Here is a 113,166-nt window from a genome sequence, read left to right as displayed (position 1 = left end):
CTTGTACAGCTCGGCGCTGCCCAAGGTGCCCGGTTCGGTGCCCACCAGTTGTTCGGCAATCGGCTGGCCGTTGACGAACAGCCGCTTGTCGTTGGTGTAGCGGATCTGGTCGCCCGGCAGGCCGACCACTCGCTTGATGTAATTGACGTTCGGGTCGCTCGGGTAGCGGAACACCATTACATCACCGCGTTGCGGGTCACCCACCTCGATGACCTTCTTGTCGATCACCGGCAGGCGAATACCGTACGAGAACTTGTTCACCAGGATGAAGTCGCCCACTTCCAGGGTCGGTTTCATCGACCCCGAAGGGATCTGGAACGGCTCGACCAGGAATGAACGCAGCACCAGCACGATGAACAGCACCGGAAAGAACGATTTACCGTACTCGACCAGCAACGGTTCCTTGTTCAGGCGCTCGACAACGGCCATCTCGGGCTGGCTGACGCTGCCCTGATAGTTGGCGATTGCCGCCCGCCGGCGCGGGGCCAGGAACAGCAGGTCGATCAAGCCCAGCAGACCGCAGACGAAGACGGCGATGACTAGCAACAGCGGGAAATTTAGCGACATAGGACCTAGCTATCCAACCTGAGCACGGCGAGGAAGGCTTCTTGTGGAATTTCCACGTTGCCTACCTGTTTCATGCGTTTCTTACCGGCCTTCTGCTTCTCCAGCAGTTTCTTCTTACGGCTGACGTCACCACCGTAGCACTTGGCCAGTACGTTCTTTCTGAGCGCCTTGACGGTTGTCCGCGCGATGATCTGGCCGCCAATGGCTGCCTGGATCGCCACGTCGAACATCTGCCGAGGGATCAGTTCCTTCATCTTCTCGGTCAACGCACGGCCTTTGTAGGCCGCGTTGTCGCGGTGCACGATCAATGCCAGGGCATCGACCTTGTCGCCGTTGATCAGTACATCCAGTTTGACCAGGTTGGCCGACTGGTAGCGATCGAAATGGTAATCCAGCGAAGCATAGCCGCGGCTGGTGGACTTGAGACGGTCGAAGAAGTCCAGGACCACTTCGTTCATCGGCATGTCGTAACGCACCTGCACCTGGCTGCCGAGGAACTGCATGTCGCGCTGCACGCCACGCTTCTCGATGCACAGGGTGATGACGTTACCCAGGTGTTCCTGCGGCACGAGGATGGTCGCGGTGACGATCGGCTCGCGGAAGTCGGTCACAGCCGAGACATCCGGCAGTTTTGACGGGTTATCGACGATGATGGTTTCGCCGGTCTTCAGCTCGAGCTCGTAGATCACGCTCGGTGCGGTGGTGATCAGGTCCAGGTCGTATTCGCGCTCCAGGCGCTCCTGGATGATCTCCATGTGCAGCATGCCGAGGAAACCGCAACGGAAGCCGAAGCCCAGGGCGTCGGAGCTTTCCGGCATGTACTGCAGCGACGAGTCGTTCAGGGTGAGCTTCTGCAAGGCGTCGCGGAAGTCTTCGAAATCGTCGGAGCTGACCGGGAACAGGCCGGCGTAGACCTGTGGCTGGATTTTCTTGAAGCCCGCCAGCACCTCGACCTCGGGGGTCGTGTTCAAGGTCAGGGTGTCACCCACCGGCGCACCATGAATGTCCTTGATGCTGGCGATGATGAAGCCTACTTCGCCGGCTTTCAGATCAGCGGTCTGGGTGTGTTTCGGGGTGAACACACCCACGCTGTCGACCAGGTGCACCTTACCGGTGGACTTGACCAGAATCTTGTCGCCCTTCTTGACGCGACCCTGGCGCACACGCACCAGCGAGACCACGCCCAGGTAGTTGTCGAACCAGGAGTCGATGATCAGCGCCTGCAGAGGGGCGTCGATCTCGCCTTCGGGCGCAGGGATGGTGTGCACCAGGCGCTCGAGCACCTCGTCCACGCCCATGCCGCTCTTGGCGCTGCAGGCCACGGCGTCGGTAGCGTCGATGCCGATGATCTTCTCGATCTCGTCCTTGACGCGGTCCGGGTCGGCCTGGGGCAGGTCCATCTTGTTCAGCACCGGCATGACTTCCAGGCCCTGCTCGATGGCGGTGTAGCAGTTGGCCACGGACTGGGCTTCAACACCCTGGCCAGCGTCCACCACCAGCAGTGCGCCTTCACAGGCCGCCAGCGAGCGCGAGACTTCGTAGGTGAAGTCGACGTGGCCGGGGGTGTCGATGAAGTTCAGCTGGTAGGTCTTGCCGTCTTGCGCCTTGTAGTGAAGCGTGACGCTGTGGGCTTTGATGGTAATCCCGCGTTCGCGCTCCAGGTCCATCGAATCAAGCACCTGGGCTTCCATTTCGCGCGCCGACAGGCCACCGCACATCTGGATGAAACGGTCGGCCAGCGTCGACTTGCCATGGTCGATGTGGGCGATGATGGAGAAATTGCGGATATGACTCAAATCACTCACGGGTCAACACTCGAAAAGGCTGCGAGCCGGGACGCCCGCCGAAAAATAGCCGGGAATTGTACCTCAAGCAGCAGGGATATGGGAGATTCCTCTATCGGCCTGTACCGCGCTTTGGCGCCCGCAATTGTGAATTTTCATGAAAAAGGGCAGCCGCAGCTGCCCTTTCCTGCCTGCAAAACCGCTTATTCAGCGAGCTTGAAGGTGATGAAGCTGGCACGCCCCTGACGCAGCACGCGCATGGACACCGAACGGTTCTTCGGCAGTTCCTTGGCGATTTCGGTGAATTCCTTGGCCGAACCGATGGCCTGGTTGTTCAGGTGGCTGATGACGTCACCCGGACGCAGGCCGATCATCGCTGCCGGGCCATCCTGCACTTCCTTGATCACTACGCCGCCTTTGAGTTCGAGGGACTTTTTCTGCTCGGCGGTCAGGTCAGCCACCGAAACGCCCAGGCGGTTGCTGCTACGCTCGGCGCTGCCTTCGGCACCGGCACCGATGTCGGCATCGTCATCCGGCATCGCGCCGACACCCACATCCAGGGTCTGGCGCTTGCCATTGCGGATGATCTCCAGCTTGGCCTTTTCGCCATCCTTGAGGCTACCGACCAGGTGCGGCAGGTCGGCCGACATGACGATCGGTTGGCCGTTCATGCTCAGGATCACGTCACCCACCTGCAGGCCACCTTTGGCTGCCGGGCCGTCTTCCAGCACCTGGGCCACCAGCGCACCTGCCGGCTTGTCCAGGCCGAAGGATTCGGCCAGGTCCTTGTTGACCTCCTGAATCACCACGCCCAGCCAGCCGCGGCTGACCTTGCCGTCTTTCTTCAACTGGTTGGACACATCGATCGCCACATCGATCGGGATGGCGAACGACAGGCCCATGAAGCCGCCAGAGCGGGTGAAGATCTGCGAGTTGATACCCACCACTTCGCCCTTCATGTTGAACAGCGGGCCGCCCGAGTTACCCGGGTTGATGGCCACGTCGGTCTGGATGAACGGCACATAGGTATCGTTGGGCAGGGTACGGCCCTTGGCGCTGACGATACCCTTGGTCACCGAATGATCGAAGCCGAACGGCGAACCAATGGCCAGCACCCACTCACCCACCTTGAGTTTCTCGGAATCACCCAGCTTCACGATCGGCAGGTTCTTGCCCTCGACCTTGAGCAGGGCCACATCGGTGCGCGGATCGGTGCCGACCAGCTTGGCCTGCAGCTCGCTGCGGTCCGACAGGCGGACGATGATTTCGTCGGCGTCAGCAACCACGTGGTTGTTGGTCAGCACGTAACCATCGCTGGAAATGATGAACCCCGAACCCAGCGATTGCGCCTCACGCTGGCGGTCGCCACGCGGCGAGCGCGGCTGCTGCGGCATGTTGCGCTCGAAGAATTCGCGGAACATCGGCGGCAGGCCTTCCAGGTCCGGCATCTGCCCAGCGGCAACGCGACGGTCCGGCAGCTTCTGCTTGGTACTGATGTTGACCACTGCCGGCGAGGCCTGCTCTACCAGCGTGGTGAAATCGGGCAGGGCTTCCTCGGCCTGGGCGGTGAGCACCTGGCCGAGCATCAGCACGGCGGCGAACATCGATAGGTAGGATTTCAAGCGTGGTGTTGACATACGACTCCCGTCACAACGAGCGGTAGTTTAGAAAGGCCCCTGCACAAAGCAGGAAAGGCCAGGCTCCAAGAAGCCTGACCTATAGAAAATTTGCCAGTAGATTGCAAATGACAATGCTTTAATTTCATTTCAGGCGCATATCCGTTCGCCTTGGCATGGCCCGCAAAAGCGCACCATTACTGGCGCGCCTGGGCATCCTGAGCATCCTGGGGGCGCATCGACAATGCGACGCGTTCTGCCGTACCCAGCGGGATTTCGCCGACCACGGTGACGATCACCTTGCCCTTGGGCGTGTTCAGCCGTCGTGAAACAGCCGAGGTCGGGCCCAGCTGGGTGCGCACGTCGGTGCCGCCATCGCCCTTCACCGGCTCAAGAAACACCGAGAAGCGCGCCAGGCCATCGTCGTACATAAGGCTACTGACCGTACTGTCACGCTTGGGGTCACGCCGTACCGAGCTGTTGACCAGCTCGAACCCTGGCGGGAGCCAGTCCGAGCGCCAGCCGGCGACACTGTCATTGCTGGCAGGGGCGACACGCTGCACCGGCTTGCAGGAAGCACTGGGGCGCAGGTCATCGTCGCTGGGCGGCTTGGCGGTGTCGAGGCGCGTCATCTGGAAGCGCTCCAGCAACTGCCCTTTGTCGTTGAGCATCAACGAGCGAAGCGGCAGGCCGGTGTTACGGTCCAGGTGCAGTTCGAAGGCATAGCGGTGCTGGTCGCGGGGCGTGAGCGTCACGATCACGGCATCGCGCCCGGCGACCCGTGACTTGCCCGCCACGCTCAGATCGTACCAGCCCATCAGTTTCAGCGGATCAAGCACACGCTGAGCAGCCTCCGTAGGGGTAGCCACACCGCTGGCCAAGGCCCCACTGACACACTCCACCTTGCCATCCACGCGCAGGATTTCCTGGGCGGCGCCATCGAGCTGCAACAGCCGCTCGCTGACCTTGCCGTCCTCGACCCTGTGCCAGATATCGTGGGAAGAGAAGCTACCGTTGCGTTCGTAGACGAACGAGCCCTGGTAGCTGTGCTTTTGCTCGGCTTGTGCCAGCTTGTTCAGCCACTCGCTCGCCTGGGGCGAGGAGTTGGCTGCCAATGCCGGCAAGGTCATGCAGCTGCCAATCAGCAGCGACAGAAGAGGTAGCGCGCGCATGATCCTCCTTACTTAGCGGCGTTTCCCATGCTGGCGGCACGGGCATACGGCAGAGCAGTTTCAGTGCCTTGGAGCGCGGACTCCTGGGCATGCTGACGCACATAGCCCGGCAGACGCTGATCCCAGCCAGCCTGGTTTTGCAACACGCCGTTGGCCATCGGCCCGGTCGGTTGCTCACTGCTTTCACTATAGCCTGCCAAAACAGCCGGACCCTGAGTTTGTGGCATGCTCAGGCCCTGCTGTGCAGGCTGCTGCGAAGCCAGCTCGGCGCCGGTGATTTCGTCCTGGTTGTACATCCGCACGCCTGCCAGCACCGCAACGGTGACCGAGGCGGCAACCGCCAGGCGAGCGATGCTGCGCCATGGGCCCTTGTTGACCTTGGCCGGCACGGCTTCGTCAGCCAGCGCCGCAGACACCGCCGAGGCGATATCCAGGTTGGGCAGCAGCAGCTCCTTGTGCATGGCTGCACGGGCTACCTGGTAACGCGACCAGGTGGCACGGGTTTCGGAATCGTCTACGGCGCTCAGCACCCGACGCAGTTCCAGTTCGTCCGCTTCGTTATCCATCACCGCGGACAGCGATTCCTGCAAAGCTTCACGACTCATGGCGGTTCCTCTCTTGGCTGTCGCCGCTGTCTCAGGTTTCCTGCAACAACGGCTGCAGGGCTTTGTCTATGGCCTCCCGAGCGCGGAAGATTCGAGAGCGCACGGTACCCACCGGACATTGCATGACACTCGCAATGTCTTCGTAACTCAGGCCGTCAAACTCGCGCAGGGTCAATGCCGTACGCAGGTCTTCGGGCAGCTGCTGGATGGTGCGATGGACAGTGCCTTCGATTTCATCCCGCAACAACGAGCGCTCTGGGGACTCGAGATCCTTGAGGCCATGATCGCCGTCGTAGAACTCCGCATCCTCGGAGCTCACATCACTGTCTGGCGGCCGTCTTCCACGGGACACCAGGTAGTTCTTCGCCGTGTTGATGGCGATGCGGTACAGCCAGGTATAAAACGCACTGTCACCGCGGAAATTGCCAAGCGCACGGTAAGCCTTGATAAAGGCTTCCTGTGCTACATCCTGGGCCTCGTGGGTATCGTGAACGAACCGCACGATCAACCCGAGAATCTTGTGCTGATATTTCAGCACCAACAGATCGAACGCTCGCCTGTCACCGCGCTGCACGCGCTCGACAAGCTGCTGATCCTCTTCCTGGGTTAGCATGAACACTCCTCAGTGAACTCGAAGGAGCGGTGCAACACCCATCGATCAGGCTTGCAACCATAGACTCGGGCTTTACGCAAAAGTTCTCCCCTCCAAGCAAGTTTCCTGCAGCCCTCGGTCGGCTGGCACGGAAGACGCGGCGCGGGCACGGCCGGCTACGTCGATAATCAGGTTTCGAATACGCAGGGACGGCCCGAACAGGCTCGCCGCCCTGCGTCGCCGCGGCAAATTGTGACGTGCGGGCAACCTTCATAGGATTTCCGGCCATGTCGGAAAGTTCCCACAAAGGTTGGCGCGCGCCTCGGTAAGTGGCCAAGTGGCATGGAAATTGGCCACCCCGGGCTGCTATAAAGGCAACCTGGCCAAGTTTAACGATAGTTTCACAATGCCATCTGCGCGTGACTATTGTGCCGCGCCCCCTCTAAAGATTACTAGTGTCCCGACATGAGCCAACAATTCCAACATGATGTCCTGGTGATCGGCAGCGGTGCCGCCGGTCTCAGCCTGGCACTGAACCTTCCCAGCCACCTGCGCGTTGCCGTGCTCAGCAAGGGCGACCTGGCCAACGGCTCGACCTTCTGGGCCCAGGGCGGGGTCGCGGCAGTGCTGGACAACACCGATACCGTGCAGTCGCATGTCGAGGACACCCTCAATGCCGGCGGCGGCCTGTGCCATGAAGACGCGGTGCGTTTCACCGTCGAACACAGCCGTGAAGCCATCCAGTGGCTGATCGAGCAAGGTGTGCCCTTTACCCGCGACGAGCACTCCAGCGTTGACGACGGCGGCTTCGAATTCCACCTCACCCGTGAGGGCGGCCATAGCCACCGACGCATCATCCACGCCGCCGATGCCACCGGTGCAGCCATCTTCACCACGCTGCTGGAACAGGCGCGCCGGCGCCCGAACATCCAGCTGCTGGAGCAGCGTGTGGCGGTCGACCTGATCACCGAACGCCGCCTGGGCCTGCCGGGCGAACGTTGCCTGGGCGCCTACGTGCTCGACCGCAACACCGGTGAGGTGGACACCTTCGGCGCGCGCTTCACCGTGCTGGCCACCGGCGGTGCAGCCAAGGTCTACCTCTACACCAGCAACCCCGATGGCGCCTGCGGTGACGGCATCGCCATGGCCTGGCGGGCGGGCTGCCGGGTGGCGAACCTGGAATTCAACCAGTTCCATCCGACCTGCCTGTACCACCCGCAGGCCAAGAGCTTCCTGGTCACCGAAGCCTTGCGCGGTGAAGGTGCACTGCTGCGCCTGCCCAACGGCGAGCGTTTCATGCCACGCTTCGACCCGCGCGAAGAGCTGGCCCCACGCGACATCGTGGCCCGCGCCATCGACCACGAAATGAAGCGCCTGGGCGTGGACTGCGTGTACCTGGACATCACCCACAAGCCGGCCGATTTCATCATGGCCCACTTCCCCACCGTATACGAGCGCTGCCTGGCCTTTGGCATCGATATCACCCGCCAGCCGATCCCGGTCGTACCGGCGGCGCACTACACCTGCGGCGGGGTGATGGTCGACGATCGCGGCCACACCGATGTGCCAGGCTTGTACGCCATCGGCGAAACCAGTTTCACCGGCCTGCACGGTGCCAACCGCATGGCCAGCAACTCGCTGCTGGAATGCTTTGTCTATGGCCGTGCCGCCGCTGCCGACATCGAGGCGCACCTGGCACAAGTGGCCATGCCCAAGGCGCTGCCCGGCTGGGACGCCAGCCAGGTTACCGACTCGGACGAGGACGTGATCATCGCGCACAACTGGGACGAGCTGCGGCGCTTCATGTGGGACTACGTGGGTATCGTGCGTACCAGCAAGCGCCTGCAGCGGGCCCAGCACCGCATTCGCCTGCTGCTGGACGAAATCGACGAGTTCTACAGCAACTACAAGGTCAGCCGCGACCTGATCGAACTGCGCAACCTGGCGCAGGTGGCCGAACTGATGATCCTGTCGGCCATGCAGCGCAAGGAAAGCCGTGGGCTGCACTACACCCTGGATTACCCGGGCATGCTCGACGAGGCCAAGGACACCATCCTTAGTCCGATCTGAAATTTGCAGCGCCTGTGAGAGCGAGCGCCGCCCGCGCGGCGCATCGCGAGCTGCGCTCGCTCCTACGTCTGTTTCGGGCCAATTATTTCTGTGAGATTTGCGCGCGAACGCCTTGGAGCATGGCTCGATATCGCGTCGTTCAAACAAGGAGGTCGCGCGCGCCTGGCACAGGACTTACTGGCCCGAAACAAACGTAGGAGCGAGCGCAGCTCGCGATGCGCCGCGCGGGCGGCGCTCGATCTCACAGGCGCTGAAGCCGCCACGACGAACACCTGTCAGCCCCGACTCGCCCCCACCTCAGCCCACCTGCGCCTGCTGAACTTCAAACGCACCCGCAAGCGCCGATGCTCATCCGCCCCCAGCGCATCCTGCGGTATGCACTGACCCTGCCCCAGCCATCGCCCTGCCCGCTCAAAGCGCAACACCACCAGCCGCGGCAACGCCACGCTGTCGCGGCACAACCGCACCGGTTGCCAGCCACGGGCACGGCTGAACACCTGCCAGCCGCGCACATCACGGCGCAGGCCAACAACGGCATGCTCATGGGTCAACAGGATTCGTCGGGGAATGGCCCAGCCAGCGTGGGCGATACAGGCGGCGACAATGGCAAGGGCCAGCCAATCAGGCAACGGGCTCGCCCACACGGCAAGCCACGCCAGCACCTGGCAAGCCAGGTAGGCCGCTAGCAGCAGGCGCGAGCCTTGCCAGCGGCACTCGAAACACTCACTTGGGCTGGACACGGTCCAGGATGATGCGGACCATGCGTTGCAGCTCCGGGTCTTCGGACTCGGTGCGCTCCATGAACCAGCCGAACATGTCCTGGTCCTCGCAGCTCAACAGACGCACGTACAGTTCGCGGTCGGTCTCGTTGAGGGTGGAGTAGACTTCCTGGGTGAAAGGCACCAGCAGTACGTCCAGTTCCAGCATGCCGCGGCGGCTGTGCCAGAAAAGCCGGTTGAGTTCAGTTTGTTCGACCATGGGGCCCTCCTCGAATGGCCCGCCAGTATACAGCCAGGCGAGCGCAGCGACACCGGGCGTTGGTCTAGTCACCTACCTATTTTGTTACCGGCGTTCTATGATGGCCGCCAGTCTTTAGCCACCGCGATGACCCATGGCCGATTCCGCTTTCTTCTGCCCCCTGTCCCACGAGGGCATCCTCGCCGTCCGCGGCTCCGATGCAGGCAAGTTCCTGCAAGGCCAGCTGACCTGCAACATCAACTACCTCAGCCAGGAACACGCCAGCCTGGGCGCCCGCTGCATGGTCAAGGGGCGCATGCAATCAAGCTTCCGCATCGTGCCCGAAGGCAACGGCTACCTGCTGGCCATGGCCAGCGAACTGCTTGAGGCGCAACTGGCCGACCTGAAGAAATACGCTGTGTTCTCCAAGGCCACGCTGACCGATGAAAGCGCCGCCTGGGCACGCTTCGGGCTGCAAGGCGGTGACGCTGCGCTGCAGACACTGGGGCTCGACGTGCCCGAAGGCGCCGGCAGCACCGTGCGCCATGAAGGCCTGATCGCCATTGCCGTGTCCGAGGGGCGTGTGGAGCTGTGGGTACCGGCGGAAAACGCCGACACGGTACGCCAGGCCCTCGCTGGCGCCCTGCCTGAAGGCAGCCTCAACGACTGGCTGCTTGGCCAGGTGCGTGCCGGTATCGGCCAGGTCATGGGGCCGACCCGTGAGCTGTTCATCCCGCAGATGATCAACCTGCAGGCCGTCGACGGCGTCAGCTTCAAGAAAGGTTGCTACACCGGCCAGGAAATCGTTGCCCGCATGCAGTACCTAGGCAAGCTCAAACGCCGCCAGTACCGCCTGGCGCTGGACCAGCAGGCCATTCCGGCCCCGGGTGCCGAGATCTTCTCGCCCACCCATGGTTCGTCGGTCGGCGAAGTGGTCATTGCTGCCGGCAACGGCACCGGCTGCGAACTGCTGGCGGTGCTCAGCGCCGACGCGGTGGCAGACGACAACCTGCACCTGGGCAGCCTCGAAGGCCCGCGCCTGCAGGTACTGACCCTGCCCTACGAACTGGACCGCGACCGGGAAATCCAGCGCTGACCAGCCTGCCCCGCCTTCGTGGCGGGGCCGCACCACCATTGCGGTAGACACGACCATGAACAAGCTGGCCGAGATGGTTCAAGCACAGTTGCTCGATGCCATCGAAAAGGATGACCTGGTCCTGCCGACCCTGCCCGAGGTTGCCTTGAGCATCCGCGAGGCGGCGGAAGACAGCGAGATCAGCGTAGCGGCCCTGAGCAAGGTGATCGGGCGCGACGCGGCCCTTTCTGCGCGCCTGATCAAGGTGGTCAACAGCCCGCTGCTGCGCGCAGCGGTCGAGGTCACCGACTTGCATACCGCCATCACGCGACTGGGCATCAACTACAGCTGCAACCTGGCCATTGGCCTGGTGATCGAGCAAATTTTCCATGCACGCTCGTCGGCGGTTGAGCAGAAACTGCGCGATATCTGGGCCAATAGCCTGGAAGTGGCAGGCATCAGCTACGAAATCTGCCGTCGCTTCACACATCTCAAACCAGACCAGGCCACCCTGGGCGGGCTGGTCAACCAGATTGGCGCGCTGCCGGTACTCATCTATGCCGAAGAGCACAACGAACTGTTGTCCGACCCGGTTTGCCTGCATTACGTGATCGAGCAGATCCAGCCAGTGCTGGGGGACAAGATCCTCAAGGCCTGGGAGTTTCCGGAACAGTTGGTCAATCTGCCGAGCCAGGTTCAGGACCTGGACCGGCAGACCGACAAGGTCGACTACATCGACATCGTGCAGATCGCCCGCTGCATCAGCCAGCGCGGTCGCCACCGGCCGCTGGCGGCACTGCCGGCGTACCGCCATCTGGGGTTGCCGTTTGGTACCGAGCTGGAAGTGGATGAACTGCTCGAGGCGCGGAGCATGTTGCGCTGACTTGCCTCAGCCTGTGCCGGCCCTTTCGCAGCACAAGGCTGCTCCTACAGGCCTGAGCAATACCTGTGGGAGCGGGTTTACCCGCGAAGAGGCCGGAACAGGCAACACATCAATCTGCGATAAAACTTACCCGCACCCGCAAGCCGCCCTTCTCGCCATCATGCAGGCTCACCTGCGCCAGATGCGCGCGGCAAATCTCGCCAACAATCGCCAGCCCTAAACCGCTACCCTGCGCACTGCGCCGGTAGAACCGCTCGAACACCCGCTCGCGCTCGGCCTCGGGAATACCCGGCCCGTCGTCTTCCACCTCCAGCACCGCTGGCGCCACCACCCGCAAAATCACGTTGCCGCCAGCTGGCGTATGCGCCAGGGCATTGTCCACCAGGTTGCTCAACAGCTCGTTGAGCAGCGTCGGCTCACCCTTGAGCCATACAGGGGCCTCGGCCTCCAGGGCCAGCGCCACCCCACGCTTGTGCGCCAGGGGCGCCATGGCCATGCCCAGCTCGCGGGCCAGCTGGCTCAGGTCCAGGCGCTGCGCGCCGCCTTCGGCGATCGCCCGGGCACCGTTCTCTACCCGCGCCAACGACAGCAGCTGGTTGGCCAGGTGGGTCAGCCTGTCAGTGCCCTGGGCCGCAGACTCCAAGGTCTGCCGCCACTCCTGCGGTTCGGTCGAGCGCAGGCCCAGCTCCACCCGTGCCTTCAGGGCAGCCAGCGGCGTACGCAATTCATGGGCGGCATCGGCGATAAACTGCGCCTGGCGCTCGAACTGGCCGCGCAAACGCTCGGTAAAGTGGTTCAAAGCCCGCACCAGCGGGCTTAGCTCGCGCTGCACCTGTACCACCGGCAACGCCCGCAGATCATCCGGTTGGCGCTCCTCCACCGCCGTGCGCAGGCGCTCCAGCGGCCGCAACGCCGCGCTCACGGCAAACCACACCATCACCAGCGCGCCCAGCGCCAGCATGCCAAGGCGCAGCAGGGTGTCGGCCATCAACCCACGGGCCATGCGCACCCGCGCCTCCTCGGTCTCGGCCACGCGAATTTCCGCCATACCGTTCATGTTCGGCTCGCTCACTGCCTTCAGCAGGCTGACCACGCGCACGTCCTGGCCCAGGTAGGTGGCGTTGTAGAACCGCGCCAAGGCCGGGTAGTCATCGGTACGTGGCGTGCCGGGTGGCGGCGGTGGCAGGTTCTCGTAGCCGGAAATCAGCCGCTGCTTGATGTCCAGCACCTGGTAGTAGATACGCCCGGCGCTGTCGTAGGCGAAGGTGTCCAGCGCCACGTAGGGCACATCCGCGCTCAGCGAACCGTCACGCTGCGAAAGCCCGGCGGCGATGGTCCTTGCCGAGGCCAGGAGGGTGCGGTCGTAGGCCGTGTCGGCGGCTTCGCGGCCGTTCCAGTAGGCACTCAGGCCGCTGGCCAGCATCAGCACCACCAGCAGCAAGGCCAGGTTGCCCAGCAGGCGCCCGCGCAGGCTGCCGTTGTCACGCATCGCGGTGCTCTAGCAAGTAGCCCAGGCCGCGGAAGGTGACGATGGCCACCGGGTGGCCGTCGAGCTTCTTGCGCAGGCGGTGGATGTAGATTTCGATGGCGTCGGGGCTGGCTTCTTCGTCCAGGCCGAACACCTGGGCAGCCAGTTGCTCCTTGCTCATCACCCTGCCCGGGCGGGCGATCAGCGCTTCCAGCACGCTTTGCTCGCGCGAGGTCAGGGTCAGGTTGTCGTCGCCCAGGGCAAAGCGGCGGGTATCCAGGTCGTAGACCAGCGGCCCGCAGCGCTGCTGGCGCTCGCCACCGAGCACACTGCGGCGCAGCAAGGCTTTGACCCGTGCTTCCAGCTCGGTCAGCTCGAACGGTTTGGCCAGGTAGTCGTCGGCGCCCAGGTTCAGGCCATGGACCCGGTCCTTGACGTCGCTGCGCGCAGTCAGCATCAGCACCGGCACGGTCTTGCCACGGCCGCGCAGGCGCGCCAGTACCTCGAAGCCGTCCATGCGCGGCAAGCCGACATCCAGCACGACCACGGCGTACTCCTCGCTGGCCAGGGCCAGGTCGGCAGCCACGCCGTCATGCAGCACATCCACGGTCAGGCCGTGGCTTTTCAAGGCCTGGGCCACGCTTTCGGCCAGTTGCAGGTGGTCTTCGACCAGCAGCACACGCATCGGTTTCTCCCTGCTCGGGTGGGGCGGTGGCGCGGAGTGTACCGCTGTCCTCAGGCCTGTGAAGCCCCTTGTAACAAACCTTTCTCGTTGAAAGGTTAGCGAAAGGTTCGTTGCCTAGCATCGCACCACGGTCGCTCTTCGCGCCGAAAAAAGCACCAGCAAGGTGCAACGAATAAGAACAATAAACGGAGTCATCGACGATGCTGTCATCGCAGCCGCAGGCGTTCGCGCCTACCCGTTCCTTTGCCGCACGCCCCTCTGCCATCGCCAGCGCCCTCGCGCTTGCCGGTGTCGCCCCGATGAGCCAGGCCGCCTTCTTCGAAGACAGCACGGCCACCTTCGAAACCCGCAACATGTACTTCAACCGCGACTTCCGCGATGGCACCAGCGCGCAACAATCCAAGCGCGACGAGTGGGCCCAGGGCTTCATCCTCAACTTCGAGTCCGGCTACACCGATGGCACCGTAGGCTTCGGCCTGGACGCATTGGGCATGCTCGGCATCAAGCTCGACTCCAGCCCCGACCGCACCGATACCGGCCTGCTGCCGACCCACGATGACGGCAAGGCCGCCGACGAATACTCCAAGCTGGGCCTCACCGGCAAGGTGAAGATTTCCCAGACCGAACTCAAGATCGGCACCCTCATCCCCGAACTGCCAACGCTGCAACCCAACGACGGGCGCATCCTGCCGCAAACCTTCGAAGGCGGCCTGCTCACCTCGAAGGAGATCAAGGGCCTGACCTTCACCGGCGGCCGCCTGGACAAGGCCAAGGACCGCAACGACACCAACTGGGAAGACCTGGCGCTGAACAACAAGAACGGCCGCTTTGGTGGCACGTTCAGCGCAGACAACCTGGCCCTGGGCGGGCTGGACTACCAGTTCACCGACCGCATCACCGGCAGCTACCACTTCGCCCAGCTCGACGACATCTACCGCCAGCACTTCATCGGCATGCTCGCCACCCAACCCTGGGGCCCGGGCACCTTGGGCGCCGACCTGCGCCTGGCGGTGAGTGACGATGCTGGCGCCGCCAAAGCCGGCAACATCGACAACACCACCGTCAACGGCATGCTCAGCTACGCCCTGGGCGGGCACAAGGTCAGCGCCGCCTGGCAGCAGTTGTCTGGTGACAGCGCCTTCCCGTATGTCGATGGCGCCGACCCGTACCTGGTCAACTTCGTCCAAATCAACGACTTCGCCGGCGCCGACGAGCGCTCCTGGCAGGCGCGTTACGACTACAACTTTGCCGCGCTCGGGGTACCCGGCCTGACCTTCATGACCCGCTACATCAGCGGCGACAACGTCAGCCGTGCCGCCGGTGGCGAAGGCAAAGAGTGGGAACGCAACACCGAACTGAAGTACGTGGTACAAAGCGGCCCGTTGAAGAACGTCGCCGTGCGCCTGCGCAACGCCACCTTCCGCTCCAACTTCGCCCGCGACGCGGACGAAGTGAGGCTGTTGGTGAGCTACAGCGTAGCGCTGTGGTAACCCCATAGCGGTAATCCAAAAACAACAACGCTCACGGAGATAGACGATGACCTTTTCACTGCGCCGCCTCGTCCTCGCTACCGGCTGCCTGCTGTTGGCCGGCAACGCCCTTGCCGCCGAACCGAAACGCCCTGAATGCATCGCCCCCGCCTCACCCGGCGGTGGCTTCGACCTGACCTGCAAGCTGGTGCAAAGCGCCCTGGTGCAGGAAAAGATCCTCAGCAAGCCCATGCGCGTCACCTACATGCCCGGCGGTGTCGGAGCGGTGGCCTACAACGCCGTGGTCGCTCAGCGCCCGGCCGATGCCGGCACCCTGGTGGCCTGGTCCAGCGGCTCGCTGCTGAACCTGGCCCAAGGCAAGTTCGGCCGCTTCGACGAAAACGCCGTGAAGTGGCTGGCGGCTGTCGGCACCAGCTACGGCGCCATCGCGGTGAAAAGCGACTCGCCCTACAAGACCCTCGACGACCTGGTCGCGGCGTTGAAGAAAGACCCGAGCAAGGTGGTGATCGGCTCCGGTGGCACCGTCGGCAGCCAGGACTGGATGCAAACCGCATTGATCGCCAAGGCCGCCGGCATCAACCCGCGTGACCTGCGCTATGTGGCCCTTGAAGGCGGTGGCGAAATTGCCACGGCGCTGCTGGGCGGCCATATCCAGGTCGGCTCTACCGACATCTCCGACTCCATGCCGCATATCCAGAGCGGCAACATGCGCATCCTTGCGGTGTTCTCGGAAAACCGCCTGGACGAGCCCGAGATGAAGGACATCCCCACCGCCAAGGAGCAGGGCTACGACATCGTCTGGCCGGTAGTGCGCGGCTTCTACCTGGGGCCAAAGGTGAGCGAGGAGGACTACGCGTGGTGGAAGGCTTCGTTCGACAAGATGCTGGCTTCGCAAGACTTCGCCCAGCTGCGTGACCAGCGCGAGCTGTTCCCGTTTGCCATGACCGGCGAAGAGCTGGACGGCTATGTGAAGAAGCAAGTGGCCGACTACAAGGCACTGGCCAAGGAATTTGGCCTGATTCAGTAATTCAGGCTGTCACTCATTCCCTGTGGGAGCGGGTTCACCCGCGAAGCAGACACCGCGATGCATGGCCAGGGCTTTGCCCTGGTTCGCGGGTAAACCCGCTCCCACAGAAGCCATGCCGTGTCGAACACTACCGAGGATTCCCCAATGATCCTGCAACGCATCTTCGCCCTGGCCCTGCTGGCGGTGTGCGCCGCCCTGGCCGTGATGGCCTGGCCCTACCAGGCGGCGTTTTCCTATGAACCGGTAGGCCCGCGCGCCTATCCGCTGCTGATGCTCGGCCTGATGGGCCTGGGCCTGTTGTACCTGGTGTTCCGCCCCACGCCCATCGTGCGCAAGGACGACGAACCGGAACTGGACCGCGAAACCCTGACCAAGATCAGCGCCTGCGTCGGCCTGCTGATCGTCTTCGCGGCCACCTTCGAAGCCCTGGGCTTCATCCTCAGCGCCATCCTGGTCGGCCTGCCCATGGCCCGCCTGTACGGCGGCCGCTGGCTGCACAGCGCCATCGTGGTGGTCGGCATGAGCCTGCTGCTCTACTGGCTGTTCGACCGCGTGATGGACGTGCCCCTGCCCCTTGGCCTGCTGAGCGTACTGGAGAACTGACACATGGATACCTTGAGCTACCTGGGCCAGGGCTTCGGCGTTGCCCTGACCCCCTACAACCTGGTCACCGCCCTCTCCGGCACCCTGATCGGCACCGTGGTCGGCCTGCTGCCGGGCCTGGGCCCGATCAACGGCGTGGCCCTGCTGATCCCCATCGCCTTCGCCCTGGGCCTGCCGCCCGAGTCGGCGCTGATCCTGCTGGCCGCGGTGTACCTGGGCTGCGAGTACGGCGGGCGTATCAGCTCGATCCTGCTGAACATCCCGGGCGAAGCCTCGACCGTGATGACCACCCTCGACGGCTACCCGATGGCCCGCCAGGGCCTCGCAGGCGTGGCGTTGTCGCTGTCGGCCTGGAGCTCGTTCATCGGTGCCTTCATCGCCACCTGCGGCATGGTGTTGTTCGCCCCGCTGCTGGCGAAATGGGCCATCGCCTTCGGCCCGGCGGAATACTTCGTGCTGATGGTGTTCGCCATCGTCGCCCTGGGCGGCATGGCGGGTGACAAACCGCTGAAAACCTTCATTGCGGCACTGATCGGCCTGTTCCTGTCGGCGGTCGGCATCGACGCCAACAGCGGCGTGTACCGTTTCACCGGTGACAGCGTGCACCTGGCCGACGGCATCCAGTTCGTGGTGCTGGTACTCGGCCTGTTCTCCATCAGTGAAATCCTGCTGCTGCTGGAAAAGACCCACCATGGTCACCAGGCGGTAAAAGCCACCGGGCGCATGCTGTTCAACTTCAAGGAAGCGGCTTCGGTATTCGTGGTCAACATCCGCTGCGGCCTGCTCGGTTTCATCATGGGCGTGCTGCCCGGTGCCGGCGCGACACTGGCCAGTGCCGTGGCCTACATGACCGAGAAACGCCTGGCCGGGGAAAGCGGCAAGTTCGGCAAGGGCGATGCCCGTGGCCTGGCCGCACCAGAGACCGCCATTGGTGCGTCCTGCTGTGGCGCCCTGGTCCCGATGCTGACCCTGGGGGTACCTGGCTCTGGCACCACCGCAGTAATGATCGGCGCCCTGACCCTGTACAACATCACCCCCGGCCCGATGCTGTTCGAACAGCAGCCGGACATCGTCTGGGGCCTGATCGCTTCGCTGTTCATCGCCAACATCATGCTGGTGATCCTCAACATCCCGATGATCCGCATCTTCACCCGCATCCTCGCCGTGCCGAACTGGGCGCTGGTGCCGGTGATCGCCATCATCACGGCCATCGGCGTATACGCCGTGCATGCCACCACCTTCGACCTGTTCCTGATGGTCGGCATCGGCATCATGGGTTACATCCTGCGCAAGCTGGACTTCCCGCTGTCGCCGATCCTGCTCGGTTTCATCCTGGGCGGGCTGATGGAGCAGAACCTGCGCCGCGCACTGTCGATCTCCAACGGTGAGCTGGGCATCCTCTGGTCGAGCCCGATCAGCATGGGCGTCTGGGCGCTGGTGGCGGTGATGCTCACCCTGCCGCTGCTGCGCATCTGGCGCAAACGCAGCCAGCAGCGTCGGGCCCTGGCCGATGCCTGATCGACCGTTGCCGTTGTTTGTCGCAACCGGGCTGGTCGGCCTTGCTGGCGGTTACCTCGCCAGCCAGGTCGGCTGGCCTTTGCCATGGATGGTGGGTTCGCTGCTGGCCATCATCCTGGTGCGCTGCCTGACGCCCTGGCAGTTGTCGGAGATTCCCAACGGCCGCAAATGCGGGCAGTGCATCATCGGCATCGGCATTGGCCTGCACTTTACGCCGGCGGTGATCGAGCAGGTGGGCAGCCATTTCGCGCTGATCTTCTTCGGCGCCCTGTTCACCACCCTGTCCAGCGTGATCAGCGTGTGGCTGCTGCGGCGCACCGGTGAAGACCGCGCCACGGCATTCTTCGCCAGCATGCCTGGCGGCTCGGGGGAGATGGTCAACCTTGGTGCCCGTAACGGTGCAGTGCTCAGCCAGGTGGCGGCGGCGCAGAGCCTGCGGGTGCTGGCAGTGGTGCTGTGCGTGCCCGCGCTGTTCAAGTTCCTGCTGGGTGACGGGGTACCGCTCAATCATGCCGGTAGCGTCAGCTGGGGCTGGCTGGCCCTGGTTACCCCGCTCGGCGTTGCCGTTGCGCTGCTCTGGCAACGGTTGCGTCAGCCCAACCCCTGGCTGTTCGGGCCTCTGCTGGTGGCGGCCACGGTCAGCTTGGCCGGCAACCTGCAGATCGCCCTGCCCAATGGCGCCAGCCAGATCGGCCAATGGCTGATCGGCAGTGGCCTGGCCTGCCACTTCAACCGTGCATTCTTCCGCCGGGCCCCGTCGTTCCTGGGGCGCACGCTGCTGGCCACGGCACTGTGCATGGCCATTGCCGGCAGTGCCGCGTGGGTATTGAGCGTGATGACAGCGCTGGATTTGCGCTCTCTGACGCTGGGCATGATGCCGGGGGGGGTTGCTGAAATGAGCCTGACAGCCGAGACCCTGCAACTGTCCGTGCCGTTGGTGACGGCGCTGCAGGTGATGCGCTTGCTGTTCGTGCTGTTTCTGGCGGAGCCGTTGTTCCGCTTGTGGAATGCAGGGTCTGAGCAATGACTGATAAACCGCGTCGCCTTCTTCGCGGGTAAACCCGCTCCCACAGGGGGCGCGCAAGCCCCCGAGGGTAGTACCTGTGGGAGCGGGTTTACCCGCGAAGAAAGCGACGCGGTGTTTCAGACCATCACAGCGGTGGCACCGCCCAGTTGATCGGCGCCAGCCCACGTTGCTCGAGGAAGCTGTTGGTCCGGCTGAAATGCCCGCACCCCAGGAACCCGCGGTACGCCGACAACGGCGACGGATGCACCGACTTCAGCACCAGGTGCTTGGTCCCGTCGATCAGCTTCTGCTTGCTCTGCGCATGCGCTCCCCACAACAGGAACACCACGTTCGGGCACTGCTCGCTGACCACCTGGATCACCCGGTCGGTGAAGGACTCCCAACCCTTCTTGGCATGCGACGCTGCATTGGCACGCTCCACGGTCATGGTGGTGTTGAGCAGCAGCACGCCCTGCTCGGCCCAGCTTTGCAGGTAGCCGTGGCTGGCGATCGGGATGTTCAGGTCGCGCTGCATTTCCTTGTAGATATTGACCAGCGACGGCGGTGTCGCCACCCCCGGCTGTACCGAGAAGCACAGGCCGTGTGCCTGGCCTGGCCCGTGGTAAGGGTCCTGGCCGAGTATGACCACCTTCACCTGGTCCAGCGGCGTCGAGTTCAGCGCATTGAAGATCAGCGGCCCTGGCGGGTAGATTTCCTTGCCGGCGGCACGCTCGCTGCGCAGGAACTCGCGCAATTGATGCATGTAGGGCTGGTCGAATTCAGCGCGCAATGCGGCTTTCCAGCTGGGTTCGAGTTTGATGCGATCGTCGTCAGTCATGGGGCCATCCGTAAACAATGGCGCGACACTAGGTAAGCCCTCCCCGCTTGTCAAACGATCCGACCGACGACCGGCATGTTCGGTCAGGCAGGCCATACTTGTGCGATGACTGAGCGAGGTAGTCCATGGCCATTCACTGTGAGGTACTCACCGGCGCCGACGGCGCCCGCATCGGCATCGCCACCCTGGATGCGCCCAAGGCGCTCAATGCCCTGAACCTGCCGATGATCGAGGTGCTGGGCGAACAACTGCACGCCTGGGCCCGCGACCCGGGGGTTGTCTGCGTGCTGCTGCGCGGCAACGGCGCCAAAGCCTTCTGCGCCGGGGGCGATGTGCGGGCGCTGGTGCAGGCCTGCCGTGACCACCCGGGTAGTGTACCGCCCCTGGCCGCCTCCTTCTTTGCCGCCGAGTACCGCCTGGACTATGCCCTGCACACCTACCCGAAACCGCTGCTGTGCTGGGGCCACGGGCATGTGCTGGGCGGCGGCATGGGGCTGCTGCAGGGCGCCAATGTCCGCATCGTCACACCCAGCAGCCGATTGGCCATGCCGGAAATCAGTATCGGCCTGTACCCCGACGTGGGTGCCAGCTGGTTCCTCGCCCGGCTGCCGGGAAAACTGGGGTTGTTCCTGGGCCTGACGGGCGCGCCAATCAACGCACGCGACGCCCTTGACCTGGGCCTGGCCGACCGTTTTTTCGGCGAACACCAGCAAGAGGCGCTGATCGAAGAGCTGCTGCAGCTGAACTGGCAAGAGCAGACCGCCCTGCAACTGAACAGCCTGCTCAAGGCCGAACAACACCGCGCCTGCGCCGAGTTGCCCGAAGCCCAGTGGCTACCACGGCGGCAGGTGATCGATGGGTTGCTCGACGTGGCCGATGCTGCAGCGGCGTGGCGTGCGCTGGAGGGGCTCAAGCACCATGACGACCCACTGCTTGCAGCAGCAGGCCAGCGGCTGCACGAGGGCTGCCCGCTGACCGCGCACCTGGTGTGGGAGCAGATTCGCCGGGCGCGGTACCTCTCGTTGGCGCAGGTATTCCAGATGGAGTACAGCATGAGCCTGAATTGCTGCCGCCACCCGGAATTCAGCGAAGGCGTGCGGGCCCGCTTGCTCGACAAGGACAACCTCCCCCGCTGGCACTGGCCGGATGTGGCTCAGGTGCCGGCGGCGGTGGTCGAGGCGCATTTTTCCAAGGCGTGGGAGGGGCGGCATCCATTGGCGGACCTGGGTTGACTTACGGAACCTGGGGCTGCTTTGCAGCCCTATCGCGACACAAGGCCGCTCCCACAGGTACCGCGCAACCCAGCGCGGTACCTGTGGGAGCGGCCTTGCGTCACAATAGGGGCGCAAAGCGCCCCCGCTTTGATTCACCTAACGCTGCCAGTTGCCACCTCGCCCCTGACCACGTCGGCCATCCCAGCGCCCGCCGTCATTGCGCTGCCCATTGGTGTTCCAGTTGCCATGCTGATAGCGCTGGCTGCCATCACGATAATCATGCCGGTCGCGATCCTGCCGGTAGTCCTGACGCTGGCGGTTGCCGTAGTCATTGCGCGGGTTGCCGTGCCACTGATTCACTCCCGGCTGCGGATACGGCCGGTATTGCGGCGCGGGCGCCGACCGGTGGTAATAGCGCGGTGCCGGCTGGTAGTAATAGCGCGGTTGTGGCGTCACATAGTAACGGTCATAGCGGTAATACCCTGGCGACACGTAGCGGTCGGTGGAGTAGTAATCCGAACGGTAATAGCCCCCGCTCTCGTAGTACGGGGCGCAGGCAGAAGTCATCAGCCCTAGCAGGGCGATCAACAAAATTCGATAGGACATGGCGGCCTCCTGGACCGCTGGAGTGCCCGAACAGCGGCGCTGGCGAGCGTCGATGCGTAATGCGTTCATCGACACTGAATAAGACAGTGAAGCCGGGGTGCAGTGCCATTTTTGCAATAATTTGATACAGGTGAGATAACCCTGAAAAACTTGCAGTCATTTGCCGGTCATCTCACTAGAATGGGCGCCCTGGCACACATCACGGGAAGATCATGCCGCTACGTTCCGCTCTGTTCTCGCAGCGCTCGCTGATCTTTACCCTGCTGGTGCTACTGGCCTGCGGCTTCCTCGCCACATCCTTGCTCAGCTACTTCTCCTCACGCAGCGCCATCCGCGACGGCATCATCAATACCGAACTGCCGCTGACATCCGACACGGTCTACTCGGAAATCCAGAAAGACCTGATCCGCCCGGTGCTGATCGCCTCGATGATGGCCCAGGACACCTTCCTGCGCGACTGGGTGCTGTCCGGCGAACAGGATACCGAGCGCATGACACGCTACCTTGGCGAAGTCATGGGCAAGCAAGACACCTTCACGTCCTTCTTCGTGTCTGACCGCACCCTCACCTACTACCAGGCCAAAGGCGTGCTCAAGAAGGTCGAACCCGGCACCTGGCGCGATGCCTGGTACTTCCGCCTGCGCGACCTCAAGGCGCCCTATGAGATCAACGTCGATCTGGACATGGCCAACCAGGACAGCCTGACCGTGTTCATCAACTACCAGGTGCACGACTACCAGCACCGCTTCATCGGGGCCGCCGGTGTCGGGCTGAGCGTATCGTCGGTGGTCAAGCTGATCGACCAGTATCAGCGCCGCTACCAGCGCTCGGTGCTGTTCACCGACGCCAAGGGCAAGGTGCTGATGACCGGCTCGGAAGGTGGCCCCCATGGTTTACGGGTCGGCCAGCCGCTCAGCGACAACCCCGAACTGAACGACGTACTGGCCGAGCAGCTGGTGCCTGGTGAAGGCAGCCACGAATACCGCGACAGCGACAACCACAGCCACTTCCTCAACGTGCGCCACCTGCCCGAACTGGACTGGTACCTGTTGGTGGACAAGCGCGAAACCGGCGCCCTAGACCGCATCCGCCACTCCCTGTACCTGAACCTGGCCATCTGCGCGATGATCACCCTGGTGGTGCTGGCGCTGGTGCATGCCATGGTCCGCCGTCACCAGGCCAGCACCGAAGCCCTGGCCACCCTCGACAGCCTCACCGGCCTGCCCAACCGGCGCAGCTTCGACCTGCTCGCTGCCCAGGCCTTGCACGAAGCCCAGCGCGACAGTGGGCCGCTGGTGGCGTTGTTGATCGACCTGGACCACTTCAAGGCACTGAACGACACCCACGGCCACCTGGCAGGCGACGAAGTGCTGCGCCAATTCGCCAATGTACTGCAAGGCAGCCTGCGCCAGTCGGATATACTGTGCCGCTGGGGCGGTGAGGAATTCATCGTGCTGCTGCGTGAAGCCGAAGGCCGGCAGGCCATCGAGGTGGCGGAAAAGATCCGCCGCCGCACCGAACAGCTGACCTTCAGCTACGAAGAACAGCCGCTGCGCCTGACCACCAGCATCGGCCTGAGCAGCCTGCAGCCAGGGGATACCCTGCACGCCCTGCTGACCCGCGCCGACCGTGCGCTCTATCGTGCCAAGCAGGCCGGCCGCAACCGCGTCTGCAGTGAAACCCGCCATGAATGACAGCCAACACTGCCCCGCTTGCGGTGCCCTCAACCAATGCAGCCTGGCCGACCCGCGCCGCGCTACCCAGGCCTGCTGGTGCTACAGCGTGACCATCGACCCGGCCGTGCTGCAGGCCCTGCCCGCCGAGTTGCGGGACAAAGCCTGCCTATGCCCGCGCTGCGCCGCCGTCGACGAACAACTCCGATCAACCAGTCCCCACTGACCTGTTCCAATGCGCCTCGACCGTTTCCTCGCCAACCTCCCCAGCCACAACCGCCAGCAAGTTCGCCTGATGCTGGCGCAACGCCGTGTGCGGGTAGATGGCGTGGTGGTCAGCGACCCGCTGACCGAGGTGCGCGAATTCAGCCGTGTCGAGCTGGACGAACAGTTGCTTCAGGAAGGCCGCCCCGCGCGTTACCTGATGCTGCACAAGCCACAGGGTTGCGTCAGTGCCACCCAGGACCCGCAACACCCCACCGTGATCGACCTGCTGCCCACGGCGCTGCGCGATGACCTGCACATTGCCGGGCGCCTGGATTTCAACACCACCGGGCTGATGATCCTGACCAACGATGGCCAGTGGTCACGGCGCCTGACCCAGCCTGCGACCAAGCTGCCCAAGCATTATCTGGTGGAAACCGAAGACGACATTGCCGAGCACTATGTGGCCAAGTTCCGTGAGGGTTTCTACTTCGCCTTCGAAGACCTCACCACCCAACCTGCCCAGCTGGACATCCTCGGGCCGCGACGCGCTCGACTGGCGATCGTCGAAGGGCGCTATCACCAGGTAAAACGCATGTTCGGGTTTTTCGACAACAAGGTGGTGGGGCTGCATCGGGAGAGCATGGGGGCGATCCGGCTGGACCCTGGGTTGGCACCTGGGGCGTTTCGTGAACTGACAGCGGAAGAAATAGCCACTGTCTAGGCCGCCTGTACCGGCCTCTTCGCGGGCATGCCCGCTCCAACAGATACCCACACTGCCCAAGGCACAGGCTTTTCCGTGTGGGAGCGGGCGCGCCCGCGAAAGGGCCGGAACAGACAGTGCAGGGTCGTCATACGACCGCTCGGCGACTAAAGTCACATTTCTCCCCGAACGGCACTTGCAGGATTCCCAACCCACTGCTTGAATCCAAATCGTCAGTCTGCATGTGACTACCAAGTCACGCCCGCAGTCGAAGACACCTTTTGCCGGCTACCCAAAGCCTCGATGCCTTGGGGCACGGCAAATTGCCCCGCCAAAAACAATACCGTCGACGCAAGTGCCAAGGATCGACACAGGGCCCCCCGGTTTTCTCTTCAGGCAAATGCCTACCTGTCATAAAGAACGTGCACCCTAGGTGACGCGAATACCCTTTTTGCGCCAGGAGTCGATGACATGAGGCCAGAAATCGCTGTACTTGATATCCAAGGTCAGTATCGGGTTTACACGGAGTTCTATCGCGCGGATGCGGCCGAGAATACGATCATCCTGATCAATGGCTCGCTCGCCACCACCGCCTCGTTCGCCCAAACGGTACGTAACCTGCACCCGCAGTTCAACGTAGTACTGTTCGACCAGCCGTATGCTGGCAAATCGAAGCCGCACAACCGTCAGGAACGCCTGATCAGCAAGGAAACCGAGGCGCATATCCTCCTTGAGCTGATCGAGCACTTCCAGGCAGACCACGTGATGTCTTTCTCGTGGGGTGGCGCAAGCACGCTGCTGGCGCTGGCGCACCAGCCGCGTAACGTGAAGAAAGCCGTGGTAAGTTCGTTCTCGCCGGTGATCAACGAGCCGATGCGCGACTACCTGGACCGTGGCTGCCAGTACCTGGCCGCCTGCGACCGGTATCAGGTCGGCAACCTGGTCAACGACACCATCGGCAAGCACCTGCCGTCACTGTTCAAGCGCTTCAACTACCGGCACGTCAGCAGCCTGGACAGCCATGAGTACGCGCAAATGCACTTCCACATCAACCAGGTGCTGCAACACGACCTGGAGCGAGCGCTGGATGGTGCGCGCAACATCGACATCCCGGTGCTGTTCGTCAACGGTGACCGCGACGAGTACACCACGGCCGAAGATGCCCGGCAGTTCGGCAAACATGTGGGCAGAAGCCAGTTCAGCGTGATCCGCGACGCGGGCCATTTCCTCGACATGGAGAACAAGACCGCCTGTGAAAACACCCGCAGCGTCTTGCTTGGCTTCCTCAAGCCGACCGTGCGTGAACCTCGTCAACGCTACCACCACGTTCAACAGGGGCAGCATGCATTGGCCATCTGAGCGCATCGGCACTCTGTGGCTGATACCCGCAGGCTATGGGGTGCCGACAAGCTTTTTTATAACTTGGGCTTCTAATTCGTGAAGGGTTCTGGTAAAAAGTGCTGCGCAGACGCGGGTATAGTTTAGTGGCAAAACGAAAGCTTCCCAAGCTTTAGTTGAGGGTTCGATTCCCTCTACCCGCTCCACATCGCATTCGGCATGGCGTTCCAGCAACGTCATCGCAGTCAAAAGGAGCCTTGGCTCCTTTTTTCGTTTCTCCCCCCTCCCTATTGACCTGGCCCATGGCCATTTGCGTGCTGATCCGCTTCAATGCGCATCGGGTGTACACGCGTGCAAGCGAAACGGCTTGTGGCGGATATGCTGAATGGATTCGTGAAACACTTTGAAAGGACGACGCATGTTTCTTTCCCGCTGGCTACCGGGCCTTGCCAACCTGCTGCACTACCGCCGCGAGTGGCTGCATGCCGACCTGCAGGCCGGGCTCTCGGTCGCGGCGATCCAGATCCCCATCGCCATCGCCTACGCGCAAATCGTCGGCCTGCCGCCACAATACGGCCTGTATGCCTGCGTCTTGCCAATGATGGTCTATGCCCTGATCGGCAGCTCGCGCCAACTGATGGTCGGCCCCGACGCCGCCACCTGCGCGATGATCGCCGGCGCCGTGGCACCGCTGGCTATGGGCGACCCGCAGCGCATCGTCGAGCTTTCGGTGATCGTCACCGTGCTGGTCGGCGTGATGCTGATTGCCGCCGGCCTTGCCCGTGCCGGCTTCATCGCCAGCTTCTTCTCGCGGCCGATCCTGATCGGCTACCTCAACGGCATCGGCCTGAGCCTGATCGCCGGGCAGTTGTCCAAGGTGGTGGGCTTCAAGATCGAAGGTGACGGGTTCATCCTCAGCCTGATCAACTTCTTCCAGCGCCTGGGCGAAATTCACTGGGTCACATTGCTCATCGGCCTGGCTGCGCTGGGCCTGCTGATCTGGCTGCCGCGGCGCTACCCGCGCCTGCCCGCAGCACTGATGGTGGTGGCACTGTTCATGCTGCTTGTCGGCCTGTTTGGCCTCGACCGCTTCGGCGTCGCCATCCTTGGCCCGGTACCTGCCGGCATCCCGCAACTGGCCTGGCCACACAGCAACCTGACGGAAATGAAGAGCCTGTTACGCGACGCCCTGGGTATCGCCACCGTCAGCTTCTGTAGCGCCATGCTTACCGCACGCAGCTTTGCCGCCCGACACGGCTACGCGATCAACGCCAACCACGAATTTGTCGCCCTGGGCGTGAGCAACCTGGCGGCCGGGGTTTCCCAGGGCTTTGCCATCAGCGGCGCCGACTCGCGTACTGCGGTGAATGACATGGTGGGTGGCAAAAGCCAGCTGGTGGGCATCATCGCTGCGCTGGTCATTGCCCTGATCCTGCTGTTCTTCACCGCGCCCATGGCGTGGATCCCGCAGGCTGCATTGGGCGCGGTACTGCTGATGGCGGGCTGGGGGCTGATCGACATCAAGTCGCTGGGGCGCATCCGCCGCCTGAGCCGCTTCGAGTTCTGGCTGTGCCTGCTGACCACGGTCGGCGTGCTGGGCCTGGGCGTGCTGCCCGGTATCGTGTTTGCCGTCACCCTGGCGATCCTGCGCCTGCTGTACAGCATCTACCAGCCCACCGATGCCGTGCTGGGTTGGCTGCCGGGCACCGAGGGCCAGGTCGACATCCGTAAATTCAAGGACGCGCGCACCGTGCCCGGCCTGGTGGTGTACCGCTTCGACGACGCGATCCTGTTCTTCAATGCCGACTACTTCAAGATGCGCCTGCTCGAAGCAGTGCAAAGCCAGGACCAGCCCAAGGCTGTGCTGTTCGACGCCGAAGCAGTCACCAACATCGACGTCAGCGGCATCGCTGCCCTGCGCGAAGTGCGCGACACATTGGCAGCGCAGGGCATCTTCTTTGCCATCGCACGCGCCCGGGGTACGTTCCTGCGCATGCTGGTGCGCTCGGGGATGGCGCGGGAAATGGAAGACAAGCTGCTGTTCGGCTCAGTGCGTGCGGGTATTCGGGCGTATCGGGTTTGGCGTAACCGGAGCCGCAGTGTGCCGGTTGCAGAGCAAGGCTGAAGAGGTGTTTTGTTGCCACTGGCCCTATCGCCGGCAAGCCAGCTCCCACAGGATCAACACAGGCCTGAGCCTTGTGCAGTACCTGTGGGAGCTGGCTTGCCGGCGATAGGGCCAGAGCAGGCAACATAGTGCCCTTGCCAGCTCACCAACCCTCGCACACCTTGCATGGCATGCTAAAGTCGCCCCCGTTCTCCGCTTCACCCAACGGACCCCAGCATGCCTGCACTTGACGCCACCCTCACCCCCTGGCCAGAACTCGCCGCCCGCCACCCCTGCGACGCCCTGCTGCTGGGCAACGGTGCCAGCCGCGCAGTCTGGAAGCCGTTCGGCTACTTCTCGCTGTTCGAGGAAGCGCAACGCGCCGGCCGCAAGAAAGGCCTGGCGATCAGCGACCAGGCGCTGTTCAAATCCTTGGGCACAGAGCTGTTCGAACCCGTACTCAGCGCCCTCAACACCACCGTGCGCGCCAACGCCGCGCTGGCCATCAACTCCACTGCGCCGCTGAACCGCTACTATTCGATCAAGGAAGCGTTGATCCACGCCGTGCGCACGGTGCACCTGCCGTGGTCACTGATGCCAGCCACCACCCTGGCAGCGCTCAACCAGGCCCTGCGCGGCTACCGTAGCGTCTACACCAGCAACTACGACCTGCTGCTGCCATGGGCAGTGCAACACGCCCCGCACGGCTTCGCCAACCTCTTCGACGAGCAAGGCTTCTTCGATGTACGCCGCACCCGCAGCGAAGGCACCCGCGTGCTGCACCTGCATGGCGGCCTGCACCTGCTCAAGCTGCCCGACGGCACCACTCGCCAACGCAGCGCCGACAACGCCGAGCTGCTCGATGGCTTTGCGGTAAACATACCGGGAGAGGTGCCGCTGTTCGTCAACGAAGACCGCAGCGACGAAAAACTGCGCGCCATCCGCAACTCGGACTACCTGGGCTGGTGCCTGGGGCAGCTGGCACGGGAGAGTCAGGGGGTATGCCTGTTCGGGCAGCACCTGGACAGCAGCGACCAGCACCTGCTCGAAGCGATCCGCCAGGCCCGGCCGAAGCATCTGTCGATTGCCATAAGGCCATTGAGCGAGGCTTCGGTGATCAACCAGAAGCAACACTATGTTGATCGGTTCGGGGATCTGGCGGGGACGCAGGCGCATTTCTTTGATGCCAGTACGCATCCGTTGGGGCTGGTAGCTTTGGCCATCGAGCTACCAGCCGCTAGACGCTAGCACGCCCCCCTGCAAGAGCGCGCCCGTAGGCTTGATGGGGGTTGCTGTTACAGCAACCCATCCGCCCGCAGCAACGTTTCCAGGCAATGCTCCTGCACCCCATAAAACGCCTTGAGCTGGCCAATCTTCTCCAGCAACGCGCCGTTGTCCCCTGCCTTCTGCCGCTTCACCGCAAGAATCATCTTGTTCTTGTTGGTGTGCTCCAGCGAGATGAACTCGAACACCTTGGTCTCGTAACCGCAGGCTTCGAGGTACAGCGCGCGCAGGCTGTCGGTCAGCATTTCGGCCTGCTGGCCCAGGTGCAGGCCGTACTGCAGCATGGGTTGCAGCAGCCCCGGGCTGTGCAGTTGCGGGCGGATCTGTTTGTGGCAGCACGGCGAGCACATGATGATCGCGGCGTTGCAGCGGATGCCGGTATGGATGGCGTAGTCGGTGGCGATGTCACAGGCATGCAAGGCAATCATCACCTCGATGGCCTCCGGCACCACGCTGCGCACGTCACCACACTGGAATTCCAGGCCCGGGTGCTCCAGGCGTGCAGCAGCGGTGTTGCACAGGTCGACCATGTCCTGGCGCAGTTCCACACCTGTCACCTGTGCGTCGCGGCCCAGGCTGTTGCTCAGGTAGTCGTGCATGGCGAAGGTCAGGTAGCCCTTGCCCGAGCCAAAGTCTGCCACCCGCAGTGCCTGCCCGGCCGGCACCGGGGCGCTGGCCAGGGCGTGGTCGAAGACCTCGATGAACTTGTTGATCTGCTTCCACTTGCGCGACATCGACGGAATCAACGCGCCTTGTGCATCGGTTACGCCCAGGTCCCGCAAAAACGGGCGCGACAGTTCCAGGTACCGCTTCTTCTCGCGGTCATGGCCGCTGCTGGCAGTGACCTCACGCGGTGCCTGCGCGCCATGACGCTGCAGCATCGGCTTGCCTTTCTTGCTGAAGGTCAGTTGCACCTCGCCGTCAGCATCGAACAGGTGGGCGTTGCGGAAGCTGTCGGGCAGCAGCTCGGCAACCAGCGCCTGGGCCTGGTCCAGCGGCAGGTTGCGGGTGATGTCGCGGGTCTGGTGGCGGTAGACCAGTGACAGGCACGGCTGGCCCTTGACCTGCAGCGGCTTGGCGATGATCCGTTGCAACGTCTGATCGGCACCCACATGGCGCGCCAGCACCAGTTTGACCAAGGTATCGCCGTGCAGGGCGGCGTTCAGCAGGTCGAGAAACTGAGCGCGCGCATCCGGCGCGGAGGGGGCGGAAATACTGGCGGACATGGAAGAACGGTGCCTCGAATAACGGGAAGCGCATTCTACACCCTGTGGGAGCGGGTTTACCCGCGAATGCGTCGGTAGCCGTCAGGCAGCATTCGCGGGTGAACCCGCTCCCACAGGGACTGCGGCAATTCCAAGGGTTACGAGTCAGTCCAGGATCACCAAGCGGTTGGGCAGCTCGTTACGGGCATGGGTTGGCGGCACGTGCTGGCTAAGCAGCTCGCCACACGCCTCGATACACTCGACAAAGCCCTGCAAGGTCCGGCCCTGACGCACCTGCTCGGCAAAGCGGGCACCGATGGCCGCGCGGGCCTCGGCATCCAGGCAATGCTCGATACCCCGGTCGACCAGGATCTCCACATGCCGCTCCGCCTCGCTGACAAAAATCAGCACACCCGTGGCGCCTGCGGTGCGCTGCAGGTTCTGCTCGCGAAACTGCTGGCGGGCCAGCCGTGAAGCACGCCAGCGACGCAGGCCACGGGGGATCAGCCAGCCGGCCAGGCGCGGGTTGCGCAGCAGCAGGCACAAGCCGACGAACAGCAGCACGTTGGCCACCAGCAAGCCACGCACGCTGGGCCAACCCAGCAGCCAATGCAACAGGCCCGGAACGGCCAGCGCCAGTACGGCGGCCCACAACAGCGGCCAATAGGCGTAATCGTCGGCGCGGCGGGCCAGCACCGTCACCAGTTCGGCGTCGGTGCGCCGTTCGGCACGCGCAATGGCTTCGGCAATCTGCCGTTGATGGTACTCGTCGAAGGGGGTCATGCCGTCGGTCTCTTGAGCGTTCTTATAGTTGTTGTCCCGGCATTCGGGGCTTCATCCGCAGGCGACATATTCAGGCATAATCCGCTGCTGGAAAGTAAGCCTGCGAATCGTACAACAATAGCCGCCTGAAAACTTCGGCCGCGCGCGTATCACCCTGGATACGGCAAAGGCCCCACAACGGAATTGATGATGAAACTGTCTTTGCTGGGCCTGGCCATGGGCCTTGCCAGTCAGGCGGCCCTTGCCGCCCCCTATGCCCCGCCCCTGCAGGACAAGCAGGCGTTCATCGAGCACCTGATCAGCCAGATGACCGAAGCCGAGAAAATCGGCCAGCTGCGCCTGATCAGCATCGGCCCGGAAATGCCCCACGAAAAGATCCGCGAAGAAATTGCCGCAGGCCGCATCGGTGGTACCTTCAACTCGCGCACCGCGCCCGAAAACCGCCCGATGCAGGACGCGGCCATGCGCAGCCGCCTGAAGATCCCGATGTTCTTCGCCTACGACACCATTCACGGCGAACGCACCATTTTCCCGATCGGCCTGGGCATGGCCGCCACCTGGGACATGGACGCCGTCGCCAAGGTCGGCCGCACTGCTGCCATCGAAGCTTCGGCCGACGCCCTGGACATGACCTTCGCACCGATGGTCGATATCGCCCGCGATCCGCGCTGGGGCCGCACCAGTGAAGGCTTTGGCGAAGACACCTACCTGACCTCGAAAATCGGCCAGGTGATGGTGCGCTCGTTCCAGGGCAGCAGCCCGGCCAACCCCGACAGCATCATGGCCATCGTCAAGCACTTCGCCCTGTACGGTGCAGTGGAAGGCGGGCGCGACTACAACACGGTCGATATGAGCCTGCCGAAAATGTACAACGACTACCTGCCGCCCTACCGCGCCGCGCTCGACGCCGGTGCTGGCGGCGTGATGGTGGCGCTGAACTCGATCAACGGTGTGCCGGCCACCTCCAACACCTGGCTGATGAACGACCTGCTGCGCAAGGAGTGGGGCTTTAAAGGCGTGACCATCAGCGACCACGGCGCCATCCAGGAACTGATCCGCCATGGCGTCGCCCGCGACGGCCGTGAAGCCGCCAAGCTGGCGATCAAGGCCGGCATCGACATGAGCATGAACGACACCCTGTACGGCGAAGAGCTGCCAGGCCTGCTGAAGTCCGGCGAAGTGACCCAGGGCGAACTGGACCAGGCCGTACGCGAAGTGCTCGGCGCGAAGTACGACATGGGCCTGTTCAAGGACCCGTACGTGCGCATCGGCAAAGCCGAAACCGACCTGAAAGACTATTACGGCAACGACCGCCTGCACCGCGAAGCTGCGCGAGACGTGGCACGCCGCAGCCTGGTGCTGCTGGAAAACCGCAACCAGGCCCTGCCGCTGAAAAAGGCCGGCACCATCGCCCTGGTCGGCCCGCTGGCCGATGCCCCCATCGACATGATGGGCAGCTGGGCCGCCGACGGTAAACCGGTGCATTCGGTGACCGTGCGCGAAGGCCTGCGCCGCGCCGTGGAAGGCAAGGCCAAGCTGGTCTACGCCAAAGGCTCCAACGTCACGGGCGACAAGGCGATCCTCGATTACCTGAACTTCCTCAACTTCGATGCCCCGGAAATCGTCGACGACCCGCGCCCGCCTGCGGTGCTGATCGATGAAGCGGTCAAGGCGGCCAGGCAGTCCGATGTGGTGGTGGCAGTGGTCGGCGAGTCCCGCGGCATGTCCCACGAGTCGTCGAGCCGTACCACCCTGGAAATCCCGGCCAGCCAGCGCGAGCTGATCAAGGCCCTCAAGGCCACCGGCAAACCGCTGGTGCTGGTGCTGATGAACGGGCGGCCGCTGTCGATCAGTTGGGAGCGCGAGCAGGCCGACGCCATCCTCGAAACCTGGTTCGCCGGTACCGAAGGCGGCAATGCCATCGCCGATGTGCTGTTCGGCGACTACAACCCGTCCGGCAAGCTGGCCATCACCTTCCCGCGCTCGGTCGGGCAGATCCCGATGTACTACAACCACACCCGCATCGGGCGGCCGTTCACCCCAGGCAAGCCGGGCAACTACACCTCGCAGTACTTTGAAGAACCCAACGGCCCGCTGTACCCGTTCGGCTATGGCCTGAGCTACAGCAGCTTCGAGCTGTCGGGCCTGAAGCTGTCGAACAAGGACCTCAAGCGCGGCGACACGCTGGAGGCCAGGGTGACGGTGGCGAACACCGGCAAGGTCGCCGGCGAGACCGTGGTACAGCTGTACCTGCAGGACGTGTCGGCGTCGATGAGCCGCCCGGTCAAGGAACTGAAGAACTTCCAGAAGCTGATGCTCAAGCCGGGCGAGTCACGTACCTTGACCTTCAGCATCAGTGAGGAAGACCTGAAGTTCTACAATGGCCAGCTGCAACGGGTTGCCGAGCCAGGGGAATTCAATGTCCAGGTCGGGCTGGATTCCCAGGCGGTGCAGCAGCAGAGCTTCGAACTGCTGTAACTGAAAGGTAGCCTGTACCGGCCCTTTCGCGGGCTTGCCCGCTCCCACAGGTACTGCACAGCTCCATCGGGCTGTGAGTATCCTGTGGGAGCGGGCAAGCCCGCGAAGGGGCCGGCCCCGATATCCCAATCATCCGGATCCGCCCCAATGCCCTTTTCCTTTCGCGCCCTGCGTCTGGGGCTGATCACCCTGCTGATCCTGCTGGGTACCGTCCTCAGCGCCGGCTGGGCCATGCACCAGGCCAAGCGCCAGGCCATGGAAGACGACGCCCAGCGGGCCATCCAGCAGTTGGGCCTGTACGCCAATACCCTGCACACCCTGATCGACCGCTACCGTGCCCTGCCCGCCGTGCTGGCGCTGGACCCGGAACTGATCGCCGCCCTGCGTGGCCCGGCCAGCGAACAGGTGCAGGACGCCCTGAACCGCAAGCTTGAGCGCATCAACGGCGCCGCGAACTCCTCCACCCTCGAACTGCTCGACCGCACCGGCCTGGCCATCGCCGCCAGCAACTGGCGGCTGCCCAGCAGCTACGTCGGTTCCAACTACGGCTTCAGGCCCTACTTCAAGCAAGCCCGCAGCCAGGGCAGTGGCCGCTTCTATGCCGTGGGGGTAACCAGCGGTGTACCGGGCTACTTCCTCGCCAGCGCGGTGAACGACGAGCATGGCCGCTTCCTCGGTGCCATGGTGGTGAAGCTGGAGTTCCCCGAACTGGAACGTGAGTGGCGCCAGGGCAGCGACATCCTGCTGGTGAGCGACGCCCGCGGCATCACCTTCATCGCCAACCAGGACGGCTGGCGCTACCGCGAGCTGCAGCCGCTCAGTGGTGCCGACCGTGCCGAACTGGCAGAAACCCGGCAGTACGACAAGCAGCCACTGGTGCCCCTGCAGCACCAGGCGCTGACCCGTTTTGCCGCCAACAGCACCCTTAGCCGCGTGCAGGGCCCGGAGGGCAGTGCCGAGTATTTGTGGGAAAGCCTGCCGCTGCAGGGCGAAGACTGGACCTTGCACCTGCTGCGTAAACCGCAGGTCACTGCCGACGGCCGCAATGCCGCCTTGGGCGCCGCCGCCGTGTGGCTGAGCCTGGTGTTCGCCGCGCTGTTCGTCAGCCAGCGGCTGCGCCTGGCTCGCCTGCGCCAGCGCAGCCGCGAAGAGCTCAAGCGCCAGGTCGAGGAGCGCACCCGCGAATTGCGCACGGCTCAGGAGGGCCTGGTACAGTCAGCCAAGCTGGCGGCGCTCGGGCAGATGTCGGCAGCCATGGCACACGAAATCAACCAACCGCTGACCACCCAGCGCATGCAACTGGAAACCCTGCGCCTGCTGCTCGACCATGGCCGCCATGACGAAGCGCGCAAAGCCCTGGAGCCGCTGGAGCAGATGCTGACGCGCATGGCCGCGCTCACCAGCCATTTGAAAACCTTTGCCCGCAACAGCCCGGTGGGCCTGCGCGAGCGCCTCGACCTGGCCACCGTGGTTGACCAGGCCCTGCACCTGCTGGAAACCCGCATTCGCAGCGAAGAGGTCGAGGTTGCCCTGTACCTGGCGCGCCCGGCCTGGGTACGCGGCGATGCCATTCGCCTGGAGCAAGTGCTGATCAACCTGTTGCGCAATGCGCTCGACGCCATGGCCGACAAGCGCTACAAACGCCTGGAGATCCGCATCGAACTCGACGGCGAGCAGTGGCGCCTGAGTGTGCTGGATTCGGGTGGCGGCATTGCCGAGGCCGACCTGGCCAAGGTCTTCGACCCGTTCTTCACCACCAAACCGGTGGGCGAAGGCCTGGGCCTGGGGCTGGCCATTTCCTATGGCATCGTCCACGAAGCCGGTGGCCAGCTGCAGGCCGAAAACCTGCCCGGTGGCGCACGCCTGAGCCTTACCCTGCCCCGTGACCTGGAGCCTGTATGTTGAATTCAGTGATCGTCGTCGATGATGAAGCCAGTATCCGCAGTGCGGTCGAGCAATGGCTGAGCCTGTCCGGCTTCAGCGTGCAACTGTTCGCGCGTGCCGAAGAGTGCCTGGCGCACCTGCCGCAGCACTTTCCCGGGGTAATCATCAGCGATGTGCGCATGCCGGGCATGGATGGCCTGCAACTGCTCGAACGCCTGCAGGCGGACGATCCCGACTTGCCAGTGATCCTGCTGACCGGCCACGGCGACGTGCCCATGGCAGTGGAAGCCATGCGCAGCGGCGCCTACGACTTCCTCGAAAAGCCCTTCACCCCGCAGCACCTGCTGGGCAGCCTCCGTCGGGCCCTGGAAAAGCGCCAGCTGGTACTGGAAAACCGTCGGCTGCACGAACAGGCCGACCTCAAGTCACGCCTGGAAGGTACCCTGCTGGGCATGTCACAGGGCCTGCAACAGCTGCGCCGACAAGTACTGGAGCTGGCCAGCCTGCCGGTCAACGTGCTGATCCGTGGCGAAACCGGCAGCGGCAAGGAGCGCGTGGCCCGCTGCCTGCACGATTTTGGGCCGCGCGCCGGCAAACCTTTCGTCGCGCTCAACTGCGCGGCCATCCCCGAGTCACTGTTCGAGGCCGAGTTGTTCGGCCATGAAAGCGGCGCCTTCACCGGCGCCCAGGGGAAGCGTATTGGCAAGCTGGAGTACGCCAACGGTGGCACGGTGTTTCTCGACGAAATCGAGAGCATGCCATTGGCGCAGCAGGCCAAGCTGTTGCGCGTGATACAGGAGCAGAAGCTTGAGCGCCTGGGTGCCAACCAGAGCATCAGCGTCGACCTGCGGGTCATTGCCGCGACCAAACCAGACCTGCTTGAAGAGGCCCGCGCCGGGCGCTTTCGCGAAGACCTTGCCTACCGCCTGAATGTGGCTGAGCTGCGTCTGGCGCCACTGCGTGAGCGGCGTGAGGACATTCCTTTGCTGTTCGAGCACTTTGCCCGTGCCGCCGGCGAAAAGCTCGGTCGTGCTGCGCCGCTCCTGTCGAGTGTACAGCTGGCACAGCTGTTGACCCATGACTGGCCGGGCAATGTACGTGAGCTGGCCAATGCGGCAGAACGGCATGCATTGGGGCTGAGTTCGCCGAACATCGAAGCGGCACCTGCCGGGCAGTCGCTGGGCGAACAGATGGAAGCGTTCGAAGCGCAATGCTTGCGCGCGGCGCTGCGCCAGCATGGCGGGGCTATCAGCGCGGTGATGGAAGCGTTGCAGCTGCCGCGGCGCACGCTGAACGAGAAGATGCAGCGGCACGGGTTGGTGCGCGAGGAATTTGTCGGGCGCGAATGAGCGGAAATCCGCTTATGGGCATGGATTGATAGGCGAAAATTCGCTTATCACTCAAGATTTTGGGGCTGCTCTGCAGCCCATTGCGACACAAGGCCGCTCCTACAGGCCCGCTATCATACGGGGCCTGGGCATGCAGCGCCCTCAAATGAATCACCCCGCACCCATTTGGCACACCTTCTGCAATTGCCTTGGCAAGCTGCGCCACGGCGCGCTCCACAAAAACAACGAGAAGGTATCCCTGATGGATAACGCCACCTCCCTGCCCGCTGGGGCGGCCACTGCGCCTGCCGCAGAAAAAACCACCGCCAGCCGTTTGAAGTCGATCTTCAGCGGGTCCATCGGCAACATGGTCGAATGGTACGACTGGTACGTCTACGCCGCATTCTCGCTGTACTTCGCCAAGGCCTTCTTCCCGGCCGGTGACTCCACCGCTCAATTGCTCAATACCGCCGCGATCTTCGCCGTGGGCTTCCTCATGCGCCCGATCGGTGGCTGGCTGATGGGCCTGTACGCCGACCGCAAAGGCCGCAAGGCTGCGCTGATGGCCTCGGTACTGCTGATGTGCGCCGGCTCGCTGGTCATTGCCCTGACCCCGGGCTACGAAACCATTGGCGTTGCCGCACCGGTCCTGCTGGTCATCGCACGCCTGATGCAAGGCCTGTCGGTGGGTGGCGAATACGGCACCTCGGCCACCTACCTCAGCGAAATGGCCAGCAAGGAACGCCGTGGCTTCTTCTCCAGCTTCCAGTACGTGACCCTGATCTCCGGCCAACTCATCGCCCTGGCGGTACTGATCGTCCTGCAACAGACCCTGACCACAGAGCAGCTGTATTCCTGGGGCTGGCGCGTGCCGTTCGTGATCGGTGCGCTGTGCGCGGTGGTTGCCCTGTACCTGCGTCGCGGCATGGAAGAAACCGCCTCGTTCACCAAGAAGGAAAAGGCCAAGGAAAGCCTGATGCGCACCCTGCTGCGCCACCCCAAGGAACTGATGACCGTGGTCGGCCTGACCATGGGCGGTACCCTGGCCTTCTACACCTACACCACCTACATGCAGAAGTACCTGGTCAACACCGTGGGCATGAGCATCAGCGACTCGACCACCATCTCGGCCGCCACGCTGTTCCTGTTCATGTGCCTGCAGCCGGTGATCGGTGGCCTGTCCGACAAGATCGGCCGACGCCCGATCCTGATCGCCTTCGGTGTGCTCGGTACCCTGTTCACCGTCCCGATCCTCAGCACCCTGCACACCATCGAGACCTGGTGGGGCGCGTTCTTCCTGATCATGGCGGCGCTGATCATCGTCAGCGGCTACACCTCGATCAATGCCGTGGTCAAGGCAGAGCTGTTCCCGACGGAAATCCGCGCCCTGGGCGTGGGCCTGCCGTACGCCCTGACCGTGTCGATCTTCGGCGGCACCGCCGAATACGTGGCCCTGTGGTTCAAGAGCGCGGGGATGGAGAGCGGCTACTACTGGTACGTCACCGCCTGCATCGCCTGTTCGCTGCTGGTTTACGCGACCATGAAAGACACCAAACAGCACTCGCGGATTACCACTGATTGACGCTGGCCGGGCAATATTGAAAGGGGCGCTCCATTGCATGGGGCGCCCCTTTTTCATGACTCTCGACAACCCGTGAGCCGATTGATGGAGCTATTCGGCTCACAGGTTGAGCCGAATAGCGCTATTATTCGGCTCACTCAATGAGCCGAATAGCCGGCTTATTCGGCTCACAGGATGGATCGGCACAATCATGAACAGCCCTTTGTGGATCTGGCAGCAGCCTGCCTGGCCCCAATTCACCTGGCACAACGAAGCCATCGCCCCACTCCTGCGCAACTGCATCGACATGCAAGGACGTCTGCTGGGCAAGATCGGCAGCGTCGATGAGCTCAGCGAGTGCCAGAACATTCTGGACACGCTGCTACAGAACATCGTCACCTCCTCGGCAATCGAAGGTGAACAGTTGAATGTGGGCTCAGTCCGTTCTTCTCTTGCCCGTCGGCTGGGCATGGAAGAACAGGGCGCTACCAGTGCCCGCAGTGAAGGGCTGGCGGAACTGATGCTGGATGCAACACAAGGGTATGACCGACCGCTGACCCTGCAACGCCTGTTCACTTGGCACCAGTGGCTATTCCCGGTGGCGCAAGGCACCTTGAGCAAGGCGGTACTGGTCGGCCAGTTACGTGATGAAGTGCCCATGCAGGTGATCTCCGGCCGCCTCGACAAACCCACCGTGCATTTCCAGGCACCACCGCGCGAGGGTCTTGAAACACAGCTCGCGGCGTTTCTCGACTGGTTTGCCAACAGCCTCGATATCGCCGGGCTGGACCCGCTGCTACGCGCCGGTATTGCCCACTTCTGGTTTGTGACGCTGCATCCGTTTGACGATGGCAATGGTCGACTGACCCGGGCGATCACCGACTTGGCGCTGGCCCAAGGTGAGCGCCAGGCCATTCGTTTCTATGCCATGTCCGCCAGCATCCTCGAAGACAGGGCCGGCTATTACCAGGTCTTGGAGAGCAGCCAGAAAGGCGACCTGGATATCACCCGCTGGTTGTCCTGGTTCCTTGCCACGTTGCTGCGCAGCTTCGAACAGGCACTGGCAAACATCGACCGGATACTGGCCAAGGCCAGATTCTGGCAAGCACATCGCGCAGATGGCTTGCTGCCTGAACAGGTCAAGGTGCTCAACAGGTTGCTTGATGGCGGCCCCCGCGGTTTCGAGGAAGGCATCAGCGCCACGCAGTACCAGGCAGTGGCAAAGGTTTCCAAGGCCACTGCGACCCGCCACCTTACCGACCTGCTCGACAAGGCTTGCCTGGTTCGCTTGCCAGGCGGGGGCCGCAGTACCCGCTATCGCATCAACACTCAGGACATCTCCAACGCCTGACGCGGTTCGCGGCGCTGGTACCAGCTGGCCATCAGCACCAGTACCAGCAGCACCCCGCCCAGCACCGCCGACGAACCGATTGTGCCGAAGTCCAGGCCGCCCTTTTCATGTGGTTTGGTAAGGAAGTCGCCCAAGGTGGCGCCAAACGGGCGGGTGAGTACGAATGCCACCCAGAACAACACCACACCTGGGATGCGCGTCCAGTAGCGGGCCACGACCACCACTGCGATGGCGCTGCCGATCAGCAGCGCGCCGCCGGCAAAACCAAGCCCCGAATCATCGGCCAGGTAATCACCCAGGGCGGTGCCAAGCGTGTTGGAAAACAGGATTGCTACCCAGTAGAACAGCTCGCCCGAGCGATTCTTGATGCGGGTGACATCCAGCGGGTTGCCGCTCAGGCGCCAGACCAGGAACGTCAGCAGCAGGATACCGATGAGCAGGGCCGAACCCGTGGCATAACCCAGGCCCAGGGTGCGGTCCATGAAGTCGGACATGGTCGTGCCAGCGGTACTGGTGGAGAGGATCACCAGCCAGTACAGCATCGGGTGGTAGCGGCGCGAGTACAGCTGGCCGAGCAAGGTCAGCAGGAACACGCTGATCAGCATCAACGAGCTGAGGGCATAGCCGATGTTCAGCGTCATCGACAGCAGGTCGCCTGCCGTTTCGCCAAGGGTGGTAGCGCAGATCTTCATGACCCAGAAGGCCAGGGTGATTTGCGGAAGTTTGTTCATTGTTGTGCCGCTCCAGTTTGAGATGCGGCGATGGTGCTCAGCCAGGTCTGAAAAATCGGTTGGTGATGTATGAAAAAAGCGTTGATCGGACTTTGAAACAAGATATTTCGTTCTTAACGCCCCATTAATACCCGCCCTTCAAGCTGCAATGGCTGACGAAACGACGACGCGAGGACTGGCGGCGACTGAGTGACACCGCTGCCTGACCCACGCGAAGCGTATCCATATACATCGATTTATTCGATTCTTAAACGCTAATATTTGCGCTTTTTAATCAAATTTATCGGCGTAGGATTAAACCCATAGAAACAAACAACTTCTCGAACCCCGGAGCAATGACCATGAAAAACAAACTGATCCTCACCCTGGCCCTCTCGGTTTTCGCAGCTGGCGCCTTCGCCGAAGATGGCTTCGACCGTACCAACGCTCACACCTTTGCCGCCGCTCAAACCCAGTCCGCCAGCTACGCTGAAGACGGTTTTGACCGCACCGGTGGCCAACGTTTTGCTGAAGATGGCTTCGACCGCACCGGTGGCCAGCGCTTTGCCGAAGATGGCTTCGACCGCACCGGTGGCCAGCGCTTTGCCGAAGACGGCTTCGACCGCACTGGCGGCCAACGTTTCGCCGAAGACGGCTTCGACCGTACCAACGCCCACCGCATCAGCTGATACCTGATGTGCGCAACCAGCCCGGCTTCGGCCGGGCTTGATCATTTGCAGGCGAGCACAGGCTTGGCACACTAGGCACCTTGTCCACCAGGAGGTAGGGCCCACAAGCCCAGCACAGATGTATTACTACGAACCTGCCAAAGGCCACGGCCTGCCCCACGACCCGTTCAACGCCATCGTCGGCCCCCGCCCTATCGGCTGGATTTCCTCGCAAGACCGCGAAGGCCGCCTGAACCTGGCGCCCTACAGCTTCTTCAACGCCTTCAACTACATCCCGCCGATCATCGGTTTCTGCAGCGTCGGGCGCAAAGACAGCCTGAACAACATCGAGCAGACCGGCGAATTCGTCTGGAACCTGGCCACCCGCCCACTGGCCGAGCAGATGAACCAGAGCTGCGCGCCGGTTGCTGCCGAGGTGAGCGAATTCGAATTGAGCGGCCTTACCGCCACGCCGTCGAGCATCGTCAGCGTGCCCCGCGTAGGCGAAACCCCAGTGGCGTTCGAGTGCAAGGTAAGCCAGATCGTCCAGCTCAAGCGGGCCGACCAGGAACTGGTGCCCAGCTGGCTGATCCTCGGAGAAGTGGTGGCGGTGCACATTGCCGAGCACCTGCTGAAAAACGGCATCTACGATACCGCTGCCGCCGAGCCGATCCTGCGTGGCGGTGGCCCGGCGGACTATTTCGAACTGGGCAACCTGTTCAAGATGGCCCGCCCGCCGGCCTGATCACCAGATCAGTTCGCCCTCTTCGCTGACGCCTTGCAGGCGTTGCAGCTCGGCCGTGGCCGCTTCGTCGGCAGCCACGGCGCCCTTGAACACCTGCCCGTCGAGGACCTTGTGAAAGCGCGGCGCACCGCCCATGCTCAGGGCCTTGACCGCGATGGCCGCGTTGTAGCCGCCACCTTCTACCGGCACCATCGCCGATACCGCTTCGAAATGAGTGAATTCCTTACGTGCCATGTTGCTACCCGTTTGGTTGATCATGGGTCGGCATTTTACTCTATTTGCCTGTACCGGCCCTATCGCCGGCAAGCCAGCTCCCACAGGTACTGCAGCGCTCTCAAGGTCCGCGCTCAATCGAAGGTATGCAAGTCCAGGCTGCTGACCACCTGTGCCTGCACCAGCTCGCCAAACACGTCCAGGGTCGGCGAAGCAAAGTAGCCACTCATCGCCTGCTGATCCTGCCAGCTGCCACTGAGCAACCACAGGTCCGCATCGGCCTGGGAGCGCTGTACCGTGAAACTCAGGCAACCCGGCGCACGCAGCGAGGGCTCGAGCAGGTCGCGCAGGCGCGCGCCTAGCTCTGCCGAGCGCCCGCTGCTGGCACGGATGAAAGCAAGATGGGTGACCGGTTGTTTTAGGGTCATTGCACAATCTCCTTGAAGCAGGCGGACGGAAAAGCCAGGCTGCCAAGGTTAGGGGCTCACCCGCGCGGCGCGTTAGGCCATTACTGCTCGCCGATTGCCTGATCCTGCAGCGCGGCAGGATCAGGCAATCGACGTGCAGCTTTCGACTAGCGCCTGTCTTTGCCCAAACCTATGCTGCGTCGGTCAGTAGAGGAAAGCCATCATGACCACCGCCACGTCCATCGACCCGACCCTGGAACTGCAGCGCCTTGAACTGGCCGAGCTGATCCGTCGCCACGCCGGCGAACCCCATGGCCCGGCATCGGCCATCGATGACCTGTACCTGGTGCGCTACACCGAAAACGTGCGCTCGGTGCCGACCTTGGCACAACCTGCGCTGTGCATCCTTGCTCAGGGCAGCAAAACCCTGTTCCTCGGTGACGAGCAGTACGCCTACGACCCGCTGCACTACATGGTGGTGTCGGTCACCTTGCCGCTGAGCGGCGTGAAGCTCGACGCCAGCCCGGAGAACCCCAGCCTGGGCCTGCGCATGGACCTGGACCCGGCCGAGATCAGCCAGCTGATCGCCGAAAGCGGGCCGATGCTGGTACCCAACCGGCCTTCGGGCCGTGGCCTGTATGTGGAAAGGACCGATGCAGCACTGCTTGACGCCTTGCTGCGGCTGCTGCGCCTGCTGGACACCCCGCGCGACATCGCCATGCTCGCGCCACTGTTCCGCCGCGAGATTCTGTACCGCCTGCTGCGTGGGCCGCAGGGTTGCCGGCTGTATGAAATAGCCTTGGCCAACAGCCAGACGCACAGGGTTTGCCAGGCCATTACCTGGCTAAACAACAACTATCAGTTGCCCCTGCGCATCGAGGACCTGGCCCGGGAGGTCAACCTCAGCACCTCGACCTTGCACCATCGCTTCAAGGCTGTGACGTCGATGAGCCCGTTGCAGTACCAGAAGCAGCTGCGCCTGCAGGAGGCGCGGCGGTTGATGCTCAATGACGGGCTTGAAGCGGCGGTGGCCGCCTATCGGGTGGGGTATGAAAGCCCGTCGCAGTTCAGCCGTGAATACAGCCGGCTGTATGGAGCGCCGCCGATTCGGGATGTGGCCAGATTGAGAGCCACGGCTGGCTAGACTGTACCGGCCTCTTCGCGGGCTCGCCCGCTCCCACAGGTACAGCACAACTTTCAACGTATGTGCAGCACCTGTGGGAGCGGGCAAGCCCGCGAAGAGGCCGGTACAGACAACAGCTTCACTTCAATCCGAAACTGTCCCTTGCCACTGATTCTGGTCAACCTGAATCAAGGTCGGCCCCTTGCGCTCCACCGCCTGCCCCAGCGCCGTCTGCAACTGCGCCACATCCACCACATGCTCCGCTGCAGCCCCCAACGCCCGCGCCACGCCGATGAAGTCCGGGGTATGGACATCGACCCCGACCGGCTCGATAGCCCGGTTGACCATGTACTTCTTGATCTCCTCGTACCCCTGGTTATTCCACAGCAGCACGATCAGCGGCACCTGCGCTTCCACCGCACTGGCCAGCTCCGGCAGGGTGAACTGCAAACCGCCGTCACCAATCAGGCACACCGCTGGCGCACGTTCATCGACCTGCTCGGCACTGCCCAGCCACGCGCCCATGGCCGCGGGCAGCGCATAACCCAGGGTGCCGTAGCCGGTCGATGCGTTGAACCAACGGCGCGGCTGGTCCATGTCCAGGGTCAGGTTGCCGGTGTACACCGGCTGGGTCGAATCGCCCACCAGCACGGCATTGGGCAGCCGCTCCAGGATCGCGCTCAGCAGACGCGTCTGGCTCAGGGTTGGCTGGTCCCAACCTGCCGCCAGTGCCTGGCGCAGGTTGGAGACGCGCGCCACACCCCAGGTGCTTTCGCGCACAGGTTGCGGCTGGGCCTGCAAGGCAGCGAGCAATGCCTCCGCGGCCAGCTCGGCATCGGCTACCAGCGCCAGCTCCGGCAGGTAGTTACGCACGGTCTGGTCCGGGTCGATGTCGATGCGCAGCAGGCTGCCCGGGATCTCGAAGCCACCCTTGAAGGTCACGTCATAATCGGTTTCAGCCAATTCGGTACCGATCGCCAGCACTACGTCGGCTTCAGCCACCAACTCTCGTGTAGCCGGCAGCGACTGGGTCGAGCCGATCTGCAGCGGGTGGCTGGCCGGCAGCAAACCCTTGGCATTGATGGTCAGCGCCACCGGGGCCTGAAGGTGTTCGGCCAGGCGCGCCAGCGCAGCACCCGCGGCCAACGCACCACCGCCTGCCAGAATCAACGGCCGCTTGGCACCTGCCAGGCGCTCGGCCATCTGTGCCACGGCCTGTGGCGCTGCCCCTGCCCGGCTGCCACGCACCGGGCGGCCCGGCAGCAGGAAGTCGGCCGGCTCGACCAGTACGTCGAGCGGGATTTCGATATGCACCGGGCGTGGCCGGGCGCTCTCGAACACGGCAAATGCCCGCGCCAGCACCTGCGGCAGGTCTGCAGCACTCATCAAGGTGTGGGAAAACGCGGCCACACCCGACACCAGCGCCGACTGGTTGGGCAGTTCGTGCAGCTTGCCGCGGCCCCCGCCCAGCTGGTCACGGGACTGCACGCTGGAAATCACCAGCATCGGGATCGAGTCGGCATAGGCCTGGCCCATGGCCGTGGTGATGTTGGTCATGCCCGGGCCGGTAATGATGAAGCACACCCCGGGTTTGCCACGGGTGCGCGCATAGCCGTCAGCCATGAACCCGGCACCCTGCTCATGGCGCGGGGTGATGTGGCGAATGGACGAGCCCGCCAGGCCACGGTAGAGCTCAACGGTATGTACACCGGGAATGCCGAAGACATGGTCGACGCCATAGCCTTCAAGGAGATTGACCAGTACTTCGCCGCAGGTTGCCATCGGGTTTCACCATGAATCTTGTTGGAGTATGCCCTTATTGGACCCAAGCCACGGCTATCGCCACAATGCAAAAAAACACATACTAGCCATGTCCTGTCATCATGGCTCAGTGCGATGAAACGCCTCCCGCCCCTGCCCGCCCTGCACACCTTTCTGGTCACCGCCCAGCACTGCAACTTCACCCGTGCAGGGCAACAGCTACACATCACCCAAGGCGCCGTCAGCCGCCAGATCGCCGCCCTCGAAGAACATCTGGGTTATGCCCTGTTCCAGCGCCAGGCCCGCGGGCTTAGCCTGACCCGTGAGGGCCAGGACTGGCTGCCTCGGGTGCAGCAGGTGTTTACGCTGATCGAGCAAGGCGTGCGTGAAGTGGGTGGGCGCAGCACCACCTTGCAGCTCAAGGCCCCGACGTGCGTGATGCGCTGGCTGCTGCCGCGCCTGATGGAGTGGCAGGCACAGCGCCCGGACGTGCCGGTGGAGTTGACCACCACGGTGCAGCATGGGGTGGACTTTCGTCGCGAGGGCTTCGATGCGGCGGTGGTCTATGGCGATGCGCCGAACCACGGGCTGCATGTGCGCAAGCTGTTCGATGAGCAACTTACGCCGGTGTGCGCACCCTCGCTGCGTGAGGGGCCGATACCCCTGCAGCAGGTGGAAGACCTGGCGCGGCACATGCTGCTGCACCCCTCGCGGGATGAACATGACTGGCAGTTGTGGCTACAGGCCGCTGGGGTGACGTTAGCCACTCATGGGCCCAGGCAGCATTTCGAGACGCTGGACATGGCGATGGCCATGGCCTCGCAGGGAACGGGCGTGGCCATTGGCGACTGGTCGCTGATTGGTGATGACTTGCGCGGGGGGCGGCTGTGCATGCCGTTTGCGCTGAAGGTGGTGACCGGGAAAGGGTATTACCTGGTGAGCCAGAGCAAGAGCTTGCCGCCGGGGCTGGTGGAGTTGTTGGATTGGCTGGAGGGCCAAGCCAGCCAGTGAGGGCCTCTTCGCGGGCGCGCCCGCTCCCACAGGTACAGCATGGGCCTTGAAAGCTATGCTGTACCTGTGGGAGCGGGCATGGCCGCGAAGCAGGCGACTCAGTAGCCGACTGTGAACCGCTGACGCGAATGCGCGGGCTTTTCCAGTTCGTCCAGCATGGCAATCGCATAATCGGCAAAGGTGATCCAGCTTTTGCCATCCTTCCCGATCAGCAGATGATCCTTGCCCAACGTGTACCGACCGCTGCGCTCACCTTCGACAAACTCCGCCGACGGCGAGAGGAAGGTCCAGTCCAGGTTTGGCTCGTGTTGCAGCGCCTCCAGAAAACGCACCCCGGCAGTGGCTTCGGCCTTGTAAGCCTCCGGGAAGTCCGGGCTGTCGATCACCCGGTGCCCCGACGGCAGCAACAGGCTGCCGGCACCACCCACCACCAGCAGGCGCTTGACCCCGGCCCGCTTGACCGGCTCGATGATGGCCTGCGGCTCGATGGTCGAGAAATGCGCCGCGCTCAACACGGCGTCCACACCCGTTACCGCCGCTTGCAGGGCCGCACTGTCCTTGGCATCCAGCGCCTTGACGGTCACCCCTTCACGGCCTTGCAGTTGCGAAGGGTCACGGGCGATGGCCAACACACTGTGGCCACGGCGCAGGGCTTCTTCCAGCAACTGGCTGCCAGCGCGGCCAGTGGCACCGATGATTGCGATCTTGCTCATGGGAATACTCTCCATCAATTGAACGGAATTACCACTTCATCTCGCCCTTGGCGACCTTGGCCCCGAGCTCCAGGGAGCTTTCATCGGCCAGGCCCGGGTAACGCTGCTTCATGGCCTCGATCAGCGCATTGCCGTCTTTGGCCTTGGCGGTTTCTGCATCGAACCCACGAATGTAGTCTGCGGTGAAACGCACAGCTTTTAGTGAACGGCTGCTGTCTCCCAGGTAGTGCCCAGGGATGACCGTTCGTGGCCCCAGTGCTTCGATGTGCGCCAAGGTGCCAAGCCAGTCGGCATGGGACTTGGCCGATTGAGTATCGGCCATCCACACATGAATGTTCTCGGACACCACCACGCCACCGACCACCGCCTTGATGGACGGGATCCACACAAAGCTGCGGTCTGGCTGCGGGCCATCCAGGCCAACCACGTCGAGGGCTTGTCCTTCCAGTGTCAGGCGCTGGCCTTCAAGCACCTGCGGCACCACCAGCCGTGCCGGTTTGTCTGCCCCCATCTGCGGCCCCCAGTACGCCAGCTTGGCGTCCATGGTCTGGCGGATATGTGCAACCGTGGCGGCAGAGGCCAGCACCTTGGCGTCGGGGAAGGCCTGGGTCAGGGTGTCCAGGCCAAAGTAGTAGTCCGGGTCGCCGTGGCTGATGTAGATGGTGGTCAGGTGTTTGCCGCCAGCCTGCAGGCGCTGCACCAGTTGCTGGGCCTGGGCCTTGCCGAACTGGGCATCGACCAGCACGGCATCGTGCTCGCCACTGACAATCACCGAGCTGACCGGGAAGATGGCCGCGTGCCCAGGATTGTAGACATCCAGTTGCAACGGTTCGGCGGCCAGCGCCGGGCCGGCCAAGGTGACACAGGCCAGTAGCAGGCCGCGCAGGGGAGTGAACAGGGACATGGGCAAGGCCTTCAGTTGAACGATGCCCGACAGCTTAGTTGCCCGATCCGTCGCAAAAAATGCGATGCTCGAACATAGTTTGTTTCTAAAACCGGGCAAATCATGGACCGTCTCAACGCCATGCGCGTTTTCGTCACCGTCGTCGACCTGGGCAGCCAGTCGGCAGCGGCAGACCACCTGCAGCTGTCTCGCCCCGTGGTCTCGCGTTACCTGGCAGAGCTGGAAGACTGGGTTGGCGCGCGGCTGATGCAGCGCACCACCCGCAAGCTCAGCCTCACCGCCGCCGGCCAGGAAACCCTGCCCCGCTGCCGGCAACTGCTGGAACTGGCCGGCGACCTGCAGGCTGCGGTGCAGCAGCCGGATGACGCGCCAAAAGGCGCGCTGCGCATCAGCGTCAGCACCTCTTTCGGCCAGGCACAGCTGGTGGACGCGGTGGCTGCCTATGTGCGGCGCTATCCTGGGGTGAAGGTGGAACTGCAGATGCTCGACCGTACCGTCAACCTGGTGGATGAGCGCATCGACCTGGCCATCCGCACCAGCAACGAGCTGGACCCCAACCTGATCGCCCGGCGCCTGAGCGTGTGCCGCTCGGTGGTATGCGCGGCCCCGGCCTACCTGCGCGAGCACGGCACCCCGCAACGGGTCGAGGACCTGAGCCGGCACAACTGCCTGACCCATGCCTACTTCGGCCACAGCCTGTGGCATTTCGAAGTGGCCGGCCAGCAGGTCGCCGTGCCAGTGGCGGGAAACATCAGCGCCAACGAAGCGATGACATTGCAAAAGGCGGCGCTGGCCGGCGCTGGCATCGCCATGCTGCCAAGCTACCAGACCGCCGACGCCCTGCGCAGGGGCGAACTGGTGCGCCTGCTGCCCGAAGCTGAGCCGCGTACACTGAACCTGAATGCGGTGTATACGTCGCGCAAGCACATGCCGGCGACCTTGCGCAGCATGCTGGATTTTCTGGTGCAGCGGTTCAAGGACGAACCGGAGTGGGATCGGGATCTGTGACGCTGAAATTGGCCTAAGCTGGAAGGTATCACCTGTCGCTGTAACAGGAGGTGAGCACCATGGGCATCAAGTCCAGAAGAGTCGCCCTCGTCATGGCCCTGACGGCCGTCGCAGGGCTGTATGGTTCTGCCTGCTGGCGCGCCGAGCTGCTACGCAGCCAGCCCAGTGCCGCAGCCAGCTGCGAGCAGGCACATTGCGTGCCTCACACGGCAACCTTGAGCGCCGTCCGTTGAGTTGACGGCGCCCTGCCGGTCACTCTTCGACGCTCATGTATTCCTTGGCCCAGCGGATGTAATCCTCGGGCTGGGTGTAGGTGTGCGAGAGTTCGGTGGCGCTCAGGTTCTCCGACTTGTTCTGCTTGCCACGCTGCAAGCGCAGGCAATCGTAAGTGGCCTTGATCGCAGCGAAGTAGGCGCCATGGCCATCGACCGCGATACGCACGCCCAGGCGCGCCAGGCGTTCATCGTCATGCAGGTTGGGGTTGCCATAGGTGACCAGCATCAGCGGCACGGTCAGGTGCTCGGCAATCTGCTCGAGCTGCTCGAAGTCCTTCACGCCCACCATGCAGATGCCATCGGCACCGGCCTTCTGGTAGCTCTGGGTGCGCACGATGATTTCTCCGGTAGTGAGCACGCCTGCGTTGGTGCGGGCAATGATGGACAGCGACGAGTCGACCCGCGCCTCCAGGGCCGCACGAATCTTGCCGACGCCCTCATCAACCGGGATCAGGTCGGTGGACTTGCGCCCGAACTGGGCGGGCAGCAGGGTGTCCTCGATGGTCAGCCCGGCCACGCCGGCGCGCTCCAGTTCGACCACCGTGCGCATCACGTTCAGCGCGTTGCCGTAGCCGTGGTCGGCATCAGCCAGTACGGGCAATTGTGCTACCCGGCCAATACGGGTGGCCTGCTCGACGAACTCGCTGAGGGTAATCAGGGCGAAGTCCGGCGCGGCCAGTACCTGCAACGAAGCGACGGAGCCGCCCAGGATGCCGACCTCGAAGCCCAGGTCTGCAGCAATGCGTGCCGACATCGGGTCGAACACCGATGCCGTGTGGTAACAGGAACCTGAAGCGAGCAGTTCGCGGAAGGCAAAACGCAGATCTTGATGGGAAGCCTTGGGCATGATCACTCCGCAAATAAGTTGAAATTTGAACGGTAACTACCGACCCCTGTAATCGGGTCTACCTGAGCTGATCCAACCGTCGCCATCGGGGCGGTCATGCTCGACATGCAGGCAGAGGAATAAAAGGTGTGGGAGACAGCGGCCTGAAAAACCTGCGGCATATTGTTGCACCAAGCTGGTGCAAGCCCCGGATTTCAGCCTCTGTGGCATACCAACGATATCACGCAGCCATGCACCACTGGATGAATGCGCCAATGCCGATTCGGCATAGGGGATGCAGATAGTACATAGGAAGCTACCTAACTCAGGTTACAATCCGGGTACTTCATGCGGGCCTCTTCGCGGGTAAACCCGCTCCCACAGGGACCGCACCGTCCTGAAGCCCAACGCCATACCTGTGGGAGCGGGTTTACCCGCGAAGAAACCAAAATCGATTACAAGGTATTCCCGTGACCGCCGCCCTGCCCCCCACTACCCTGCGCAACGTGCTGACCGCCCTGATGCTGGCGATCTTCCTCGGCGCCCTGGACCAGACCATCGTCGCCGTCTCGCTGCCCGCGATCTCGGCCCAGTTCAACGATGTCGGCCTGCTGGCGTGGGTCATCTCCGGCTACATGGTGGCCATGACCGTGGCCGTACCGATCTACGGCAAGCTGGGTGACCTGTACGGGCGGCGGCGGATGATCCTGACCGGGATCAGCCTGTTCACCCTGGCCTCGATCGCCTGCGCCCTGGCCCAGGACATGCAGCAACTGGTGCTGGCCCGCGTGCTGCAAGGCATTGGTGCGGGGGGCATGGTTTCGGTCAGCCAGGCAATCATCGGCGACTTCGTGCCCCCGCGTGAACGCGGCCGCTACCAGGGCTATTTCAGCAGCATGTATGCAGTGGCGAGTGTCGCCGGGCCGGTGCTGGGGGGCTGGTTGACCGAGTACCTGTCATGGCGCTGGGTGTTCTGGATCAACCTGCCGCTGGGGCTGGTTGCCTTGTGGGCGATCCACCGGGCCCTTGGCGGCATGCCGACGCAGCGCCGCGAGGCGCAGGTGGACTACCTCGGCGCCGTGCTGCTGATACTCGGCCTGGGCAGCCTGTTACTGGGCATCACCCTGGTCGGCCAGGGCCACGCCTGGGTCGAGCCGGCGGTAGTGGCCCTGTTCTCCTGTGCCGTGCTGGGCCTGGCGCTGTTCATCGTTCATGAGCGCCGCTGCCCGGAGCCGCTGCTGCCCTTGGGCCTGTTCGGCAACCGGGTGGCGGTGCTGTGCTGGGGCGTGATCTTTTTCGCCAGCTTTCAGTCGATTTCGCTGACCATGCTCATGCCGTTGCGCTACCAGGGCATCACCGGCGCCGGTGCCGACAGCGCCGCCCTGCACCTGCTGCCGCTGGCGATGGGGCTGCCCCTGGGCGCCTTCACCGGTGGGCGCATGACCAGCCGGACCGGGCGCTACAAGCCGCAGATCCTCGCCGGTGCGCTGCTGATGCCCGTGGCCATTTTTGCCATGGCGTTGACCCCGCCACAGTCTGGGTGGCTCAGTGCATTGTTCATGCTGCTGACCGGCATTGCCTGCGGGTTGCAGTTCCCGACATCGCTGGTGGGCACGCAAAGCGCGGTAGACAGCAAGGACATCGGCGTGGCCACCAGCACCACCAACCTGTTCCGTTCGCTGGGCGGGGCCATGGGCGTAGCGTGCATGTCCAGCCTGTTGCTGGCGCTGCTGCACCAGGGCGGGTTCGAAATGCTGGGGAATCCATTGCTGGGGAGCCTGAAGGCCGGTGAAGTGGACCTGGTGACGCAGGGCCGCTTGACGGAGACGTTCCGGCATTTGCTGATGGGAAGTGCGCTGGTTGCGGTGCTGGGAGTGTTTGCGGCATTTGCGCTGCCCGACCGGCAATTACGCGGTCGCTGAAGGGTGCGCTGTTCCTGTACTTCGTTCAGGGCACCCCGGAAGTATTAATCCTCTCTTAATACAGACGGGAAACACTCCCTCACAATCCTTAACAAAGTGTCATTTGCGCAGGGCCGGGCTCAAGCGCAGCATATCCAGCCCGGTGTCGACCCATTTTTCGACATCGCCCGCCAGATCGACACTGTCAGGCAGCAACAGCCAGCGCCCGATCAGGCCATCGACATAGGCAAACATCGCCACCGCTGCGCGCTCGACATCCAGCGCGTCAGGCAACTGGCCCCGGCGAACGGCATTGGCCAACGCCAGGGCAATGCCCTTGTGGCAATCCAGTACCGCGCCCTGGCGCTGCTGGCGAATTTCACACATGTCATCGGTGAACTCGCACTTGTGATGCAGAATTTCATTGATACGCCGGGTTCGGGCATCGAGCACCAACTCGTTGAACACTTGCAGCAGCAGCTTGCGCATGCAGCCAAGCGGGTCGACTTCGTCCTCGCTTTCACTCGCGCGCGCCAAGTGGTCATGGGTTTCGTGCAGGCTGTCGAGCAGCGCCTGCACCAGCTCCGCCTTGTTGTTGAAGTGCCAGTAGATCGCCCCGCGCGTCACACCCGCCAGTTCGGCGATGTCGGCCAGGGTGGTTCGCGCAACCCCGCGCTTGTAGAAGGCCTTTTCCGCCGCCTCGATGATCTGGGCGCGGGTTTCCTGGGCTTCTTCTTTGGTTCGACGGACCATGGCAGTACAACCTCATCTGGCCCGAACGCACGGCGCGTACGGGGAACGTTCCGGGGGCACCTCTGCAGGGCGCCTCGCGGATGAGCTAATCAAGGACTGTGGCAGTACCGGAGTACAACCCAGCGGTATTTACAAACAACCATGAATGTAAGTATATTCCTTAGCAAGCTATTTATCCACCCGATAGCATTTTTTCCAGATCAAGACTCTTCCACTACTCTTGAGCGTTTCCTGCTCCACCGCCCCGAGGATCCTCATGCAATTCAAGCCAGCCGTTACCGCTCTGGTTTCCGCCGTCGCCCTGGCAACCCTGCTCAGTGGCTGTAAGAAAGAAGAAGCAGCGCCAGCGGCGCAGGCTCCTCAGGTCGGCGTGGTTACCCTTCAGCCGCAAGCCTTTACCCTGACCTCGGAATTGCCGGGGCGCACCACTTCATACCGTGTCGCCGAAGTGCGCCCGCAGGTCAATGGCATCATCCTCAAGCGCCTGTTCAAGGAAGGCAGTGAGGTCAAGGAAGGCCAGCAGCTGTACCAGATCGACCCTGCCGTGTACGAGGCCAACCTGGCCAATGCCCAGGCCAACCTGCAGGCTACGCGCTCGCTGGCCGAGCGCTACAAGCAGCTGATCAATGAACAGGCCGTCTCCAAGCAGGAGTACGACGACGCCAATGCCAAACGATTGCAGGCCGAAGCGTCGCTGAAAAGCGCACAGATCGATCTGCGTTACACCAAGGTGCTGGCACCGATCAGCGGCCGTATCGGCCGTTCTTCGTTTACCGAAGGTGCATTGGTGAGCAATGGCCAGACCGACGCCATGGCCACCATCCAGCAACTCGACCCGATCTACATCGACGTCACCCAGTCCACCGCCGAGCTGCTCAAGCTGCGCCGTGACCTGGAGAGCGGCCAGCTGAAGAAGGCTGGCGACAATGCAGCCTCGGTGCAGTTGGTGCTGGAAGACGGCAGCCTGTTCAAGCAGGAAGGCCGCCTGGAGTTCTCGGAAGTCTCGGTTGACGAAACCACCGGCTCGGTCACCCTGCGTGCGCTGTTCCCCAACCCCGATCACACCCTGCTGCCGGGCATGTTCGTGCATGCGCGGCTGAAGGCCGGGGTCAACGCCAACGCCATCCTGGCCCCGCAGCAGGGCGTTACCCGTGACCTTAAGGGTGCACCGACCGCACTGGTGGTCAACCAGGAGAACAAGGTCGAACTGCGCCAGCTCAAGGCCAGCCGTACCTTGGGCAGCGACTGGCTGATCGAGGAAGGCCTGAACCCGGGTGACCGCCTGATCACCGAAGGGCTGCAGTACGTGCGCCCGGGCGTCGAGGTGAAGGTCAGCGAAGCCACCAACGTCAAGAAGCCGGGCAGCCCTGATCAGGCCAACGCGGCGAAAGCAGACGCCAAAGCGGAGTAAACCATGTCGAAGTTCTTTATCGATCGCCCGATCTTCGCCTGGGTGATCGCCTTGGTGATCATGCTGGTCGGCGCCTTGTCGATCCTGAAGTTGCCGATCAACCAGTACCCCAGCATCGCGCCGCCGGCCATCGCCATCGCCGTGACCTACCCGGGCGCTTCGGCGCAAACCGTGCAGGACACCGTGGTACAGGTGATCGAGCAGCAGCTCAACGGTATCGACAACCTGCGTTATGTGTCGTCGGAAAGTAACTCCGACGGCAGCATGACCATTACCGCGACCTTCGAGCAAGGCACCAACGCCGACACCGCGCAGGTCCAGGTGCAGAACAAGCTCAACCTGGCCACCCCGCTGCTGCCGCAAGAAGTGCAACAGCAAGGTATCCGCGTTACCAAAGCGGTGAAAAACTTCCTGCTGGTGATCGGCCTGGTGTCCGAAGACGGCAGCATGACCAAGGATGACCTGGCCAACTACATCGTCTCCAACATGCAGGACCCGATCTCGCGTACCGCGGGTGTGGGTGACTTCCAGGTGTTCGGTGCGCAGTACGCCATGCGTATCTGGCTGGACCCGGCGAAGCTGAACAAGTTTCAGCTGACCCCGGTCGACGTCAAGACCGCGGTTGCCGCACAGAACGTGCAGGTATCTTCGGGCCAGCTTGGCGGCCTGCCGGCCATGCCGGGTACCCAGCTTAACGCCACCATCATCGGCAAGACCCGCCTGCAGACCGCCGAGCAGTTCGAGAAGATCCTGCTCAAGGTCAACAGCGATGGTTCGCAGGTGCGCCTGAGTGATGTCGCCGAAGTGGGCCTGGGGGGTGAAAACTACGCGGTCAGCGCCCAGTTCAACGGTAAACCGGCTTCCGGCCTGGCAGTAAAACTGGCTACCGGTGCCAACGCCCTGGATACCGCCAAGGCACTGCGCGAGACCATCAAAGGCCTGGAACCATTCTTCCCGCCAGGGGTGAAAGCGGTATTCCCGTATGACACCACGCCGGTGGTCACCGAATCGATCAGCGGGGTAATCCACACCCTGATCGAAGCCGTGGTCCTGGTGTTCCTGGTGATGTACCTGTTCCTGCAGAACTTCCGCGCCACCATCATCACCACCATGACCGTACCGGTGGTGTTGCTGGGTACGTTCGGCATCCTTGCCGCCGCAGGCTTCAGCATCAACACCCTGACCATGTTCGCCATGGTCCTGGCCATCGGCTTGCTGGTGGACGATGCCATCGTCGTGGTGGAGAACGTCGAGCGGGTCATGTCCGAGGAAGGGTTACCGCCCAAGGAGGCGACCAAACGCTCGATGGAGCAGATCCAGGGCGCCCTGGTGGGTATTGCCCTGGTACTGTCGGCGGTACTGCTGCCCATGGCGTTCTTCGGCGGCTCCACGGGTGTGATCTACCGGCAGTTCTCCATCACCATCGTCTCGGCCATGGGCCTGTCGGTGCTGGTTGCGCTTATCTTCACCCCAGCGCTGTGCGCCACCATGCTCAAGCCGCTGAAGAAGGGCGAGCATCACACCGCCAAAGGCGGGTTCTTCGGCTGGTTCAACCGCAACTTCGACCGCAGCGTCAACGGCTACGAACGCAGCGTGGGCACCATCCTGCGCAACAAGGTGCCGTTCCTGCTGGCCTATGCGCTGATCGTGGTCGGCATGATCTGGCTGTTCGCCCGGATCCCTACCGCGTTCCTGCCGGAAGAAGACCAGGGCGTACTGTTCGCCCAGGTGCAGACCCCGGCCGGCTCCAGTGCCGAGCGCACCCAGGTGGTGGTGGACCAGATGCGCGAGTACCTGCTGAAGGAAGAAGCCGATACCGTGGCTTCGGTGTTCACCGTCAACGGCTTCAACTTTGCCGGACGCGGCCAGAGCTCGGGCATGGCCTTCATCATGCTCAAACCCTGGGGTGAGCGCTCGAAGGAGAACAGCGTGTTCGCGCTGGCCCAGCGTGCCCAGCAGCACTTCTTCACCTTCCGTGATGCGATGGTGTTCGCCTTCGCCCCACCCGCGGTACTCGAACTGGGTAACGCCACCGGCTTCGACGTGTTCCTCCAGGATCGCGGCGGCGTCGGCCACGAGAAACTGATGGAAGCGCGCAACCAGTTCCTGGCCAAGGCTGCACAGAGCAAGATCCTCAGCGCCGTGCGCCCGAACGGCCTGAACGATGAACCGCAATACCAGCTGACCATCGATGACGAGCGTGCCAGCGCCCTGGGCGTGACCATTGCCGACATCAACAACACCCTGTCGATTGCCTTGGGTGCCAGCTACGTCAACGACTTCATCGACCGTGGCCGGGTCAAGAAGGTGTACATCCAGGGCGAATCAAACGCGCGGATGAGCCCGGAAGACCTGCAGAAGTGGTACGTGCGCAATGGCAAAGGCGAGATGGTACCGTTCTCCTCCTTCGCCAAGGGCGAATGGACCTACGGTTCGCCGAAGCTTTCGCGTTACAACGGCGTCGAGGCGATGGAAATCCTGGGTGCACCGGCACCGGGCTACAGTACCGGTGAAGCCATGGCCGAGGTCGAGCGCATTGCTGGCGAGCTGCCAAGCGGTGTCGGCTTCTCGTGGACCGGCATGTCCTACGAGGAAAAACTCTCCGGCTCGCAAATGCCGGCACTGTTCGCCCTCTCGGTACTGTTCGTGTTCCTGTGCCTGGCAGCCCTGTACGAAAGCTGGTCGATCCCGATCGCCGTCGTGCTGGTAGTTCCACTGGGTATCATCGGTGCGTTGATTGCCACCAGCCTGCGCGGCTTGTCCAACGACGTGTACTTCCTGGTCGGCCTGTTGACCACCATCGGTCTGGCGGCGAAAAACGCCATTCTGATCGTCGAGTTCGCCAAGGAACTGCACGAACAGGGCCGCAGCCTGTACGACGCAGCCATCGAGGCGTGCCGCATGCGTCTGCGCCCGATCATCATGACCTCGCTGGCGTTCATCCTCGGCGTGGTACCGTTGACCATCGCCAGTGGCGCCGGTGCCGGCAGCCAGCACGCCATCGGTACCGGTGTGATCGGCGGCATGATCAGTGCGACCGTGCTGGCTATCTTCTGGGTACCGCTATTCTTCGTCGCAGTGTCGTCGCTGTTCGGCAGCAAAGAGCCGAAAAAAGACGCCACCCCTGAAACTCCACGTTATGAGGCTGGGCAATGACCAAGTCTTTGTTGTCCCTGGCGGTAACCGCTTTCATCCTTGGCGGCTGCTCGCTGATCCCTGACTACCAGACCCCGGAAGCACCGGTGGCAGCGCAGTGGCCGCAAGGCCCTGCGTACTCGCCGACCCAGTCGGCAGACGTTGCCGCTGCCGAACAGGGCTGGCGCCAGTTCTTCCACGACCCGGCACTGCAACAGCTGATCCAGACGTCGCTGGTCAACAACCGCGACCTGCGTGTCGCGGCGCTGAACCTCGACGCCTACCGTGCGCAGTACCGCATCCAGCGTGCCGACCTGTTCCCGGCAGTTTCGGCCACCGCCAGCGGCAGCCGCCAGCGGGTTCCGGCGAACATGTCGCAGACCGGCGAATCGAGCATCACCAGCCAATACTCGGCCACCCTGGGCGTCAGCGCCTATGAGCTGGACCTGTTCGGCCGTGTGCGCAGCCTGACCGAGCAGGCCCTGGAAACCTACCTGTCCAGCGAGCAGGCGCGTCGCTCCACGCAGATCGCCCTGGTGGCCAGCGTGGCCAACGCCTACTACACCTGGCAGGCCGATCAGGCACTGTTCAAGCTGACCGAAGAAACGCTGAAGACCTACGAGGAAAGCTACAACCTCACCCGTCGCAGCAATGAAGTCGGCGTGGCTTCGGCACTCGACGTCAGCCAGGCGCGCACCGCCGTGGAAGGCGCCCGGGTCAAGTACTCGCAGTACCAGCGCTTGGTCGCCCAGGACGTCAACAGCCTGACCGTGCTGCTGGGCACCGGCGTTCCTGCCAACCTGGCCAAGCCGCTGGAGCTCAATGCCGACCAGTTGGCCGAAGTACCGGCCGGCCTGCCGTCGGACATCCTCCAGCGTCGCCCGGACATCCAGGAAGCCGAGCACCTGCTCAAGGCCGCCAACGCCAACATTGGTGCCGCCCGTGCAGCGTTCTTCCCAAGCATCAGCCTGACCGCCAACGCCGGCAGCCTGAGCCCGGACATGGGTCACCTGTTCGCAGGTGGCCAGGGCACCTGGCTGTTCCAGCCGCAGATCAACCTGCCGATCTTCAACGCCGGCAGCCTGAAGGCCAGCCTGGACTATTCGAAGATCCAGAAGGACATCAACGTCGCCAAGTACGAAAAAACCATCCAGACCGCCTTCCAGGAAGTCTCCGATGGCCTGGCCGCGCGCAAGACCTTCGAAGAGCAGCTGCAGGCCCAGCGCGACCTGGTGCAGGCGAACCAGGACTACTACCGCCTGGCCGAACGCCGCTACCGCATCGGTATCGACAGCAACCTGACCTTCCTCGACGCCCAGCGCAACCTGTTCAGCGCCCAGCAGTCGCTGATTACCGACCGCCTGTCGCAGCTGACCAGCGAGGTCAACCTGTACAAGGCGCTCGGCGGTGGCTGGTACGAGCAGACCGGGCAGGCCAACCAGCAGGCATCGGTGGAAACACCAAAAGGCTGATTGAGTCTGTTGCAGCATCAAGCCCACCTTCGCGGTGGGCTTTTTGTTATCTGTTGCCTGTACCTGCCTCTTCGCGGGTGAACCCGCTCCCACAGGTATTGCACAGCACCCGCGAAGAGGCCGGTACAGGAAAATAATTAACTAACTGGAACATTCCGTTCGATTATCGCCCCATTCCGTTTGCGGCGAATTGCCTCACCCCCGCGCTACCCCGCAACATCCCCTTACGCAACGTTGCCCAAGTTCATCAAAAAAAGACCCGCACCTGCAGGCTCGACCCAGCAGTGCACCGGCTCGCCCCATAAAAACAAGAGATCCACGACAGATGAGCACTTTGCAACCCGCACGCCAGCTGCTGCCCGGCCTGTTGGCCATGTCCTGCGCCTTCCCGCTGTTCGCCGCCGAAGGCGGTTTCATGGAAGACGCCAAGGCCACCCTCAACCTGCGCAACTTCTACATCAACCGCAATTTCGTCGACCCGGCCCACCCGCAGGGCAAGGCCGAAGAATGGACGCAAAGCTTCATTCTCGACGCCCGCTCCGGCTTCACCCAAGGCACCGTCGGTTTTGGTGTGGACGTGTTGGGCATGTACTCGGTCAAGCTCGACGGCGGCAAAGGCACCACCAACACGCACCTGCTGCCCGTGCATGACGACGGCCGCCCGGCCGATGATTTTGGCCGCCTGGGTGTGGCGCTGAAAGCCAAGTTGTCCGAAACCGAGCTGAAAGTCGGTGAATGGATGCCGGTGCTGCCCATCCTGCGCTCGGACGATGGCCGCTCGCTGCCACAGACCTTCCGCGGTGGCCAGCTGACCTCCAGGGAAATTGCCGGCCTGACGCTGTACGCCGGCCAGTTCCGCGGCAACAGCCCGCGCAACGACGCCAGCATGGAAGACATGTCGATGAACGGCAAAGGCGCGTTCACCTCCGACCGTTTCAACTTCGGCGGCGGCGAGTACACCTTCAACGACAAGCGCACCATGATCGGCCTGTGGGATGCCCAGCTCAAGGACATCTACCGCCAGCAGTACCTGAACCTGACGCACAGCCAGCCGCTGGGCGACTGGACCCTGGGCGCCAACCTGGGCTACTTCATCGGCAAGGAAGACGGCGCAGAGCGCGCCGGCAAGCTGGACAACCGCACCGCCTCGGCCATGCTTTCGGCGCGCTACCAGGGCCACACCTTCTACGTCGGCCTGCAGAAGGTCAGCGGCGACGACGCCTGGATGCGGGTCAACGGCACCAGCGGCGGCACCCTGGCCAACGACAGCTACAACTCCAGCTTCGACAATGCCAAAGAGCGGTCCTGGCAGGTGCGCCATGACTTCAACTTCGCCACCGTCGGCGTGCCTGGGTTGACCCTGATGAACCGCTACATCAAGGGCGACAACGTCACCGTGGGCAGCGTGGATGATGGCAAGGAATGGGCGCGCGAGACCGAGCTGGCCTATGTGGTGCAGTCCGGCAGCTTGAAGGACCTGTCGGTGAAATGGCGCAACTCCACCATGCGCCGCGACTTCAGCACCAACGCGTTCGATGAGAACCGGTTGATTGTCAGCTACCCGCTGAATCTCCTTTGAATCCTTCGCGGGTAAACCCGCTCCCACAGGTAGGGCACCGAATTCAAGACGGGTGCAATACTTGTGGGAGCGGGTTTACCCGCGAAGAGGCCAGAAGCCCTTACAAATAACCAAATGATATAAACAAATCCATAAACCTTCTTGGACGACATAAGCTGTAACAGCTTGAATAGGGCCCTGATTCCCGCCCCAGAGCCGTGACATGGACCTCCGCCAGCTGCGCTACTTCATCGCCCTCACCGAATACCGCAGTTTCGTCCGTGCCGCCGAGGCCATGGGCATCACCCAACCCGCCTTCAGCCGCGCCATCCAGGGCCTGGAACACACATTCGGCTGCCCGCTGGTGGACCGCGCCAGCAAGGCCCTGCTGCCAACCCCAGAAGGCCTGGTGGTACTGCAACACGCCCGCCGCCTGGTACAGGGCGCCGCCCAACTGAGCAACGAAGTGCTGCAAATGACCAAGCTCGACGCCGGCGAGCTGCATTTCGGCAGTGGCCCGGCGCTGGCCGTGCGCCTGGTCCCCGACGCCTTGCGCCACTTCATCGAGCGCCACCCGGGCATCCGCACTTCGCTTCTGGTGGACAATGCCGAACGCCTGGGCCAGGCCCTGCGCCGTGAACAGATCGAGTTTTTCGTCGACGATATCCGCCCGTTCGAAGCCGACCCCAACTTCCACACCGAGCCCCTTTCGCCACGCCCCGGCCTGTTCTTCTGCCGGCCGGGCCACCCCTTGCTGGCCAAGGACAGCCTGTCGACCAACGACCTGTTCAGCTACCCGCTGGCCAGCGCCCTGCTCGCCCCCGGCGTGCGCAAGCGCCTGGCCAACCTGAGCGGGCGCAGCGACTTCATCCCGCACCTGCAAACCGAGCACCTGGCCATTCTGCGCAGCGTGGTGCAGGCCAGCGATGCCATCGGCACGGCCAGCGAAGAGGCCGTGGCCGAAGACTTGGCCGCTGGCACACTGGTGCGCCTGCACTGGCGCAACCTGCCGCCCGCGCTGGAGGTGCTGAGCGTGCGCTGCGGGGTGGTCAGCCGCAGCGGTTACCGGTTGTCGCCGGCGGCGCGGGCGATGATCGAGACACTGGTGGGGCTGGATACGCCGGTACGGGCTGCTGCCATTCGCTGAACTGATGATAGTGGTGGCTGCGGGCTATCCTGAGCTATATCGGTTGCCAGTGCCGGCCCTTTCGCGGGTAAACCCGCTCCCACAGGGACCGTACAAGCCACAGGACCTGTGCAATCCCTGTGGGAGCGGGTTTACCCGCGAAAGGGCCAGTGCAGGCAATACACCACGATCAGGCAAACCAGGGAGGCACAACAATGAAAACCCTCGTCGACCACCTGAGCCAATACGCCAGCTACCACCGCGACCCACGCAACATCGCCACCCACTTCGTCGGCATCCCGATGATCGTGCTGGCAGTCACCATCCTGCTATCGCGCCCCGGCGGGGAAGTGGCCGGCATGTGGCTGTCCCCTGCCCTGCTGGCAGCGGCGGCTTCGGTGTGGTTCTACCTGCGCCTGGACCTGCGCTTCGGGCTGGTGATGGGGCTGCTGCTGGGCCTGTGCCTGTGGGTCGGCCAGGTGCTGGCAGTCCAGACCACAGCGCTGTGGCTCAGCGCCGGGCTGGGGGCATTCGTGGTGGGCTGGGTCATCCAGTTCGTCGGCCATTACTACGAAGGCCGCAAACCTGCATTTGTCGACGATGTCAGCGGCCTGATCATCGGGCCGCTGTTCGTGGTGGCAGAAGCGGCATTCATGCTGGGCCTGTGCCCGGCCCTGAAGCAGGCCGTGGAAAACAACGCAGGCCCGGTAGCCTTGCGTCAGAAGAATACGGCTATGTAAACATTCCATGGCCCTATCGCCGGCAAGCCAGCTCCCACAGGGAATGCACTGCCCTCAGGTCTGTTGCAATCCCTGTGGGAGCTGGCTTGCCGGCGATAGGGCCAGTGCACGCATTACTGCTCTCGAGACTCTACACCCAGCTCATCCCACACAGACTCGGCCATGTGGAACGTGGCATTGGCCGCCGGAATCCCGCAATAGATCGCGCTCTGCATCAGCACTTCCTTGATCTCCTCACGGGTCACGCCATTGTTGGCCGCGGCGCGCAGGTGCAGTTTCAGCTCGTCGTTGCGGTTCATGCCGATCAGCATGGCGATGGTGATCAGGCTGCGGGTATGGCGCGGCAAACCCGGGCGGGTCCAGATATCACCCCAGGCGTGGCGGGTGATCATCTCCTGGAACTCGCCGTTGAAGTCGTTGAGCTTTTCCAGGCTGCGGTTCACGTGGGCGTCGCCAAGTACCGCACGGCGCACTTGCATGCCCGCGTCGTAACGTTGTTTCTCATCCATGGCGTTGTCCTCAGTGAGCCAGCAGGAAGTCGAGCACGCGGCGGCTGAACGCCTCACCGATTTCGACGTTGGACAGGTGCGCGGCCGGGAAGTCGACGTACTCGGCACCGTTGATACCGGCCTGCATGAAGCGGCCATGTTCAGGGGTGGTGACCACGTCTTCGGTGCCGGCAACGATCAGCGCGGGCACCTGGATGCGGCCCAGTTGCTCACGGTAATCGGCATCACGCACCGCTGCGCAGTTACCGGCATAACCCTGCGGGCTGGTTTGCGCCAGCATCTGGCAAATGCGCTGGGCTTGCTCTGGCTGGGCCTGGGCAAAGCCTGGGGTGAACCAGCGGGCGATGGAGCCATCGCGCAGGTCGACCATGGCTTGCTGGCCACCTTTGAGCACGGTGTCGATACGGGTGTTCCACACCTCGTCATTGGCGATCTTCGCGGCGGTGTTGCACAGGGTCAGGCTGTGCAGGCGCGGACCTGCGTTGATGCCCAGCCACTGCCCGATCAGGCCACCCATCGACAGGCCGACGAAGTGCGCCTTCTGGATGTCCAGGCCATCGAGCAGGGCCAGTACGTCACCGCCCAGCTGTTCGATGCTGTAAGGGCCTTCGGTGACCAATGATGCGCCATGGCCACGGGTGTCGTAGCGCAGCACACGGAAGTGCTGGCTCCACAGCGGAATCTGGGTGTCCCACATGCCCAGGTCGGTGCCCAGCGAGTTGGACAGGACCAGTACCGGAGCGTTTTCCGGGCCATCGATCTGGTAGTTCAAAACGCCATCGGCCAGTTGCAAATGCGCCACAGCAGTCTCCTTCAGGCAGTGAAATGTTGATGTTCGGATACGGCGCGCGCCACCCAGACGCGGGCCTGGCCCAAGTAATGGGCAGGGTCGAGCAGGCGATCAAGTTCTTCGGCAGACAGCTCGGCACTGACCTGCGGTTCATCACCCAGCACCGCACGCAGGTGGCGCTGTTCGGCCACGGCGCGCTGGCAGCATTGCTCCAGCAGGTGGTGGGCACGGTCGCGGCCCAGGCGTTGGGCGAGGACGATACTCACCGCTTCTGCCAGCACCAGCCCTTGGGTCAGGTCGAGGTTACGGCGCATGCGCGCTGCGTCCACTTCCATGCCCTCGGCAATCACCTGGGCCTGGCGCAGCGCGCCGGAGACCAGGCAGCAGATATCCGGGAGGGTTTCCCATTCGGCATGCCACAGGCCCAGGCTGCGTTCATGCTCCTGAGGCATGGCGGCGAACAGCGTCGACACCAGCCCCGGCACGCGGGTCGCGGCACCGATCAGCACCGCAGCGCCCACCGGGTTGCGTTTGTGCGGCATGGTCGAAGAGCCGCCCTTGCCCGGCGCGGAAGGTTCGAACACCTCCCCCGCCTCGGTTTGCATCAGCAGGCTGACATCGCGGCCGAACTTGCCCAGGCTGCCGGCCACCAGGCCCAACACCGAGGCAAACTCCACCAGGCGATCACGCTGGGTGTGCCAGGGTTGCTCGGGGAGGGTCAGCTTCAGTTGCTCGGCCAGGGCCTCGGCCACCGGCATCGCCTTGCTGCCCAGCGCGGCCAGGCTGCCCGAAGCACCGCCAAACTGCAGCACCAACAGGCGCGGGCGCAGTTCTTGCAGGCGCTGACGGTGACGGGTCAGAGCCCCCAGCACGCCAGCCAGTTTCATGCCCAGGGTCACCGGGGTAGCGTGTTGCAGCCAGGTGCGGCCCACCAATGGCGTATCGGCATGCTTCAAGGCTTGCTGCGCCAGGGTATCGGCCAGCTTGCCAAGGTCGGCTTCGATCAGGTCGAGGGCATCGCGCAACTGCAGGACCAACCCGGTGTCCATCGCGTCCTGGCTGGTGGCGCCCAGGTGCACATAGCGCTCGGCCTCAGGCACACCACTGGCAATCACCTTGCCCAACGCCTTCACCAGCGGGATGGCCGAGTTGCCAGCGGTGGCGATGGCATTGGCCAGCGCCCCCACGTCATAGCGCTCGGCCTGGCATGCCGCCTCGATGGCGGCCACGGCGCTGTGCGGGACCAGCCCGGCAGCGGCTTCAGCACGGGCCAGCGCGGCTTCGAAATCGAGCATGCCCTGCAAGCGGCCACGGTCGGAGAAAATCTCGCGCATGGCCGGCGCGGTGAAGTAGGCGTCGAACAGTTGGTTGGTCATGCCACGTCCTTAGTCATCGTGGTGCAGGTATGCGGCCTGCTTCGGCAGGCGCAGGCTGAACAGGAAGGCAATCGCCATCATGGCCGTCACGTACCAGTAGAAAGTGTTTTCCATGCCCAGGGTCTTCAGGCCCAGGGCCACGTACTCGGCGGAGCCGCCGAATGCCGCGTTGGCCACTGCATACGCCAGGCCCACACCCAGCGCACGTACTTGTGGCGGGAACATCTCGGCCTTCACCAGGCCGCTGATCGAGGTGTAGAAACTGACAATACACAACGCCAGGCTGATCAGCACGAAGGCCATGAACGGGCTGGTGACGGTTTTCAGTGCCATCAGCAACGGCACGGTGCACAGGGTACCGAGCGCGCCAAACAGCAGCATCGAATTGCGCCGGCCGATGCGGTCGGACAGCATGCCGAAGAACGGCTGCACCACCATGAACAGGAACAGCGCGCCGGTCATCACGTAGCTGGCGTTTTTCGCCGTCATACCCGCAGTGTTGACCAGGTACTTCTGCATGTAAGTGGTGAAGGTGTAGAAGATCAACGAGCCGCCAGCGGTGTAGCCAAGCACGGTGATGAAGGCTGCCGCATGGTTGCGGAACAGGCCCTTGATGGTGCCTGCATCTTTGTCGTTGCGGGTTTCGGCGCTGCTGGTCTCGTGCAGCGAGCGGCGCAACATCAACGAGATCAGCGCGGCGATGGCCCCTACCACGAACGGAATGCGCCAGCCCCAGGCACGCAGTTCATCTTCAGTCAGCAACTGTTGCAGAATCACCACCACCAGCACGGCCAGCAACTGGCCGCCGATCAGGGTGACGTACTGGAACGAGGCAAAGAAGCCGCGCTGCCCACGCAGGGCCACTTCACTCATGTAAGTGGCGGTGGTGCCGTACTCACCGCCCACCGACAGGCCCTGGATCAGGCGGGCCAGCAACAGCAGCGCCGGGGCCCAGGTGCCGATGCTGCCGTAGGTGGGCAGGCAGGCGATCATCAGGGAGCCGAAGCACATCATCAGCACCGAGATCATCAGGGAATTCTTGCGACCATGGCGGTCTGCGAGGCGGCCGAAGATCCAGCCACCGATGGGGCGCATCAAAAAGCCTGCGGCGAACACACCAGCCGTGTTCAACAGCTGCACGGTGGGGTCGTCGGAGGGGAAGAAGGCCGGGGCGAAGTAGATTGCGCAGAAGGCGTAGACGTAGAAGTCGAACCATTCCACCAGGTTGCCTGATGAGGCACCGACGATAGCGAAGATGCGCTTGCCGCGTTCTTCGCCGGTGTAATAGGTTGAGGTCATGACGGTTTTACTCCTGGAGGGTCCTAGGTAAGTCTAGACATACCTGGTAACACACTCGTTCCGCTATCTGGCTGGCAATTGGCCTTGTGTCTAACAAGGCCGGCCTCTTCGCGGGCGAGCCCGCTCCCACAGCAGGAGGCGTGGTTCCTCCTGTGGGAGCGGGCTCGCCCGCGAAGAGGCCGGTACAGGTCAAACTCGCTCGATGGCCAACGCCAGACCCTGGCCAACCCCTACACACATGGTTGCCAGGCCTTTACGCCCACCACTCTTCTCCAACTGATGCAGCGCAGTCAGCACCAGGCGTGCACCGCTCATGCCCAGCGGATGGCCCAGGGCGATCGCGCCCCCGTTAGGGTTCACCTGCGGCGCATCGTCGGCCACACCCAGCTCACGCAGCACTGCCAGGCCTTGGCTGGCAAAGGCTTCGTTGAGCTCGATCACATCAAAATCACTCATCGCCACACCCAGGCGCTCGGTCAGCTTGCGCACTGCCGGTACCGGGCCGATGCCCATCACCCGTGGTGCAACACCGCCGCTGGCCATGCCCAGTACCCGGGCGCGCGGGGTCAGGCCGTGTTTCTTCACCGCTTCTGCCGACGCCAGGATCAGCGCCGCAGCACCGTCGTTCACGCCCGAGGCGTTGCCGGCGGTGACAGTCTTGTCCGGGCCGTTGACCGGCTTGAGCTTGGTCAGCGCCTCCAGCGTGGTTTCCGGACGCAGGTGCTCGTCACGCTCGACGATGGTTTCGCCCTTCTTGTGGGCAATGCGCACCGGCACGATCTCTTCGGCGAAGAAGCCGGCAGCCTGGGCGGCGGCAGCTTTCTGCTGGCTGCGCAGGGCGAAAGCGTCCTGGTCAGCGCGCGAAACCTGGTAGTCGTCGGCCACGTTGTCGGCGGTTTCCGGCATGGAGTCCACACCGTACTGGCTCTTCATAAGCGGGTTGATGAAACGCCAGCCGATGGTGGTGTCTTCAAGCTTCATGTTGCGCGAATAGCCGCTTTCAGCCTTGCCCATGACGAACGGTGCGCGCGACATCGACTCGACGCCGCCGGCAATCGCCAGCTCCATTTCGCCGCTGGCGATGGCGCGGAAGGCAGTGCCGATGGCATCCATGCCCGACGCGCACAGGCGGTTCAGGGTGACGCCCGGGATGCTCTCCGGCAGGCCGGCCAGCAGCAGCGCCATGCGCGCCACGTTGCGGTTGTCTTCACCGGCCTGGTTGGCACAGCCGAAGAACACTTCATCAACCTGGTCCCACTGCACCGCAGGGTTGCGCTCGATCAGCGCTTTCAGCGGCACGGCAGCCAGGTCGTCGGCACGCACACCCGCCAGGGCGCCGCCGAAGCGGCCGATCGGGGTGCGGATGGCGTCACAGATAAATACGTCGCGCATTGGGCTTCTCCTGCCACTGGCCATGGGCCGCGGCGGTACGTGTGGAGGCTACTGGTCAGGGTGCTTCGATGAGCTCAGATTAAGGAGAGTGGCGGTAGGCTTACAATCCGATAATCGACTATCCGTGCGGTTATCGAACCAATTATTGCATCCCTAACTATCTCCCCTTCGTTGCCAGTACCGGCCTCATCGCCGGCAAGCCAGCTCCCACAGGTACGGCACCGGCCTCTGGCCTTGTGTCATCCTGTGGGAGCTGGCTTGCCGGCGATGAGGCCATTGGGTCAGGTCGCGTCGGCGTGGCTGACCAACCCTTTCACGATCACACCTACGGTCGCCAGCGCCGCAGGCACCAGCAATGCCGTCAGCACCTGCTCGAAGTTCCACCCCAGCCCCAGCAGCGTCGCGCCGCTCCAGGCCCCGAGAATCGCACCGAAACGGCCGATACCCAGCATCCACGATACACCCGTGGCACGGCCCTGGGTCGGGTAGAAGCGTGCCGCCAGCGACGGCATCGCCGACTGCGCACCGTTCACGCACATACCCGCAATCAGCACCAGGGTGGCCAACACGGTGATGTTGCCCAGGCTCTGCCCCACGGCGTAGGCAAACACCCCGGCCAGCAGGTAGAAAATGCCGATTACCTTGTGCGGGTTGTAGCGGTCCATGGCCCAGCCCACACCCACCGCACTCAGCACGCCGCCGAACTGGAACAGCGCACCGATGAACGCGGCCTGCTCCATGCTCGCGCCACTGTCACGCATCAGGGTTGGCAGCCAGCTGGTCAGCAGGTAGACGATCACCAGGCCCATGAAGTAGGTCAGCCACAGCAACATGGTGCCCAGGCCGTAGGTGCCGGAGAAAATCACCGCGAACACGCTGCGCGCCGCTACGGCCTTTTGCTCTGGCACACAGAAGCTGCCCGCCTCGGCCACCACCTGCGGCGCAATGGGCGACAGGGTCTTGCGTATCTTGTCGGTACCCCGGTTGCGCACCACCAGGAACCGCGCCGACTCCGGCAGCCACACCATCAACACCAGCGCCAGCAGCAGCGGCAGCACGCCGCCGATGACCAGCAGGCTGTGCCAGCCATAGGCCGGGATCATCTTGGCGGATATGAAGCCACCACCGGCCATGCCCAGGTTGAAGCCGCAGAACATGCTGGTGACCAGCAGCGACTTGAGGCGCTCAGGGGTGTATTCGGACAGCAGCGTGGTGGCATTGGGCATACCGGCACCCAGGCCCAGGCCGGTCAAAAAGCGCAGTATCAGCAACTGGTCGACGTTGGTGGCATAGGCCGAGGCCAGGCTGAAACCGCCAAACACCAGCACCGCGCCCACCAGCACGCCTTTACGCCCGAAGCGGTCAGCCAACGGCCCGGAGCCCAGGGCACCGAACACCATGCCGATCAACGCGGCGCTCATCACCGGGCCGAGGCTGGCCCGGTCGATGCCCCACTCCTGCGACAGCGCCGGGGCGATGAAGCCCATGGCGGCCGTGTCCAGGCCATCGAGGAAGACGATCAGGAAGCACAGCAACACGACCCGCCACTGATAGCGGGACAGCGGCTGCTGATTGATGAACGACTGGACGTCGAGGCTATTGCCGACGCTGTTTTGTGCTTGGTTCATTGTTGTTGTCCAGAATGTAGGGCACAGCCAGACCCCTGCACGCGGGCAACCGGTACAGAGGACAATGATTGGGGAATAGGGCCTGCGTCAGCCTGGATACAACGGTACTGCGTGCGGGTGCGGCCGCAGCAGCGTGGTGACAGTAATCATAGTAAGTGCCTCTTATGTTTTTCTTGTTCGGTCGGCAGGGCCGACCGTTGCGAGAGACATTAATCAGCGGGCGCAGGTGAAGCAATTCACCCGGAACGACACTGTGCGTTTATCGCACAGGAAACAGTTTTGCCTGTTCTAATTTGGGGCCGATTTGCGGCCCCGATAATCTCAACCAAACAACTGATGGCAGAGGTCGCGGCTGGCCGCCAGCAGAATCGGCAGGAAACGCTGCTCCAGCTCGCTACGCGTCACCCGCCCGACATGGGTGCTTACGTTCAGCGCCGCCAACACCTGCCCCGACGCGTCGTAGATCGGCACGGCAATCGAACGCAGCCCCTGCTCCAGCTCCTGGTCCACCACGCACCAGCCCTGGGCGCGTACCTGCTGGATGCAGGCGAACAGTGACTCAGGGTCATGCAGGGTACGGCTGGTGCGCGCCTTCAGGTCGGCACGCTCAAGGTATTCACGCAGGCTGGTGTCATCCATCGCCGCCAGCAGGATGCGCCCCATCGATGTGCAATAGGCCGGCAGGCGCCCGCCCACCGACAGATCGACCGATATCAGCCGCTCCACCGTGGCCGAACGGGCTATATAAAGAATGTCATCGCCTTCGAGAGTGGCCATGTTGGCCGCCTCGTGCAGCTGGTCACTGATACGGTCCAGATAAGGCTGGGCAGAAATCGCCAGCGGCGTCGACGACAGGTAGGCATGCCCCAACGTCAATACTTTGGGCAACAGCGAATAGGTACGCCCGTCGGAGGTGGCGTAACCCAGCTTGATCAGCGTGTGCAGGCAACGGCGCACCGCTGCGCGTGGGATTTCGGTGCGGTGGCTGATCTGGGCGATGGTCAGGTGGCGCTTGCGCTCCTGGAAGGCCTGGATCACGGCCAGGCCACGTGCCAGGGAGGTCATGAAGTCGGGATCGCCGGTAAACGCCTGGATGCGCTTGGCCGGGGAAGCCACGATCGGCGGCGCCATGGCGGCCGAAGCGGGTCGCGCCGGCTCTGGATTGACCGGATCGTTGACCAGGGTTTCGTCACTCATCGCACACCTCAAAAAAAACGCCCGTTCGTGCGATTATCGAACAAACGGCCGATAATCGCAATTGACCGCTGACACTTTTGCTTATACCTTTCTCCTGCCACTTGTGGCTTCTTTGGAGAGACTGGTCAGGTACCCACCGTAGAAGTCCCCAGGCAACGGCCTCGCCTTTTGGCGAGGCCGTTTTTCATTGGGGCCCCGCCCTGGCATTGCAGCGAACTTTTATCCGCCATGCCTTTCTAAGTTGTACGAAACGTCCAGACTGTTTACCGGCACCTGCCACTACTTGCGTCAGATGACGTCAGGGTTGGGTAAATAACGATGTTCGGCGAATTACCGGTTGCTATAATCGATTGCGCAGGCCCCGGCGCTAGCGTAGTAATGGAACCCTCCACTGTATCTAGCCGTTGCGGCCAGCAAGGCATGTGCATGCTGCACAATGCATAACAACAGTCCTTACACTTAATTCAGGTACTGCATGTGACGAAAGATGAACTGCGCGCAGAACTCGAGCGCCAGGCTGAACGTTACAAGGATGTTTACGGTGGTGAAGTCACCACTTACGCCGCACAACCGGATCCGGAACGCAAACCTTGGCGCAAACGTGCCAGCGTGCGCGACCAGGCGTTCAACCAGGAACTGGAACGCATTGAAAAGGAACTGCGCAGCGACAATCCCTGACCCGGGACCACGCCAGCGCGTCGTCGCCCGGCCAGCCCGGGCGCGGTCGATCTTTACCATCTGACTGAAGATGAAATGGATTTACACAAATTTAATACGCTCGTTTGAATGATGGCGAATCGGCCATTTCTTCGCTTTTCTGCCTGATTTACCCAGGCTTTGCGCTTTTTAGCCGACATTTCTCTGCCTCGAGGCCCCTACGTGCACGGTGCGCTCAACCCGTGAAGATTGCCATCGGTCTGTAGCAGGTGCATCGATTGCCAAGGTTTTCTGGCATAATCCCGCCCCCCTATACCCGCCAGACAACCTTCATGATCGATTTATTCAGCGGACTGGATGCCTGGGTGTTGGTGAGCCTGCTGCTCGCCTTGACCTTCGTACTCGCCTTCGAGTTCATCAATGGCTTTCATGACACCGCCAACGCGGTAGCTACCGTCATCTATACCAAAGCCATGCCGCCGCACCTCGCCGTGTTCTTCTCCGGCGTGTTCAACTTCCTCGGCGTTCTGCTCGGCGGTGTGGGGGTGGCCTACGCCATCGTGCACCTGTTGCCGGTAGAGTTGCTGATCAATGTGAACACCGGACACGGCCTGGCCATGGTTTTCTCGTTGCTGGCTGCGGCCATCACCTGGAACCTGGGCACCTGGTACTTTGGCATCCCCGCCTCCAGTTCGCACACGCTGATCGGCTCCATTCTCGGTGTCGGCCTGGCCAACGCCCTAATCAACGACATCCCGCTGGCCGATGGCGTCAACTGGCAGAAGGCGATCGACATCGCGATGTCGCTGGTGGTTTCGCCAATGGCCGGCTTCGCCGTTGCAGCCCTGGTGCTGATCGGCCTGAAGTGGTGGCGCCCGCTGTCGAAGATGCACAAGACCCCCGACCAGCGCCGCAAGCTCGACGACAAGAAGCACCCGCCATTCTGGAACCGCATGGTCCTGGTTGTTTCGGCCATGGGCGTGAGCTTCGTGCACGGTTCCAACGACGGCCAGAAAGGCATCGGCCTGATCATGCTGGTGCTGATCGGTATTGTCCCGGCCAAGTTCGTTCTCGACCTGAACAGCACCACCTACCAGATCGAGCGTACCCGCGACGCTACCCTGCACATGAGCCAGTTCTACCAGCGCAACGCCGCCACCCTGGGCGAGTTCCTGGCACTGGGCAAGGCCAAGTCCAACGACCTGCCGGAGCAGTTCAGCTGCAACCCGCAGCAGACCGAGCCGACCATCGCCGCGCTGCAATCCTCGCTTCAGGGCGTGACCGACTACCACAGCCTGGATGCCGACAAGCGCGTTGAAGTGCGTCGCTACCTGCTGTGCCTGGATGACACCGCGAAGAAGGTTGGCAAGCTGCCAGGCCTCGACGCCCGTGAAAAGGCCGACCTGGAAAAACTGCGCAAAGACCTGACCGCCACCACCGAATACGCACCGTTCTGGGTGATCGTGGCCGTCGCCCTGGCCTTGGGCCTGGGCACCATGGTTGGCTGGAAGCGTGTGGTACTGACCGTTGGCGAGAAGATCGGCAAGCAGGGCATGACCTATGCCCAGGGCATGTCGGCCCAGATCACCGCGGCCTGCGCCATCGGCATGGCCAACGTGTTCGCCCTGCCGGTATCGACCACCCATGTGCTGTCGTCCGGCGTGGCCGGCACCATGGTCGCCAACAAGAGCGGCCTGCAAGGCGGCACGGTGAAGACCATCCTGCTGGCCTGGATCCTGACCCTGCCGGCGTCGATGGGCCTGGCCGCCGGCCTGTTCTGGCTGGCATCCAAAGCCATTGGCTGAGTGATACCGCAATAGAAAAAGGCGCCTAAGGGCGCCTTTTTCATATCTGCGAACAAACGCGCCCCTTGTAGGAGCAGCCTTGTGCTGCGAAGAGGCCGGCCCTGCTCATACACCTCTACCCGTCATGCCGGCCCCTTCGCAGCACAAGGCTGCTCCTACAGATAAGGCACAGGCCAACTACCTTTTCTTGCCCCCCAGCAACGACCCCATCAACCCGCGCACCAACTGCCGCCCCAACTGGTTGGCGGCCTGGCGCACGGCCGATTTGATCGCCTGCCCCGCCGCACTCTGCAAGAAGTCCCCAGCCTTGTCGGCAAAGCTCTCCTCATCCGCCTTCGGCTGCGGGGCCGGCTCCACCGCCTCACCCTTGCGCTGGGTCAGCATTTCATAGGCCGACTCACGGTCCACCGGCTTGTCATAGCGCCCTGCCAGCGGCGAAGCGGCAATCAGCGCACTGCGCTCGGCCGCACTCAACGGCCCGATACGCGACTGCGGCGGTGCAATCAGCACACGCTGCACCATGGCAGGCGTACCCTTCTCTTCCAGTGTCCCCACCAACGCCTCGCCAATTCCCAGCTCGGTCAGCACCGCCAGGGTTTCGAACGCGGGGTTCGGGCGAAAGCCATCGGCCACTGCCCTCAGCGACTTCTGCTCCTTGGCGGTAAACGCCCGCAGGCCATGCTGAATGCGCAACCCCAACTGGGCCAGCACCGCATCCGGCAAGTCACCCGGTGACTGGGTGACGAAGTACACCCCCACGCCCTTGGAGCGGATCAGCCGCACTACCTGCTCCAGGCGGTCCTGCAGCGCTTTGGGCGTACCGTTGAACAGCAAGTGCGCTTCATCGAAGAACAAGGCCAGCACCGGCTTGTCGGCATCTCCACGCTCGGGCAACTGCTCGAACAGCTCGGCCAGCAGCCACAGCAGGAAGGTGGCGTACACCTTGGGCGCCTCATGCACCAGCCGGCTGGCGTCGAGCAGGTGGATGCGTCCACGGCCATCCGTGTCCGGCCGCAGCAGGTCTTCGAGCTGCAGCGCCGGCTCGCCAAACAGCGCCTCGGCGCCCTGCTGCTCCAGGGTCGCCAGCCGCCGCAACAAGGCCTGGGTAGAGGCCGTGGTCATCAGTGCACTGTCTTCACCCAGCAATTGCGGGTTGTCCTTCAGGTGCGCGAGCAGCGCCTTGAGGTCCTTGAGGTCCAGCAGCAACAGGCCCTCCCGGTCGGCCACCTTGAAGGCCGCATACAGCGCCGCCTGCTGGCTGTCGGTCAGCTCCAGGAGGTTGCCCAACAGCAACGGCCCCATTTCACTGAGGGTAGTGCGCAGCGGGTGGCCAGACTGCCCGGCGATGTCCCACAGGCTGACCGGGTAGGCCCGGGGCGTATGCCCCAGCCAGGGCATGCCGGCGATTCGCTCGGCCACCTTGCCCTGCGGTGCGCCGGCAGCACCCAGGCCACACAAGTCGCCTTTGACATCGGCCGCGAATACGGCAACCCCTGCGTCGCTGAACACTTCCGCCAGGTGCTGCAAGGTCACGGTCTTGCCGGTACCCGTCGCGCCCGCCACCAGGCCATGGCGGTTGGCCAGCCGCATCGCTTGCCCCACTGGCTGGCCATCTGGGCCAGCACCTACAACTATGGTCGATGTTTCCGACATCTCTGTAATCCTCTGCTCAAGCTTTGCCTTAATTCGGCCGATACCTTTGGGTGATATTCGCCTTAATTAGAGAGGAACAACCGAAAAGGGACTTTTCGGGATGTTGCACTGCTTTGCGGCTCCACCCGTGCGAACGCCTGATATAACACCTTAGCGGAACCGATTACGCCATGAACAAAAGCCTTCGTTTCAGCCACAAGATTCTTTTGGCAGCATCATTGATCGTGATACTCGCCTTCAGCCTGTTCACGCTCTACAACGATTACCTCCAGCGTAATGCGATCCGCGAGGACCTGGAAAACTATCTGGCTGAGATGGGCGCCTCCACTTCAACCAACATCCGCAACCTGTTCGACGGCCGTATCAAGCTGGTGGAAAACCTGGCCCAGAACATTGCCCAGAACCCCACCAACGCCGAAACCCTGATGGGCCAGAATGCGCTCATTTCCAGCTTCCTTACCGTTTATCTGGGCAAGGTGGACGGCGGTTTCAGCGTACGCCCGGACGCAAAAATGCCAGATGGCTACGACCCGCGCACCCGCCCCTGGTACAAGGACGGCATGAACGCCGCCGGCGCGACCCTGACCGAACCGTACATCGACATGACCACCAACAAGATGGTCATTGGCATTCTCAGCAAGGTGTCCAGCAGTGTCGGCGTGGTCGGTGGTGACCTGGCCCTGGACGGCCTGGTGCAGATCATCAACTCGCTGAACTTCGGCGGCATGGGCTACGCCTTCCTGGTCAACGACCAGGGCAAGATCCTGGTGCACCCTGACAAAGACCTGGTGATGAAGTCGCTGTCGGACCTGTTCCCGCAGCACACGCCGAAACTGACCGGTGAGCTGACCGAAGTGCAGAGCGAAGGCCAGGCCCGCCTGCTGACCTTTACCCCAATCACCGGCCTGCCTTCGGCCAACTGGTACATCGGCCTGTCGGTGGACAAGGACAAGGCCTTCTCGATGCTCAGCACCTTCCGCACCTCGGCGGTGATCGCCACGGTGGTGGCGGTGGTGATCATCATCGGCCTGCTCGGCCTGCTGATCAGCGTGCTGATGCAGCCGCTGCACACCATGACCCGCGCCATGGAAGACATCGCCGAGGGTGAAGGCGACCTGACCAAACGCCTGCGCATCCACAACCACGACGAGTTCGGCATCCTGGGCACCGCCTTCAACCGTTTCGTCGAGCGCATCCACAGCTCGATCAGCGAAGTGTCCTCGGCCACCGAGCAGGTCAACGAAGTGGCCCTGCGTGTGATCAGCGCCTCGAACTCGTCGATGACCAACTCTGACGAGCAGTCCAACCGTACCAACAGCGTGGCCGCCGCCATCAACGAACTGGGCGCCGCCGCCCAGGAAATCGCCGGCAACGCCGCCCAGGCATCGCAGCATGCCAGTTCGGCTCGCCTGCTGGCCGAAGAGGGGCAACAGGTGGTCGAGCGCAATATTGCGGCGATGAACCGCCTGTCCGACCTGATCGTCACCTCCAGCGCGCACATCGAGACGCTGAACAACAAGACCGTCAACATTGGCCAGATCCTCGAAGTGATCACCAGCATTTCCCAGCAGACCAACCTGCTGGCGCTGAACGCCGCCATCGAAGCGGCCCGTGCCGGTGAAGCCGGCCGCGGCTTTGCCGTGGTGGCCGACGAAGTACGCAACCTGGCGCACCGCACCCAGGAATCGGCGCAGCAAGTGCAGACCATGATCGAAGAACTGCAGGTGGGTGCCCGCGAGTCGGTCGAGACCATGGACCAGAGCCAGCGCCACAGCCAGGACAGCGTGCAGATCGCCAACCAGGCCGGTGAGCGGCTGGACAGCGTTACCGTGCGCATCGGCGAGATCGATGGCATGAACCAGTCGGTGGCCACCGCCACCGAAGAGCAGACCGCCGTGGTCGAGGCGATCAACATGGACATCAACGAAATCAACATGCTCAACCAGGAAGGCGTGGAGAACCTGCAAGCCACCCTGCGCGCCTGTTCGGACCTTGAGCAGCAGGCCGGCCGCCTGAAACACCTGGTAGGCAGCTTCCGCATCTGACCGGAGCTACACCCTCCTCTGTAGGAGCAGCCTTGTGCTGCGAAGAGGCCGGTACCGGCAACACAGCTGTGTTGCCTTCACCGGCCTCTTCGCAGATCAAGGCTGCTCCTACAAGGATTGCGAACTCCCCCTCTCCTCAAACCGATCGAACAAACTATCCTTCTGAAAGGTCCACCTTTAGGCGCGTCATCGCCGGCAATTACCGCCGGATGACGGACCCGAAGATGATCCCGGAGGGATGCTGATCGTGCACATCGCCGACATCACCATGTTCTACGCCCCGGCCAGCGGCGGCGTACGTACCTATCTTGATGCCAAACACCGCCGCCTCGACGCCATTCACGGCGTACGCCACAGCCTGCTGATCCCCGGTGCCAGCGCACAGCACGCCGATGGCATCTACCAGGTGCCCGCCCCGCCGCTGCCATTCGGCAAGGGTTACCGCTTCCCGGTGCGCCTGGCCCCCTGGTGCAGTGAACTGCGCCGGCTCAAGCCCGACCTGATCGAAGTCGGCGACCCCTACCTGACCGCCTGGGCAGCGCTGGAGGCACGGCGTCAACTCGATGTGCCGGTGATCGGTTTCTACCATTCCGACCTGCCGTTGCTGGTCAGCAACCGTATGGGCAACTGGTTCACGCCCAATGTCGAGGCCTATGTCAGCAAGCTGTACGGCAATTTCGACCGGGTGCTCGCGCCCAGCCAGGTAATGGCCGACAAACTGCGCCGCCTGGGCGTTCGCGATGTACATGTGCAGCGCCTGGGCGTGGACCTGGCCACCTTCACCCCTGAGCAGCGCGACCCGCACCTGCGTGCGGAACTGGGCATTGCCGACAACAGCCGCCTGCTGATCTATGCCGGCCGAGGCTCGCGGGAAAAGAACCTGCCCGTGCTGCTCGACTGCATGCAGCAGCTAGGTAGTCCCTACCACCTGCTGCTGGTGGGCTCGAACATGCCGGCCAACGTGCCGCGCAACGTCAGCGTGATCGACCATTTCTGCCCAGCCCCGGAAGTTGCCCGGCTGCTGGCCAGCGCCGACTTGCTGGTGCACGCCGGAGACCAGGAAACCTTCGGCCTGGTCATACTCGAAGCGATGGCCAGCGCCACCCCCGTGGTGGCCGTGCGCGCCGGAGCCTTCGGCGAAATCGTCAACGAGCAGTGCGGGCGCCTGTGCCGCCCCAACGATGGCAAGGCCATGGCGGCGGCCGTGCGCGAAGCGTTCGAGGCCGGCGTACGCACACTCGGGGCGCAGGCTCGCCGCCACGTGGAGCAGCACTATTCGTGGGACAACGTGGTCTGCGGCCTGCTGCAGCACTACCAGGCCGTACTCGGCCATCCGCCGCAGGCCCGTGCTCATGGTTGAGGCACGGCCGGCATCGCGCAGCCTGATGCTGGTGCTGCACGATGTCGCGCCCGAAACCTGGCCAGACTACCAACCCTTCGTCGAGGCCGTGGACGCCCTTGGCGGCATTCCCATGACCTGGCTGGTGGTGCCGGACTTTCACCAGCGCAACCTGCTGCTGCGTTCACCCACCTTCTGCCGCCTGCTTGACCGGCGCCTGGCCCAGGGCGATGAACTGGCCCTGCACGGCTATTACCATGCCGACAACGGCCCGCCGCCACGCACGCCCGGCGACTACTTCATGCGCCGTATCTACACCCATGAAGGTGAGTTCTACAGCCTCGACCAGCAACAGGCCCTGCAACGGCTGGAACGTGGCCTGGCACTGTTCCACCAGCAGGGCTGGCCTGTCGCCGGCTTTGTCGCGCCGGCCTGGCTGATGAGCGAAGGTACCCGCCAGGCCCTGCGCTGCCTGCCGCTGCTTTACACCAGCACGCCACAGCACCTGTACCGCTTGCCGGACTTCACCGCGATCGAAGCCCCGGGGCTGGTATGGAGTGCCCGCAGCGCCTGGCGCCGAGGGCTTTCCAGGGTGCTGTGCGACTGGCAATGCCGCCGTTGGCGCCACGCCGAGACCCTGCGCCTGGGCTTACACCCGGTGGACATGCGCCACCGCACCTCCCGTGAATACTGGCTGAACACCTTGCGCAGCCTGCTGGCTCAAGGCCGCGAGCCACTGACCAAGTCGGCCTGGCTGGACCGCCAGGCCCACGCATGAACCGCCTGGCCTGGCTGGGCCTGGCACTGCTCGCTGCGTTGCTGGTGCCAATCCTGCTCGGTGGCAGCGAGCTGCTGCCGAGGCTGCAACGCTTCGACCCTGTGCTGATGCTTACCCTGCTGGGCATGATCCTGTTGTGCTGGGCCATCAATGCCATCCGCCTGCGGCTGTTGCTCGGCCAGCAAGGTGCCAGGCTTGGGCCGCTGCGTAGTTTTGGCGTGGTAATGGCCACCGAATTTGCCATCTGCACCACGCCCGGCGGCAGCGGCGGGCCCTTGACCCTCATGGCCCTGCTGGCACGTGACCGCATCAGCCCGGCACGCAGCGGCGCGGCATTCGCCATGGACCAGTTGAACGACCTGGTGTTCTTCTTCTGCGCAATGCTGGCGATAGCGGGCTACGCGCTGTTCCACAGCCTGGGCCGCAGCCAGGAAAGCATGTTGCTGGGCAGTGCGCTGCTATTGTGCACAGCACTGGCCGGTGTAGTCGGGTTGCTGCGCTACCGCCGCCAGGTCATGCGCTTGAACGGCAGGCTGCTACGGCGCCTGGGCATGAGCCAGCAGCGCAAACGCCGCTGGGCACGCAAACTGATGCACTTCATACACGCACTGGCGCAGACCTGGCAGTTGCCCAAGCGCACGTTAAGCCTGGTGTTCACCCTGACCTGCATACACTGGGGCCTGCGCTACAGCGTGTTGTATCTGGTATTGAGGGGGTTGGGGGTGGACCTGGCATGGATCCCCAGCTTTCTGGTGCAGATGCTGTCGCTCAGTGCCGGCCAGTTCAGCCTGCTGCCAGGGGGCGCCGGTGCCGCCGAGCTGACCTCGGCCAGCCTGCTGACGCCATGGGTGGGCAGTTCGACCGCAGCGGCGGCGATCCTGATATGGCGGGCGGTTACTTACTACTTTTATCTGCTGGCGGGTGGGCCGGTGTTCGTGTGCCTGCTGGCGCGTCCGTTGCTGGAGCGCTGGCGGCGTCAGGCGGGTTGAGCTGTTGCCAGAGTTCGGCAGCGCCGGGGAAGTCGGTGCCGTCGGTGTCATCCAGGGCTTCGGGGTCGTAGCGGGCCAGGCAGCCTTCGCCCAGGGTGGGAGGCGATGAGGCGGTGGGGGTGTTGCGTTGCTTGGCCATCAAGGGTTCCTTTCGAGATTGCCGGGGGCGCTGTGCGCCCCTTTCGCCGGCAAGCCAGCTCCCACCCCGATCACAGAGACCTCAAGCCGTGTGCAATCCCTGTGGGAGCTGGCTTGCCGGCGATGGGCTGCAAAGCAGCCCCTGCATCATCAATCAAAAACAACAGTCTTGTTGCCATGCACCAGCACCCGGTCTTCCAGGTGATAACGCAGGCCACGGGCCAGCACCATCTTCTCCACATCACGACCAAAGCGGACCATGTCCTCGATGCTGTCGGCATGGCTGACACGCACCACGTCCTGCTCGATGATCGGGCCGGCGTCCAGCTCTTCGGTGACGTAGTGGCAGGTCGCGCCAATCAGCTTCACGCCACGCAGGGAGGCCTGGTGGTAAGGCTTGGCGCCGACGAACGACGGCAGGAAGCTGTGGTGGATGTTGATCACCTTTTCAGCATAGTCCCGGCACAGTTGCGGCGGCAGGATCTGCATGTAACGGGCCAGCACCACCACATCGGCGGCGTGCTCCTGGACCAGGCGCGACACTTCGGCGAAGGCCGGTGCCTTGTCCTTGGGGTCAACCGGGACGTGGAAGAACGGAATGCCATGCCACTCGACCATGCTGCGCAGGTCGTCGTGGTTGGAAATAACGCAAGGGATCTCGCAATCCAGTTCATCGGTGTGCCAGCGGTGCAGCAGGTCGGCCAGGCAGTGCGACTCGCGACTGGCCATCAGCACCACACGCTTTTTCTGCGCCGAGTCGGTAATGCGCCAGGTCATGGAGAACTCTTCGGCAATCGGCGCAAACGCCTCGCGGAAGGCTTCGATACCGAACGGCAGCGATTCGGCGCGGATTTCATGGCGCATGAAGAACCAACCGCTCTGCTCATCAGAGTGGTGGCTGGCTTCGTTGATCCAGCCATTGTACAAGGCCAGGAAATTACTGACTTTCGCCACGATGCCTACACGGTCGGGGCAGGCGATCACCAGACGATAGGTGCGCATGAATGAGACTCCAGAACTTCGTAAAAGGGCCCATTCTAGCGGCCCACCACAAAAAACGCAGTATTGATCGCAGCCGCGCCTCGTATGCCGTTCAGCATTCGCGGCGCAGGCATTGTCTGACAGACGTGACGAAACACGGGATTTTTAAGTAAATTTTTGTTCACGTAGAGAAATGTTGTCACAGCTTAATTAACAGTTAATCGCGGAATATCATGTTTACTTGCGAGTATGGCCTGTCTATTATTGGCCCACACATTTCTGAACACGCATTAAAGGAACACTCCATGTCCCTGATCAACGAGTACCGCGCTACCGAAGAAGCCATCAAGGAACTTCAGGCCCGCCTGGCCAACCTGTCGCAGGATGACAAGCTGAAGAAAGAACTGGAGTTCGAAGGCAAACTGCGCACGCTGATGGGCGAGTACTCCAAGTCGCTGCGCGACGTGATTGCCCTGCTCGACCCAGAGTCGAAACTGAGCAAAGCACCTCGCGGCGCGGTCAAGCCTACTGCCACCAAACGTGCGCGCAAGGTCAAGCAATACAAAAACCCGCACAACGGTGAAGTGATCGAAACCAAAGGCGGCAACCACAAGACCCTGAAAGAGTGGAAAGCCACTTGGGGTGGTGATGTGGTTGAGAGCTGGGCAACCCTGCTGGACTGATTGTCCGCATTTGCCTTTTGCTTATCGCAACAAAAACGCCGGCACATTGCCGGCGTTTTTGTTTGCACCGCTGTCAGCCAATTGCAAATTGTGTCTGCAATTGCCGGGCATGCATTTGCCAAGCCTCCAGCACGCGCCGGCCAGCCTCGTCAGCGCCTTCCCAGGCCTGCTGACGCGCCTCTTCGAAGTCGCCCAGCGTATTGGGGGCTCCCCACTGCGGGTCACTCAGGCGCTGCTGACAGAAGCCATACCAGCGCTGGCGTTCTTCGCTGGTCAAGGTCTCAGGGAAGTTGCGCGCCCGATAGCGGAACAGCAATTCCGGTAACCGCGGGTCATCGAACATCCACTGCCCACGGCCCAACTGCGCGGGCTCCAGCGCACGCACTTGCTCACATAAGCGGCGGTCGCGGTCCCCGACAAAACCGTCATACAACTGTTGTTCCGGGTCTTCACTCGGGGCAAAGTCTTCCTTGCCGTAGATGTGCTCCAGCTTGTCTTGCCATTGCGCCTGTTGATTAGCCAACTGTTCGCCGCGCAATTGTAACAACGTCAAGTCCAGGCCCAATCGTTGTTGATCGGCCGGGCGCAATACCGAAAGTGGCGCCAGTACCGGGCAGCGATTGATCTGCACCACTTTGAGCGGCACCGGTAATTCACCCTCGGCCAGCGCATCGTGACGGGTATACAAGCGCTGGCGTAGAACCTCAGCACTTTCCCTTAGTAACGGTAGGGATTCCTGATGCAAGTCGCAGACGATCAGTGCATTGCGATTACGCGGGTGCCAGGCCAATGGCAATACGACACCCAGGTAATTGCGCGCCGCCGAGAAGCGCCCCGATATATGCACCAGTGGCTGCAACAAACGAATCTGTTCCATCACTTTATGCTTGCTGCGCAACTGGAAGAGCCAGTCATACAACTTGGGCTGTTTTTGCCGAATCAGACGGGCCAGGGCAATGGTTGCCCGCACGTCGGAAAGCGCTTCGTGGGCATGCCCATGGTCAATGCCATTGGCCTTGCTCAACAGTTCAAGGCGCAGGCTGGTGCGCCCGTCCTGTTGCGGCCATTGAATACCGTCAGGGCGCAAGGCGTAGGCGGTGCGCACGATGTCGATCAGGTCCCAGCGGCTGTTACCGCCCTGCCACTCCCGGGCATACGGGTCGAAAAAGTTACGGTACAAACTGTAGCGGGTCACTTCATCGTCGAAGCGCAGGGTGTTGTAGCCAGCGCCACAGGTACCCGGCTGCGCCAGTTGCGCATGCACCCGGGTCATGAATTCGGCCTCGCACAGGCCTTGCTCGGCCAGCAACTGCGGGGTGATGCCAGTTACCAGGCAAGCCGCAGGGTGCGGCAGGATGTCGTCGGAAGGCCGGCAATAAAGGCTGATCGGCTCGTCGATTTCGTTAAGGTCGAAATCGGTGCGCACACCGGCCACCTGCAGTGGCCGGTCGCAGCGCGGGTTGATGCCGGTGGTTTCGTAGTCGTGCCAGAAAATGCTGGAGGTCACGGGGTCGTCCTGTATCAAGGTCGACCCGATTCTAGCGCAGCCTCAGACAGAAGCGTTGGCAGGAAGGAAACTGAAATAATCACGCAGTGAGCGCACGAACTCGTCGAATTCGCGGGGCGCCTGCAACAGCATGAAGCCCGAATCGTAGTGCCCGGGCGTCTGGTCTTCGCGGCACCACAGGCAACTGGCGGTCAGGTTGACGAACTGATGCCCGCCGCCGACCAGCGGCAAGCGCAATTGCAGTTCGTAATCGGGCCCCACCAGCACAGGCAGCTGGCTGATTACCATCAAGCCATCCTCGGAGGCATTACCCAGCTGGCCGATTTCTTGACCGGTAAAACGGTTGAATACCTTGAGGACACAAGGCAGTTGATGGCGTTCGATGTGGCGCTTGTTGAACATGATCGCGAGTGTATTCCGTACCTGATGCCAGGAATACAAGGTACTGGCGGTTGTTGTAACAGCTGAGTTACAGATTAGCGCAGGGCGCGCTGCAAATCTCGTGAAATAAACCACACCTTGGTGTTATCGCCAAGGTGCAGTCGTCACCGGGCTGGCCACAGCCGCTTCGCCGCTACGGGCATGGCCAAGTTTTTCAAGGGTCTGCAGGCGTGCCCGGGCACGATAGGCGTACTCGTTGCCCGGGTATTGCTGGATCAGGTACTGGTAAGTCTGCGCGGCATCCACGTACAGCGCCTGGCGCTCCAGGCACTGGCCACGCAGCAGCGACACCTCCGGGTGGATGAAAGGCCGCGACCGGCTGGTGCGGTCAACCTGCGACAGCTCCAGCATGACCCGTGCGCAGTCGCCACGGTCATAGGCGCGGTAGGCATTGTTCAGGTGGTGGTCCATGGACCAGCGGGTGCAGCCGACGGCGCTGGCCGCCAGGGCTAAAACGATCAGGGCTCGCATGGGGATCTCCTTTGATGCCTGTGTATCGGCCAACGCCAACAAATCTTCACAGGCTTTTGCAAGGATACCCCGACCGTTCAAATGCCACCCTGCCTTGGTCGCAGGTAGTGCAACGGAACAATGACTACAGCGAGATTCAGGAGTAGCCTTTCGCTGCGCTTCACTATAGGAGTCTGTGCATGACCATCCGCCGTACCAAAATCGTCGCCACCCTTGGCCCCGCCAGCAACTCGCCGGAAGTGATCGAGCAACTGATCCTTGCCGGCCTGGACGTGGCACGCCTGAACTTCTCCCACGGCACCCCGGACGAGCACAAGGCCCGCGCCCGCCTGATCCGTGACATCGCCGCCAAGAACGGCCGCCATGTCGCGCTGCTGGGCGACCTGCAGGGTCCGAAGATCCGCATCGCCAAGTTCGCCAACAAGCGCATCGAATTGAAGATCGGTGACAAGTTCACCTTCTCCACCGCCCACCCGCTGACCGAAGGCAACCAGGACATCGTCGGTATCGACTATCCCGACCTGGTCAAGGACTGCGGCGTCGGTGACGAACTGCTGCTCGACGATGGCCGTGTGGTCATGCGCGTCGAAACCGCCACTGCAGACGCCCTGCACTGCGTGGTGATCATCGGTGGCCCGCTGTCGGACCACAAAGGCATCAACCGTAAAGGTGGCGGCCTGACCGCACCGGCCCTGACCGAAAAAGACAAGGCCGACATCAAGCTGGCTGCGGAAATGGACCTGGACTACCTGGCCGTTTCCTTCCCGCGTGACGCCAGCGACATGGAATACGCACGCAAGCTGCGTGACGAAGCCGGCGGCAGCGCCTGGCTGGTGGCCAAGATCGAACGCGCCGAAGCGGTTGCCGACGACGAGACCCTCGACAAGCTGATCGCCGCCTCCGACGCGGTGATGGTTGCCCGTGGCGACCTGGGTGTGGAAATCGGCGACGCCGAGCTGATCGGCATCCAGAAAAAGATCATCCAGCACGCTCGCCGCAACAACAAGGCGGTGATCGTGGCGACCCAGATGATGGAGTCGATGATCCAGAACCCGATGCCGACCCGCGCTGAAGTGTCCGACGTGGCCAACGCCGTGCTGGACAACACCGACGCGGTGATGCTGTCGGCCGAAAGTGCTGCCGGTTCCTACCCGATCGAAGCCGTACAGGCCATGGCGCGGATTTGCCAAGGTGCCGAAAAGCACCCGACCAACCAGAAGTCCAGCCACCGCCTGCACACCACCTTCGAGCGTTGCGACGAAAGCATCGCCTTGGCGGCCATGTACACGGCCAACCACTTCCCGGGCGTGAAGGCGATCATCGCCCTGACCGAAAGCGGCTACACCCCGCTGATCATGTCGCGCCTGCGTTCGCACGTGCCGATCTTCGCCCTGTCGCCGCACCGCGCTACCCAGGCTCGCGCCTCGATGTTCCGCGGCGTCTACCCGATTGCCTTCGACCCGGCCTCGCTGCCGGCCGACAAGGTAAGCCAGGCGGCAGTCGACGAACTGCTCAAGCGTGGCCTGGTGGAACAGGGTGACTGGGTGATCCTGACCAAAGGGGACAGCTACCACACCATCGGTGGCACCAACGGCATGAAGATCCTGCATGTCGGTGATCCGCTGGTGGGTTGATGTATAGAAAGGGCCGCATTAGCGGCCCTTTTTTTTTCAACCTGATATTTCTGCCAGTTGTGAGATGCGCTGGCTGAGCAGAGCCTACATGGACCCCATTGGTCCAGGAGGCTCGTCATGGCAAACCCTATCGCAAATTCGCTGATCGACCCCGAATACACAGCGAAGATACCGGACAATATCGGCACAATCGAAACATCCCTGAAAACTGACGAGGGCCGCATCTGCGTCGGTAGTGCTTATGTCGACGAAAACCCTCATTACGCCCTCTTCCGCCTCAAGAAAAATGGTGATCTGGATACCTCCTTCGGCACCGGAGGCATCACGACCGGCAGCTTTGGACACAAGCAATCGCTGGCCTACAGCATCACGCAACTGGATGGCGGCGCGCTATTGATCATCGGCCTGACCTCGGACCAATCCTATTTCTTCGATGGTGTTCCAGCGCTGGCTCGCTTCGACAAAAACGGTATCCTGGACACACGCTTCGGCGAGGATGGGCATCAGGTCATCAAGCGTCCTGCAACGCTAAGGCAAGCGCGGCATAGAGCCTTTTCGACGCCCCCTGCCATGCAATGTCATGTGAGCTCAATCGGCAATGACATCCTGGTACTGGGCAACTTCTTCGGTCTTGATACCGTGCTGATGAAGTTCGATCGCGACGGTAACCTGGTCCCCAGCTTCAATGGCACAGGTTACAAGGAACTCACGCGCGGGGATGGCAACTGGCTTCATGGTTTGAACCTCTACGCCAGTGATCAGGGCATTTTGGTATGCGCGAGAGTCTATAACGCCAATAGCGTGCCAGTCGGCGGCTGCGTGGTATCGCTTGGTCCAGCAGGCGAATACAACAGTGGCTTTGGAACCGGTGGCTTCGCCGATTTCCCCGACACCCTGAAAATCCTGGAGAATTTCCTGGTGTTGCCGGCCGCAAACCGCATCATCGGCTGCGGCATGGGTGACAAGCGAGGGGGCTTGATGGTGGCGTTGAATGATCAAGGCGTCATTGATGAATCGTTCCGCTCACCACTGCTGGAACGCTATTACAGCCTTGCCTGGAATCAGCTCGCCGCGTACTCCCCCCTGAATGCTGACAGCCCGATACTGGCAACAGGCATATGGACCCGAGGGCCAGACGCACCGATGCTGATTGGCCGTTTCCATGCCAATGGAGAACTCGACGAGTCCTTCGCAGACGACGGCACCGGGTACATTCTCATCGACGGCACGACTGCTGCCAGGCGCTGTGAGATCCTCGATACCGGCAAGACCATGGTGCATGTCATGAGTACCAATCCCAACCTTCCCCGTGGCTCCCTGATCCGATGCCTTACGCAGCTGTGATGCGCTTGCCGCTTACGCATGTGCACTGAACACATCGGCAAACAACTGGTTTCTCGGCAGCCCGGCAATGAACAACCGGCGAGCGAATCGCTCGACCGTGTCGGGGTGCCCACAGACCAGCGCCAACGTTTGCCGAGACTGCAACTGCAATGCCGACAGTGACTGCTCGACGTCTGCGCTGTCGATCATGTCGATGCTGAGCGCTGGAAAAGCCTGCGCCAGCTCGGCAAGGTCGATGGCCAGGTAGTGGTCACGCGCTACATGCAGCACACGGATCGGCCCGCGATGCTGCTGGCGCAACGCCTCGCGCAAGATGCCCCACAAGGGCGCAAGCCCGGTACCGGCCGCCAGCAGCCAGAGCGGCCGCTCCTGCCAGTCCGGGTCGTAGTGCAACGCCCCGCCGCGAAGTTCACCCAGGCGCAAAGTGTCACCCACCTGCAATCCCCTCGCCTTGTCGCAAAAGGCGCCGGGCCGCAGGCAGTCGATATGGAATTCCAGGAAGTCGTCCTCACCCGGCAGGCTGGCCAGGGAATAAGGCCGCGCGACCGTACCGTTCCACAGCACCATATGCTGACCGGCCTGGTAACGCAGCGCGCGTTCGGGGCGCAGGCGCAGGCGCAGCACGTCACCGAACCAGTCCAGTGCGCAAACCTGTGCGGGAATCCCATCCTGCTGCGGGTCGAACACCGCCACACGCAGGTCACCCACCACCCGGCACTGGCAAGCCAGGCGCCAGCCCTGTGCGTGTTTCTCCAGCGCCAAGGCCTCGGGCAAGGCGTCCGCTGGCAGCCCGTCCAGGCACTGCACCAGGCAGGCATGGCAGCTGCCGGCGCGGCAACTGTAGGGCACATTCAACCCGGCCTCGTTCAAGGCATCGAGCAGGTTGCTGCCAGTCGACACCGCCCAGCGGCGCTCGCCCACGCAAAGTTCGGGCATATTCGGTGTTTCTCCAGGTATCCGAGGCTCACTGTAAGCCAAGCGCAGCACGTGAGCAAAAAGGATGCCCGCCAGCTGCCGACCATGGTCCAGACCGGCCGAAGGTGTGCCCGGCACGGATGCGCGCTATACTGCCGCGCCTTTTTCCGCCGGCCTGACCTGCCGGCGCCTTGCAAGGCGTTTCGACATGCTGGTCGGCACCGTCGAGCGTCTTTATGAATGTTCCCGTCTTTAAGAGGAGCGCGCTGCATGACCGTGATCAAGCAAGACGACCTGATTCAGAGCGTCGCCGACGCCCTGCAATTCATTTCGTACTACCACCCCGTCGATTTCATCCAGGCCATGCACGAGGCCTATCTGCGTGAAGAGTCGCCTGCTGCGCGTGACTCCATCGCCCAGATCCTGATCAACTCGCGCATGTGCGCCACCGGCCACCGTCCGATCTGCCAGGACACCGGTATCGTCACCGTGTTCGTACGCGTGGGCATGGACGTACGCTGGGACGGCGCCACCCTGAGCGTCGACGACATGATCAACGAAGGTGTGCGTCGCGCCTACAACCTGCCTGAAAACGTGCTGCGTGCTTCGATCCTGGCCGACCCGGCCGGTGCCCGCAAGAACACCAAGGACAACACCCCGGCAGTGATCCACTACTCCATCGTCCCCGGCGACAAGGTCGAGGTCGATGTCGCAGCCAAGGGCGGCGGCTCGGAGAACAAGTCGAAGATGGCCATGCTCAACCCGTCCGACTCGATCGTCGACTGGGTGCTGAAGACCGTCCCGACCATGGGCGCTGGCTGGTGCCCGCCTGGCATGCTCGGCATCGGTATCGGCGGTACCGCCGAGAAGGCCGCCGTCATGGCCAAGGAAGTGTTGATGGAATCCATCGACATCCATGAGCTGAAAGCCCGTGGCCCGCAGAACCGTCTGGAAGAAATCCGCCTGGAGCTGTTCGAGAAGGTCAACCAGCTGGGCATCGGCGCCCAGGGCCTGGGTGGCCTGACCACCGTGCTCGACGTCAAGATCATGGATTACCCGACCCACGCTGCGTCGCTGCCGGTGTGCATGATCCCCAACTGCGCCGCCACCCGTCACGCCCACTTCGTGCTCGACGGCTCCGGCCCGGCCGAACTGGAAGCGCCGTCGCTGGACGCCTACCCGGAAATCGTCTGGGAAGCCGGCCCAAGTGCCCGCCGCGTCAACCTCGACGACATCACCCCGGAAGAAGTCGCCAGCTGGAAACCGGGCGAAACCATCCTGCTCAACGGCAAGATGCTGACCGGCCGCGATGCCGCGCACAAGCGCATGGTCGAAATGCTCAACCGTGGCGAAGAGCTGCCGGTGGACCTGAAAGGCCGCTTCATCTACTACGTAGGCCCTGTCGACCCGGTTGGTGACGAAGTGGTTGGCCCTGCCGGCCCGACCACCGCTACCCGCATGGACAAGTTCACCCGCCAGATCCTTGAGCAGACCGGCCTGCTGGGCATGATCGGCAAGTCCGAGCGTGGCCCGACCGCCATCGAAGCGATCAAGGACAACAAGGCCGTGTACCTGATGGCCGTGGGTGGCGCTGCCTACCTGGTGGCCCAGGCCATCCGCAAGTCGAAGGTCCTGGCCTTCGCCGAGCTGGGCATGGAAGCGATCTACGAGTTCGACGTCAAGGACATGCCGGTTACCGTTGCCGTAGACAGCAACGGTGAGTCGGTACACATCACTGGCCCTGCCCTGTGGCAGAGCAAGATTGCCGAGAGCCTGGCAGTCGAAGTGAAGTAAGCCTGATGCAACAGTGGCGCCTGCTTCGCGGGTAAACCCGCTCCCACACTGACCTCACTGATCCTGAAAACAGTGCGGTCCCTGTGGGAGCGGGTTCACCCGCGAAGAGGCCGCCACTGTTTTCACAAGATCCTGTCAAACTGCTCCGGCCAGTCCCTGCGGGTAAACACCTGCCCTTCCCGCCTCACCCGCCGCACTTCCTCCAGGTCCACCTCACACACCAGCCACTGGCTGCACACCGGGCTCAGCGCCTCGCTCAACGCCACCACCCCATCCCCCGGCATCCCGTGATCCGGCGGAACGAACAACCCCGCCCGCCCGATATTCTCGTCCAGCGCCGGCGACCATGGCGCAAGCCCCACCGTAGGGCTCTGCAACACGGCAATCTGATTCTCCAACGCCCGCGCCTGGGCGCCGATGCGTACCCGGTGGTAACCCGCCTCGGTATCGGTACAGCTGGGCGCCAGGATCAGGTCGGCACCCGCCTCGGCCAGGCCCCTGGCCAGCATGGGGAATTCATTGTCATAACAGATCAGGATGCCCAGGCGCCCCAACTCGGTGTCGAACACCTGCAGCCCCTGGCCCGCCGCGATGTCCCACTGCTCTCGCTCGAACCGGGTCATCATCAGCTTGTCCTGGTAACCCAGCACACCCTTGGGGCCGAACAGCCAGGCACGGTTGCGGTACCGCCCATCGCTGTCCAGCACCGGCACGCTACCGGGTTGCAGGTAGATCCCCCAGCGCCGGGCAAGGCTTTCGCACAGTGCCTTCCAGGGTTCGATCAACGGCTGGATGCCGGCAATCGAAGCCTTCAAGTCGCCCCGCTGCTCGACACTCAGTTGGCCGCTCAATACCAGCCCGGCGTATTCCGGCAGCAGCAGCAAGCGTGCGCCCGCCTCCACGGCCTCGGCGCACAGGCCCTGCAGGTGGTCGGCGTAGGCGTCCCAGGTTTCATGCAGTTCGATGGCGTACTGGCAGGCCGCCAGGCGGATCATATCGGCAGTTCCTTCAGCCAGAACGACATCAGCTTGTCCGAACTTTCCTGTTCATCCAGGTCGCGCCAGGCGTAGGTGGTGCGCAATGACGGGTCATGCAGGAAGCCGCGGTTGCGCCAGAAACCGTGCAAAGGTTTGTAGTCTGCCGGCCGTCGCGGGTGCACACCTGGCCGCTCCACCGCGCAGAACGCGCAGTAATCGAATTCGGCCAGTTTGTGCGCATAGGACTCGCGTTCAATGAAGAAGCGCACGCCCAGGCCCTGGCCACGGTACTCCGGCAACACCAGCGACTCACCGAAGTAATAGACGCTGGCCGGGTCGCGGCCCTGGGCCAGGAACGGCTGCTGGAACTCGGAGGCGACATCCACCAGCGGCAGGCCGGTGGAAGCGCCCACCACCTTGCCTTCGTCCAGCGCCAGCACCACCAGGCTGCGCCCGGAACGGGCATAGGCGGCCAGGTAGTCAGCCTCGTACTGCGGGGTACCGTCGTAAAGGTAGGGAAACTCGCGAAACACGCTAAGGCGCAGGCGAGCGAGGTCATCGATGTATGGCGCGATAGCGGCGCCGTGCAACAGGCGTATTTCCATGCTTGGCGGTCGTTTTGTCGATGTGGATGACGCGCTCGGCTAAGCCGGGCTTGAGGGGAAACCCTATCATCCGAGGCAACGACCCGCCTTTTCCCTACACGACAGGTATTGTTCCATGACCGCTACCGAACTGGTAAATGCTTACTATGCGGCGTTCAACGCCGGTGACATGCCGGGCTTTCTCGCCCTGCTCAGCGAGGACGTAATTCACGACATCAACCAGGGCGAGCGGCAAATGGGCAAGGCCCGGTTTGCCGCGTTCATGGACAAGATGAACCGCTGCTACCGCGAACGCCTGGCCGATATCGTGGTGATGCAGAATGCCAACGGCAGCCGCGCGGCGGCAGAGTTCACCGTGCATGGCGAATACCTGGCCGATGACCAAGGGTTGCCGGCAGCCAACGGGCAGACCTATGTGCTGCCGGCGGGGGCGTTTTTCTATATCCACTGCGGCAAGATTGCCCGGGTGACCAACTACTACAACCTGAATGACTGGGTTGAGCAGGTAGCCTGAGCTGCTTTGAATGCATTGCCTGTACCGGCCTCTTCGCGGGTAAACCCGCTCCCACAGGTACACCACCCCTATCAGGTTCAATGGGATCCCTGTGGGAGCGGGTTTACCCGCGAAGGGGCCCGGTCAGGCGATACGGGTACCCAGCACCTTGAGGAAGGCCGCCAGCCACGCCGGGTGCGCTGGCCACGCCGGTGCGGTCACCAGGTTGCCATCCACATGGGCCTGGTCCACCGCGATATCAATGAACGTGCCGCCCGCCAGGCGCACCTCCGGCGCACACGCCGGGTACGCGCTGCATTCGCGCCCCTCCAGCACACCCGCCGCCGCCAGCAGCTGGGCACCATGGCACACCGCGGCAATCGGCTTGCCGGCCTGGTCGAACGCCCGCACCAGTTCCAGCACTTTCTCATCCAGGCGCAGGTATTCCGGCGCACGGCCACCCGGGATCAGCAGCGCGTCGTAACTCTCGGGCCGTACCCGCACAAAGTCGTAATTCAGGGCAAAGTTGTGCCCCGGCTTTTCGCTGTAGGTCTGCTCACCCTCAAAATCATGGATGGCAGTGCGCACGGTCTGCCCCGCCAGTTTCTCCGGGCACACCGCATGCACGGTGTGGCCCACCATGCTCAAGGCCTGGAACGGCACCATCGCCTCGTAATCCTCGACGTAGTCGCCCACCAGCATCAGAATCTTCTTCGCCGTCATCGCACCCACTCCTTCGGTTAACCGTGAACAGTCAATGCACGATAGCCGCTGTCAGTCGCGGCGGTCGAGCACGTTGACCACCAGTCGGTCGATCCAGCCCCAGATCCGTTGTTTTACCCTGCGCCACAGGGGGCGGGCATGCCAGTGGTCGAGGTCGACTTCCTCGCTCAGGGCAAAGTCGCGCTCGAAGCTGGCCACCACCGCCGCCGTCAACGGCGGGTCGAGCGCCTCGATGTTGGCCTCAAGGTTGAAGCGCAGGTTCCAGTGGTCGAAGTTGCACGACCCCACGCTGACCCAGTCGTCTACCACGGCCATCTTCAGGTGCAGGAAGCACGGTTGATATTCGAAAATCCGTACTCCGGCGCGCAGCAGGCGTGGGTAATAACGGTGCCCGGCGTAGCGGACCGACGGGTGGTCGGTGCGTGGGCCGGTCAGCAACAGGCGCACATCAAGCCCCTTGCTGGCGGCACGGCGCAACGAACGGCGCACGCTCCAGGTCGGCAGAAAGTACGGCGTGGCCAGCCATACCCGTTGCTTGCCACTGTTCAGCGCCCGCACCAGCGAATGCAGGATGTCCTGGTGCTGGCGGGCGTCGGCATAGGCCACCCGGCCCATGCCCTGCCCGTGGGCAGGCACCTTGGGCAGGCGCGGCAGGCCGAAACCTTCGGCAGGGCGCCAGGCGGTGCGGCGGTTGTTGGCGTACCACTGGCGGTCGAACAGCAGTTGCCAGTCGGTTACCACCGGCCCCAGAATCTGCACCATCACCTCATGCCATTCGCTGGTCGCGTCCCCCGGCTTCCAGAACTCGTCGGTAACGCCAGTGCCGCCCACCACCGCCCAGCGTTCGTCCACCAGCAGCAGCTTGCGGTGGTCGCGGTACAGGTTGCGCAGGCCACGCTTCCAGCGCAGGCGGTTGTACCAGCGCAGGTACACACCGGCTTCCAGCAGGCGCTGGCGCAGGGCGCTGTTGAAGGCCAGCGAGCCATAGTCATCGAACAGGCAACGCACCCGCACGCCACGCCGGGCGGCCTGCTCCAGCGCTTCGACCACCGCCTCGGCACAGGCGCCGGCCTCGACCAGGTACAGCTCCAGGTCAACCTGAAACTCGGCACGCTCGATTGCCGCCAGCATGCGCGGAAAGAACTCGGGGCCGTCGATCAGCAGTTCGAACTGGTTGCCATCCCGCCAAGGGAAGACCGGCCCCGGCATGTCAGCGGGCGGTGAAAATCAGTACCGCGTTAACCGGCACCGACGGGTTGATGGACTTGAGCCCGGCAAACTTGCGCAGGCTTTCCAGCCCCGGCAGCAAACCGAAATCCTCGGCGCGCAGCAGCAGCGGTTCCAGGGTCACAACCTGAAAGCGCCGCGCATCCAGGCGAGTGGCCAGCAGCAGGGCGTTGTAGCTGTGCGACTGGCCATGCAACGTGACCGTCAGCGGCAGGCGCAACTCGAGTTGTGCACCATCGGCCAGGTCATTGATCGGCCGCAGATCGATCTGCGCCTTAACCGTGGCCTCGGCGAAGCGCCCTACCTCGAACAGGTTGTCACGCATTTGCTCGTCACGCAGCGGGATGCCGCTGCTGACCGAGTCCATCTCGATGCTCAGCCCCGCCACGCCTTTGCGGTCGACCGTGCCATGCAGCACCAGAAAGCGGTGCACTTCGGCGGTGTCACCGTTCTTGCCGGTAATGAACGACAGGCGCGACGATTCGCCATCGAGGTGCCAATTGGCATGGGCGGGCAGGCACAAAGCCAGCAACAAGGCGGGCAGTAGACGGGGCAGTTTGAACATGACAGATCTCGTGAAACCAAGCCGCCAACCTTACCCGCCCGCCTTCATGGCAGCAAGCGGCAGCCCTCGCGCAGGCCTTGCCAGGCAGCCTGATTGCGCCGCCCAAGCCCCTCGGCGGTGACCAGCCGCTGCTGGCTGTTTTCCTCCAGCAGGCTCAGCGGCAGCCATTGCTTTACATAACCTTGGCAGTAGGCCTGCTCGAAGCCCATGACAAAGCGGCACGAGCAGTACTCCTTGGCCGAGTAGGCCGAGAGGATGCCGGGGAAATCCCCCAGGGCCTGGCGCTCCTGCCAGGCCCAGAACAACAGCCCCAGCAGCACCAGCAACAAGACCCGTTTCATGTGCCCTCCCGGGCCAGTGCGGCCAGTACCCGCTTGAGCAGTTCGTCGTGCTGGTAACTGCCGTCGCGGTCATCGGCATAGCGCACGATCACCAGCTTTTGCGCAGGCAGTACGTACAGCGCCTGGCCCCAGTGGCCAAGGGCGGCGTAGGTGTCGACAGGCGCACTTGGCCAAGGCCGCTCGGCGCCGGCCAGCGGCTGGTTGAGCCACCAGTGGCCACCAGGGTTGGCTTCACCCGGCACAGGTTCGGCATGGGCAAACGCTGTACGGTTGAAGGCCACCCAGGCCTTGGGCAACAGCTGCCGGCCTTGCCAACGCCCGTCGCGCTGCATCAGCAAGCCGATACGCGCCAGGTCACGGGCGCTGAGGTACAGGTAGGAAGAGCCCACGTAGGTGCCCGCCCGGTCACGCTCCCACACCGCGCTGTCGATACCCAGCGGGGTGAACAGCGCATGCCAGGGGTAATCGGGGTATTGCCCGTCATCGAGCATGCCGCGCAGCGCGGCGGCCAGCAGGTTGCTGTCGCCACTGGAGTAGAGGAATCGCTGACCGGGGCTGGCCGACGCCCCCCGCGCCGCCGTATAGGCCGCCATGTCCTCGCGGCCACGGGTATACAGCATGGCCACCACCGAGGACTTGAGCGGGGCGTATTCGTAGTCTTCCTGCCAGTCCAGGCCACTGGCCCAGTGCAGCAGATCAGCCATGCGTATGCCGGGATGGCCGCGCATGGCGGGGTAGAAGCGGGTGACCGGATCTTGCAGCTGAAAGCGCCCTTCGCCTTGGGCCACGCCCATCAGCGTTGCGAGTACGCTCTTGCTGACCGACCAGGTCAGGTGCGCGGTGGCGGCAGTGGTGGGGGCGCTGTAGCGCTCGTGGAGGATGCGGCCGTCGCGGATGATCAGCAGCGCGTCGGTGCGGATGCCGCTGCGGTCGGGGGCGGTACGAGGGGGGAAGGCGTAGGCGTCGACGGCTTGCCAGTAGAGGGTGGCAGGGTCGTTCTGCCAGTCAGGGTCAGGCCAGTTCTCCGCCCTGGCGGAGGCCATGGCCATGCAAAGCAGCAGTAGCAGACCTTTCAGCATTCCAGTACAGGCTCGCGTTTTTGGGGCTGCCTTGCAGCCCTTCGCGGGCTCGCCCGCTCCCACAGAGACCGCACATTAGATGAGGTCAGCGCCATACCTGTGGGAGCGGGCAAGCCCGCGAAGGGCCGCAAGGCGGCCCCGGGATTCGTCCGTTCACACAACCCTATCAGGCATTCATGACAATCCCGCAGCCACCCAAGCCTTGTTCAACCGCTTCTCGCGCGCCGCCGCAGCCAACGCCATCACCCCTTGGTCACGCTGCCAGATTTCCGCCCAATGCACCGGCCCTGCCGCCAGGGCCGCATCGATGGCACCCCGCAATCTCTGAAACTGCGCAAACAACCCGCCCAGCAACAAATGGCACCCCACGCTGTCGGCACACTGCCGGCTGCCCTCGGCACACCCTGCCAGCAGCCCAAGCAATTGCAGCCGTAAATCCTGTGGCCAGGCGCTTTCCTGCCCCACGCCATACAACCAGGCCGTCAGCGCCGTGAGCACGTACAAGTCCTCCAGCGAGCGAAACGGCTTCACATAGGCATCCCAACCGTCACCGGCCAGCAATTCGCACGTCGCCTGTTCCAGCAGCAAGCGCCCATGGCCCACCTCCGGCATCAGCGGCAGGGTCGGCAATGGCTCCAGGGTCACGCCTGGCTCCCCGGGGTAGACCACAGCCAGGTTCAACTGTGGCGCCGCGCCTGCCGTTTCGCTGCGCGCCGCCACCAGCAGCCACTCCGCCTCCAGCCCGGCGGTGACGAAGTCCTTGCTGCCGGTCAGCCGCAAACCGTCCAGCCGCGTGTGCATGTCCGCCGGCCTTACGCTGCGCCGCTCGGTGGCGCACAAGGCACCGAGGCTGGGCGGTGCACTGGGCCACAGCACGCGCAAGGCGGCCTGGTAACCCACCAGGAAAGCCAGGCCCGGCGTGGCCATCGCGCGCCCGCCCAGTGCCGCCAGTTCGAAGGGAGCAACCGGGCCGAGGCGCTCGAGCAGCGCGGCGTAGGTTTCGCCCAGAGTGCCCGCCAACGCGTGGCGAAGCGGGTCGTTCAATCGTTGCAACCAGGCCATGGGACGGCTCCTTGCTGGGGCTTTCTGGTCAAGGTTCGGGGGTGTCACGCAAGCATCACCAAAGATTCACAGGGGTGACACCGCGCCTACCTAGGCTGACTTTGCACAACAAAGCCGACCGGCCGCAACCCTTCATGGCTGGCTTATGGAGACTCGTAATGACTCGGATCGCTCATTCTGGCGACAACAGCACTGAACGCCGTCTGCAAGCCGAACGCCTGGTTGGCGCCGCGGCGCTGCAGGAGGCCCAGGCCCTGCGCTTCAAAGTGTTCAGCGCCGAATTCAAGGCCAAGCTAAAGGGTGCCGAGCAGGGCCTGGACATGGACGATTACGACGTACACTGCCGCCACATTGGTGTGCGCGACCTGAGCACCGGCGAGCTGGTGGCCACCACCCGCCTGCTCGACCACCAGGCCGCCAGCAGCCTGGGCCGCTTCTACAGCGAAGAAGAATTCCGCCTGCACGGCCTGTTGCAGCTGCAGGGCCCGATCCTGGAGCTGGGCCGAACCTGCGTAGCCCCCGACTACCGCAACGGCGGCACCATCGCCGTGCTGTGGGGTGAACTGGCCGAGGTGCTCAACGAGGGCCGCTACAGCTACCTGATGGGCTGCGCCAGCATCCCCATGCAGGACGGCGGCGTGCAGGCCCATGCGGTGATGCAGCGCCTGCGTGAGCGTTACCTGTGCAACGAGCACCTACGTGCCGAGCCGAAGAACCCGCTGCCAAGCCTGGCCCTGCCGGGTAACGTCATCGCCGAAATGCCACCGCTGCTCAAGGCCTACATGCGCCTGGGCGCGAAGATTTGCGGCGAGCCGTGCTGGGACGAGGACTTCCAGGTGGCCGACGTATTCATCCTGCTCAAGCGCGACGACCTGTGCCCGCGCTACGCCCGCCACTTCAAGGCGGCGGTCTGATGCCGAAGTTGCGGGTAGTCGCCCGCCTGACCCGACTGCTGCTGGTGCTGTTGCTGGGCATGCTGATGGCCAGCGTTATCGCCCTCGGTGAACGCCTGGGCTTCAAGGCCCCCATCGAACGCCGCCAGCGCTGGACCTGCCTGTTCATGAAACGCCTGGTTGCTGCCCTGCCCTTCGAGGTGAAGGTAGTCGGCGAGTTGCCACAGCGGCCGATGCTGTGGGTCAGCAACCACATCTCGTGGACCGATATCCCCCTGCTCGGCATGCTGCTGCCGCTGTCGTTTTTGTCCAAGGCCGAGGTGCGTCATTGGCCGGTGGCGGGTTGGCTGGCGGAAAAGGCCGGCACGCTGTTCATCCGCCGTGGCGGGGGTGACAGCCAGCGCCTGCGTGAACAGATCGCCGGGCAACTGGGGCTGGCCCGGCCGCTGCTGATTTTCCCCGAAGGCACCACGACCAGCGGTCGCACCTTGCGCACCTTCCATGGCCGCCTGCTGGCTGGGGCCATTGACCGCGGCGTGGGCGTGCAGCCGGTGGCTATCCAGTATTTGCGTGACGGCCAGATCGACCCGATTGCGCCGTTCATTGGCGATGATGACCTGGTGTCGCACCTGATGCGCCTGTTTGCCCAGCCGCGGGGCGAGGTGTGCATTCACCTGCTGCAACCGATCGGTAGCGTGGGCAAGGAACGTGCGGTGCTGGCGTTGCAGGCGCAGCAGGCGATTCACCTGGCGCTGTTCGGGGTTGAAGAAGTTGAAGCAGTGCCACGGCGGCAGGCGCGGGCTGCCTGAATTTTTTGCACCGCTTGTTCCGGCCCTTTCGCGGGTAAACCCGCTCCCACAGGTACGGCGCACATGCCGAAAACTGTGGTGACCTTGTGGGAGCGGGTTTACCCGCGAATAGGCCGGCACTACCAATGCAAGACTAACTGTCAGCCATCCGCCCCGCCGCCGCAAACGCCTGTAGCTGCGGGTAGAACTCGCGAAAATCCGCCAGCAGCGGCTCGTACAGCCGCTCCAGCTCCACCATCACCCCGGCCATGCCCTCAGGCCGCGACAAGCGCCGGGCAATGCCGTTGAACACCTGCTCCAGCGTGTCGAAATCGCCATACGCCCCCAGCCAGTCATCGGCCGCCATGAACGGCGCAATCCGCGCCAGCCGCCCCGGCAGCTCGGGCTCCGCCAGCAGCACCCGGTAAAATGCGCCAGTAAACTGCTCCAGCGGCTGATCGGCGTAGGTCCCCCAATGCCGCGCCAGGCAATGGTCGAAAAACACATCCAGCACAATGCCGGCAAAGCGCCGCCGCTCGCGCGGAAAGCGCGCCAGCGCCGCCAGCACCAACGGGTGCCGATCGGTGTAGCTGTCGATATGTCGGTGCAGCCGGATAGCCGCCTCCAGCGCAGGTGGGAAGCGCCCTTCCAGCGAGCCTTTGACGAAATCGCCGTACAGGCTGCCAAGCAGTTGTTGCGGCGCCGGGCCGCCCAGGTGCAGGTGTGCGAGGTAGTTCATGGGCGCAGTCTAGCACCGCTCACCAGCATATCGTTATAACGCGATATAGCGATTCGTGCTCAGCTCAGAACCTCTTCATATTTGTGTATCGGGATCGGGCGATTTACATTTCGCCCTATCGCGATATACCGCTACAACGAGCCTCAACCCATGCCTCTCGATCTCGACGAAATCATAAAAGCGCTGGCCCATCCGGTCAGGCGAGAAATCCTCAGCTGGCTGAAAGACCCGGCAACGCAATTCCCCGACCAGTACCACAGCACCGAAAACGGTGTGTGTGCCGGGCAGATCGACCAACGCTGCGGCTTGTCGCAGTCGACCGTCTCCGCCCACCTGGCCACCTTGCAGCGCGCCGGGCTGATCAGCAGCCAGAAGATTGGCCAATGGCACTTCTTCAAACGCAACGAAGCCACCATCGAGGCGTTCCTCGAACAACTGCGCCAAGCACTTTGACAAGGCAGGTAACCGCTATGACCACGCTTTTCGATCCGATCACCCTGGGCGACCTGCAACTGCCCAACCGCATCATCATGGCCCCGCTCACCCGCTGCCGTGCCGACGAAGGCCGCGTGCCCAATGCGCTGATGGCCGAATACTATGTGCAGCGCGCCAGCGCCGGGCTGATCCTCAGCGAGGCGACTTCGGTCAGTGCCATGGGCGTCGGCTACCCGGATACCCCCGGCATCTGGAACGATGAGCAGGTGCGTGGCTGGAACAACGTCACCAAGGCCGTGCATGCCGCCGGCGGGCGCATCTTCCTGCAACTGTGGCACGTTGGCCGTATTTCCCACCCCAGCTACCTGAACGGCGAGCTGCCGGTTGCCCCCAGCGCAATTCAGCCCAAGGGCCATGTAAGCCTGGTGCGCCCGCTGAGTGATTTCCCCACCCCACGCGCGCTGGAAACCGAAGAAATCATCGATATCGTCGAGGCCTACCGCAGCGGCGCCGAGAATGCCAAGGCTGCCGGTTTCGATGGTGTAGAGATTCACGGCGCCAACGGCTACCTGCTCGACCAGTTCCTGCAAAGCAGCACCAACCAGCGCACCGACCGCTACGGCGGCTCGCTGGAAAACCGTGCACGCCTGCTGCTGGAGGTGACCGATGCCGTCATCGAAGTGTGGGGCGCGAATCGCGTAGGCGTGCACCTGGCGCCGCGTGCCGATGCTCACGACATGGGTGATGCCGACCGCGCCGAAACCTTCACCTACGTGGCTCGCGAGCTGGGCAAGCGAGGCATTGCCTTTATCTGCTCGCGGGAGCGGGAAGCCGATGACAGCATCGGCCCATTGATCAAGGAAGCGTTCGGCGGCCCGTACATCGTCAACGAGCGGTTTGACAAAGCCAGCGCCAATGCGGCCCTGGCCAGTGGCAAGGCCGATGCAGTGGCGTTTGGCGTACCGTTCATCGCCAACCCCGACCTGCCGGCGCGGCTGGCGGCGGATGCACCCTTGAACGAGGCGCGGCCTGAGACCTTCTATGGCCAGGGGCCGGTTGGGTATATCGATTACCCGCGGCTGTGATTAACGGCCATTCGCGGGCACGCCCGCTCCCACAGGGATATCACCAGGCCTGAAGGCTGTTGAGATTCTGTGGGAGCGGGCGTGCCCGCGAAGAAGGTTCAGGTGATCTCAAGGCCGGGTACTGATCTGCTGTTGCAGGTTCTGGATCTGGCTCTGCAGGGTATTGAGGTTACGGGTGGTTTGCCCACGGAACGCATCGAACTCCTGCACCGACGCACCGCTGGACGCTGCCGGGCGGTTTTCCAGCTGCGTCTTGAGCACCAGCACATCCTGCTCCAGGCTTTCGATGGCCGCCTTCTGACCGCCTTGTTTCTTCAGTGCCGTGACCTCATCACTCAAGCTCTTGAGCTGCCCATCAAGCTTGCCGCCATCCACCTGGCCCGACTTCAACGCAGCCAGCTCGGCGTTGACTGCCTTCAATTGTGCCTGCAACTGGCCCTGCAGTTCGGTCACGGCCTTCTGCTGCTCGCGTGTATCGGCCAGCACCTGCTCCAGACGCTTGCCCAGATCGCCCGCCTGCCCGGCCACACCCTGTTGCTGCTTGCCTTGCTCGGCCAGGTTGGCCTGCAGCTGGCGAATCTGCAGTTTGAGCGCCTCGCTGCCGGTGCTCACCGAGGACTCGCTGGCGGCCACCTTGCCGCTGATCGCCTGCAGGCGCCCGGCCGCCTCCTCACTGATACGGGCAAAGCTTTCCTGGGTGGCCACCAATTGCTGTTCCATCAGTGAAATCTGCTGAAAGCTCCACCACCCCATCCCCGCCAGGGCAATGAACGAGGCCGCCAACAGCGCCCACAGCGCGCCTGTGCTGGCGGGCTTGGCTGCTTTCTGCCGGCCGCGCGACACGTGCGCGGGCAACAGCTCGTCATCATCAGGGGTACCGGCCCGCAAGGCAGGCACATCATCGAAATCGTCGAGAGCATCGTTGCGCATGGGTAGGTTCAATCGCAGTAGTAGCAAAGAGACAGGAGTATAAACCGCTCGTGCGGCGCACTGATGACCATGATCCGGGCGCCAGGTTCATTAGCCAACCGGCTGATGCTTCCACCAGCCACAAAATTCATCCAGCGCCGTCCACAGGCTGACCTTGGGCTGATAGTCCAGGTACTGCCGGGCACGGCTGATATCCAAGGTGAAATCACGGCTCATCACCTGCATCCCCAAGCGCGACAGGGTGGGTTGCGGGCGCCCCGGCCACAGCATGCAGGCCGCCTCGTTCACCGCGGCCAGGCTGTAGGCCAGGCCATAGGAACGGTAGCGGGTAACCTGCGGCAGTTGCATCTGGCGCATCACGTAGTTGACCACGTCCCACAGCGGCAGCGGCTGGCCGTTGCTGATGTTGTAGGCCTGGCCCAGGGCACGGTCATCGGCGAACAAGGCGCTGAGCAGTGCTTCGTTGAGGTTGTGCACGCTGGTGAAATCGACTTTGTTCAGGCCGTTGCCGATGATCGCCACGCGGCCTTTGCGCTGCATCTGCATCAGCCGCGGGAAGATGCTGGCATCGCCGGCACCGGTGACGAAGCGCGGGCGCAGCGCCAGCACTTCAAGGCCGAACTCCTGGGCACCGAACACTTTTTGCTCGGCCAGGTGCTTGGTCTGCCCATAGTGGTCGTGAAAACGGCGCGGCACCTGGTCTTCACGGATGTCCAGGCGCGAGCGGCCATTGAAGTAGATCGACGGCGACGACAGGTGCACCAGGCGCCGCACATGCTCCTTCAGGCAGCCCTCGACCACGTTTTCGGTGACAACCACGTTGCCTTGGTAGAAGTCCTGGTAGCGCCCCCAGTTGCCCACGGCGCCGGCACAGTGCACCACAGCCTCGATGCCCTGGCACAGGCGGCGGGCAAGCTCGGGATCACCCAGGTCGCCGGGGATGAACTGGGCGCCGCGCTTGACCAGGTGCTCGACCCCTTCGGCGCGGCGGCCGCTGACCCGCACGTCCAGGCCCTGCTCCAGGGCGAAGCGCGCAAAGCGCCCACCAATGAAGCCACTCGCGCCGGTGACCAGAATTCGCATGTAAGACTCCGTCTTGCCAGATTTCAGATGCAACTGACGCCAGCTGTGGCTACAAGGGCACCAGCCATTGCTGTGCGGTGTGCCGCAGGTGGTCGGTCAGTTGCGCGAGCAATTGCCCGCCATTGCGCCAATGATGCCAGTACAGCGGCACATCGATGGGGGTATCGCTGCAGATTTCCACCAACTGGCCGCTGGCCAACTGCTCCCGAGCCTGCAATTCGGGCACCAGCCCCCAGCCCAGCCCGGCCTCGGTCATGCGCAGGAAGCCTTCGGACGACGGGCACAGGTGGTGCAGGAAACCGTCCTCGATACCCAGTGATGCCAGGTAGCGATGCTGCAGGAAGTCATCCGGGCCATAAACGATTGCCGGGGTGCGGGCCAGGCGGCTGGCGACAAAACCCTGGGGGAAATGCCGCGCCATGAAGGCGGGGCTGGCCAACGCCCGGTAGCGCATGGCCCCCAGCAGCAGGCTGCGCGCCCCGGCAACCGGGCGTTCACTGCCACACAGGCAGGCCGCCACTTCGCCGGCACGCATGCGTTTCAGGCCCACTTCCTGGTCTTCTACCACCAGGTCGGTGAGCACGTTCTGCTGCGCACAGAAGTTACCCACCGCACCGGCCCACCAGGTGGCCAGGCTATCGGCGTTCAGGGCGATGCGCAGGCGCTCCGGCATGCCCTCCTCGTCCAGCGCCGGCACCTGGCGCTGCAAGTCACGTTCAAGCAGGCGCACCTGCTGCACATGGTTGAGCAACTGGCGGCCGACTTCGGTCGGGCTGGGCGGCGTGGCACGTACCAGCACCGGTTGCCCGACTCGCGCTTCGAGCAGCTTGATGCGCTGGGAGATGGCCGACTGCGACAGGCCCAGCACCTGCGCAGCGCGCTCGAAACCGCCCTGTTCGATCACCGCCGCCAGGGCGGCGAGCAACTTGTAGTCGAACATCTAATTTCCTAATGCCTGATCAGCTTTATTTGTTTTTCTTATACAGCGCCAAGCACCACAATGGCCAGCATCTTTAGTTTCCTTTATGGAGAGCACGCCATGTGGCAAAGCTATCTCAACGGCATGCTGGTGGCTTTCGGCCTGATCATGGCCATCGGCACCCAGAATGCCTTCGTCCTCGCCCAGAGCCTGCGCCGCGAGCATCACCTGCCGGTAGCGGCGCTGTGTATTGTCTGTGATGCTCTGCTGGTGGCTGCCGGGGTATTCGGCCTGGCCACGGTGCTGGCGCAAAACCCGACCTTGCTGGCCGTTGCGCGCTGGGGCGGCGCGTTGTTCCTGATCTGGTACGGCGTCAGAGCCCTGCGCAGTGCCTTTTCCAAACAAAGCCTGCAGCACCAGGAAGGCAAAGGCATGCGCTCGCGCCGTGCGGTACTGCTCAGTGCCCTGGCGGTAACGCTGCTGAACCCGCACGTTTACCTCGATACAGTGCTGCTGATCGGCTCGCTGGGCGCCCAGCAGACCGAGCCTGGCGCCTATGTGGCCGGCGCGGCCAGTGCCTCGCTGGTGTGGTTCTCGACCCTGGCGATCGGTGCGGCCTGGCTGGCACCGTGGCTGGCCCGCCCGGCGACCTGGCGCATGCTCGACCTGATGGTCGCGGTGATGATGTTCGCGGTGGCGGCGCAGTTGATCTTCAACTGACCGCTGGCCTGCATGGCCCGGCACACATCGGTTGGCCTGGAAACGACCACCACTGGTCGGTACCCGCCAACCGCGGCGGAACCTCTATTCCCTATGTTTGTTGCGTGGTTATGCGCCGGGGCTGGTGCTATGATCGACCCCTTGCGTCGCAAAGAGTACAAACTCGCCGACGCTCATAGGGCCGCCCGTGATCGGCCCTGCGCAAACCGCGAACTAGACCTGAATCAGGAGATCCACCATGGCTTTTGAATTGCCGCCGCTGCCGTACGCCCACGATGCCCTGCAGCCGCACATCTCCAAGGAAACCCTGGAGTATCACCACGACAAGCACCACAACACCTATGTCGTGAACCTGAACAACCTGGTCCCAGGCACCGAATTCGAAGGCAAGACCCTGGAAGAGATCGTCAAGACCTCTTCGGGTGGCATCTTCAACAACGCCGCTCAGGTCTGGAACCACACCTTCTACTGGAACTGCCTGGCACCTAACGCCGGTGGCCAACCGACCGGTGCCCTGGCTGACGCCATCAACGCCGCTTTCGGTTCCTTCGACAAGTTCAAGGAAGAGTTCACCAAGACTTCGGTTGGCACCTTCGGTTCCGGCTGGGGCTGGCTGGTGAAGAAAGCTGACGGTTCCCTGGCCCTGGCCAGCACCATCGGCGCCGGCTGCCCGCTGACCAGCGGCGACACCCCGCTGCTGACCTGCGACGTCTGGGAACACGCCTACTACATCGACTACCGCAACGTCCGTCCGAAGTACGTCGAGGCGTTCTGGAACCTGGTCAACTGGGCCTTCGTTGCCGAACAGTTCGAAGGTAATACCTTCAAGGCCTGAGTCCTTCAGCCCTGAACGTAAAAACCCGGCCATGTGCCGGGTTTTTTTATGCCTGTGCCCGCGAAGAGGCCGGCACGGTTTTGCTTGCTCAGCCCGTATACCGCGCTAACATCAAACCTCTGGAAGATTGACACAGCGCACTCAAGTTGCGGGGTCAGGCAACCGATACACTCCTCATGATCGGCCGGTAGTGTATCGTCATCGTTGATGGCAAAATGATGCCATGCGCATGGATTAAGGAAACCCCATTGAAGCTGGAATTGCGGAACAGCTTGTCGGTCAAGTTGCTCAGGGTCGTGCTGCTGTCGGCGTTGGCGGTTGGCGTCGTGCTCAGCTGTGCGCAAATTGTCTACGACACTTACAAGACCCGCCAGGCCGTGAACAACGATGCCCAGCGCATCCTTGACATGTTCCGCGACCCCTCCACCCAGGCGGTGTACAGCCTCGACCGCGAAATGGGCATGCAGGTGATGGAAGGCCTGTTCCAGGACGAATCGGTGCGCATGGCCTCCATCGGCCACCCCAACGAAACCATGCTGGCAGAAAAGTCCCGCCCGCTGCAGGACATGTCCATGCGCTGGCTGACCGACCCGATCCTCGGCCAGGAACGCACCTACACCACGCAACTGGTCGGCCGCGGCCCCTACAGCGAATACTACGGCGACCTGAGCATTACCCTGGACACCTCGTCCTACGGTGAAGACTTCCTGATCAACGCGGTGATCATCTTCATTTCCGGCGTACTGCGGGCCTTGGCCATGGGCCTGGTGCTGTACCTGGTCTACCACTGGCTGCTGACCAAACCGCTGTCCAAGATCATCGAGCACCTCACCCAGATCAACCCCGACCGCCCCAGCCAGCACCAGATACCGCTGCTCAAGGGCCACGAAAAGAATGAACTGGGCCTGTGGGTCAATACTGCCAACCAGTTGCTGGCGTCGATCGAGCGCAATACCCACCTGCGCCATGAAGCCGAAAACAGCCTGCAACGCATGGCCCAGTACGACTTCCTCACCGGCCTGCCCAACCGCCAGCAACTGCAACAGCAGCTGGACAAGATCCTCGTCGATGGCGGCCGCTTGCAACACCGTGTAGCGGTGTTGTGCGTGGGCCTGGACGACTTCAAGGGCATCAACGAGCAGTTCAGCTACCAGGTCGGTGATCAGCTGCTGCTGGCCCTGGCCGACCGCCTGAGGGCCCACAGTGGCCGCCTGGGCGCTTTGGCGCGGCTGGGCGGTGACCAGTTTGCCCTGGTGCAGGCCAATATCGAGCAGCCCTACGAGGCGGCCGAACTGGCGCAAAGCATACTCGACGACCTGGAAGTGCCCTTCGACCTCGACCACCACCAGCAGATCCGCCTGCGCGCAACCATCGGTATCACTCTGTTCCCCGAAGACGGCGACAGCACCGAGAAGCTGCTGCAGAAAGCCGAACAGACCATGACCCTGGCCAAGGCCCGTTCGCGCAACCGCTACCAGTTCTATATCGCCAGCGTCGACAGCGAAATGCGCCGCCGCCGCGAGCTGGAAAAAGACCTGCGCGAAGCCCTGCCGCGCAACCAGTTGTACCTGGTGTACCAGCCACAGATCAGTTACCGCGACCACCGCGTGGTCGGTGTCGAGGCGCTGCTGCGCTGGCAGCACCCCGAGCTGGGCATGGTCCCGCCGGACCAGTTCATTCCGCTGGCCGAACAGAACGGCAGCATCATCAGCATCGGCGAATGGGTACTGGACCAGGCCTGCCGGCAACTGCGCGAATGGCACGACCAAGGCTTCAGCGAGCTGCGCATGGCGGTCAACCTGTCCACCGTGCAGCTGCACCACAGTGAACTGCCGCGGGTGGTCAACAACCTGCTGCAGGCCTACCGCCTGCCGCCACGCAGCCTGGAGCTGGAAGTGACCGAAACCGGCCTGATGGAAGACATCAGCACGGCCGCCCAGCACCTGCTGAGCCTGCGCCGCTCCGGGGCGCTGATTGCCATCGACGACTTCGGCACCGGTTATTCGTCGCTCAGTTACCTGAAGTCGCTGCCGCTGGACAAGATCAAGATCGACAAGAGCTTCGTCCAGGACCTGCTCGACGACGATGACGACGCCACCATCGTTCGCGCCATCATCCAGCTGGGCAAGAGCCTGGGCATGCAGGTGATTGCCGAAGGGGTGGAAACCGCCGAACAGGAAACCTACATCATTGCCCAGGGTTGCCACGAGGGCCAGGGCTATCACTACAGCAAGCCGCTGTCGGCCCGTGAGCTGACCAGCTTCCTCAAGCAGGCGCAGCGTAACCAGGTTTCGATGTTCTGAGCCGGCACGACTGGTTACCGGCTGTGACCGGCAATTACATGAATTGCGCGCCCGCCCCTTTACAGCAAATGCAAATCTTTCGCATGATGTTGCGGTTTCGCGTGCCACGGCGCACGGTCCACCCCTTGGTCCAACCACACGACGCAGGAAAACCAATAATGATTCGAATGCCTCTGGCCTCCGCCAGTCTGCTGGCCATTGCCATCGCTCTCGCCGGTTGCGGTGAAAAGGACGACAAAGCCGCCGCGCCGCAAGCACAGGCACCTGCTGCTGCCAGCACCACCGCTGCTGCGCCAGGGGCTGTCGACGAAGCCGCCGGCAAAGCCGTGGTCAAGCACTACGCCGAAATGGTCTACGCCGTGTACAGCGACTCGCTGAGCACCGCCAAGGCCCTGCAGACCGCAGTCGACGCGTTCCTGGCCAAGCCTAACGACGAAACCCTGAAGGCCGCCAAGGAAGCCTGGTTCGCCTCGCGCGTACCGTACCTGCAGACCGAGGCCTTCCGCTTCGGCAACACCATCATCGACGACTGGGAAGGCCAGGTGAACGCCTGGCCGCTGGACGAAGGCCTGATCGACTACGTCGACAAGAGCTACGAGCACGCCTTGGGCAACCCGGCCGCCGGCGCCAACATCATCGCCAACACCGAGATCCAGGTGGGCGAAGAGAAGGTCGACGTCAAGGACATCACCCCCGAGAAGCTGGCCAGCCTGAACGAACTGGGCGGTTCTGAAGCCAACGTCGCCACCGGCTACCACGCCATCGAGTTCCTGCTCTGGGGCCAGGACCTGAACGGCACCGGCCCAGGCGCGGGTAATCGCCCTGCGTCGGACTACCTGGAAGGCCAGGGCGCCACTGGCGGCCACAACGATCGCCGCCGTGCCTACCTGAAAGCGGTCACCGACCTGCTGGTCAAGGACCTCGAAGAGATGGTCGGCAACTGGGCGCCGAACGTCGCCGACAACTACCGTGCCACGCTGGAAGCCGAGCCTGTCAACGACGGCCTGCGCAAGATGCTGTTCGGCATGGGCAGCCTGTCGCTGGGCGAGCTGGCTGGCGAGCGCATGAAGGTTTCGCTGGAAGCCAACTCGCCGGAAGACGAGCAGGACTGCTTCAGCGACAACACCCACTACTCGCACTTCTATGACGCCAAAGGCATCCGCAACGTCTACCTGGGCGAGTACACCCGCCCGGACGGCACCAAGGTGACCGGCCCGAGCCTGTCGTCGCTGGTCGCCAAGGCTGACCCGGCCGCTGACGCCACCCTCAAGGCCGACCTGGAAGCCACCGAAGCCAAGATCCAGGTGATCGTCGACCACGCCCTCAAAGGCGAGCACTACGACCAGCTGATCGCCGCCGACAACGCGGCCGGCAACCAGATCGTGCGTGACGCCATCGCCGCCCTGGTCAAGCAGACCGGTGCGATCGAGCAGGCGGCAGGCAAACTGGGTATTGCCAACCTGAACCCGGATACCGCAGATCACGAATTCTGATCCTGCTGTAACAGGTGTTTGAAAAGAGGCGGCCTTCGGGTCGCCTTTTTTGCTTCTGGCCTCTTCGCGGGTAAACCCGCTCCCACAGGTGCGCCTCAAGCTTCAAGTGGGGCGCAGTACCTGTGGGAGCGGGTTTACCCGCGAAGAGGCCGGTGCAGCACATGAAGATGCTGGCATTTCACATCCTTTTCACCCAAGCAATTGCAAATTGCTCTTATTCAAAAAACGCTGGCCTGCTAAGCTTGCACGCCGGTTTTTCGTCCACGCCCAGGATTTTGCATGTCCTCGTCGCTGTCCCGACTCTCCCTCCTGCTGCTGACCCTTGCCCTCGCCGCCTGTGACGACGCCCCGCGTTTCACCCAGGCCGAGCCCGGCGAAGCGTTGTCGGGTGGCAAGGCGACCGTGCAGCGCAGCGACCGCAATGCTTATTCCCTGCCCTCGGCCAACCTCTCGCCCGAGCGGCGCCTGGACTTCGCCGTGGGCAACAGCTTCTTCCGCAACCCCTGGGTGATCGCCCCGTCCACCACCACCGCACGTGATGGCCTGGGCCCGCTGTTCAACACCAACGCCTGCCAGAACTGCCATGTGCGCGATGGCCGTGGCCACCCGCCAGAGCCGGGTGACAGCAACGCGGTGGGCATGCTGGTACGCCTGTCGATCCCCGACCAGCCTTACCTGGCCAAGGTCATCGAGCGCCTCGGCGTGGTGCCGGAGCCGGTATACGGCACCCAGTTGCAGGACATGGCCATCCCCGGCGTGGCGCCAGAAGGCAAGGTGCGGGTGAGCTACACCCAGCAAACCGTGTCGTTCAAGGACGGCCACCAGGTCGAGCTGCGCAAGCCAACCCTGCAGATTACCCAGCTCGGCTATGGCGTGATGCACCCCGACACCCGCTTTTCGGCTCGGGTGGCACCGCCGATGATCGGCCTGGGCCTGCTCGAAGCCATCCCCGAAGCCGACCTGCTGGCCAACGAAGACCCGGACGACCACAACCGCGACGGCATTCGCGGGCGGGCCAACCGCGTCTGGGACGACGCCTTGGGCAAGACCGTGGTCGGCCGCTTTGGCTGGAAGGCCGGGCAGCCCAACGTCAACCAGCAGAATGTGCACGCCTTCGCCGGCGACATGGGCCTGACCAGTACCCTGCAGCCCAAGGACGATTGCACCCCGGCCCAGGCCGACTGCCTGGCCGCACCCAACGGCGACGGCGCCGATGGCGAGAAGGAAGTCAGCGACAACATCCTGCGCCTGGTCACCTTCTACACCCGCAACCTGGCCGTACCGGCCCGCCGCGATGTGAACGCGCCGCAGGTGCTGGCGGGCAAGAACCTGTTCTACCAGGCCGGCTGCCAGGGCTGCCACACCCCGCAGTTCACCACCGCCGCCGATGCCGCCGAGCCAGAGCTGGCCAACCAGGTCATCCGCCCTTACACCGACCTGCTGCTGCATGACATGGGCCCGGGGCTGGCCGACGAGCGCACCGAATTCGCCGCCAACGGCCAGGACTGGCGTACCCCGCCACTGTGGGGCGTTGGCCTGAACGAAACGGTCAGCGGCCACAGCCAGTTCCTGCACGACGGCCGCGCCCGCAACCTGCTTGAAGCCGTGCTCTGGCACGGTGGCGAAGCCGAGGCGGCACGCAACTTCGTACTCACTTTCAATGCCGAGCAACGCGCCGCGTTGCTGGCGTTCCTGAACTCACTTTAAAACGCGCAAAGGAGCCGGGCATGTTCCGACCCAAACTGTTGTTCACCAGCCTCGCCGCACTCGCCCTCGGTGCCTGCTCGCCGCAGGACCCGCAAGCAGTGACCTCCGCTGCCATCGCCAAGCAGGTCATCCTGCCTACCTACAGCCGCTGGGTCGAAGCTGACCGCACGCTGGCCGCCAGCGCCCTGGCCTATTGCGAAGGCAAGCAAGACCTGGAAAAGGCCCGCGCCGACTTCCTCAACGCGCAAAAGGCCTGGGCCGAGCTGCAGCCGCTGCTGGTCGGCCCGCTGGCCGAAGGCAACCGCGCCTGGCAGGTACAGTTCTGGCCCGACAAGAAGAACCTGGTCGGCCGTCAGGTCGAACAGCTGGTCAACGGCGACAAGCCGGTCGACGCCGCTTCCCTGGGCAAGGCCAGCGTGGTGGTCCGTGGCCTGTCGGCCTACGAGTACATCCTGTTCGACAGCAAGCCGGACATCGCCACGGCCGAGCAGAAAGCCCGCTACTGCCCGCTGCTGGTGGCCATCGGTGAGCACCAGAAGGTGCTGGCCGAGGACATCCTCAAGAGCTGGAACAGCACCGACGGCATGCTTTCGCAGATGACCAAGTTCCCGAACCAGCGCTACGCCGATTCCCACGAGGCCATCGCAGACCTGCTGCGCTCCCAGGTCACCGCCCTGGACACCCTGAAGAAGAAGCTGGGTGCGCCGATGGGTCGCCAAAGCAAGGGCATCCCGCAGCCGCTGCAGGCCGAAGCCTGGCGCAGCCACAACTCGTTGAAGAGCCTGGAGGCCACCCTCAAGGCTGCCGAAACCGTTTGGGTCGGGGTCGACAACCAGGGCTTGCGCGGCCTGCTGCCCAGCGATCAGAAAGCGCTGGCGGACAAGATCGACGCCGCCTACGCTACCTCGCTCAAACTGCTGGCCGACAACCAGAAGTCCCTGGGCGAGCTGCTGGCCGACGACGCTGGTCAGCAAACCCTCAACCAGATCTACGACAGCCTCAACGCCGTCCACCGCCTGCACGAAGGCGAACTGGCCAAGGCGTTGAACATCCAGCTGGGCTTCAATGCCAACGACGGTGACTGATCATGCTGCGACGCCAGGCACTCAAAATCGGTAGCGTATTGCTCAGCGCCCTCACCCTGGGCGGCTGGAGCCTGTTCCGCAACAAAGGCAGCGAACCCTTGCTGCTCTCGGCGCGTGACGACGGCGACGGCAAGCACTATGCCGTCGGTTTCCGCCTGGACGGCACCCAGGTGTTCAGCACCCAGGTCGCCCAGCGTTGCCATGCCATCATCCACCACCCCGAGCAGCCGATCGCCCTGTTCGTCGCCCGTCGCCCCGGTACCGAAAGCTACCTGGTCGACTTGCGCGACGGGCGCCTGCTGCAAACGGTGGTCTCGCAGCCGAACCGGCACTTCTACGGCCACGCCGTGGTGCACAAAGGCGGCGAATGGCTGTATGCCACCGAGAACGACACCACCGACCCGGGTCGGGGCGTGCTCGGCGTGTACCGTTTCGAAGGTGAACGCCTGGTACACACCGGCGAGATCCCGACCCACGGCATCGGCCCGCACGAAGTGGCCTGGCTGCCGGACGGCGAGACGCTGATCGTGGCCAACGGCGGCATTCGCACCGAAGCCGAAAGCCGGGTGGAGATGAACCTTGACGCCATGCAGCCGAGCCTGGTGCTGATGCAGCGCGACGGCACCCTGTTGAGCAAGGAAACCCTGGCCCAGCAGATGAACAGCGTGCGCCACCTGGCGGTGGGCAGCGATGGCACCATCGCCGCCTGCCAGCAGTTCATGGGCGATGCCGATGAAACGGCCGAGCTGCTGGCGATCAAGCGCCCGGGCGAGCCGTTCAAGGCCTTCCCGGTGCCAGAGCGGCAGTTGCAGGCCATGGCCCAGTACACCGCCAGCGTCGCCATCCACAGCGAACTGCGCCTGGTGGCACTGACCGCGCCACGGGCCAACCGCCTGTTTGTCTGGGACCTGGACAGCGGCGCGGTGCGGCTGGATGCACCCATGCCTGATTGCGCGGGGGTTGGCGCGGTGAAAAACGGTTTTGTCGTCACCTCCGGGCAGGGCCGTTGCCGGTTCTACGATTGCCGCAAGGCCGAACTGGTCGGGCAACCGATGAACCTGCCGTCCGGCTTCTGGGACAACCACCTGCATCTCGTCTGATTTTTCGGCTGCATGCACTGGCCCTTTCGCGGCTAAAGCCGCTCCCACAGGGTTCTACACGGTCCCTGTGGGAGCGGCTTTAGCCGCGAAAGGGCCGGCACAGGCATTTCACCTCCCTCCTCCCGAAAAACAGTCAATACTTCCCCCATCCACACGTGGGCAGGATCGCCCGTTGTCGTGTCCAGGCTAATAACAACCGTATCCAAGGAACCGGACCTATGCTGCGCCGCCGCATGCTGATCATGTTGGCCGTGGTTCTGCTGATCGTGCTGGCCCTGGGGGGCTACAAGGCTTTCTCGATCTACCAGCAGATCCAGATGTTCACTGCCCCCAAGCCGCCCATCACCGTAGCGGCAGCCTTGGCCGAACAGCGCCAGTGGCAAGAGCGCCTGCCCGCCGTCGGCAGCCTCAAGGCATTGCAGGGCGTGGAACTGAGCCTGGAGGTGGAAGGTATCGTCAAAGCCCTGCACTTCGACTCGGGC

The 113,166-nt window shown here is 63.3% G+C and carries 102 protein-coding genes, 1 tRNA gene and 1 pseudogene (2 of these 104 only partly in view); 57 read left to right on the top strand and 47 right to left on the bottom strand.

Annotation, left to right across the window (positions count from 1 at the left end):
- The 6 genes from lepB to rpoE all read right to left on the bottom strand — a co-directional run.
- Positions 1-567, bottom strand: partial view of a signal peptidase I gene (lepB, locus tag ABOC32_RS08745; protein ID WP_049276347.1) — the 5' portion only. The gene continues 288 nt to the left of window position 1, outside the view; the window shows 567 of its 855 coding nt (coding positions 1-567); it begins with the start codon at positions 565-567; its stop codon lies beyond the left edge, outside the window.
- A gap of 5 nt (positions 568-572) precedes the next feature.
- Positions 573-2,372: a translation elongation factor 4 gene (lepA, locus tag ABOC32_RS08740; protein WP_426810757.1), complete on the bottom strand. Its 1,800-nt coding sequence runs from the start codon at positions 2,370-2,372 to the stop codon at positions 573-575.
- Between the two features lie 182 nt (positions 2,373-2,554).
- On the bottom strand, positions 2,555-3,955 hold the full coding sequence (locus ABOC32_RS08735) for a DegQ family serine endoprotease (RefSeq protein ID WP_426811581.1): 1,401 nt from the start codon (positions 3,953-3,955) through the stop codon (positions 2,555-2,557).
- 209 nt (positions 3,956-4,164) lie between these two features.
- Positions 4,165-5,139 carry a MucB/RseB C-terminal domain-containing protein gene (locus ABOC32_RS08730; RefSeq protein ID WP_426810756.1) on the bottom strand — a complete coding sequence of 325 codons (975 nt, stop codon included), beginning with the start codon at positions 5,137-5,139 and terminating at the stop codon, positions 4,165-4,167.
- Positions 5,140-5,147: 8 nt separating this feature from the next.
- Positions 5,148-5,744 (bottom strand): RseA family anti-sigma factor, encoded by a 597-nt coding sequence (locus ABOC32_RS08725; protein WP_426810755.1) that lies wholly within the window; start codon positions 5,742-5,744, stop codon positions 5,148-5,150.
- Between the two features lie 31 nt (positions 5,745-5,775).
- Positions 5,776-6,357 carry an RNA polymerase sigma factor RpoE gene (rpoE, locus tag ABOC32_RS08720; RefSeq protein WP_003252049.1) on the bottom strand — a complete coding sequence of 194 codons (582 nt, stop codon included), beginning with the start codon at positions 6,355-6,357 and terminating at the stop codon, positions 5,776-5,778.
- Positions 6,358-6,801: 444 nt separating this feature from the next.
- On the opposite strand from rpoE, the gene nadB reads away from it, so the two are divergent.
- On the top strand, positions 6,802-8,406 hold the full coding sequence (nadB, locus tag ABOC32_RS08715) for an L-aspartate oxidase (RefSeq protein ID WP_426810754.1): 1,605 nt from the start codon (positions 6,802-6,804) through the stop codon (positions 8,404-8,406).
- A gap of 275 nt (positions 8,407-8,681) precedes the next feature.
- On the opposite strand, the gene ABOC32_RS08710 is transcribed toward nadB, so the two are convergent.
- The gene (locus ABOC32_RS08710) at positions 8,682-9,146 is read right to left on the bottom strand and encodes a protein YgfX (RefSeq protein WP_426810753.1); all 465 of its coding nucleotides are present in this window, start codon (positions 9,144-9,146) and stop codon (positions 8,682-8,684) included.
- Positions 9,130-9,384, bottom strand: coding sequence for a succinate dehydrogenase assembly factor 2 (locus tag ABOC32_RS08705; RefSeq protein WP_016498168.1), 255 nt, complete (start codon positions 9,382-9,384; stop codon positions 9,130-9,132). The genes ABOC32_RS08710 and ABOC32_RS08705 overlap by 17 nt, the downstream gene beginning before the upstream one ends.
- Positions 9,385-9,517: 133 nt before the next feature.
- Here ABOC32_RS08705 and ABOC32_RS08700 point away from each other — a divergent pair, with 133 nt between their 5' ends.
- Both ABOC32_RS08700 and ABOC32_RS08695 read left to right on the top strand, forming a co-directional pair.
- Positions 9,518-10,459, top strand: a complete 942-nt coding sequence (locus ABOC32_RS08700; protein WP_426810752.1) for a YgfZ/GcvT domain-containing protein — start codon at positions 9,518-9,520, stop codon at positions 10,457-10,459.
- Between the two features lie 55 nt (positions 10,460-10,514).
- Positions 10,515-11,321 carry an HDOD domain-containing protein gene (locus ABOC32_RS08695; protein WP_264360590.1) on the top strand — a complete coding sequence of 269 codons (807 nt, stop codon included), beginning with the start codon at positions 10,515-10,517 and terminating at the stop codon, positions 11,319-11,321.
- Between the two features lie 109 nt (positions 11,322-11,430).
- Here the strand turns inward: ABOC32_RS08695 and ABOC32_RS08690 are convergent, their stop codons facing one another.
- Together ABOC32_RS08690 and ABOC32_RS08685 are read right to left on the bottom strand one after the other, a co-directional pair.
- A complete protein-coding gene (locus ABOC32_RS08690; protein WP_426810751.1) occupies positions 11,431-12,810 on the bottom strand; it encodes a sensor histidine kinase in 1,380 nt (459 codons plus the stop codon).
- Positions 12,803-13,474 (bottom strand): response regulator, encoded by a 672-nt coding sequence (locus ABOC32_RS08685; RefSeq protein ID WP_016498165.1) that lies wholly within the window; start codon positions 13,472-13,474, stop codon positions 12,803-12,805. Before ABOC32_RS08685 ends, ABOC32_RS08690 begins: the two co-directional genes overlap by 8 nt.
- Positions 13,475-13,674: 200 nt before the next feature.
- Between ABOC32_RS08685 and ABOC32_RS08680 the strand changes: the two genes are divergently transcribed.
- From ABOC32_RS08680 to ABOC32_RS08660, 5 genes are all read left to right on the top strand, one after another.
- The gene (locus ABOC32_RS08680; protein ID WP_426810750.1) at positions 13,675-14,964 is read left to right on the top strand and encodes an OprD family porin; all 1,290 of its coding nucleotides are present in this window, start codon (positions 13,675-13,677) and stop codon (positions 14,962-14,964) included.
- A 46-nt stretch (positions 14,965-15,010) separates the two neighbouring features.
- Positions 15,011-15,991, top strand: coding sequence for a Bug family tripartite tricarboxylate transporter substrate binding protein (locus tag ABOC32_RS08675; protein WP_426810749.1), 981 nt, complete (start codon positions 15,011-15,013; stop codon positions 15,989-15,991).
- Positions 15,992-16,135: 144 nt separating this feature from the next.
- Positions 16,136-16,594: a tripartite tricarboxylate transporter TctB family protein gene (locus tag ABOC32_RS08670; protein WP_426810748.1), complete on the top strand. Its 459-nt coding sequence runs from the start codon at positions 16,136-16,138 to the stop codon at positions 16,592-16,594.
- A 3-nt stretch (positions 16,595-16,597) separates the two neighbouring features.
- Positions 16,598-18,112, top strand: a complete 1,515-nt coding sequence (locus ABOC32_RS08665) for a tripartite tricarboxylate transporter permease (protein WP_426810747.1) — start codon at positions 16,598-16,600, stop codon at positions 18,110-18,112.
- The gene (locus tag ABOC32_RS08660; RefSeq protein WP_426810746.1) at positions 18,105-19,139 is read left to right on the top strand and encodes an AbrB family transcriptional regulator; all 1,035 of its coding nucleotides are present in this window, start codon (positions 18,105-18,107) and stop codon (positions 19,137-19,139) included. Before ABOC32_RS08665 ends, ABOC32_RS08660 begins: the two co-directional genes overlap by 8 nt.
- A 124-nt stretch (positions 19,140-19,263) precedes the next feature.
- On the opposite strand, the gene ung is transcribed toward ABOC32_RS08660, so the two are convergent.
- Positions 19,264-19,956 carry a uracil-DNA glycosylase gene (gene ung / locus ABOC32_RS08655; RefSeq protein ID WP_043197701.1) on the bottom strand — a complete coding sequence of 231 codons (693 nt, stop codon included), beginning with the start codon at positions 19,954-19,956 and terminating at the stop codon, positions 19,264-19,266.
- A 125-nt stretch (positions 19,957-20,081) separates the two neighbouring features.
- On the opposite strand from ung, the gene ABOC32_RS08650 reads away from it, so the two are divergent.
- A complete protein-coding gene (locus tag ABOC32_RS08650; RefSeq protein WP_426810745.1) occupies positions 20,082-21,188 on the top strand; it encodes an enoyl-CoA hydratase/isomerase family protein in 1,107 nt (368 codons plus the stop codon).
- 138 nt (positions 21,189-21,326) lie between these two features.
- Here the strand turns inward: ABOC32_RS08650 and ABOC32_RS08645 are convergent, their stop codons facing one another.
- Positions 21,327-21,776 carry a hypothetical protein gene (locus ABOC32_RS08645; RefSeq protein ID WP_426810744.1) on the bottom strand — a complete coding sequence of 150 codons (450 nt, stop codon included), beginning with the start codon at positions 21,774-21,776 and terminating at the stop codon, positions 21,327-21,329.
- A 212-nt stretch (positions 21,777-21,988) separates the two neighbouring features.
- Between ABOC32_RS08645 and ABOC32_RS08640 the strand changes: the two genes are divergently transcribed.
- From ABOC32_RS08640 to ABOC32_RS08610, 7 genes are all read left to right on the top strand, one after another.
- On the top strand, positions 21,989-23,470 hold the full coding sequence (locus ABOC32_RS08640) for a sensor domain-containing diguanylate cyclase (protein ID WP_426810743.1): 1,482 nt from the start codon (positions 21,989-21,991) through the stop codon (positions 23,468-23,470).
- The gene (locus ABOC32_RS08635) at positions 23,463-23,675 is read left to right on the top strand and encodes a cysteine-rich CWC family protein (RefSeq protein WP_426810742.1); all 213 of its coding nucleotides are present in this window, start codon (positions 23,463-23,465) and stop codon (positions 23,673-23,675) included. The genes ABOC32_RS08640 and ABOC32_RS08635 overlap by 8 nt, the downstream gene beginning before the upstream one ends.
- 9 nt (positions 23,676-23,684) lie before the next feature.
- Positions 23,685-24,377: a 16S rRNA pseudouridine(516) synthase gene (locus tag ABOC32_RS08630; RefSeq protein WP_426810741.1), complete on the top strand. Its 693-nt coding sequence runs from the start codon at positions 23,685-23,687 to the stop codon at positions 24,375-24,377.
- Between the two features lie 450 nt (positions 24,378-24,827).
- Complete coding sequence (phaG, locus tag ABOC32_RS08625) at positions 24,828-25,715, top strand: (R)-3-hydroxydecanoyl-ACP:CoA transacylase (RefSeq protein WP_234227617.1); 888 nt, start codon at positions 24,828-24,830, stop codon at positions 25,713-25,715.
- A 111-nt stretch (positions 25,716-25,826) separates the two neighbouring features.
- Positions 25,827-25,900: transfer RNA gene (locus ABOC32_RS08620), tRNA-Gly, on the top strand.
- A gap of 212 nt (positions 25,901-26,112) precedes the next feature.
- Positions 26,113-27,819, top strand: coding sequence for a SulP family inorganic anion transporter (locus ABOC32_RS08615; RefSeq protein ID WP_426810740.1), 1,707 nt, complete (start codon positions 26,113-26,115; stop codon positions 27,817-27,819).
- 216 nt (positions 27,820-28,035) lie between these two features.
- A complete protein-coding gene (locus tag ABOC32_RS08610) occupies positions 28,036-29,046 on the top strand; it encodes a DUF4917 family protein (RefSeq protein ID WP_426810739.1) in 1,011 nt (336 codons plus the stop codon).
- A 47-nt stretch (positions 29,047-29,093) separates the two neighbouring features.
- Here the strand turns inward: ABOC32_RS08610 and ABOC32_RS08605 are convergent, their stop codons facing one another.
- Positions 29,094-30,308, bottom strand: a complete 1,215-nt coding sequence (locus ABOC32_RS08605) for a class I SAM-dependent methyltransferase (protein WP_426810738.1) — start codon at positions 30,306-30,308, stop codon at positions 29,094-29,096.
- A 144-nt stretch (positions 30,309-30,452) separates the two neighbouring features.
- Positions 30,453-31,070 (bottom strand): TPM domain-containing protein, encoded by a 618-nt coding sequence (locus tag ABOC32_RS08600; RefSeq protein ID WP_426810737.1) that lies wholly within the window; start codon positions 31,068-31,070, stop codon positions 30,453-30,455.
- A 186-nt stretch (positions 31,071-31,256) separates the two neighbouring features.
- Between ABOC32_RS08600 and bglX the strand changes: the two genes are divergently transcribed.
- The 5 genes from bglX to ABOC32_RS08575 all read left to right on the top strand — a co-directional run bounded on the left by bglX (position 31,257) and on the right by ABOC32_RS08575 (position 39,672).
- Positions 31,257-33,548 carry a beta-glucosidase BglX gene (gene bglX, locus ABOC32_RS08595; RefSeq protein WP_426810736.1) on the top strand — a complete coding sequence of 764 codons (2,292 nt, stop codon included), beginning with the start codon at positions 31,257-31,259 and terminating at the stop codon, positions 33,546-33,548.
- Positions 33,549-33,695: 147 nt separating this feature from the next.
- Entirely contained in the window at positions 33,696-35,453 is a 1,758-nt protein-coding gene (locus ABOC32_RS08590; protein ID WP_426810735.1) for an ATP-binding protein, read from the top strand.
- On the top strand, positions 35,447-36,781 hold the full coding sequence (locus ABOC32_RS08585) for a sigma-54-dependent transcriptional regulator (protein WP_426810734.1): 1,335 nt from the start codon (positions 35,447-35,449) through the stop codon (positions 36,779-36,781). Before ABOC32_RS08590 ends, ABOC32_RS08585 begins: the two co-directional genes overlap by 7 nt.
- Before the next feature lie 241 nt (positions 36,782-37,022).
- Positions 37,023-38,342 (top strand): MFS transporter, encoded by a 1,320-nt coding sequence (locus ABOC32_RS08580; protein WP_234227627.1) that lies wholly within the window; start codon positions 37,023-37,025, stop codon positions 38,340-38,342.
- 190 nt (positions 38,343-38,532) lie between these two features.
- A complete protein-coding gene (locus ABOC32_RS08575) occupies positions 38,533-39,672 on the top strand; it encodes a Fic family protein (RefSeq protein ID WP_426810733.1) in 1,140 nt (379 codons plus the stop codon).
- On the opposite strand, the gene ABOC32_RS08570 is transcribed toward ABOC32_RS08575, so the two are convergent.
- The gene (locus ABOC32_RS08570; RefSeq protein ID WP_426810732.1) at positions 39,651-40,403 is read right to left on the bottom strand and encodes a hypothetical protein; all 753 of its coding nucleotides are present in this window, start codon (positions 40,401-40,403) and stop codon (positions 39,651-39,653) included. The genes ABOC32_RS08575 and ABOC32_RS08570 overlap by 22 nt on opposite strands.
- Before the next feature lie 341 nt (positions 40,404-40,744).
- On the opposite strand from ABOC32_RS08570, the gene ABOC32_RS08565 reads away from it, so the two are divergent.
- The gene (locus ABOC32_RS08565; RefSeq protein ID WP_426810731.1) at positions 40,745-41,071 is read left to right on the top strand and encodes a hypothetical protein; all 327 of its coding nucleotides are present in this window, start codon (positions 40,745-40,747) and stop codon (positions 41,069-41,071) included.
- Between the two features lie 118 nt (positions 41,072-41,189).
- Entirely contained in the window at positions 41,190-41,795 is a 606-nt protein-coding gene (locus ABOC32_RS08560; protein ID WP_043197739.1) for a flavin reductase family protein, read from the top strand.
- Here ABOC32_RS08560 and ABOC32_RS08555 read toward each other — a convergent pair whose 3' ends face one another.
- On the bottom strand, positions 41,796-42,053 hold the full coding sequence (locus ABOC32_RS08555) for a hypothetical protein (RefSeq protein ID WP_426810730.1): 258 nt from the start codon (positions 42,051-42,053) through the stop codon (positions 41,796-41,798).
- An 89-nt stretch (positions 42,054-42,142) separates the two neighbouring features.
- Positions 42,143-42,436, bottom strand: a complete 294-nt coding sequence (locus ABOC32_RS08550; RefSeq protein WP_049278214.1) for a putative quinol monooxygenase — start codon at positions 42,434-42,436, stop codon at positions 42,143-42,145.
- Between the two features lie 202 nt (positions 42,437-42,638).
- Here ABOC32_RS08550 and ABOC32_RS08545 point away from each other — a divergent pair, with 202 nt between their 5' ends.
- Entirely contained in the window at positions 42,639-43,559 is a 921-nt protein-coding gene (locus ABOC32_RS08545; RefSeq protein ID WP_426810729.1) for an AraC family transcriptional regulator, read from the top strand.
- A gap of 123 nt (positions 43,560-43,682) precedes the next feature.
- Here ABOC32_RS08545 and ABOC32_RS08540 read toward each other — a convergent pair whose 3' ends face one another.
- Positions 43,683-45,320, bottom strand: a complete 1,638-nt coding sequence (locus tag ABOC32_RS08540; protein WP_426810728.1) for a 5-guanidino-2-oxopentanoate decarboxylase — start codon at positions 45,318-45,320, stop codon at positions 43,683-43,685.
- Between the two features lie 114 nt (positions 45,321-45,434).
- Between ABOC32_RS08540 and ABOC32_RS08535 the strand changes: the two genes are divergently transcribed.
- Positions 45,435-46,310 carry a LysR substrate-binding domain-containing protein gene (locus ABOC32_RS08535; RefSeq protein WP_426810727.1) on the top strand — a complete coding sequence of 292 codons (876 nt, stop codon included), beginning with the start codon at positions 45,435-45,437 and terminating at the stop codon, positions 46,308-46,310.
- Between the two features lie 98 nt (positions 46,311-46,408).
- On the opposite strand, the gene ABOC32_RS08530 is transcribed toward ABOC32_RS08535, so the two are convergent.
- Positions 46,409-47,023 (bottom strand): NAD(P)-dependent oxidoreductase, encoded by a 615-nt coding sequence (locus tag ABOC32_RS08530; protein ID WP_426810726.1) that lies wholly within the window; start codon positions 47,021-47,023, stop codon positions 46,409-46,411.
- A gap of 28 nt (positions 47,024-47,051) precedes the next feature.
- Positions 47,052-47,927, bottom strand: a complete 876-nt coding sequence (locus ABOC32_RS08525; protein ID WP_426810725.1) for an MBL fold metallo-hydrolase — start codon at positions 47,925-47,927, stop codon at positions 47,052-47,054.
- A 102-nt stretch (positions 47,928-48,029) separates the two neighbouring features.
- Between ABOC32_RS08525 and ABOC32_RS08520 the strand changes: the two genes are divergently transcribed.
- Positions 48,030-48,935, top strand: a complete 906-nt coding sequence (locus ABOC32_RS08520; RefSeq protein ID WP_426810724.1) for a LysR family transcriptional regulator — start codon at positions 48,030-48,032, stop codon at positions 48,933-48,935.
- 252 nt (positions 48,936-49,187) lie between these two features.
- On the opposite strand, the gene ABOC32_RS08515 is transcribed toward ABOC32_RS08520, so the two are convergent.
- Positions 49,188-50,057 carry an isocitrate lyase/PEP mutase family protein gene (locus tag ABOC32_RS08515; protein WP_426810723.1) on the bottom strand — a complete coding sequence of 290 codons (870 nt, stop codon included), beginning with the start codon at positions 50,055-50,057 and terminating at the stop codon, positions 49,188-49,190.
- A 449-nt stretch (positions 50,058-50,506) separates the two neighbouring features.
- On the opposite strand from ABOC32_RS08515, the gene ABOC32_RS08510 reads away from it, so the two are divergent.
- A complete protein-coding gene (locus ABOC32_RS08510) occupies positions 50,507-51,958 on the top strand; it encodes an MDR family MFS transporter (RefSeq protein WP_426810722.1) in 1,452 nt (483 codons plus the stop codon).
- Positions 51,959-52,057: 99 nt separating this feature from the next.
- Here ABOC32_RS08510 and ttgR read toward each other — a convergent pair whose 3' ends face one another.
- Entirely contained in the window at positions 52,058-52,690 is a 633-nt protein-coding gene (gene ttgR / locus ABOC32_RS08505) for an efflux transport transcriptional regulator TtgR (RefSeq protein ID WP_016498131.1), read from the bottom strand.
- 256 nt (positions 52,691-52,946) lie between these two features.
- On the opposite strand from ttgR, the gene ttgA reads away from it, so the two are divergent.
- From ttgA to ABOC32_RS08475, 6 genes are all read left to right on the top strand, one after another.
- Positions 52,947-54,101: a toluene efflux RND transporter periplasmic adaptor subunit TtgA gene (gene ttgA / locus ABOC32_RS08500; RefSeq protein ID WP_426810721.1), complete on the top strand. Its 1,155-nt coding sequence runs from the start codon at positions 52,947-52,949 to the stop codon at positions 54,099-54,101.
- Between the two features lie 3 nt (positions 54,102-54,104).
- A complete protein-coding gene (ttgB, locus tag ABOC32_RS08495) occupies positions 54,105-57,257 on the top strand; it encodes a multidrug efflux RND transporter permease subunit TtgB (protein WP_426810720.1) in 3,153 nt (1,050 codons plus the stop codon).
- Positions 57,254-58,708, top strand: coding sequence for an AdeC/AdeK/OprM family multidrug efflux complex outer membrane factor (locus ABOC32_RS08490; protein WP_426810719.1), 1,455 nt, complete (start codon positions 57,254-57,256; stop codon positions 58,706-58,708). The genes ttgB and ABOC32_RS08490 overlap by 4 nt, the downstream gene beginning before the upstream one ends.
- Positions 58,709-59,033: 325 nt before the next feature.
- Positions 59,034-60,287, top strand: coding sequence for an OprD family porin (locus ABOC32_RS08485; RefSeq protein WP_426810718.1), 1,254 nt, complete (start codon positions 59,034-59,036; stop codon positions 60,285-60,287).
- A gap of 202 nt (positions 60,288-60,489) precedes the next feature.
- Complete coding sequence (locus ABOC32_RS08480) at positions 60,490-61,413, top strand: LysR family transcriptional regulator (protein ID WP_016498126.1); 924 nt, start codon at positions 60,490-60,492, stop codon at positions 61,411-61,413.
- A gap of 194 nt (positions 61,414-61,607) precedes the next feature.
- Entirely contained in the window at positions 61,608-62,132 is a 525-nt protein-coding gene (locus ABOC32_RS08475; RefSeq protein ID WP_426810717.1) for a DUF962 domain-containing protein, read from the top strand.
- 113 nt (positions 62,133-62,245) lie between these two features.
- On the opposite strand, the gene pcaC is transcribed toward ABOC32_RS08475, so the two are convergent.
- From pcaC to pcaR, 7 genes are all read right to left on the bottom strand, one after another.
- Complete coding sequence (pcaC, locus tag ABOC32_RS08470) at positions 62,246-62,641, bottom strand: 4-carboxymuconolactone decarboxylase (RefSeq protein ID WP_426810716.1); 396 nt, start codon at positions 62,639-62,641, stop codon at positions 62,246-62,248.
- Between the two features lie 10 nt (positions 62,642-62,651).
- A complete protein-coding gene (gene pcaD / locus ABOC32_RS08465) occupies positions 62,652-63,443 on the bottom strand; it encodes a 3-oxoadipate enol-lactonase (protein WP_426810715.1) in 792 nt (263 codons plus the stop codon).
- Between the two features lie 11 nt (positions 63,444-63,454).
- Positions 63,455-64,807: a 3-carboxy-cis,cis-muconate cycloisomerase gene (locus ABOC32_RS08460; RefSeq protein WP_086977987.1), complete on the bottom strand. Its 1,353-nt coding sequence runs from the start codon at positions 64,805-64,807 to the stop codon at positions 63,455-63,457.
- Positions 64,808-64,816: 9 nt separating this feature from the next.
- Positions 64,817-66,106: an MFS family transporter gene (locus tag ABOC32_RS08455; protein ID WP_426810714.1), complete on the bottom strand. Its 1,290-nt coding sequence runs from the start codon at positions 66,104-66,106 to the stop codon at positions 64,817-64,819.
- Positions 66,107-66,295: 189 nt separating this feature from the next.
- Positions 66,296-67,498 (bottom strand): 3-oxoadipyl-CoA thiolase, encoded by a 1,203-nt coding sequence (gene pcaF, locus ABOC32_RS08450; protein ID WP_043197769.1) that lies wholly within the window; start codon positions 67,496-67,498, stop codon positions 66,296-66,298.
- A 281-nt stretch (positions 67,499-67,779) separates the two neighbouring features.
- On the bottom strand, positions 67,780-69,126 hold the full coding sequence (locus ABOC32_RS08445) for an MFS transporter (protein WP_426810713.1): 1,347 nt from the start codon (positions 69,124-69,126) through the stop codon (positions 67,780-67,782).
- Positions 69,127-69,447: 321 nt separating this feature from the next.
- Complete coding sequence (gene pcaR, locus ABOC32_RS08440; protein ID WP_033732052.1) at positions 69,448-70,257, bottom strand: pca regulon transcriptional regulator PcaR; 810 nt, start codon at positions 70,255-70,257, stop codon at positions 69,448-69,450.
- Positions 70,258-70,800: 543 nt separating this feature from the next.
- Here pcaR and ABOC32_RS08435 point away from each other — a divergent pair.
- Positions 70,801-71,001: a hypothetical protein gene (locus tag ABOC32_RS08435; protein WP_016488886.1), complete on the top strand. Its 201-nt coding sequence runs from the start codon at positions 70,801-70,803 to the stop codon at positions 70,999-71,001.
- A gap of 311 nt (positions 71,002-71,312) precedes the next feature.
- A complete protein-coding gene (locus tag ABOC32_RS08430) occupies positions 71,313-72,785 on the top strand; it encodes an inorganic phosphate transporter (protein WP_043197772.1) in 1,473 nt (490 codons plus the stop codon).
- 177 nt (positions 72,786-72,962) lie between these two features.
- Here the strand turns inward: ABOC32_RS08430 and ABOC32_RS08425 are convergent, their stop codons facing one another.
- Positions 72,963-74,438: a helicase HerA-like domain-containing protein gene (locus ABOC32_RS08425; protein ID WP_426810712.1), complete on the bottom strand. Its 1,476-nt coding sequence runs from the start codon at positions 74,436-74,438 to the stop codon at positions 72,963-72,965.
- A 170-nt stretch (positions 74,439-74,608) separates the two neighbouring features.
- Between ABOC32_RS08425 and ABOC32_RS08420 the strand changes: the two are divergent.
- The 5 genes and pseudogenes from ABOC32_RS08420 to ABOC32_RS08400 all read left to right on the top strand — a co-directional run.
- Positions 74,609-75,625 (top strand): annotated as a pseudogene (locus ABOC32_RS08420) (cache domain-containing protein); the annotation flags it as partial.
- A 93-nt stretch (positions 75,626-75,718) separates the two neighbouring features.
- Positions 75,719-76,483, top strand: a complete 765-nt coding sequence (locus tag ABOC32_RS08415) for a methyl-accepting chemotaxis protein (RefSeq protein WP_372340008.1) — start codon at positions 75,719-75,721, stop codon at positions 76,481-76,483.
- A 238-nt stretch (positions 76,484-76,721) separates the two neighbouring features.
- Positions 76,722-77,843 (top strand): glycosyltransferase family 4 protein, encoded by a 1,122-nt coding sequence (locus ABOC32_RS08410; protein ID WP_426810711.1) that lies wholly within the window; start codon positions 76,722-76,724, stop codon positions 77,841-77,843.
- Positions 77,836-78,600 (top strand): DUF2334 domain-containing protein, encoded by a 765-nt coding sequence (locus ABOC32_RS08405; RefSeq protein WP_426810710.1) that lies wholly within the window; start codon positions 77,836-77,838, stop codon positions 78,598-78,600. The genes ABOC32_RS08410 and ABOC32_RS08405 overlap by 8 nt, the downstream gene beginning before the upstream one ends.
- Positions 78,597-79,589, top strand: coding sequence for a lysylphosphatidylglycerol synthase transmembrane domain-containing protein (locus ABOC32_RS08400; RefSeq protein ID WP_426810709.1), 993 nt, complete (start codon positions 78,597-78,599; stop codon positions 79,587-79,589). Before ABOC32_RS08405 ends, ABOC32_RS08400 begins: the two co-directional genes overlap by 4 nt.
- 288 nt (positions 79,590-79,877) lie before the next feature.
- Here ABOC32_RS08400 and purU read toward each other — a convergent pair whose 3' ends face one another.
- A complete protein-coding gene (gene purU, locus ABOC32_RS08395; protein WP_426810708.1) occupies positions 79,878-80,729 on the bottom strand; it encodes a formyltetrahydrofolate deformylase in 852 nt (283 codons plus the stop codon).
- 284 nt (positions 80,730-81,013) lie between these two features.
- Between purU and mvaT the strand changes: the two genes are divergently transcribed.
- Entirely contained in the window at positions 81,014-81,391 is a 378-nt protein-coding gene (gene mvaT, locus ABOC32_RS08390) for a histone-like nucleoid-structuring protein MvaT (RefSeq protein ID WP_016498109.1), read from the top strand.
- Positions 81,392-81,464: 73 nt separating this feature from the next.
- Here mvaT and sbcB read toward each other — a convergent pair whose 3' ends face one another.
- The 3 genes from sbcB to ABOC32_RS08375 form a co-directional block, all read right to left on the bottom strand.
- Positions 81,465-82,898 carry an exodeoxyribonuclease I gene (sbcB, locus tag ABOC32_RS08385; protein ID WP_426810707.1) on the bottom strand — a complete coding sequence of 478 codons (1,434 nt, stop codon included), beginning with the start codon at positions 82,896-82,898 and terminating at the stop codon, positions 81,465-81,467.
- A gap of 42 nt (positions 82,899-82,940) precedes the next feature.
- Positions 82,941-83,300 (bottom strand): PilZ domain-containing protein, encoded by a 360-nt coding sequence (locus ABOC32_RS08380; protein WP_016498107.1) that lies wholly within the window; start codon positions 83,298-83,300, stop codon positions 82,941-82,943.
- Between the two features lie 123 nt (positions 83,301-83,423).
- Positions 83,424-83,810 carry a tetratricopeptide repeat protein gene (locus ABOC32_RS08375; RefSeq protein ID WP_234227652.1) on the bottom strand — a complete coding sequence of 129 codons (387 nt, stop codon included), beginning with the start codon at positions 83,808-83,810 and terminating at the stop codon, positions 83,424-83,426.
- 179 nt (positions 83,811-83,989) lie between these two features.
- On the opposite strand from ABOC32_RS08375, the gene pyk reads away from it, so the two are divergent.
- Positions 83,990-85,444 carry a pyruvate kinase gene (gene pyk / locus ABOC32_RS08370; protein ID WP_043197785.1) on the top strand — a complete coding sequence of 485 codons (1,455 nt, stop codon included), beginning with the start codon at positions 83,990-83,992 and terminating at the stop codon, positions 85,442-85,444.
- A 117-nt stretch (positions 85,445-85,561) separates the two neighbouring features.
- A complete protein-coding gene (locus ABOC32_RS08365) occupies positions 85,562-86,788 on the top strand; it encodes a hypothetical protein (RefSeq protein WP_426810706.1) in 1,227 nt (408 codons plus the stop codon).
- A 12-nt stretch (positions 86,789-86,800) separates the two neighbouring features.
- Here the strand turns inward: ABOC32_RS08365 and ABOC32_RS08360 are convergent, their stop codons facing one another.
- Positions 86,801-87,724 carry an iron-sulfur-binding ferredoxin reductase gene (locus tag ABOC32_RS08360; RefSeq protein WP_426810705.1) on the bottom strand — a complete coding sequence of 308 codons (924 nt, stop codon included), beginning with the start codon at positions 87,722-87,724 and terminating at the stop codon, positions 86,801-86,803.
- 249 nt (positions 87,725-87,973) lie between these two features.
- Here ABOC32_RS08360 and ABOC32_RS08355 point away from each other — a divergent pair, with 249 nt between their 5' ends.
- Positions 87,974-89,497, top strand: coding sequence for a fumarate hydratase (locus ABOC32_RS08355; RefSeq protein WP_016498103.1), 1,524 nt, complete (start codon positions 87,974-87,976; stop codon positions 89,495-89,497).
- Positions 89,498-89,619: 122 nt separating this feature from the next.
- On the opposite strand, the gene ABOC32_RS08350 is transcribed toward ABOC32_RS08355, so the two are convergent.
- Entirely contained in the window at positions 89,620-90,492 is an 873-nt protein-coding gene (locus ABOC32_RS08350) for a carbon-nitrogen hydrolase family protein (protein WP_426810704.1), read from the bottom strand.
- Positions 90,489-91,079 carry a GNAT family N-acetyltransferase gene (locus ABOC32_RS08345; protein WP_426810703.1) on the bottom strand — a complete coding sequence of 197 codons (591 nt, stop codon included), beginning with the start codon at positions 91,077-91,079 and terminating at the stop codon, positions 90,489-90,491. Before ABOC32_RS08345 ends, ABOC32_RS08350 begins: the two co-directional genes overlap by 4 nt.
- Before the next feature lie 115 nt (positions 91,080-91,194).
- Between ABOC32_RS08345 and ABOC32_RS08340 the strand changes: the two genes are divergently transcribed.
- A complete protein-coding gene (locus ABOC32_RS08340; protein ID WP_426810702.1) occupies positions 91,195-91,593 on the top strand; it encodes a nuclear transport factor 2 family protein in 399 nt (132 codons plus the stop codon).
- Between the two features lie 123 nt (positions 91,594-91,716).
- Here ABOC32_RS08340 and ABOC32_RS08335 read toward each other — a convergent pair whose 3' ends face one another.
- From ABOC32_RS08335 to ABOC32_RS08310, 6 genes are all read right to left on the bottom strand, one after another.
- A complete protein-coding gene (locus ABOC32_RS08335) occupies positions 91,717-92,295 on the bottom strand; it encodes a DJ-1/PfpI family protein (RefSeq protein ID WP_012274008.1) in 579 nt (192 codons plus the stop codon).
- Positions 92,296-92,346: 51 nt separating this feature from the next.
- Positions 92,347-93,504 carry a phospholipase D-like domain-containing protein gene (locus ABOC32_RS08330; RefSeq protein WP_426810701.1) on the bottom strand — a complete coding sequence of 386 codons (1,158 nt, stop codon included), beginning with the start codon at positions 93,502-93,504 and terminating at the stop codon, positions 92,347-92,349.
- 1 nt (position 93,505) lies between these two features.
- Positions 93,506-94,087 (bottom strand): YceI family protein, encoded by a 582-nt coding sequence (locus ABOC32_RS08325; RefSeq protein ID WP_426810700.1) that lies wholly within the window; start codon positions 94,085-94,087, stop codon positions 93,506-93,508.
- A 44-nt stretch (positions 94,088-94,131) separates the two neighbouring features.
- Positions 94,132-94,428, bottom strand: a complete 297-nt coding sequence (locus ABOC32_RS08320; RefSeq protein WP_426810699.1) for an amidase — start codon at positions 94,426-94,428, stop codon at positions 94,132-94,134.
- Positions 94,425-95,507: a serine hydrolase domain-containing protein gene (locus ABOC32_RS08315; RefSeq protein ID WP_426810698.1), complete on the bottom strand. Its 1,083-nt coding sequence runs from the start codon at positions 95,505-95,507 to the stop codon at positions 94,425-94,427. The genes ABOC32_RS08320 and ABOC32_RS08315 overlap by 4 nt, the downstream gene beginning before the upstream one ends.
- 174 nt (positions 95,508-95,681) lie before the next feature.
- A complete protein-coding gene (locus ABOC32_RS08310; protein ID WP_426810697.1) occupies positions 95,682-96,569 on the bottom strand; it encodes an acyl-CoA dehydrogenase in 888 nt (295 codons plus the stop codon).
- Between the two features lie 158 nt (positions 96,570-96,727).
- Between ABOC32_RS08310 and olsB the strand changes: the two genes are divergently transcribed.
- Positions 96,728-97,483 carry an L-ornithine N(alpha)-acyltransferase gene (gene olsB / locus ABOC32_RS08305; protein WP_426810696.1) on the top strand — a complete coding sequence of 252 codons (756 nt, stop codon included), beginning with the start codon at positions 96,728-96,730 and terminating at the stop codon, positions 97,481-97,483.
- Positions 97,483-98,271: a lysophospholipid acyltransferase family protein gene (locus ABOC32_RS08300; RefSeq protein WP_426810695.1), complete on the top strand. Its 789-nt coding sequence runs from the start codon at positions 97,483-97,485 to the stop codon at positions 98,269-98,271. Before olsB ends, ABOC32_RS08300 begins: the two co-directional genes overlap by 1 nt.
- 133 nt (positions 98,272-98,404) lie before the next feature.
- Here the strand turns inward: ABOC32_RS08300 and ABOC32_RS08295 are convergent, their stop codons facing one another.
- Positions 98,405-98,989 (bottom strand): ACP phosphodiesterase, encoded by a 585-nt coding sequence (locus tag ABOC32_RS08295; protein ID WP_426810694.1) that lies wholly within the window; start codon positions 98,987-98,989, stop codon positions 98,405-98,407.
- 150 nt (positions 98,990-99,139) lie between these two features.
- On the opposite strand from ABOC32_RS08295, the gene ABOC32_RS08290 reads away from it, so the two are divergent.
- Positions 99,140-99,442 (top strand): ArsR/SmtB family transcription factor, encoded by a 303-nt coding sequence (locus ABOC32_RS08290; protein WP_016498090.1) that lies wholly within the window; start codon positions 99,140-99,142, stop codon positions 99,440-99,442.
- 17 nt (positions 99,443-99,459) lie between these two features.
- Positions 99,460-100,509, top strand: a complete 1,050-nt coding sequence (locus ABOC32_RS08285; RefSeq protein ID WP_426810693.1) for an alkene reductase — start codon at positions 99,460-99,462, stop codon at positions 100,507-100,509.
- Positions 100,510-100,617: 108 nt separating this feature from the next.
- Here the strand turns inward: ABOC32_RS08285 and ABOC32_RS08280 are convergent, their stop codons facing one another.
- The 3 genes from ABOC32_RS08280 to ABOC32_RS08270 form a co-directional block, all read right to left on the bottom strand.
- Complete coding sequence (locus tag ABOC32_RS08280) at positions 100,618-101,439, bottom strand: ATPase (RefSeq protein ID WP_426810692.1); 822 nt, start codon at positions 101,437-101,439, stop codon at positions 100,618-100,620.
- Between the two features lie 90 nt (positions 101,440-101,529).
- Entirely contained in the window at positions 101,530-102,522 is a 993-nt protein-coding gene (locus ABOC32_RS08275) for an NAD-dependent epimerase/dehydratase family protein (protein ID WP_426810691.1), read from the bottom strand.
- Between the two features lie 49 nt (positions 102,523-102,571).
- On the bottom strand, positions 102,572-103,462 hold the full coding sequence (locus ABOC32_RS08270; RefSeq protein WP_426810690.1) for a LysR family transcriptional regulator ArgP: 891 nt from the start codon (positions 103,460-103,462) through the stop codon (positions 102,572-102,574).
- A 99-nt stretch (positions 103,463-103,561) separates the two neighbouring features.
- Between ABOC32_RS08270 and ABOC32_RS08265 the strand changes: the two genes are divergently transcribed.
- The 8 genes from ABOC32_RS08265 to ABOC32_RS08230 all read left to right on the top strand — a co-directional run.
- Entirely contained in the window at positions 103,562-104,161 is a 600-nt protein-coding gene (locus ABOC32_RS08265; protein WP_234227668.1) for a LysE/ArgO family amino acid transporter, read from the top strand.
- 238 nt (positions 104,162-104,399) lie between these two features.
- Complete coding sequence (locus ABOC32_RS08260; RefSeq protein ID WP_086975442.1) at positions 104,400-104,996, top strand: superoxide dismutase; 597 nt, start codon at positions 104,400-104,402, stop codon at positions 104,994-104,996.
- A 248-nt stretch (positions 104,997-105,244) separates the two neighbouring features.
- On the top strand, positions 105,245-107,299 hold the full coding sequence (locus ABOC32_RS08255) for a putative bifunctional diguanylate cyclase/phosphodiesterase (RefSeq protein ID WP_426810689.1): 2,055 nt from the start codon (positions 105,245-105,247) through the stop codon (positions 107,297-107,299).
- Between the two features lie 158 nt (positions 107,300-107,457).
- A complete protein-coding gene (locus ABOC32_RS08250; protein ID WP_426810688.1) occupies positions 107,458-108,792 on the top strand; it encodes an imelysin family protein in 1,335 nt (444 codons plus the stop codon).
- Positions 108,793-109,071: 279 nt separating this feature from the next.
- Positions 109,072-110,499 (top strand): di-heme oxidoredictase family protein, encoded by a 1,428-nt coding sequence (locus tag ABOC32_RS08245; protein ID WP_426810687.1) that lies wholly within the window; start codon positions 109,072-109,074, stop codon positions 110,497-110,499.
- A gap of 20 nt (positions 110,500-110,519) precedes the next feature.
- Positions 110,520-111,584 carry an imelysin family protein gene (locus ABOC32_RS08240; protein WP_234227672.1) on the top strand — a complete coding sequence of 355 codons (1,065 nt, stop codon included), beginning with the start codon at positions 110,520-110,522 and terminating at the stop codon, positions 111,582-111,584.
- Positions 111,585-111,586: 2 nt separating this feature from the next.
- Positions 111,587-112,684 carry a DUF1513 domain-containing protein gene (locus tag ABOC32_RS08235; RefSeq protein ID WP_426810686.1) on the top strand — a complete coding sequence of 366 codons (1,098 nt, stop codon included), beginning with the start codon at positions 111,587-111,589 and terminating at the stop codon, positions 112,682-112,684.
- A gap of 218 nt (positions 112,685-112,902) precedes the next feature.
- On the top strand, positions 112,903-113,166 hold the beginning of the coding sequence (locus tag ABOC32_RS08230; protein WP_426810685.1) for an efflux RND transporter periplasmic adaptor subunit. The gene runs 885 nt beyond the window's last position; only the first 264 of its 1,149 coding nucleotides appear in the window; it begins with the start codon at positions 112,903-112,905; the stop codon falls past the right edge of the window.

The organism is Pseudomonas sp. WOUb67 (assembly GCF_050058005.1).
GTDB classification, from domain to species: domain Bacteria; phylum Pseudomonadota; class Gammaproteobacteria; order Pseudomonadales; family Pseudomonadaceae; genus Aquipseudomonas; species Aquipseudomonas putida_R.
Note: the sequence above shows the minus strand (reverse complement) of the source record. Positions and strands in the feature narration are given on the sequence as shown.

Bases quoted from the DNA above. Each gene is read 5' to 3' on its own strand.
- ABOC32_RS08375 (WP_234227652.1), bottom strand. From the start codon at position 83,810: ATGCGAGCCCTGATCGTTTTAGCCCTGGCGGCCAGCGCCGTCGGCTGC.
- ABOC32_RS08485 (WP_426810718.1), top strand. From the start codon at position 59,034: ATGAGCACTTTGCAACCCGCACGCCAGCTGCTGCCCGGCCTGTTGGCC.
- ttgR (WP_016498131.1), bottom strand. From the start codon at position 52,690: ATGGTCCGTCGAACCAAAGAAGAAGCCCAGGAAACCCGCGCCCAGATC.
- ABOC32_RS08310 (WP_426810697.1), bottom strand. From the start codon at position 96,569: ATGGCCTGGTTGCAACGATTGAACGACCCGCTTCGCCACGCGTTGGCG.
- ABOC32_RS08550 (WP_049278214.1), bottom strand. From the start codon at position 42,436: ATGACCCTAAAACAACCGGTCACCCATCTTGCTTTCATCCGTGCCAGC.
- ABOC32_RS08555 (WP_426810730.1), bottom strand. From the start codon at position 42,053: ATGATCAACCAAACGGGTAGCAACATGGCACGTAAGGAATTCACTCAT.
- ABOC32_RS08360 (WP_426810705.1), bottom strand. From the start codon at position 87,724: ATGCCCGAACTTTGCGTGGGCGAGCGCCGCTGGGCGGTGTCGACTGGC.
- ABOC32_RS08290 (WP_016498090.1), top strand. From the start codon at position 99,140: ATGCCTCTCGATCTCGACGAAATCATAAAAGCGCTGGCCCATCCGGTC.
- ABOC32_RS08270 (WP_426810690.1), bottom strand. From the start codon at position 103,462: ATGTTCGACTACAAGTTGCTCGCCGCCCTGGCGGCGGTGATCGAACAG.
- ABOC32_RS08725 (WP_426810755.1), bottom strand. From the start codon at position 5,744: ATGAGTCGTGAAGCTTTGCAGGAATCGCTGTCCGCGGTGATGGATAAC.
- ABOC32_RS08380 (WP_016498107.1), bottom strand. From the start codon at position 83,300: ATGTTCAACAAGCGCCACATCGAACGCCATCAACTGCCTTGTGTCCTC.
- ABOC32_RS08565 (WP_426810731.1), top strand. From the start codon at position 40,745: ATGAAAAACAAACTGATCCTCACCCTGGCCCTCTCGGTTTTCGCAGCT.
- ABOC32_RS08235 (WP_426810686.1), top strand. From the start codon at position 111,587: ATGCTGCGACGCCAGGCACTCAAAATCGGTAGCGTATTGCTCAGCGCC.
- ABOC32_RS08590 (WP_426810735.1), top strand. From the start codon at position 33,696: ATGCCCTTTTCCTTTCGCGCCCTGCGTCTGGGGCTGATCACCCTGCTG.
- ABOC32_RS08430 (WP_043197772.1), top strand. From the start codon at position 71,313: ATGATCGATTTATTCAGCGGACTGGATGCCTGGGTGTTGGTGAGCCTG.
- ABOC32_RS08325 (WP_426810700.1), bottom strand. From the start codon at position 94,087: ATGTTCAAACTGCCCCGTCTACTGCCCGCCTTGTTGCTGGCTTTGTGC.
- ABOC32_RS08335 (WP_012274008.1), bottom strand. From the start codon at position 92,295: ATGACGGCGAAGAAGATTCTGATGCTGGTGGGCGACTACGTCGAGGAT.
- ABOC32_RS08735 (WP_426811581.1), bottom strand. From the start codon at position 3,955: ATGTTCGCCGCCGTGCTGATGCTCGGCCAGGTGCTCACCGCCCAGGCC.
- ABOC32_RS08355 (WP_016498103.1), top strand. From the start codon at position 87,974: ATGACCGTGATCAAGCAAGACGACCTGATTCAGAGCGTCGCCGACGCC.
- ABOC32_RS08400 (WP_426810709.1), top strand. From the start codon at position 78,597: ATGAACCGCCTGGCCTGGCTGGGCCTGGCACTGCTCGCTGCGTTGCTG.
- ABOC32_RS08540 (WP_426810728.1), bottom strand. From the start codon at position 45,320: ATGGCAACCTGCGGCGAAGTACTGGTCAATCTCCTTGAAGGCTATGGC.
- ABOC32_RS08675 (WP_426810749.1), top strand. From the start codon at position 15,011: ATGACCTTTTCACTGCGCCGCCTCGTCCTCGCTACCGGCTGCCTGCTG.
- ABOC32_RS08515 (WP_426810723.1), bottom strand. From the start codon at position 50,057: ATGCCCAAGGCTTCCCATCAAGATCTGCGTTTTGCCTTCCGCGAACTG.
- ABOC32_RS08240 (WP_234227672.1), top strand. From the start codon at position 110,520: ATGTTCCGACCCAAACTGTTGTTCACCAGCCTCGCCGCACTCGCCCTC.
- ABOC32_RS08705 (WP_016498168.1), bottom strand. From the start codon at position 9,384: ATGGTCGAACAAACTGAACTCAACCGGCTTTTCTGGCACAGCCGCCGC.
- ABOC32_RS08475 (WP_426810717.1), top strand. From the start codon at position 61,608: ATGAAAACCCTCGTCGACCACCTGAGCCAATACGCCAGCTACCACCGC.
- ABOC32_RS08685 (WP_016498165.1), bottom strand. From the start codon at position 13,474: ATGCGTGTGCTGCTGGTCGAAGACCACCTGCAACTGGCCGAAAGCGTG.
- ABOC32_RS08285 (WP_426810693.1), top strand. From the start codon at position 99,460: ATGACCACGCTTTTCGATCCGATCACCCTGGGCGACCTGCAACTGCCC.
- ABOC32_RS08405 (WP_426810710.1), top strand. From the start codon at position 77,836: ATGGTTGAGGCACGGCCGGCATCGCGCAGCCTGATGCTGGTGCTGCAC.
- olsB (WP_426810696.1), top strand. From the start codon at position 96,728: ATGACTCGGATCGCTCATTCTGGCGACAACAGCACTGAACGCCGTCTG.
- pcaF (WP_043197769.1), bottom strand. From the start codon at position 67,498: ATGCGCGACGTATTTATCTGTGACGCCATCCGCACCCCGATCGGCCGC.
- ung (WP_043197701.1), bottom strand. From the start codon at position 19,956: ATGACTGACGACGATCGCATCAAACTCGAACCCAGCTGGAAAGCCGCA.
- ABOC32_RS08585 (WP_426810734.1), top strand. From the start codon at position 35,447: ATGTTGAATTCAGTGATCGTCGTCGATGATGAAGCCAGTATCCGCAGT.
- ABOC32_RS08670 (WP_426810748.1), top strand. From the start codon at position 16,136: ATGATCCTGCAACGCATCTTCGCCCTGGCCCTGCTGGCGGTGTGCGCC.
- ABOC32_RS08730 (WP_426810756.1), bottom strand. From the start codon at position 5,139: ATGCGCGCGCTACCTCTTCTGTCGCTGCTGATTGGCAGCTGCATGACC.
- ABOC32_RS08490 (WP_426810719.1), top strand. From the start codon at position 57,254: ATGACCAAGTCTTTGTTGTCCCTGGCGGTAACCGCTTTCATCCTTGGC.
- ABOC32_RS08545 (WP_426810729.1), top strand. From the start codon at position 42,639: ATGACCACCGCCACGTCCATCGACCCGACCCTGGAACTGCAGCGCCTT.
- ABOC32_RS08455 (WP_426810714.1), bottom strand. From the start codon at position 66,106: ATGACCTCAACCTATTACACCGGCGAAGAACGCGGCAAGCGCATCTTC.
- ABOC32_RS08560 (WP_043197739.1), top strand. From the start codon at position 41,190: ATGTATTACTACGAACCTGCCAAAGGCCACGGCCTGCCCCACGACCCG.
- ABOC32_RS08610 (WP_426810739.1), top strand. From the start codon at position 28,036: ATGCCTGCACTTGACGCCACCCTCACCCCCTGGCCAGAACTCGCCGCC.
- ABOC32_RS08340 (WP_426810702.1), top strand. From the start codon at position 91,195: ATGACCGCTACCGAACTGGTAAATGCTTACTATGCGGCGTTCAACGCC.
- ABOC32_RS08245 (WP_426810687.1), top strand. From the start codon at position 109,072: ATGTCCTCGTCGCTGTCCCGACTCTCCCTCCTGCTGCTGACCCTTGCC.
- ABOC32_RS08265 (WP_234227668.1), top strand. From the start codon at position 103,562: ATGTGGCAAAGCTATCTCAACGGCATGCTGGTGGCTTTCGGCCTGATC.
- ABOC32_RS08690 (WP_426810751.1), bottom strand. From the start codon at position 12,810: ATGCGTGACAACGGCAGCCTGCGCGGGCGCCTGCTGGGCAACCTGGCC.
- ABOC32_RS08580 (WP_234227627.1), top strand. From the start codon at position 37,023: ATGGATAACGCCACCTCCCTGCCCGCTGGGGCGGCCACTGCGCCTGCC.
- ABOC32_RS08280 (WP_426810692.1), bottom strand. From the start codon at position 101,439: ATGCGCAACGATGCTCTCGACGATTTCGATGATGTGCCTGCCTTGCGG.
- bglX (WP_426810736.1), top strand. From the start codon at position 31,257: ATGATGAAACTGTCTTTGCTGGGCCTGGCCATGGGCCTTGCCAGTCAG.
- ABOC32_RS08295 (WP_426810694.1), bottom strand. From the start codon at position 98,989: ATGAACTACCTCGCACACCTGCACCTGGGCGGCCCGGCGCCGCAACAA.
- ABOC32_RS08660 (WP_426810746.1), top strand. From the start codon at position 18,105: ATGCCTGATCGACCGTTGCCGTTGTTTGTCGCAACCGGGCTGGTCGGC.
- ABOC32_RS08640 (WP_426810743.1), top strand. From the start codon at position 21,989: ATGCCGCTACGTTCCGCTCTGTTCTCGCAGCGCTCGCTGATCTTTACC.
- ABOC32_RS08630 (WP_426810741.1), top strand. From the start codon at position 23,685: ATGCGCCTCGACCGTTTCCTCGCCAACCTCCCCAGCCACAACCGCCAG.
- ABOC32_RS08350 (WP_426810704.1), bottom strand. From the start codon at position 90,492: ATGATCCGCCTGGCGGCCTGCCAGTACGCCATCGAACTGCATGAAACC.
- ABOC32_RS08635 (WP_426810742.1), top strand. From the start codon at position 23,463: ATGAATGACAGCCAACACTGCCCCGCTTGCGGTGCCCTCAACCAATGC.
- ABOC32_RS08525 (WP_426810725.1), bottom strand. From the start codon at position 47,927: ATGTCCCTGTTCACTCCCCTGCGCGGCCTGCTACTGGCCTGTGTCACC.
- pyk (WP_043197785.1), top strand. From the start codon at position 83,990: ATGACCATCCGCCGTACCAAAATCGTCGCCACCCTTGGCCCCGCCAGC.
- ABOC32_RS08415 (WP_372340008.1), top strand. From the start codon at position 75,719: ATGACCAACTCTGACGAGCAGTCCAACCGTACCAACAGCGTGGCCGCC.
- ABOC32_RS08260 (WP_086975442.1), top strand. From the start codon at position 104,400: ATGGCTTTTGAATTGCCGCCGCTGCCGTACGCCCACGATGCCCTGCAG.
- ABOC32_RS08695 (WP_264360590.1), top strand. From the start codon at position 10,515: ATGAACAAGCTGGCCGAGATGGTTCAAGCACAGTTGCTCGATGCCATC.
- ABOC32_RS08330 (WP_426810701.1), bottom strand. From the start codon at position 93,504: ATGCCGGGGCCGGTCTTCCCTTGGCGGGATGGCAACCAGTTCGAACTG.
- nadB (WP_426810754.1), top strand. From the start codon at position 6,802: ATGAGCCAACAATTCCAACATGATGTCCTGGTGATCGGCAGCGGTGCC.
- ABOC32_RS08480 (WP_016498126.1), top strand. From the start codon at position 60,490: ATGGACCTCCGCCAGCTGCGCTACTTCATCGCCCTCACCGAATACCGC.
- ABOC32_RS08535 (WP_426810727.1), top strand. From the start codon at position 45,435: ATGAAACGCCTCCCGCCCCTGCCCGCCCTGCACACCTTTCTGGTCACC.
- ABOC32_RS08460 (WP_086977987.1), bottom strand. From the start codon at position 64,807: ATGACCAACCAACTGTTCGACGCCTACTTCACCGCGCCGGCCATGCGC.
- ABOC32_RS08315 (WP_426810698.1), bottom strand. From the start codon at position 95,507: ATGCTGAAAGGTCTGCTACTGCTGCTTTGCATGGCCATGGCCTCCGCC.
- ABOC32_RS08700 (WP_426810752.1), top strand. From the start codon at position 9,518: ATGGCCGATTCCGCTTTCTTCTGCCCCCTGTCCCACGAGGGCATCCTC.
- ABOC32_RS08570 (WP_426810732.1), bottom strand. From the start codon at position 40,403: ATGAACAAACTTCCGCAAATCACCCTGGCCTTCTGGGTCATGAAGATC.
- ABOC32_RS08615 (WP_426810740.1), top strand. From the start codon at position 26,113: ATGTTTCTTTCCCGCTGGCTACCGGGCCTTGCCAACCTGCTGCACTAC.
- ttgA (WP_426810721.1), top strand. From the start codon at position 52,947: ATGCAATTCAAGCCAGCCGTTACCGCTCTGGTTTCCGCCGTCGCCCTG.
- ABOC32_RS08275 (WP_426810691.1), bottom strand. From the start codon at position 102,522: ATGCGAATTCTGGTCACCGGCGCGAGTGGCTTCATTGGTGGGCGCTTT.
- ABOC32_RS08425 (WP_426810712.1), bottom strand. From the start codon at position 74,438: ATGTCGGAAACATCGACCATAGTTGTAGGTGCTGGCCCAGATGGCCAG.
- ABOC32_RS08320 (WP_426810699.1), bottom strand. From the start codon at position 94,428: ATGAAACGGGTCTTGTTGCTGGTGCTGCTGGGGCTGTTGTTCTGGGCC.
- ABOC32_RS08600 (WP_426810737.1), bottom strand. From the start codon at position 31,070: ATGACCCCCTTCGACGAGTACCATCAACGGCAGATTGCCGAAGCCATT.
- ABOC32_RS08520 (WP_426810724.1), top strand. From the start codon at position 48,030: ATGGACCGTCTCAACGCCATGCGCGTTTTCGTCACCGTCGTCGACCTG.
- purU (WP_426810708.1), bottom strand. From the start codon at position 80,729: ATGCGCACCTATCGTCTGGTGATCGCCTGCCCCGACCGTGTAGGCATC.
- ABOC32_RS08680 (WP_426810750.1), top strand. From the start codon at position 13,675: ATGCTGTCATCGCAGCCGCAGGCGTTCGCGCCTACCCGTTCCTTTGCC.
- ABOC32_RS08665 (WP_426810747.1), top strand. From the start codon at position 16,598: ATGGATACCTTGAGCTACCTGGGCCAGGGCTTCGGCGTTGCCCTGACC.
- ABOC32_RS08605 (WP_426810738.1), bottom strand. From the start codon at position 30,308: ATGTCCGCCAGTATTTCCGCCCCCTCCGCGCCGGATGCGCGCGCTCAG.
- ABOC32_RS08300 (WP_426810695.1), top strand. From the start codon at position 97,483: ATGCCGAAGTTGCGGGTAGTCGCCCGCCTGACCCGACTGCTGCTGGTG.
- ttgB (WP_426810720.1), top strand. From the start codon at position 54,105: ATGTCGAAGTTCTTTATCGATCGCCCGATCTTCGCCTGGGTGATCGCC.
- ABOC32_RS08250 (WP_426810688.1), top strand. From the start codon at position 107,458: ATGATTCGAATGCCTCTGGCCTCCGCCAGTCTGCTGGCCATTGCCATC.
- ABOC32_RS08650 (WP_426810745.1), top strand. From the start codon at position 20,082: ATGGCCATTCACTGTGAGGTACTCACCGGCGCCGACGGCGCCCGCATC.
- ABOC32_RS08645 (WP_426810744.1), bottom strand. From the start codon at position 21,776: ATGTCCTATCGAATTTTGTTGATCGCCCTGCTAGGGCTGATGACTTCT.
- pcaR (WP_033732052.1), bottom strand. From the start codon at position 70,257: ATGGCGCCGCCGATCGTGGCTTCCCCGGCCAAGCGCATCCAGGCGTTT.
- ABOC32_RS08575 (WP_426810733.1), top strand. From the start codon at position 38,533: ATGAACAGCCCTTTGTGGATCTGGCAGCAGCCTGCCTGGCCCCAATTC.
- ABOC32_RS08530 (WP_426810726.1), bottom strand. From the start codon at position 47,023: ATGAGCAAGATCGCAATCATCGGTGCCACTGGCCGCGCTGGCAGCCAG.
- rpoE (WP_003252049.1), bottom strand. From the start codon at position 6,357: ATGCTAACCCAGGAAGAGGATCAGCAGCTTGTCGAGCGCGTGCAGCGC.
- phaG (WP_234227617.1), top strand. From the start codon at position 24,828: ATGAGGCCAGAAATCGCTGTACTTGATATCCAAGGTCAGTATCGGGTT.
- mvaT (WP_016498109.1), top strand. From the start codon at position 81,014: ATGTCCCTGATCAACGAGTACCGCGCTACCGAAGAAGCCATCAAGGAA.
- pcaC (WP_426810716.1), bottom strand. From the start codon at position 62,641: ATGGATGAGAAACAACGTTACGACGCGGGCATGCAAGTGCGCCGTGCG.
- ABOC32_RS08345 (WP_426810703.1), bottom strand. From the start codon at position 91,079: ATGGAAATACGCCTGTTGCACGGCGCCGCTATCGCGCCATACATCGAT.
- ABOC32_RS08410 (WP_426810711.1), top strand. From the start codon at position 76,722: ATGCTGATCGTGCACATCGCCGACATCACCATGTTCTACGCCCCGGCC.
- ABOC32_RS08365 (WP_426810706.1), top strand. From the start codon at position 85,562: ATGGCAAACCCTATCGCAAATTCGCTGATCGACCCCGAATACACAGCG.
- ABOC32_RS08445 (WP_426810713.1), bottom strand. From the start codon at position 69,126: ATGAACCAAGCACAAAACAGCGTCGGCAATAGCCTCGACGTCCAGTCG.